We start from the raw sequence: 98,473 nt of genomic DNA, 5'->3' as shown, positions 1-98,473 counted from the left end.
CGGCCCAGCGCACGATCGGCGGGTGCCGGCTCGCGCCGGAGGAACGTGATCGTCCTCCGGCGCGGGCCGGCACCCCGCGGTGAAGCCTGATCGGCCTGGCGCCGGTGATGGTCGCCGGTATCACGTCCAGCGGCCGGTGGTTCTCCCAGAGCCGGATGGTGAAAGCACTTGATCCCAAGCGGCGAAGGCAATCGGACCTTCCGGAAGATCGGCGGGTTAGGGACTTACCTGAAGAAACAACCGTCCCGCCCTCGTTGAGCTTTTGACCTTGGCAATCTCGACGGACCGGCTCAGAGGGAGTGGTCCGTGGAGCAGCGTCGGTCCGCTGACACCGGAAGATCGTGAAGAGACCTCACGATGTCTGGCCGTTGGTTTGTCGAACAAGGAGATCTCGGGGCATATCGACCGGAACGAGTCGGTGATCTGCCGGGAAATCGCCCGTAACGGCGGTCGGGAGCGTTACCGTGCGCATGCGGCCGAGCGGCGCGCCGAGGAGGACGTCGCCGCCCAAAAGCGCGGAAACTGGACAGCAACCCGGCCCTGTATGGGCGAGTTTTGTCCGGATTGCGGGTGAGATGGTCGCCCGATCAGATCGCCGGGAGACCAACGGTCACACACGGTCACCGCAATGTGGACGCGCCGAGTAGCGGTGTGATCACACCTTCTGCTCGGCCGCGCAGAGCCGCCAAACCGCTCAGCCAGCCACAGGATGAACACGAAAGATCGAGGTTAGTCTCACGATGTGAGAACTCCTTCAGCCCGGACAGAGGAAATGAATCACGCATCCTTCTGGCATTCCTTTTCAAATCTGCGTTTCGCCCGATCCACTATACCTGCAGCCCATTTCTCCCAATCCTCTCCTTCGGAGGGCAGAGGATTCTCCAGCCCTCCTAGTGCTCGCGCGAGAGCCTCTACTGCTATTCGGGTTTCAAGCTCGCTAGAATGATCCCTCGAAGAAATCCGCAAGAGAACTGCTAGAAATTTACAGTTAACATTATCCCTTAAATGCTCTCCGGCTGCAGTTATGGCAATTTGCCGAACGCCTCCCATCCAATCCCAATCAACCCCTTCCAAAAACCTCTCAATCTCTGACAGATAGCGATCGCTCAGCCTCCAGAAGACACAGAGGGTTTGAAGTGAAAGGCGAGCAAGGTCCGGGTCGGCACTATAGGATAGGAATTTAGCGATAAGATTTTCGTATGACCGATCTCCCATACGGGAGATGACATAGAGAAGCTTATATGCGTCCGGAGATTGGGGGTTTCGCTCCAGAAAGTCAGCGATTATCCTGATCTCAGACCTAGCAACTCGCCCCTCTTTGGCACGCATTACCAAGTCATTAAGGTTGGAATATTCGGACATTTCTCATCACTTTCGCGGCACGTATTTTTCGGAATAGTCTAGCATCTTGCTGGCACGAGATAGGTTTGCCTCGAGCTGGGCCCGCTCAACCGCCCCAATATCCGATGGGGTTGTTGCCAGCATAGGCATAGGGATTGGCCCATTGGGGTTTACCTAAATCGAGAAGGGGATCGGTGGAGACGAACTTAGCTATAGTTGGGTCGTAGTAGCGGGCGGACAGGTAGTCCAGGCCGGAAATCACCGCAGACAATTCAGCCATCGCCGGGCGAACGCCCCCGATATGGGTTCGAAAAGCTCTGGCGTCGATGCTTCCGTGAAGAATTCCGAAACTCGCTCATCGCACTGGACGTCTTCCCTCATCTCCAGTGCGTCGGCCCACTCGTATATCGTTTCCGCCGAAATCTCATCGGACAGATAGGATTCGAGGACCCTCACCACGTCCGCGGCCGACACGGCCACAAGCGGACGGTCGACATCCCAGGGGTACGCACGCAGCAGAACCACAAGCTCCGAAACCGGCTTTCGCAGCTTGACCATGTCGTTCAGCAGCTGTCGGCGTTCCTCATCCATTTCTTCGGACATCACGTGTTGTCATTGTCGTCCTTCACGAGGGTCCAGGCGAGTCGCGTACGGCGTCGCGGGGTGGGCCTATGCCGCGGCCTCCGAAGGCTTTCGATGCGAGGGCACTGTAAACGATGACCCACTCGATATGGCGTTAACTCAACAAGCCCTCAAGGCCTCTTAGTGCTTCCTCGATATCGCCGACAGCGTCTCTAGGGAGCTGAATAAGCTCTTCGCGGTCAAGCGCCACAGCATAAACCTGTTCGAGCGTCCACCAATGGCCTCGGAACTCGTCACGCCAGCCGGATGCTTCGAGATCACTCCAGATGGTGTCGAGGTCATCGATGAGTCGCTTCAGCGAGATCTTGCTTGTACGGTAGTCTGCGATGACACGTCGCGCAAGATCGTGACGCCGCAGCTCAGGAGTCATTTCATCGCCCACCGGCGAATCCTAGCCCAGCGTTGTGAACGAGAACCGCATGGTTGCCCGCGAGCACATAGTAGAGAGCCCAAGCGGCCGGCAGTCCCCTGCCATCCGACACCGAGCGCCGGACCGCTTCGCGGGGAGAAAGACTCAGTCGTTCTGCCGCTACCTCAGCACTTCGCCGCCTTCGGCCGGCAAGGTGGGGGCTGTGGCGGCGTCCCAGGTGATCTCGCCCTTCAGCACCAGGGTGAAAGCATCGCCGCAAATCGCTATCAGCTCGGTGTCAATCGGATAGACTTCTTCGGTAAAGCCGCAGGCCTCCAACACGTCGCCGGGGATATGTTCACCATATGACAGCGCCTGTGCCTTTGCCCGATCGACCAACCTCAGCAGCTCCGCCATTCGGGCTGGGTCGTCGCCCACATACAGGTCGAGTTCGGGATCGATCCAGGCGCGGTACCAATCCTTGGTCGCCGTCAGGGACCAGTCCTGGCGAGCCTCCGCCAACCACCCCTGCGCATCACGGAGAGCATCGATCTCCGAACACAACAGAAAGAGCCATATTCTGAGATAGGCATCTGTTACCCAAAACCCGCGAGCTTTATACTCGACAAACGATCTCGGCATAAAACAAATATCATCCTCTATCTTTACAGCGCTCCAGCATACTCAGGCTGGATCTCATCCTAAGCATTCCATTGACAGTGGAAAACCAGCCAATGCCAGGGCCGTTACACCCGCACCCGATCAAGTCCACCAGGAGAGTTCGCCTCGATTCGGGCCGGCGCCGATCGATGATGCGGTGTCCGGAACCCAGGCCGGCGTGACGATTCCGTCCGGGAAGCTGACCAACGACTGGAGAGTGCGCCGGCGTTCCCGGCAGGTCAGCACCACCGCACAGGTCGCCTCGCCATGGTCGGCCCGGCAGACGACCACCGTCAACACCGGCACCATCCCCTCCGAATCAGGGGTGACGGCCTTGCAGGTCATCCCCGCCCAGGTCGTGGACGGCATCACGGTCACCGGCTCGCTGACTCAGAATTGCGGCGAAAGCGTCAACGGACATATGTGGCAGCTCAGGCACCGTCTACGCAGATCCCTATACCTGCGCCACATCTGCCGGTTCGGTATGGCGAAAGATCCTGCCAGGAACCTTGTCCTTCACGAGGGTCCAGGCGAGTCGCGTACGGCGTCGCGGGGTGGGCCTATGCCGCGGCCTCCGTACGCGTGCCGGGCGCGCGGGTCGTCCACCACCACAGCACGGCGAGCACGACGACCGCGAACACGGCGGCGGCCAGGGCCGCAGCGGCCGAGTCGTGCCAGAGCCCGGTGAGCGCGAGCCCGGCCGGAACGGCCGCCGTGAGCACGCCCTCGGCGATCGCGACCCATCCGGTGAAGCGGGTGAGCTCCGTACGGCCCAGTGCCAGCACGAGGAAGAAGAGGAACCACAGCAGCGCCCAGACGAGCCAGATGACCACGAAGATCCGGCCGCCGGTCTGCCAGGTGTAGGCGGCGTAGCCCACGGCGGCGAAGGCGACGAAGAGCGAGAACCAGCCGAGGCCCTCCCCCGGCCAGCCGGTCGCGGAGTTGATGCCCACCCACAGATAGGTGAAGCCGAACAGGTAGATCCCGGCGGCTCCGGCGATGATCGCCCGGTCCCCGCCCGCGGTCATGATGAGGAACGTCGGCGTCACCACCTGCAGCGTGCCGACGAAGAAGTTGAGCGGGGCGGCCGCCCGATCCGTGATCTTTCCGAGAAGCATGATGCCGTTGATGATCAGTACCGCGCCGACATAGAACAGTCCCACGTCGCTCATGCCAGGTTCACTCTCTTTCCGTGGGGGCGCCCCGTGAGGGGCCGGAAAAACCGGGAGACGGGCCGGGCCCGGCAGCAGATGCCGGGCCCGGCGTTCGCGGTAGCGGCCAAGCGCTGACCAAAGGGTGCCCGTGCCGTACGGCCATGGGCAACCGCGACGTGACGGCTCAGGTCGGCAGGATGTCCTTGTCGAAGATGTCCAGCGGCACCTTCAGCGTCACCGCCGCGTTCGGGATGTCGACGATGCCGCCGACGTGCATCTCGCACGGCGCCACGGAGATGATCGTGTACGCCTGCTCGGGGGTGTATCCGAACTTGCCGAGGTACTCGATCGCCTGCTCGACGGCGTCCACGGCCGCGGCGGTGGCGTCGAGATACTTCTGCTCCCTGCCCCGGGCGGACAGGCCGGTGAAGCTCAGGTAGCGGGTGCCCAGGTTGGGGTCGACCGGGGAGGGACGGAGCATCGGCGTGCGAATGCCGTACTTGGCCATCCCGTCCTTGAGGACGTTGAACCGGAACCAGCCGATGCCGTCCATCTCGATGGCGTTCCAGGTGATCTCACCGTCGCCTTCGGCGAAGTGATAGTCGCCGACGGAGAACAGCCCGCCCTCGACGAACACCGGGAAGTACACCCGCGACCCGCGCGAGAGGTTCTTGATGTCGAGGTTGCCGCCGTTCTCCCGGGGCGGCACGGTGCGCGCGGCGGTGGCGGCCACGCGCTCCCACTCCGCGCCCTCCAGGGTGCGCAGCACGGAGGTGGGGATCGCCGCCTCACGAGGGCCGGCCTTACCCTCCTCGATCAGCGGGTCCTCGCGCTCGTTCCAGATCCGCAGCAGGTCGTGCGACGGGGCGACGCCGATGACGCCGGGGTGGCTGATCGCCGGGATCTCCACTCCCGGGATCTGCCGGCTGGTGGCGAAGAGCCCGTGCAGGTCCCAGACGGTCTTGAACCCGCGGGGGAACCAGCTGGCCAGCGGCCCGCCCATGCCGGGCAGGATGTTGGAGTAGCCGATGCCGGAGAGCGGCTGGACGTCGAGCACGTCCACGACCAGCAGGTCGCCGGGCTCCGCGCCGTCGACCTTGACCGGACCCGTGATGGGGTGCGTGCGGGTCAGGTCGAAGTCATGGATGTCCTGGTCGTCGTCGACGTCCTTGAGCTGGTAGTCGTCGTAACCGGCGGCCTCGAGGATCACCTCGTCGCCGGGCCCGAGCTCGTGCAGGGGCGGGATGTCCGGGTGCCACCGGTTGTGTCCGAGCCACTTCTGCTCGGCCAGCGGTACGCCGACCTCACAGCGGTAGCGCGGGACACCGAGATCGCGATCGGGGAAACGGGAGACACCCGAACGGGTGAAGTCCACACCAGACAACGTGTCCTCCAGGGGGCGAGGGCGTGTGGTACGGGACACATTAGTTCCACATGAAAATATGTCAAGTGGGTGTATCTGTCCCTCTCCCCCGGCGATTCGCGACCTCCGCTACCCGCCGGCGAGACGGTCGAGCAGCACGCGCAGCCGCGCGGTCTCCTCCGCGTCCAGCCCGTGGAAGGACGCGGCCAGGGCGTCGGCGACGCGCGGGGCGAGCTCCCGGTGCAGTTCCACGCCGCGCTCGCTCAGCCGTACGAGCACCCGGCGCCGGTCGGCGTGATCGAGATTGCGGTAGACCAGCGCCCGGTCGACCAGCCGGTCCACCGCCCGGGTGAGCGTCGGACCCGTGATGACGGCCACCGCGGCGATGTCGCTCATCGCCGCCCCCTCCGTCGCCGCCAGCACGTCCAGCACCCGCCACTGGTCGACCGTGAGCCCGGTCCCGGTGAGCGCCCTCCCGGTTTCGGTGTTGAGCCGCGCGGCGACGCGGTTGAGCGCGAGCGGCAGGACGCGAAGCGTCGCCTCATCGTGTTCGGTCCGCATCCGCGGCCACCTCCCTTGAAGGTTCCTCTGCCAATGGTGATACTTCCAGATGGAGATGTTCATTGTCTCAACAGCCACACGGAGGTGGTGCCGTGGCCAAGCGGTACCAGATCGGCCTGGTCATTCCCCTGCGGGGGCCGGGTGGCATCTTCGGGCCCTCCTGCGAGGCCGTGGCCGATCTCGCCGCGGCCCATCTCAACGACAACGGCGGCATCCTCGGCAGGGAGGTCGCGATCGAGGTCGTCGACGCGAGCGGTCCGCCCGCCGAACTGCGCGGGCGCATAGCCGGACTGCTCGACGCCGGACGGATCGACGCGATCACCGGGTGGCACATCTCCACCGTCCGGGAGCACCTCTCCTCCGTCGTCGCCGACCGGGTGCCCTACGTCTACACGTCCCTCTACGAGGGGGGCGAGTCGCGCCGCGGCATCTTCTGCTCCGGGGAGACCCCGGGGCTGCAGGTGGGCCCGGCGCTGAGCTGGCTGCGGCGGAACATGGGGCTGCGGCGCTGGGCGATCGTCGGCTCCGACTACATCTGGCCGAGACGCACGGCCCGGGTGGTGCGCCAATACTGCCGGGCGTTCGGGCTCGACCTGGTCGAGGAGATCTACGTCCGGTACGGCACCCCGAGCTTCGCGGCCACGCTCCCCCGGCTGGAGGCCAGTGGAGCCGAGGGAGTCCTCATGCTCATGGTCGGCAGCGACGCGGTGAAGTTCAACCGGGCCTTCGCCCGGCGGGGCCTGCACGAGCGCATGGTGCGCTTCACGCCGCTCATGGAGGAGAACATGCTCCTGGCGAGTGGGGCGGACGCCACCGAGAACCTCTTCGTCGCGGCCGGCTACTTCAAGTCCCTCGCCACCGCCGACGCGCTCGACCTCATGTCGGCCTATGTGGAGCGCTTCGGGCCCGGCGCCCCTCCCCTGAACAACGCGGCCGAGTCATGCTACGAGGGCATCATGGCCCTGGCCGCGTTGAGCGATCGGGCCAGGTCTGCCGAGCTGAGCGACATCGTCCGGCACTCCACGGGCGTCGGCTACGAGGGGCCGCGCGGCACGATGACGATCTCCGGCGGCCATACTCACCAGACGGTCTACCTGGCCGCGGCGGGCGGCTACGAGTTCGACGTCATCGGCGCGCTCGAACCGATGACGTGAGCTTCCGCCGCCGATCAGAACGCCCCGTTTCTCCAGGACGGCGAGATCCGCGTTCAGGTCAAGACCCGCCGACGGGTCGGTTCCAAGCCCGTGATCGAGGAGGACCCCCGCGGCGAACAGCCCGGGATCGGGGCGGGTTCGGCTCAGTACGGGTTCATCTGGTCCAGGGCCTTCGCGGCGAAGCAGGGGCAGCAGCATCGGCGAGGGCTCCCTCATAGATGCATAGCACTGCGCATCCATGGCATAGATGTCACTCTAGGTGATCGAAATCGTACTGGTCGCCGCCGTCGGCCTTCGATCGCCTGCGCGAACAAGGCTCTTCCAGCCCAGGTCGTCATAGGCGCGGGGGCGGCGTCAGGGTGCCGAGGAGACGGAGGCGGGCGAGGCCGCCGTCGGGATAGATGTCGAGCCGCACGTGGGTGACCGTACGCTCGTCGTCCAGGCGGAATCGGTGCCGTGTGTCGGGCTGCAGCCGCGTCCTGGGCAGCAGCGGGAACCAGGCGCCGGTCTCGTCGAGCGAGGCGCCGCGCGCGTCGATGCCCCGCAACGAGGCCGCGCCCGGGGCGTTGTAGATCAGGTTCGCGGTGTCCAACTCGGCGACGGCGACCGTACCCGGGCCGGCGAGCGCCACGACGAGCCAGTCGTTGCCGCCGTCCCGCCGCCGGGCGGTCTCCCACCCCTCGGCCTGATGCCTGGACCGGCCCGGGGCGATGACGTTGCCCGGCGGCGAGTAGAACTCGTCCGAGCAGGCGATGACGCGCCCCCCGTTCTCCAGGGCGGCGAGATCGACGGTGAGCCCGTACAGGAACGCCCGGTCGGGCACCACCTCGCCGTGCACCCGCAGCCGGGCGACGCCGCCGTCGGGGAAGACGTTCAGCCGCACGTGCGTGAAACGGCGCGGATCGGCGACCGGGAACTCGTGTACGGCGTCGCCGGTCAGCGGACTCCTCGGCACGATCTCCACCCACCCGGTCAGCTCGTCCACCGCCGGATGTCCCTCGGCTGCACACGCCTCCACCGAGGCGTACGGCGGGTGGTTGCCCTTGAACCAGGCCGTGTCGACGACCACGCCCCGGATGATCCCGGGCAGGCCGAGCCGTACGATCGCCCAGTCGTGGCCGGGATCGCGCCGCCGCCGGGTCTCCCACCCGTCGTAGACCTGCCCCTTCGGGCCGAACGTGTGCGGCCGGAACTCGGGCCGCCCCGGCCTGATCAGGGCCTCCCGCTCGGCGAACGACTCGTCGCTGGCCGCGACGACCGCCCCGCCGTACGTCCGCAGGGCGAGATCGGGCAGCCGGGTGAACGGGCTCACCTCGACTCCGTGCCGCGAACCTCCCAAAACCGTGCTCATGATCCGACCAGGAATCGCCCGCGCGGGGTAAGGAAATCGACGGGCTCGCCGCGCAGCCAGGTGGTGTGGACGACGCCGGAGAGCGTACGGCCGTGATAGGGCGTGACCGGGTTGCGGTGATGGAGGGCCGCCGCGTCGACGGTGAACTCGGCGTCGGGGTCGAAGGCCACGAGATCGGCGTCGGCGCCGACCCTGATCACCCCCTTGTACGGCAGGCCGACCAGCGTGGCGGGTCCCTCGGCCATCCAGCGGGCGATCTCACGCAGGCCGTGCCCACGCGAACGTGCCTCGGTCCACACGGCGGGCAGGCCGAGCTGCAGCGAGGAGATGCCGCCCCACGCGGCGGCGAAGTCCGCCGCCTTCAGCTCGGGCGGCGACGGCGAGTGATCGGAGACGACACCGATGAGGACACCCTCGGCCAGCGCCTCCCACAGGGCGTCGCGGTTGGCGGCCGCCCTGATCGGGGGGCAGCACTTGTACGCGGGACCGGCGACCTCCTCGGCGGTGAGCGTCAGATAGTGGGGACAGGTCTCGGCGGTGATTCGCACCCCCTCGTCCCCGGCCCGGCGCAGCGGCTCCAGGCAGGCGGCGGCCGACACGTGCACGACGTGGGCGCGGGCTCCGGTCGCGGCGGCGAGCTCGATCACCTGCTCGACGGCCCGCCGCTCGGCCTCCTCCGGCCGAGATCGCAAAAAATCCGCATATTTCGGGCCGTCCGGGTCGGCGAGCAGCGCGGGATCCTCGGCGTGGACGATCAGCAGCCCGCCGAAGGAGGCCACCTCGGCCAGCGCGTCCGCCAGCCCGGCCCGGTCGAGCGCGGGAAACTCCGCCACCCCCGACGGGGACAGGAAGCACTTGACCCCGAACGCCCCGGCCTCGTGCAGCGGTCGCAGCTCGGCCAGGTTCCCGGGGATCGCGCCGCCCCAGAAGCCGACGTCGACATGGCACCGTCCCCGCGCCGCCCGCCGCTTGGTCTCCAGGGCGGCGACGCTGACCGTGGGCGGCAGCGAGTTGAGCGGCATGTCGACGATCGTCGTGACCCCGCCGGCCGCCGCCGCCCGGGTGGCCGTGTCGAAGCCCTCCCAGTGGGTCCGGCCGGGCTCGTTGACGTGCACGTGGGTGTCCACCAGGCCGGGCAGGAGCGCCAGGCCGCCGAGGTCCACCAGCCGCCGCGCGGCCGGCACCTCGTCGTGAGCGTACAGCGCGGCGATCCTCCCGTCCCGTACGGCGACCGCCAGCGCGCGCTCCCCCTCCGGCGTCACCACCCGCCGCGATCTCACCACGACGTCGAACTCGTCGGCATCGATCTCAGCCACGTCGACCCCGGCGCTGTCGAACACGCCCCCGCCCACCCTCCCCACCTCCGCGGTGATCTTGCGAATTCTCGCACACATACCCTCCGACCTGCGCTTTTCCCGACCGTGATCTTGCAGAAGCTCGCACCCATGCCTCCCGACCAGCCCCGACGGCTTTCGTGATCTTGCACGGACGCGTACGGAGACCTCCGGAGCATGCGGACGCGCGACGCCGATCGGCCGAGGCGATCTTCACGTCTCCCCCAGGAGGCGGCGGTGTGCCCGGGTCCCCGCCTCGGCGGCCGCCGCGTCGGTCACCGTACGAAGCTCACCGTCCTCCACCACGGTCCGGCCGCCGACCAGGAGCCGGGCCAGCGGCGGCGTCTGGCCGTACGCGAAGGCGACCACGGGATCGTCGACGGCGGCGTGGAAACCGCCGAGCCGCCACAGGGCGATGTCGGCCAGCTTGCCCGCCTCGAGCGAGCCGATCTCGGCGGCGCGGCCGAGGCACCTGGCCCCGCCGATGGTGGCCAGCTCCAGCGCCTGGCGGGCGGTCAGCGCGCCCGGGCCGTACCGTGCGCGCTGCATCAGCATGGCCATCCTGATCTCGCCGGCGAGCGGCGTCATCTCGCTGGAGGCGGCGCCGTCCACGCCGAGGCCGACCGGCGCGCCGGCACGCAGCAGGTCGGCCACGCGGGCGATGCCGGCGCCGAGGCGGCCGTTCGACGAGGGGCAGTGGGCCGCGCCGGTGCCGGTCTCGGCGAAGCGGCGGACGTCCTTGTCGGTGAGGTGGACACAGTGGGCCAGCCAGACGTCGGGGCCGAGCCAGCCGAGCCCGTCGAGGTACTCGACCGGGAGCATCCCGAGCTGCTCCCGGCAGTGCTCGTCCTCGTCGGCGGTCTCGGCGATGTGCGTGTGCAGTCGTACGCCGTGGGAGCGCGCGAGCTCGGCCGAGCGGATCATGAGATCGCCGCTCACGGAGAACGGCGAACACGGGGCGACCGCGATCCGCAGCATCGACCCGAAGGACGGATCGTGAAATTTCTGGATCGCTTCCTCGGTGGCCCGCAGGATCTCGTCGGCCTCCTCCACCACATCGTCGGGGGGCAGGCCGCCCTGCGATCTCCCCCGGTCCATCGAGCCCCGGCACGGGTGGAACCGCAGTCCGACCCGTCGCGCGGCGTCGATCTCGGCCTCGAACAGGTCACCGCGGCCCCTGGGGAAGACGTAGTGGTGGTCGGTCGAGGTGGTGCAGCCCGACTTGGCCAGCCAGGCCAGTCCCGCCGTCGCCGCGCCCGACACCACCTCGGCGTCCAGCCTCGCCCACAGCCGGTAGCTCGCCACCAGCCACTCGAACAGCGTCCCGTCGGGCGTCACCCCCTGGGCGGCCCATTGGTAGAGGTGGTGATGGGTGTTGACGAGCCCGGGAGTCGCCAGGCAGCCGGAGCCGTCGACGCGTTCGGCCCCCTCGTGTACGGCCCCGGCGGGGCCGGGGCCGACGGCGGTGATCCGGTCGCCTTCGACGACGATGTGGCCGCAGGGAATCTCCTCGCCCACCACGGGCGTGATGTAGGCGTTCTCGATCACGACGCGACGGACTGCAAGATCACGCAAGGAGAACTCCCAGGTAGGGCGGTGCCGGTGCGAGTTTCTGCAAGATCACGGATGGTGGACGGCCAGGTCGGAGGGCATGCCTGCGAGAATTCGCAAGATCACGGGGAGGGGGTGGCGGTGGTGCGTTGGGCCGCGGCGAGGCGGACGGCTTCGATGATCTTCTCGTACCCGGTGCATCGGCACAGATTGCCGGCCAGGGCCTCCCTGATCTCGGCGTCCTCCGGCACCCGCCCCGCCGTCCGCTCGACCAGCGCGTGCGCCTGCACGACGAGCCCGGGCGTGCAGAAGCCGCACTGTACGGCTCCCGCCGCGACGAAGGCGCGCTGCACCTCGTGCAGTCCGCCTTCCCCGGCCGGGTCGTCCCCGCAGACGAGGCCCTCGACCGTGACCACCTCGCGGCCCTCGGCCTGACCCGCTGCGACCAGGCAGGCGCAGACCGGCGTGCCGTCCAGATAGACCGTGCAGGACCCGCACTCGCCCTGTTCGCACGCGTTCTTGGCGCCCGGCAGGCCGAGCCGTTCCCGCAGCACGTAGAGCAGGCTCTCGCCCTCCCACACGTCGTCGGCGGCCATCCGCCGGCCGTTGACGGTGACGTTGACCCTCATCTGGCGCCCCTCCCCGCCCGCAGGTAGTCGTGCCAGGCCCAGCCGAGCGTGCGGCGGGCCATGACGGCCAGGGCGTGCGACCGATAGGCCGCCCGTCCTCGCACGTCGTCGATCGGCGCGGCCGCCGCCGCCACCAGCTCCCCGAAGCGCCGGGCGACCTCCTCGTCCAGCGCCGAGCCGCCCGCCCAGTCGAGCTCGCCCGCCAGGAACGCCTCGGCGGCGACCGCCCGCAGCGGCGTCGGCGCCGCCGACCCGATCCCGGTCCCCACCCGCCGGGCTTCCGGCCGATCGGAGCCGTCGAGCGCGATCGCGAACGAGCACACCGCGATCACCATGGCGTTCCTCGTGCCGATCTTGGAGAAGTACTGCGGTCCCGCGGCGGCCGGTACGCGCACCGCGCGGATCAGCTCGTCGGGGGCGAGCGCGTTGCGCTTCACCCCGGTGTAGAACTCCGCGACCGGGATCAGCCGCGTCCCGCGCACCGACTCGGCCTCGACGATCCCGCCCGAGGCCAGCAGCGGGGGGTGGCCGTCGCCTGCCGGGGAGGCGGCGCCGAGGTTGCCGGCGAGCGTGCCGCGGTTCCGGATCTGCGGCGAGCCGACGGTGCGGGACGCCTGGGCCAGGCCCGGCAGCACCTCGCCCAGCTCGTCGATCAGCCGGGCGTAGGTCACCCCGGCGCCCACGCGGATCCACTCCCCCTCCCGCGACCAGCCGGTCAGCTCGCCGACCGGGTTGAGGTCGAGCAGCGCGGCCGGGCGGCCCTTGTCGAGGTTGATCTCCACCATCACGTCGGTGCCGCCCTGGATCGGCGTCGCCTCCGGCCGCTCCGCCTTCAGCTCCAGCGCCTCTGCCCAGGTGCGGGCGCGCAGAAAGTCCATGGGCTACTCCCAGGCCGGTCCGGGGTCGGGGGCGTCCTCGCGCAGCACCGTGCCCTCGATCAGTCCGTACGGCCGGTCGGCCGCGAAGAAGACATCCCCGTCGTTGTCCAGCCCGAACGGCGACAGGTCCACGGCGAAGTGGTGCTTGTTCGGCAGCGAGAGCCGCACCTCGCAGATCTCGGGGCAGTCCGCGAGCACCCGCGTGCCCATGGCGTAGAGGGTCTGCTGCAGCGACCGGCTGTAGGTGTCGGCGAACGCGGCGAGCAGGGCCTGACAGGCTGTTTCATGCGATTTGTCCCAGTCGGCGGGCGGTTCGGCATGCCGCCACGACGCCGCCACCTCGGTGGCGAGGACGCGGTCGCCGGTCTCGGCCAGCGTCGTGTACTCGTCCTTGGCGAACCCCCTGAACTCCGAGTCGGTCGTGTTAATGACGACGAGGTTCCGCAGCCCGGAGACGACCCGCTCCCCCGACTCGTCCACGTGCACCACACAGGTGCGGGTCGCCCGCCCGGACCTGACGAACGAGTGCCCGCCGGAGCCGATGCGCTCCCAGTCGTACTCCTCGATCGCGACCCGGGCGTGCCGTACCGCCCGATGGGCGCCCGCGAAGTGCCGGGCCAGCAGCAGCGCGAAGTCCTCGATCGCCTCGATGCCGTGCTTCTTGGCGAACGCGTAGACCGTGTTCTTCTGCGTGTCCGTGGGCAGCACGGCCGAGTTGTCCCCACTCAGGTGGACCTCGGTCATGTCTCCCGACAGGGATGTGCTGACGTTGAGGTCCTTCACCCGGTGGGCGTCCCCGCGCCGGGTGATCCGCACCACCCTCGTCTCGGCCTTGCCGTATCTGTTGGCTCCCAGGACGACCGATAAGCTACTGGACACGGTTAGCTCCCACGGTAGGTCGAGTAGGCGAAGGGGCTCAGCAGCAGCGGCACGTGACAGTGCTCGCCCGCCTCCCTGATCGTGAACACGACGCTCACCTCCGGGAAGAACGCGTCCTCCCCCAGATAGGCGCCGGTGTCGAAGACGAGGCGGTAGGTCCCCGGGCGCGGACCGGCGTCGGCCAGCCATTCGGGGCCGAGCGGCGACCAGGTGCCGATCCGGCCGTCGCCGTCGGTACGGCCCTCGGCCACCGGGACGAAACCGTGCGGAGTGCGGCGCGACAGCCGTACGACCACGTCCTTGGCCGGCCGCCCGGCGGCGGTGTCCAGCACGTGGGTGGACAGGCTCATCGCGCCTCCTGCCACAGCTTGGCCAGCCTGAGATCGACGATCTTGCCCAGCTCCGCGCGGACCACCGCGCGTTCGGTCTCGGCGTCGTTGCCGAGCCGCGCCCGTAGCAGATCGAGCAGCTCCCGCGCACCGCGCCCGGTCGCGCAGACCAGGTAGACGTGGCCGAACCGGCTCTCGTAGGCGGCGTTGCCCGCGCGCAGCGCGTCGAGCACCTCCCGATCGGCGCCCTCCCGACCGGCACCCGCCTGATCGGCGCCCGACCGATCGGCGCCCGTCTGATTCACGCCCGCCTGTTCCGCGCGCGACCAGGCGGCCTCCCTGCCGTCGCCGACGGGCCGCTCGCCGATGCGGGGATGCGCGGCCAGCGCCTCCAGCACGTCGGGCCAGCTCAGCGCGGCCAGCGCCGCCGCGCCCGCCCGGCGCAGCCCGTCGAGGTCCCGGTACGGCTGCCGTGCGGCGACCGCCGACACCCAGCCGGCGGAGGCACAGCAGGAGCGGAGGTCCGCCCGGCCGAGTTCTCGCATGCCGAAAGTACACAGCGGGCCGGCCGCCCGATCCAGCGGCGTGGACTCCAACCCTCCGCCCCCGTGGCCCCACCCGTTTGTAGGTTGTGCCAAAGGACCGGCCGCGAGCAGGCAGAGTTGTCTGGAAACCAATCGGGGTGTGATTAGCGCGGAGGTCGCGATGTCTCCTTCCACTCTCATCGGCGGGCACGTCTTCGTCGCCGGCGGCCTGGCCACCGGCGGGCTGCGCTACGCCGCCGACATCGGCGCCGAGATGGTCCAGGTGTTCGTCACCAACCCGCGCGGCTGGGCGCTCAGCGCGGGCGACCCCGCGGAGGACGCCAGGCTGCGCGAGTCCGGGATGCCGGTGTTCGTGCACGCCAACTACCTCGTCAACTTCGGATCGCCGACCGGGGCCACGCTGGAGAACTCGGTGGCGGTCGTCCGCCACACCCTCCGCCGGGCCGCGGCGATCGGCGCGCTCGGCGTGGTCGTGCACACCGGCTCGGCCGTCAGCCAGTCGTACGAGGACGCGATGCGCCAGGTGCGTGAGCACCTGCTGCCGCTGCTGGACGAGATTCCCGACGACGGCCCCGACCTGCTGCTGGAGCCGATGGCCGGGCAGGGCCGGATGCTGTGCGCGACCGTACAGGATCTGGGGCCCTACCTGGAGGCGCTGGACCTCCACCCCAGGGTGGGGGTGTGCCTGGACACCTGTCACGTGTTCGCCGCCGGACACGACCTGGCCGCTCCCGGCGGCGTACGGCTCACGCTGGACGCGCTGCACGAGGTCGCCCCCGGCCGGCTCAAGCTGATCCACGCCAACGATTCCAAGGACCCCTGCGGATCGAAGCGTGACCGGCACGAGAACATCGGTGCCGGCCACATCGGCGCCCAGGCGTTCGCCGACCTGATGCGTCATCCGGTGGCCGCCGGTGTGCCGGTCTGTATCGAGACGCCGGGCAAGGCGGACAAGCACCGGGAGGACATCGAGCTGCTCAAGAAACTCCGCTGAGCGGGGCCTGAGCGGACGGGGTCGCGGCGCGATCCGGCGCCCCCGTGTGGCCGGATCGCGTCCGCGTACTCTCCGCCACGCCGGGGCCGGGCCCTTCCCCCCCGAGTAGAGCCCGGCCCCTGTGGCCTTGAGGTCAGATCTCGCTCACCTTGTCGGCCACCCGGCGTGTCTTGCAATGCTCGAAAGACTACGAGGAGTAATGAGGCCGCGGGGAGTCCCTTCGGACGAGCGGTCTCCAGTTCGCGCCATGCGGCCCCGCCGATCGCGACGAGCGGAGCATCCGGAGCGACGAACGGTCGCCTGGGGCCCCTCCGCCCGCCCCTGTGGTCAGCGGAACTGGCCGACGAGCAGTTCCCGGACCTGCCGGGTGTGCCGCCTGCTCACCGGTAGCACCTGCTCCCCCACCTGGAGCACCATCCGTCCCGCGTCGAATCGCATCTCGATCACGTGCCTGGCGTTCACCAGCGTGCTGCGGTGCGCCCGGATGAAGCCGGCGCCGCCCCACCGCCGCTCCAGCGCCGCCAGGGACATCCGCACCAGATAGTTGGCGTCGGCGGTGTGCAGGCGCACGTAGTCGCCCTGCGCCTCGGCGTAGCACACGTCCTGCTGGGCCACGAACTTCGTGCGCCCGCCCAGCTCCACCGGGATGACGTCGTCCGGCGCCGCCTCCCCGTCACCGGCCGCGACCGCGGCCGCGAGCCGGCGTACGGCCTCGGCCAGCCGCTCGGGACGCACCGGCTTGAGCAGGTAGTCGACGGCCTCCAGCTCGAACGCCTGGACCGCGCAGTCGTGCGCGCTCACGAAGACCAGCCGCGGCGGGGTGGGGAAGCCGCCGATGAGCCTGGCCAGGTCGAGACCGTCGAGACCGGGCATCCGGATGTCCAGGAAGACCCCGTCGAGCCGCTCCCCCGCGGCGATCATCTGCACCATGTCCTGAAGCGCCGCCGCGCTGTCCGACGCCGTCTTGACCTGCTCCACACGGGCGTCCCGCCGGAGGAGATAGGCGAGCTCGGACAGTGCGGGAACCTCGTCGTCTACCGCAAGGACGCGTAACATGTCCACCACCGTGCCTGTAACCGAGTGGTTACGCAAGTGATACCTGCGGCTAGATGAGGCTCGGCTGCGGACGGGTCTTCGGGATGCGGAGCTGGATCTTCGTCCCCGCGCCGGGGGCGGTGTCGACGACGAGGCCGTAATCGTGCCCGTAGATGCGGCGCATCCGCAGGTCGACGTTGCTCAGCCCGATCCCCTTGGGCTCCTCGCCGAGGATGGCCCGCACGTGCTCGGGGTCCATGCCGACCCCGTCGTCCTCGATGGAGATGTGCGCCTCGGGCCCGGCGTCCTTGATGACCACCCGGACCTCGCCGGGCATGCCGTGTTTGATCGCGTTCTCGACCAGCGGCTGCAGGCACAGGAACGGCACCGGCACCCGCAGCACCTCGGGGGCCACCTGCACGGTGAAACGCAGGCGGTCGCCGAACCTCGCCCGTTCCAGCACCAGATAGCGGTCCATGCAGCTCAGCTCGTCGGCGAGCGTGGTGAAGTCCCTGGTCCTGCGCAGCGCGTAGCGGGTGAAGTCGGCGAAGTCCAGCAGCAGCTCACGGGCCCGCTCCGGTTCCGTACGGACGAACGAGGCGATCGTGGTCAGCGAGTTGTAGACGAAGTGCGGCGAGATCTGCGCGCTCAGCGCCCGCGTCTCGGCCTCCAGCGTCCGCCGCCGGGACGAGTCGAGCTCGGCCAGCTCGAGCTGCCCGGAGACCCAGCGGCCCACCTCCGTCGCGATGCGCGCCAGCGCGTGACCGGCATCTGCGTCATAGGCGGCGAGCGCGCCGACCACCCGGCCCTCCACGGTCAGCGGCACCAGCACCCCCTCGCCCACGACCACGTGGGGCCACCCCGCCCGCAGCGCGGCCCGCGCCTCGGCGAGGATCGCCTCGTCCCCCGGCACGCCCTCGCCGTCGCGGGCGAGGACCCGGTCGAGGGACGTGATCGCCAGGGCCGGCGTGCCGAGCAGGGCACGCAGGTGCCGTACGGCTCGGCGCGCGGAGTCGCGGTTCAGGCCCGTCCGCAGCGAGGGCGCGGCCAGCCCGGCGATGTGCAGGGCGAGATGGGCGGCCTCACCCGCCTCGCCCGCCAGACCGTCGCGGCACGACCGCCGCCGGCCGAGGCCGTACCCGGCGAGGGCGGACATCCCGCAGAGCGGCAGCCACAGGGCCGCCAGACACAGGGCTATCGACACGCGGGCAAAGGTAGCGGCTGGAGGGGGCTCAGGGCGGGCCGTCGCCCGGGTCCTCCTGATATGAGTAGCGCTGTTCCTGCCATGGATCGCCGATGTTGTGGTAGCCGCGCTCCTCCCAGAAGCCCCGCCGGTCCTCCAGCAGGTACTCCACCGCGCGGACCCACTTCACACTCTTCCAGGCGTACAGGTGGGGGACGACGAGACGGACGGGAAAGCCGCGCTCGGGCGCGAGCGGCTTCTCGTCGAGCTCGGTGGCGAACAGCGTGGTCGGCCGGTCGAAGTCGCCGAACCTCATGTTGGCGCTGTAGCCGTACTCCGCCCAGATCATGACGTGGCGCACGCCGGGGTCGGGCGGGACCCGCTCGAGCAGCGCCGCCGCCGGGATGCCGCCCCACTCGTTCCCCATGATCGAGAACTTGGTGACGCAGTGGAAGTCGGCGAGCACGGTCATGCGGGGCAGCCTGGAGAACTCCTCCCAGGTGAAGCGGTGCTCCTCGCCCGAGGCCGTGGCGCCGAATACCTGGAAGCGCCAGCTCTGCGGACGGAACGCCGGCACCCTGCCGTAGTGGAGGATCGGCCGCCCCCGCGGGATGTACTGGCCCGGGGGCAGGCGGGTCTCCACTTCGGGGATCTCCGGTTCACGTATCTCCGGGTCGGGAATCTCCGGCACGCAGCCATCCTGCCACCAGGCGCGAAACCGGCTCCCACCGGTCCCCTCCCCCGGGCGCGAGGGGCATGCGCTATATTTCGACCATGCGCACCGCTTCTGCGTTTTTCGTGTTTTGGTATGGCGACGGACCCGTGAGGACCGCTCGCCCGCAAGCGCTGCGCTGACAGCCAGGCGAACGAAGGCCCCGGGTCCGGTCGGACCCGGGGCCTTCTGTTTGTCACAGCGATGTTCGTCAGAAGAAGGAGTGATCATGGTCATCGTCATGGCCCCCGAGGCCACGCAGGACGACGTCGACGCGATCGTCGAGCTCGTCGCCACGGCCGGGGGCGAGGCCTTCGCCAGCCGGGGCGTGAGCCGTACGATCATCGGGCTGATCGGCGACGTCGAGCAGTTCACGACGCTGAACCTGCGCGGCATGAGCGGTGTGGCCGACGTGGTGCGCGTGTCCGCCCCGTACAAGCTGGTGAGCCGGGACAACCATGCCCAGCGGACGACGGTGCGGGTCGGCGGCGTGCCCATCGGGCCGGACACGGTGACGCTGATCGCGGGGCCGTGCGCGGTGGAGACCCCGCAGCAGACGCTGGAGGCGGCCAGGATGGCCCAGGCCGCCGGTGCGACGCTGCTGCGCGGGGGCGCCTACAAGCCGCGCACCTCGCCGTACGCCTTCCAGGGGCTGGGCGAGGCGGGCCTGCGCATTCTTGCCGACGTGCGCGAGGAGACCGGCCTGCCGATCGTCACCGAGGTCGTGGACGCCCATGACGTGGAGCTGGTGGCGTCGTACGCCGACATGCTGCAGGTCGGCACCCGCAACGCGCAGAACTTCGCGCTGCTGCAGGCCGTGGGCGCGGCCGGCAAGCCGGTGATGCTCAAGCGGGGCATGACGGCGACCATCGAGGAGTGGCTGATGGCGGCCGAGTACATCGCCCAGCGCGGCAACCTCGACATCGTCCTGTGCGAGCGCGGCATCCGGACCTACGAGACCGCGACCCGCAACACCCTGGACATCTCGGCCGTGCCCGTGGTGCAGCGGCTGTCGCACCTGCCGGTGATCGTGGACCCGTCGCACTCGGGCGGCCGGCGCGACCTCGTGCTGCCGCTGACCCGGGCCGCGATCGCGATCGGCGCCGACGGCCTGATCATCGACGTGCACCCCAACCCCGAGCAGGCGCTGTGCGACGGCCCGCAGGCCCTGGTCGACGCCGACCTGGCCGAGCTCGCCACCGTCGTGCGCGACTTCCCGCCACTGGTGAACCGCACCCTCACGGTCTCCCCCGAGTTGTCCACCGCCGCGACGCCCGTCTAGAGCACCCCGCCCGGCGTGGCGAGATCACACCCTGGTCAAGCCCCGCCGCCAGGCCGGGAGGAGGCTCCGATCCGCCGCGAAGCCCGCTCCTCGCGGGCTTCGCGTGCGGTTTTCGCTCCCTCGATCCCGGTGGAGGTCCCCGTCACTGCTGGAAGTCGTCCAGCTTGTAGGGGCGGATCGAGTCCGCGAGCTGGACGGCGAGATCCTCGGCGTCCAGGCGCCGCTCGATCTGCTTGAGATCCTCGATCTTGGCCCGGGTCTCGGCCGAGCGGGGGGCGAGCAGCGTGCAGCAGTCCTCGTCGGGCAGCTCGGAGATCGCTAGGGTCCCGATCCGCCGTGCCTCCGCCATGATCTCGGTCTTGTCCAGGCCGATGAGCGGCCGCAGCACCGGCAGGTCGACCGCGTTGTCCTGGGCCGTGATGTTGGTGAGCGTCTGGGAGGAGACCTGGCCGAGCGAGTCACCGGTGATGAGCGCCTCGGCGCGGATTCGGTGCGCCACCTCCTCGGCGGTCTTCAGCATCAGCCGCCGCTGCGCGATCACCGCGAGGCGGTCCTGCCCGGAGACCTTGATCGACTGCTGGGCCTTGCCGAACGGCACCACCCACAGGCGCGACTTGCCCTGGAAGCGGTCCAGGTTGCGCACGAGAGCGTACGCCTTGTAGATCGACTCGGAGGTGGTGAACGGGATGCCGGAGAAGTGCAGGAAGTCCACCCGCAGGCCCCGGCGCATCATCCGGTAGGCCGCCACCGGCGAGTCGATGCCGCCCGACAGCAGCGCCAGCGCCCGCCCGCTGCAGCCGACCGGCAGGCCGCCCTGGCCGGGCAGGCCCCCGGTGAACAGGAACGCCTCGTCCCTGTCCACCTCGATGTGCACGGTCAGCTCGGGGTCGCTGAGATCGACCGGCAGGCCGTACGTGTCGTTGATCGTGCCGCCGACGAGGCGGTCGAGCTCGTTGGACCGCAGTGGGAACCGCTTGTCCCTGCGCCGCGACCGTACGGCGAAGCGCGCCTTCCTGGCCACCTCGGCGGAGTCCTTGATCAGCTCGATGGCCGCCTTGGTGATGGCCTCCGGGTCCTTGGCCACCCGCCGGGCGAGGTGGACCAGCACGATGCCGGGCACGTCGGACACCCTCCGGGCGACGGCCTCGGCGACCTCGTCGTCGGTACCCTCCGGGAAGAAGATCGCGATCACGCCGTGCCGCTGGCGGACCTCGACGCGGTAGTCCTTGAGCGCGCCCTTGATGTTCGACCGCAGTCGCGTCTCGAAGAGCTCGCGGTTCCTGCCCTTGAGGACCACCTCGCCCAGCTTGAGCAGCACACACGGCTCACCCAGGACCGACCCGGCCGACACTGACATCGCTTCACCTACCTCCGGCAGAGCACAACGCACGAGCCCACCACTTTAGTCCGCGCGGCGAGGTCCGATCACCCGACGGCCGGGCGGTGGGACCCACCGCCCGGCCGTCGGGAGCGTCTCGAGATCAGCGGATCAGCCGAAGAAGACCTCGGCCTCCTCGTAGCGGGAGACCGGCACGGTCTTCAGCTCGGCGGTGGCCTCGTCGAGGCCGACCCGGATGATGTCCGTGCCGCGCAGGGCGACCATCTTGCCGAAGTCGCCCTCGTTGACCGCGTCGATCGCGCCGAGGCCGAACCGGGTGGCGAGCACGCGGTCGGACGCCGACGGCGTGCCGCCCCGCTGGATGTGGCCGAGGACCGTGGTCCTGGCCTCCTTGCCGGTGCGCTTCTCGATCTCCTTGGCGAGCATCTCCCCGATGCCGCCGAGCCGTACATGGCCGAACGCGTCCAGCTCGCCGCTCTGCAGCTCCATCTGGCCCTCAAGGGGATGCGCCCCCTCCGCGACGACCAGTATCGGGGCGTACCTCGTCTTGAACCGGGACTCGACGTAGGCGCAGACCTTCTCGATGTCGAACGGCTTCTCCGGGATGAGGATGACGTTCGCCCCGGCGGCCATGCCGGCGTACAGCGCGATCCACCCCGCGTGACGGCCCATGACCTCGCAGATCAGCGCGCGGTGGTGGGACTCCGCCGTGGTGTGGAGGCGGTCGATGGCCTCCATGGCGATGTTGACGGCGGTGTCGAAGCCGAAGGTGTAGTCGGTGGCGTTGAGGTCGTTGTCGATCGTCTTGGGCACGCCGACGACCTTCACCCCGCGGTCGAAGAGCTGCTTGGCGACGCCCAGGGTGTCCTCGCCGCCGATCGCGATCAGCGCGTCGATCCCGCCCTCGGCCAGGTTCTCCTTGATCCGGTCGACGCCGCCGTCGATCTTGATCGGGTTGGTGCGCGAGGAACCGAGGATGGTCCCGCCCCGCGGCAGGATCCCCCGGACCGCCTGGATGTCGAGCGGCATGGTGTCGCCCTCGAGGGGCCCGCGCCAGCCGTCGCGGAATCCGACGAACTCGTGCCCGTACACGCCGATGCCCTTGCGGACGACGGCGCGGATGACCGCGTTCAGCCCGGGGCAGTCGCCGCCTCCGGTAAGGACTCCAATGCGCATGACGGGTTCCTCCATAAGGGAATACACGGCCAGACTGGTGCGGCACGCCGTGTCGACGCACCGCATTCTGCACCAGCCTACCGACATTGGTATAGACCAAAGCGAGGTTACGTGACCGAACTCACCACGGCCAGCACCCCTACCCGACCGGCCCTTCACCATTCAGTCTCCCACGATGGGCGCGAAGCGAGCGTGCTGGCCATCGACGCCGGCACCACCGGGGTCACCGCTCTCGTCGTCACCGCCGACGGGCGGATCGACGGCCGGGGGTATGAGGAGTTCGCCCAGCACTTCCCTCATCCCGGCTGGGTCGAGCACGTGCCGGAGGAGATCTGGCAGGCGACGCTCGCGGCCTGCCGTACGGCCCTGGACGCCGCGACCACCCGGCCGTGCTGCGTCGGGATCACCAACCAGCGGGAGACCGCCGTGCTGTGGGACCGCGCCACGCTGGCCGCGCCGCGCCGCGCGATCGTCTGGCAGGACCGGCGCACGACCGCGGTCTGCGAGCGCATGCGGGAGCACGAGCCGCGGGTGTCCGAGCTCACCGGGCTCCGCCTCGACCCCTACTTCACCGGCACGAAGCTGACCTGGCTGGCGGAGAACGACCCGCGCGCCTGGAAGGGGACGGCGACCGGGGAGGTCGCCGTCGGCACCGTCGACTCCTACCTGATCGCCCGGCTCACCGGCGGCGCCCGGCACGTCACCGATCCGTCCAACGCCTCCAGGACCCTGCTCTACGACATCGCCGCCGGCGAGTGGTCGGCGGAGCTGTGCGACCTGTTCGGCGTGCCGTCCGCCGCGTTGCCGCGGATCGTGCCGAACTACGGGGAGATCGGACGGACCTCGCCCGAGGCGTTCCTCGGGCTCGACCTGCCGATCACCGGCGTGGCGGGCGACCAGCAGGCGGCGCTGTTCGGCCAGACCTGCTTCTCCCCCGGCGACATCAAGTGCACGTACGGCACCGGCTCGTTCATCCTGGTCAACACCGGCGGGCGGATCGTCAGGTCGCACGCCGGGCTGCTGACCACCGTCGCCTGGCAGGCGCCCTCCGGCGAGATGACCTACGCCCTGGAGGGGTCGATCTTCGTCACGGGAGCGGCCGTCCAGTGGCTGCGCGACGGACTCGGGCTGATCCAGGCCGCGGCCGACTCGGAGTTCGCCGCCTCGAGCGTGCCCGACTCCGGCGGGGTCGTGTTCGTGCCCGCCCTGACCGGGCTCGGCGCGCCGTACTGGGACCCCGACGCCCGGGGGACCATCCTCGGCATCACCCGCGGCACCCGGGCCGCCCATCTGGTGCGGGCCACCCTCGACGCGATCACGTTCGAGGTGCGCGACATCGTCGAGGCCATCCGGGAGATGGGCGTGGAGACGGCGGTGCTGAAGGCCGACGGCGGCGCCAGCGGCAACGACCTGCTCATGCGCCTGCAGGCCGACCAGCTGGGCACGCCGGTCGAGCGGCCGGTCGTTCAGGAGACGACGGCCCTCGGCGCGGCGTTCCTCGCGGGACTGGGCGCGGGTGTCTGGTCCTCGCCCGAGGAACTGCGCGAGACCTGGCGGCTCGACCGCCGCTTCGAGCCCGGCCCGGACGACGGCACGGGCTACGCCCGATGGAAGCGCGCGGTCGAGCGGGCCCGTGACTGGGGCGATTGAGGAAGGCCGACCGGACCGGCGGGCGAACACGGGCCGCTCGACCTGACGTCGCCCCACAACCTGGGAGACACGGGTCGCGAAAACGCCTGGCCCATCGGACCGCCCTCGAACTATCTTTGACTGAGTCAAAGATTTTTGGAGGCGACGATGGACCCGGTGGCGGAGATCCGCGGCTTCAACCGTTTCTACACGGAAGTGATCGGCGTGCTCGGGGCCGGCCTGCTGGACACCCCCTACTCTCTGACGGAGGCCAGGGTGCTGTTCGAACTCGGCACTCGAGGGGCGGCCGACGCGGTCCTCATCAGGGAGCTCCTCGGCCTCGACCCCGGCTACCTGAGCCGGATCCTGGCCAAGTTCGAGGCGGAGGGACTCGTCCTGCGTGAACGGTCGGCCGAGGACGGCCGGCGCCAGGTCGTCAGGCTCACGGACGGCGGCCTGGAGGCGTACCGCACGCTCGACGCACGCTCGGCCGCCGAGATCGAGGCCATGCTGGGCGACCTGACCGGTGCGGAGCGGCACCGCCTGCTCACGAGCATGGCCGCCATCCGCGAGACCCTGGAGCCGGCCGAGCGGCGTGAGCCGTACGTCATCAGGGCGCCGCGCCCGGGCGACCTCGGGTGGGTGGTGCACCGGCATGGCGCGCTCTACAGCGAGGAGTACGGCTGGGGCATGGCCTTCGAGGCCCTGGTCGCCAGGGTCGTGGCCGACTACGCCGACCATCACGACCCGCGTCGGGAGGCGGGCTGGATCGCCGAGATCGGCGGCGAGCCGGTCGGCTGCGTCTTCTGTGTGCGCAAGGACGACGAGACGGCCCAGCTCAGGTTGCTGCTGGTCGAACCGCACGCACGGGGCATGGGGATCGGACGACGGCTGGTCGGCGAATGCCTGGACTTCGCCCGGCGCGCCGGATATCCGCAGATCACGCTGTGGACGAGGGACATCCTGGCCGGCGCCAGAAGGATCTACCAGGCGGCCGGGTTCGAACTCGTCGAGGAGCGGGCGAACGAGGAGAACGGCCACCCGGTCGTCGACCAGGTCTGGACGCTGAAACTCACCGGCGACGGACAGGCAGAGACGTTGACAGTGTCATCGTGACAGTGTCAGTGTGGAGGCATGGACGAGACGTGGACGATCGGCGAGCTGGTGGAGCGGGCGACGGCCCTGCTCATCCCGCCTCGGGCGGGGGTCGACGGCCCGGCCGGCGGCGGTGACGGCCGCGTCCGCGAGGTGCCGAACGAGCGGCTCATCCGGTGGTACACGACGATCGGCCTGCTCGACCCGCCGCTCGCCCGCCGCGGCCGGGTCGCGCTCTACGGGCGGCGCCATCTGCTCCAGCTCGTCGCGGTGAAACGCCGTCAGGCCGACGGCCTGTCCATCGCCGCCATCCAGGCGGAGCTCGCCGGGGCCACCGACGCCGTGCTCCAGCGGATCGCCGCTCTCCCGGCCGGTCCGCCGCCCGCGCCCGCCGCACCCGCGAACACCGCGCCCGCGAACACCACACCGAGAACCACCGCGCCCGCGGCCGCCGCCCGCGGCCGCTTCTGGGCCCGCGACACCACGCCGGCGGCCGCCGTACCCGCGGCGGAGACCGCACCTATCACGTCTGACGCATCGCTCGACGTGGTGTTCGGCGTACGGCTCGCGCCCGGGGTGACGGTCCTGCTCGAAGGACGCACGCCGACCCCGGAGGAGCTGGCCGCCATCGGCCGGGCGGCCGGGCCGCTGCTGGCCACGCTCACCGAACTCGGCCTGGGGGGTGTCTGACAGATCATGTCCCGCCACGCACGGCCCGGACGGCGGCTGCCCGGCCCCCTTACCCGCGAAAGGGAAGAAACGCCATGACCATTCCCATCACGCATCTGCGGCCGGAGGAGTGCCGGCCGGCTCAGGACGCCGGGCTCGGGGCCCTGGAGACCGAACGCGGCAATCTGCCGCTCGACAGCGTCGACGTCACGGCCCGCCTGACCGGGCTGGTCGCCGGGGTCGCCGTGGTGCAGACGTTCCGGAACCCGTACGACGTCTCACTCGAGGCGACGTACGTCTTCCCGCTGCCGTCGAGGGCGGCGGTCACCGAGTTCCGCATGGAGGCCGACGACCGCGTGATCGACGGCGTGCTGAAGGAGCGCGCGCGGGCGCGGGCCGACTACGATCGGGCGCTCGCCGAGGGCAGACGGGCCGCGATCGCCGAGGAGGACCGGCCCGACGTCTTCACCATCCGGGTCGGCAACATCGGGCCGGGCGAGCGGGTCACGGTACGGCTCACGCTGAGCCAGCCGCTGCCGTACGAAGACGGCGCGGCCGAGTTCCGCTTCCCGCTGGTGGTGGCGCCGCGCTACGTTCCCGGAGCCCCGCTGGACGGGCCGCAGGCCGGGGGCGGCGTGGCAGCGGACACCGACGCGGTGCCCGACGCGTCCCGGATCTCCCCGCCGGTGCTGCTTCCGGGGTTCCCCCATCCCGTACGGCTGTCGCTCGCGGTGACGGTGGACCCGGCCGGGCTCGGCCTGCGGGAGATCCGCTCCAGCCTGCACGAGGTGGTCCACGAGGGCGACACGATCAGCCTGCGGCCCGGCGAGCGGCTGAACCGCGACTTCATCCTGCGGCTGGCGTTCGACGCCTCGACGGCTCTCGCCCTGGTCCCGGACGACGCCGATGAGGGCACGTTCACGCTGACCGTGGTGCCGCCGGCGGACGCGACGGCCGCGGCGAGACCGCGCGACGTGGTGCTGCTGCTCGACCGGTCCGGCAGCATGATGGGCTGGAAGATGGTGGCGGCCCGGCGCGCGGCGGCCAGGATCGTCGACACGCTGACCGCCCGGGACCGCTTCGCCGTGCTGGCGTTCGACACCGAGATCGAGCGGGCCTTCCCCGGCGGGCTGGTGCACGCCTCCGACCGCGACCGCTACCGCGCCGTCGAGCATCTGGCCCGGCTGGAGGCGCGCGGCGGGACCGAGATGCTCACCCCCATCGAGGAGGCGCTCGGCCTGCTCGACGCCGCCCCCGAAGAGCACGCCGGCGAGCGGGCCGACGACGGCGCCGGGGCGCGGGACCGCGTGCTCGTCCTGGTCACCGACGGTCAGGTGGGCAACGAGGACCAGATCCTGGAGCGCGCCGGCGGACGGCTCGGCGGCGTACGCGTGCACACGGTGGGCATCGATCGGGCGGTGAACGCCGGTTTTCTCGGCCGGCTCGCCCTGCTCGGCAGCGGCCGCTGTGAGCTGGTCGAGTCGGAGGACCGGCTCGACGAGGCGATGGAGCACATCCACCGCAGGATCGGCGCGCCCCTCGTCACCGACGTCACGCTGCATCCGGAGGGCTTCGAGCTCGTCCCGGACACGGTCACGGACGCCGGATCGCTCTTCCCCGGCGTGCCGCTCACCGTCTCCGGCCGCTATCGGGGACGGCCGTCCGGCGCGATGGCCGTACGCGGCCTCACCGCCGACGGCGAGCCCTGGGAGCGGCGGGTGACCGGCCACCGCGCCGACGGTCCGGCGGCGCGGGCGGTGTGGGCCCGGGCGCACCTGCGGCGGCTGGAGGACCGGTACGCCACGGGCGATCACTCGCTGGAGGATCGGATCGTGGCGGCATCGCTGCGGTTCGGCGTGCTGTGCCGCTTCACCGCGTTCGTGGCGGTCGACTCGCGGGTGAGCGCGGACGGCCGTCCCGAGCACCATGTGATCCAGCCGGTGGAGCCGCCGTCCGGCTGGGACATGCCCATGGGCGCCCCGACGGCGTTGGGAGGGGTCATGCCGATGGCGGCCGCCGCCCCGATGGCCGAGGGCCCGATCGCGTTCGCCGCGTTCCCCGCCGCGCCGCCGCCGCACGCTCCGGCAGGCCCGGCACGCCGGGCAAAGCGTGGGTTCTCGGTCGGCCGCGGGACCAGCGCGCCTGCCTCGCCCGAGGCGGATCTCGACGCCGTGCGCCCGCTGCTGGCCGAGGAGCTGGCCCGGCTGCGGGCGGTCCATACGTCGCTGCCCGAGCGGGAGCTGCGGCGTTACCTGTCCGATCTGGGCAGCCGCCTGCGGGTGATCGCCCAGCTGGCCGGCGACCACGCCGAGCTGTCCGCCCTCGCCGAGGAGCTCGAGAGGGCGGAGCGGCCCGGCACCCGGCCGGACGACCTGCTGCGGCGGGTGATCGACGTGCTGACCGCGCTCACGAACGCCCCCGGCCGGCGGGCCTTCTGGAAGCGTTCCTGACGCGGCTCACGTCATTTCGGTTCCGGTAGGCGGATGACGTCGGACGGCGGGGTGGGAACGGGTCGCCGTGGCTCCCGTACCCCTCCCGTGTCGGGCCGGTCGTCTCGTCCCCCGGCGGGGACGGGCGACCGGCGGCGCAGCATTCGCATGACGAGCCCTTTAAGCCCCATATACCTGGAACGCATAGTGTTGCGGGGTGAGTTCCACCATGTCGGACGGTCGAGTCGTTCCACGCGGTCCTGTCGTGCTGGACGGGGGCCTCGCCACTCATCTGGAGGCGCTCGGCCGCGACCTCGGCGACGAGTTGTGGTCGGCGAGGCTGCTGGTCGAGGAGCCCGATGTGATCCGCCGGGCGCACCTCGACTACTTCGCCGCCGGGGCCGATGTGGCCACCACGGTCAGCTATCAGGCGAGCGTTCCCGGCTTCGTCCGGCACGGCCTCACCCCGCGCGAGGCGCGCGACCTGATCCGCCTGTCGGTCACGCTCGCCGTCCAGGCCAGGGACGAGCACGGCGCCGGGTCGGTGGCCGCGAGCGTGGGACCGTACGGCGCCTTCCTGGCCAACGGCGCCGAGTACACCGGCGACTACGACCTCGACGAGGACGGCCTGGCCGGGTGGCACCGCGAGCGCTTCGAGATCCTCGCCGAGGCCGGGGCCGACCTGCTCGCCTGCGAGACGATCCCGTCGCGGGCCGAGGCGCGGGCGCTGGCCCGGCTGCTGCGCGAGACGCCCGAGATTCCGGCGTGGGTGAGCTTCTCCTGCCGGGACGGGCGGCACGTCAGCGACGGGACGCCGTTCACCGAGTGCGCCGCCGTCTTCGCCGGCCTGCCGCAGGTCGTCGCCGTGGGCGTGAACTGCACGGCGCCGCGTTTCGTCCCGGAGCTGATCGACGCGGGCGCGACGATCGTCTACCCCAACTCGGGCGAGACGTGGGACGCCACGCGCCGCCGCTGGCTCGGCCTCACCGATCCGGTGGAGTACGGCGAGGCCGCGGCGGGGTGGCACGCGCTCGGCGCCACCCACATCGGCGGCTGCTGCCGTACCACCCCCGAGCACATCCGCCGCATCCGCGAACGCGTCTGAGACCGGTCCTGGCGGTCAGGCGTGCCGGCAGACCACGACCACTGATCAGGCGTGCCAGAGGGCGGCAAGCCGTCGGGTGGCGAACCGGGACGGTATGGCGCGCAGCAACGCGTCGCGAAGCCATGCGGCGGCGCCGATCTGGGAGGTCAGCCGCGATTGCCGGAACGCCGCCCGCATCATGCGGTTGGCTCTGGGCCTGCGCTCGGCGTCGTAGCGCAGGAGCCGCTGGGCGACGTCTGCCGGCCCGGCGCCGGTCAGGTGGCGGGTCAGTGCGGCCGCGTCTTCGAAGGCTTGGCTGGCGCCCTGGCCGAGGTCGGGTGGCATGGCGTGCGCGGCATCGCCGAGGAACGCGATCCTGCCGACCGCGAACGAGGGCAGGGGTTCGGCCAGGCGGGTGATCGGGTCGACGTAGATGTCGGCGGGCGGGGTGGCCTCGATCAGTGCCGTGACGAGGGGGTGCCAGTCGGTCATCAGGGACAGCATCTGCCGGCGTGCGTCGTCCGCGCCGGGCGGCGTGCCGCGCAGGACGGAGTCGGTGAACCAGTACAGGCGGTTCTCGCCGACGGGGAACAGGCCGAACATCGCCCCGCTGCGGCGGTCGACCAACTGGCCGGCGAGCAGGTCTGTAGCCAGGCCGTCCGGACGGGGAAGCATGCCGCGCAGGTCCATCCGGCCGGTCCGCCGCAGCCCGGGATGGCCGGGGAAGAGTTGCCCGCGCAGCCTGCTGCCGATGCCGTCGGCCGCGATCACGGCGTCCGCTCTCGCGACGGGCTTGCCATCGCCGATCACGGTTACCCCGGTGGCGTCGGGCTCCAGGCGCTCGACCTGGGTCGCGGTTCGCACCAGGCCGGCGGGCAGCGGGGCGCGGAGCGCGCGGTGCAGTTCTGCCCTGTCGATGATGGCGGGTGTCCCGACCTCCTGCTGCGCCTGGATCGCGTCGGTCACCAGCAGCGGCCGTCCGCGCCAGTCCCGCAATCCCGCGCGGGCGGCGGGTATGACGTGCCCGCGAACGTCTTCAGCCAGTCCCAGTGTGTCGAGCGCGCGGAGTCCGTTGGGCATGACCACGATTCCAGTGCCCGCCTCCCGGAGTTCGGCGCCTCGTTCGAAGAGTGTCACCTGGTGGCCCAGGCGATGCAGCCCCACTGCCGCCGCCACTCCTCCGAGGCCGGCACCGACGACCACGATCCTCATGAGACCTCCGCACTGGATTCACTACGATCGTACTAGTACGGATATTGGTAGCATGATCGCATGCCGCCCACCAATCCGGCCCGTCGCCGAGCCCTGACCGATGCCGCCATCGAGCTGCTGGCGTCCGCGGGCGTGCATGGGCTGACCCACCGTGCGGTGGAGAAGGAGGCGAACCTTCCGCCGGGAACGGCCTCGAACTACTTCCGCAGCAGGGAAGCGCTGCTGGTGGCCGCCGCCGAGCGCATCGTCGAACTGCATCACGCCGACACCGACCGGGCCACCGAACAGCCCACGACGCTGGTCGACCTGTGGACGGAATCGCTGCTCACAGCGGCGACCACACTGCGCAACCGCTATCTGGCGATCTTCGAACTACAACTTGAGGCCTCGCGTCGGCCGCTGCTCGCCTCAGCGCTCGCGGGCCTGCAGGATACGTCGTTGCAGATCACCGCCGGGCACCACGACGAACTCGACCTCTCCATCCCACGCGAGAGGATTCCCGCGCTGATCGCGCTCTACGGGGGTGCGCTGTTCACCCTGGTCACTGCGCCGCCGGGGAGCGTCAGCAGGGACGTCATCCAAGACATGGTCCAGGTCATCGTGCACGGCTGTGCCCCACCTTCCTGGAAGAACACAGGCCCGGCGGCATGACGCCCGGCACCGCCACGTCACCGCCACCAGGCCCGCGCCCGAGCCGGCCACCACTGGAAACACCGGCTCCGACATCACGAAACAGGCCGTGGCACTAGCCGACGGCGACGGGTTCGCCGGTGCGGGCGGCGAGCGGGATCTCCTTGAGGAAAAGCGCCACGAGCAGCGCCGCGACGACGAACGGCAGGCTCGCGAGGAACACGTCGTCGATCGCGTCGGTGAACGCGAGCAGCACGTGCTCCTTCACCGGTGACGGGAGCCGCTGGATGGCGGCCACGTCGTTGGCGTCGATCCCACCGGCCGGCGCCCGCCCGCCGAACTGCTCGGTCAGGTAGTGGGTGAGCCGGTTGGTGAGCACCGCGCCCATGACGGCGGTGCCGATGGCGGCGCCCATCGAGCGGAAGAACGTGGCCGAGCTGGTCGCCGTGCCCATGTCCGACCGGTCGACCGCGTTCTGGATGGCCGTGACGACCGTCTGCATGGTGAACCCGAGCCCGGCGCCGAAGAGGTACGCGTAGATCGCGACGCGCCAGTAGGGCGTGTCCACCTGCATCGTCGAGAGCAGCCACAGCGCGACCAGGAGCACGGCCGAGCCGATGATCGGAAACCTCTTGTATCGGCCGGTGCGGGTCATCAGCTGCCCCGAGGCGATCGAGGTGGAGAAGATGCCGAACACCGCGGGCAGCAGGGCCAGCCCCGACACGGTGGGCGACATCCCCTGGACCGCCTGAAGATAGACCGGCAGGAAGATCATGCCGCCGAACATCGCCAGCCCGCCAAGGAAGTTGAAGGCGTTGCCGACGCTAAAGATCGAGTTGCGGAACAGCCGCATCGGCAGGATCGGCTCGGCCGCCCGGAGCTCGACGACCACGAACAGGGCCGCCAGGGACACGAAGGCGGCGAGCAGCGCCAGCGCGCCTGGAGCGGTCCAGCCGAGCTCGCCGCCCGCCCAGTCGAGGTAGAGCAGGAAGCACGACACCCCGGCCACGATCACGGCGGCGCCCAGGTAGTCGACCTTGTGCGCCCGCCGGACCACGGGGATCTTCAGCGCGACCGAGGTGACGATCAGGGAGATCACTCCGATCGGGAGGTTGATCCAGAAGATCCAGCGCCAGCCGGGGCCGTCGGTGAAGAAACCGCCGAGCAGCGGCCCTGCGACGCTGGACACGCCCCAGACCGCGCCGAAATACCCCTGGTAGCGGCCACGTTCCCGGGGCGGGATCACGTCGCCGATGATGCTGAAGGCCAGCGCCATGAGACCGCCGCCGCCCAGCCCCTGGAGCGCGCGGAACGCGATGAGCTGCCCGATGTCCTGGCTCAGCCCGGCCAGGGCGGAGCCGACGAGGAAGATCCCGATTGCCGTCTGAAAGATCATCCGCCTGCCGTACAGGTCGGAGATCTTGCCCCAGAGCGGGGTGGACGCGGTGGAGGTGAGCAGGTAGGCGGTCACCACCCACGACAGCTTGTCGAGCCCGCCGAGTTCGCTGACGATGCGCGGCAGGGCGGTGCCGACGATGCTCTGGTCGAGCGCGGCCAGCAGCATCCCCGCCGCCACCCCGGCCAGCACGACCAGGATCTGACGGTGGGGCAGATAGCCAGAGACTGCTTCGCGGTCCTCACGAACGCTCACGCATGCTCCTCCTCAACCGATTGTTTCCCGGGACAGTTGACGGACAGAGTCACGTTACCGTCCCGGTTCGGCTGTATCAGGAGGAATTACGGGCGGCCCGGGCCATCTCGACTTTCGCGCTGGCTGCGTACTTGTCGACGTATTCCTGGCCGGACAGCTCCATGAGCGCGTACATGATCTCGTCGGTGACCGCGCGCAGGACGAGACGGTCGTTTTCCATGCCGTAATAGCGGGAGAAATCGAGCGGTTTGCCGTATCTGACGCCGGGCCGGATGCCGAATCTGGGCACCAGCCGGCCGGGCGGCATCATCTCGAACGTGTTGACCATGGCCCAGGGGATCACCGGCGCGCGGGACTCCAGCGCGAGGCGCGCGACCCCGGTCTTGCCCTTGTAGAGCCGGCCGTCCGGAGATCGCGTGCCCTCCGGGTAGATGCCGAGCACCTGGTCCTCCCCCAGGACCCGCAGCCCGGTGCGGAGCGCCGCCTCGCTGGCCTTGCCGCCGGAGCGGTCGATCGGCACCGTGCCGACGCCGGAGAAGAAGGCCCGGCTGACCAGTCCTTTGATCCCGCGGCCGGTGAAGTACTCGGCCTTGCCCAGGGAGATCACCTTGCGCGGCAGGAATCCGGCTCCGAAGAAGTGGTCGGCGAACGACAGGTGGTTGCCGGCCAGAATCACCGGTCCCTCCTTCGGCACGTTCTCCGTTCCCTCCGCCCAGGGGCGGAAGACGAAGTGGAGAATCGGCCAGAGGATGGCCTTCACCACCCAGTAGAACACGCGGGCACCCCCCTCGGGTAAGACGTGAGGTCATCTTCGCACGCCCCACCCACTCGCACTAACGATGCCTTACGTGGGACTATCGGGCGGGAGAACCCGCTGGGTCGACCCGGTGACAGAAAGGTCCATCCCATGCCAGTGATGCCCGGCGCCGAGCCGTACCACCACGACGGCGGCGATGTCGGCGTTCTGCTGTGCCATGGGTTCACCGGATCGCCACAGTCGCTGCGGCCGTGGGCCGAGCACCTCGCGGCTGCGGGACTGACCGTGTCGCTGCCCCGGCTGCCCGGGCACGGCACGACATGGCAGGAGATGAACCGGACGCGTTGGGAGGACTGGTACGCGGAGGTGGACAAGGCGTTCGCCGACCTGCGCGGGCGGTGCGCCGAGGTGTTCGTGATGGGCCTGTCGATGGGCGGCTGCCTCGCGCTGCGCCTGGCGGAGGTGCACGGCGACGCCGTCCAGGGGGTGGTGGTGGTGAACCCGTCCGTGGTCAGCGACGCGCCGCTGCTGCGGCTGGCTCCGGTGCTGAAATGGCTCGTGCCCTCGGTCGCCGGCGTCGCCGGTGACATCAAGAAGGGCGGCATGGCCGAGATCGGCTACACGCGCACCCCGGTGCGGGCGGCGGCGACGCTGCCCCGGCTGTGGAGGCTCGTCCAGACCGACATCGGCAAGGTCACCCAGCCGGTGCTGGTGTTCCACAGCCGCGATGACCATGTCGTAAAACCGGCCAGCACGGCGTTCCTCCGCGCCAGGATGGGGCAGAACCTGGAGATCAGGGAGCTGACCGACAGTTATCATGTCGCGACACTCGACAACGACGCACCACTGATCTTCGAGGGCAGCCTCGACTTCATCCGTTCGCACGCCTCTGTACCCTTGACGAAGGACTTGTGACCCGGGACCGAAGTGACGCCGCAGAGTGACGAGGACGAGGTCTGGCGTCAGATCATCGCCTCCTTCAATGAGACGGCCGAGGACCCCTCGGCCGCACAGCCATGGCCGGATCGGGAGAACGTCACCGACGACGTCGGCGAGACCCCGATGCGGACACAGGACGCGCCCGACAAGGGGGAAGCGCCGGGGAAGACGCTTTCCGAAGACGAGGATCACTACATCCCGCCACCACCGCCGCCGCTCCCCCCGGGCGACTTCGTCAGCAGGCTGTCCTGGGTGGCGCTCTTCGGCGGTCCGGCCTACCTCTTACTCGCCGCGATGCTGGGCTGGGCGATGGACGGATGGATCGTCTTCGCCGCCGTGGCCGCCTTCATCGGGGGCTTCGTGACCCTGGTCGTCCGCATGGGCGACGGTCCCCCGGGCGACTCCGGATGGGACGACGGCGCGGTCCTCTGACCCGCCGCCAGGTCCGTCTGCTCCGGCCGGTCCGCCCGGCCGGGCGGGGGACCGAAGCGCTCGACGAGGTCGCTGTAGCGTCCCTTCGCGTCGAGCACGTGCCCGACCGCCACCGTGAGGTCGGTGACGTGCGCGACCGCCTGCAGCCGCACCGTCCGCTCTTCCGCCGTGTCCGCCGCGGCGGCTCCTTCCTCCTGCGGAGGCGCCTGGCCGCGGATGACGGTCCACCGGGAGCCGTCGCGGCGCAGCAGCAGGCCCTCGGCCGGACGCGCCGGGTCATAGCCGGACACCCAGAACCTGCCGTGCCCGTCGCCGGTCACACCGTACAGCTCCGCCCGACCGGCCGGAACCTCTCGGCCGGCCGCCGCCTTGCCGCCGGAGCGCAGCCGCTCGCGCGACCATTTCCCGCCGTTCCACCGCAGGACGAGCGGCGCGATCGTGCCGTCGTCGCCCGTGTAGACGCCGCCCACGGCGATCGCCCGGTTGCGGCTCTGGACGTAGACGTCGCGTAGGAACCCGCCCTCGATCTCGGGCAGGTTCATCGGCTTCCACCGGCCGCCGGACAATTTCATGATCAGCGGCTGGGTGCCGGAGTCGCCGACGGCCCACCCGCCGGACTTGCCCGCCAGCGCCACGCCGTACATGATGCCGTCGGGCCCGCTCCTGGTGGTCCAGCCCTTGCCCGCGCCGCCGCCGACCGCGAGGAAGGCCTTGCCGTTCCGGCTGCCGACCGTCACGATCCGGCCGGGGGACGCCGCCACGGCGCCGAGCCAGTCGCCCACCCGGAACTGCGGCACGTTGACCCGGTCGAACCCGTCCACCGACCCCTTCGCGACGTACGGCAGGCCGTCGTGGCCGTCGCCCACCGCCCAGACCTCGTCCGGCGAGACGGCGGCGACCGATCGCAGGTGTCCCGCCCCCGTGGCGTCCCCGCGGATCGCCACGTCGGTCCAGGAGACGCCGTTCCAGTGCGTGATCACACCGTGGTTGCGCCAGGTGTCCCAGACGTTCTGCTGGCCGACGGCCCAGATGTCCTTGGCCGACAGGCCGGCCACGTCCGACAGCGAGGCGTCCCCGGCGAACCGGCCGATCGAGGCGCCCTGGGCCACCTCGTCCGGCCGGGTGTTCGTGTGCGCGTGCGCCACCGATGTGGCGCACAGGAGATGCCCGGCCAGCAGAAGGCAGGCGGACGGCACACACAACGGCACCGCACGTCGTCTCCGACGGCGGGTCATGTCACAGATCGTACGTGGACCGGTGCACGGCCGCGACCCGACGGCGCCGAGACCACGCCCCGGCGAGCCCCCACGCCTCACCGGTCCGCCCGCAGCTCGGCGACGACCGGGTGGTGGTCGCTCGCGGCGCGCAGGTCGCCCGGTGGCACGTCCGGGCAGCCGCACGAGACCACGGAGAGCCCCGCGCCGGCGAAGACGGCGTCGATCCGTCTGCGGGGGGCGCGGGCCGGGAAGGTCGCGCCGGCGCCGGCCGCACCGGTCACGTCGGGCGCGCCCTCGAAGCAGTCCGTGTAACGGCCGGTGAGGTAACGCCAGGCCGGATCGCCGGGCCGCTCGTTGACGTCCCCGGCCAGCACGGGCAGCGCGCCGAACCGGCGGGCGGTCCGCTCCAGGATCGGCACGATCTCGGTGACGTGCCGCAGCCGGGCCCCGGCGACCAGGTCGAGATGGGCCGAGCACACGGCGTACCGTCTGTGGTCCTTCTCCACGACCGCGACGGCGATCGCCCGCCACTCCAGCCCGGCGAACCACCGCAGGCGGTGGCCGCTCCCGTGCAGGAGCCGTACGGCCGGGCCCGCGAAGACGGCGACCCCGCCGACGCGTCCCCCGGCCGCGACCGACATGCCGACGTCGCGGGCGAGCTCCCGGCGCCTGCGCCGCCAGTGCAGCAGGCGGGGGACCTCCTGGAGGCACAGCACGTCGGGCCGGATCGCCCTGATCACCCTGACCAGCGCGGCCCGGTCGTCCCGAAGTGAGCGGACGTTGTAGGTGGCGACGCGCAGCACGGTGCTCCGGGGGCCCGCGGCGCTCAGCGTCGCCGGGCGAGGTCGGCCGCCCCGACCATCCCGGCGGACGGACCCAGCTCGGCGACCCTGACCTCGGCCGGCGGCCGATGGCCACGGCCGGTGAGCCGTTCGGCGAACCCGGCGCCGACCTTGTCCAGGAACAGGTCGGCCGCACGCGAGACCCCGCCGCCGATGACGAAGCGACCGGGGTCGAGGACCGCGGCCATGTCGGCGAACCCCTGGGCCAGCCATCCGGCCAGGCCGTCGAACGCCGCCAGCGCGACCGGGTCGCCGCGCCGAGCCGCCTCGGTCACGTGCACGCCCTGGATGCCGTCCACCGACCCGCCGGCGAGCTCGAGCAGGTGCGGCGCGGACGAGGGGTCGGCCTCGGCGCCCCGCCTGGCGTCGCCCAGCAGCGCGGTCCCGCTGGCGTACGTCTCCCAGCAGCCGAGGTTGCCGCAGCCGCATGGGCGGCCGTCCGGCATCACCCGCATGTGGCCGAGCTCGGCGCCCATCCCCCATCTGCCCCGGTAGAGCTCGCCGGCCAGCACGATGCCGCCGCCGATGCCGGTGCCGATGGTCACGCACACCACATGGCTCTCGCCCCGGCCGGCTCCGAAACGGTACTCGCCCCACGCCATGGCGTTGGCGTCGTTCTCGACCACCACGGGCAGGCCCACGAGCTCGCCGACCTTCTTGCGCAGCGGCTCCTCGCGCCAGGCCAGATTGGGCGCGAAGCGGACGACCGACCTGGTCTCGTCCACGAATCCGGCCGCCCCGACCCCGACGGCCTCGACCACGTGCCGCGAGGCGAGCTCGGCCACCGCGTCCGCGATGGTCAGGGCGACCTTCTCGGCGCTGCCCGCCGGAGTGTGCCGCAGGGTCCGGTCGAGGATGTCGCCATCCTCATCGACGACTCCGGAGGCGATCTTGGTGCCGCCCACGTCCACGCCGATGGTCAGCGCCATGCCGCGTTCCTCCCTGGCTCTCTAACCGAGGTCGATGTGCTCCACGGGCGGGCCGTCCCGGCGGGCGTCGTCCGGCTGTGGACGCTGCAGGACCTCGACCATCTGCCGGAACGCCGCGAACAGCTCGCCCCCGGCCGCCACCAGGTGACCGGTGATGTCGGCGCCCGCGCCGTGTTCCCGCTGTGCCGCGATCATCCGGCATACGGGGCATGCGCGGCAAATGTACTCCTCGTCATGGCTTTCGGCGACCGCCTCGCTCCAGACGTCGTCGGTACGGGCGCCGCCGCCGGTGCTGCCGAAGGCCGCGCCGAACCCGCTCATGCCGCCCTTCACCAGGCCCTTGCCGAGCTCGCGGCCGACCCGCTGCTGGACGGCGTCGAACAGCTTCAGCGCCTCCTCCGCGGCAGAGCCGATCGGGTTGGTGGCGTGTGTTTCGTCGTTGGATTCCGTCATCTCGCCCCTCCTGCCTCGAACCGTACCCGGAGGACGCCGTCGCGGAGTGCCGCCGAGGAGATCTTCCGCCGGGACAGCGCCGCCGGCAACGTGATCACCCGGCGGTACGGGCCGGCCGTGATGATCAGGTCGTCGCCCTTGCGGGCCAGATCGACGTCGTGCCGGTCGGCGAGCGGCAGCGCCAGGTCCAGCAGGTCGGCCGTCATCCGCACGGGCGGCTCGGTGCCGGGACGGGCGAAGGGGTCGTCCCCCGCGTACAGCTCCTCGGCCAGCCGGGCGAGCGCCGCCGGGCCGACCGGCTCGGCCGGAAGGTACGGAACGATCCGGACGGGCAGCGGCGCGAACGAGTCGTGCACGACGGCGAGCTGCCGCGCCTGGGCGGCCGCCCACGCCCGTCGCCACTCGTCGGCGCCGTCGGCGGGGAAGACCCGGTTGGCGATCACTCCGTCCACGCGGTAGCCGTACAGGCTGAGCGAGGTGAGCGTGCGCCTGGCCTCGGCGACGACGACGGCCTCCGGCGTGAGCACGAGCCGCACCGAGGCGTCCGCACCGGTGAGCAGCTCACGGATCTCCAGCAGGCCCCGGTGCAGCCGCTCCCCGGCGGAGAGCACCTCGCCCTCGGGCGCGCTCACCCGCGCGACGCGCCGGACGACCGGCGACAGCGCCCCCAGCAGGCGTCTGCCGAGCGGGAGCAGGCGGTTGACGTGCCAGTCCAGCGCCTCCGGCAGGGCGAGCAGGCGCAGCGTCTCTGCGGTGGGCGCGCAGTCCACCACGATCACGTCCCACCCGCCAGAGCGGGCCTGCTCGCGCAGCTCGAGGAGCGCGATGATCTCCTCGGCGCCCGGGAGCACGGTGAGCTCCTCGGCCGTGATCTGGTCGAGGCCGAGCTCCCCGAGCACCCGGCCCGCGTAGTCGCGCAGCTCGCCCCAGTGCCGTTCGAGCGACTTCTGGGTGTCCACCTGCTGGAGATACAGGCCGGGGGCGGCCTCGACCGGCTCCGGCTCCCCCGATGCCCTCGTGGCGAGCGCGTCGGCGAGCGAGTGCGCCGTGTCCGTGGAGACGACCAGCGTCTTCAGTCCCCGTCCGGCCGCGAGCGTGGCGGTGGCGGCCGCCGCCGTGGTCTTGCCGACCCCGCCCTTCCCCGTGAAGAGCAGGATCCTCATCGGCCCTCGACGCGGCGCTTGAGTCCCTTGAGCGCGGTGTCGACGATGACCTTCTCGGCCCGTCGCCTGATCATGCCGATCATGGGGACCTTCAGGTCCACCGCGAGCTCGTAGGTCACCTCGGTGCCGCCGCCCGGACGCTCGGCGAGCCGGTAGCTCCCGGTCAGCGCGGAGATCATCCGTCCGCCCTCGGCGGTGTGCCAGCTCACGCCCGCGTCGCCGTCCCACTCGTAGGCCAGGACGTACTCGTCGCTGATCACGCCGGCGTCGAGGACGAACCGGACCCGGGAGGCCCGGCCGCCGTCCTCCGTCTCCAGGATCTCCGCCGCCTTCACCTGTCCCGCCCACTGCGGATAGGCCGGGAAGTCCGCGATCACGGCCATGATTGACGACCGGGCGGCGCCGATCGTGATGCTCGAGGAGGTGCGATCAGCCATGCGCCAACGCTACTTCACGATCCCGGTGAGAATGGGGTGCCCGGGCCGGGGATAACGCCTGGGTGACGGAACTACCGATGCGTAACTTTCGCGCGATAGCGTCCGATGAGACCCGAAGAGCGAGCCCCGCACAAAGGAGTGGCCGTGCGTGAATTCAGCGTTCCCGTGCTGGTCGACGTTCCCCCGTCCGCCAACTGCACCGACGTGGTGTTCCAGCGCGGCGCGGACGAGCCGGACGCCGTAGTCATCCGCCGCAAGGACGGCGAGGGCGGCGACGCCCCCTGGCTCCCGATCACAGCGGCGGAGTTCCGCGACCAGGTGGCGGCGCTCGCCAAAGGCCTGATCGCGGCGGGCGTGGAGCCGGGCGACCGGGTCGCGCTGATCTCGCGCACGCGCTACGAGTGGACCCTGATCGACTACGCCATCTGGGCGGCGGGCGGCGTCTGTGTTCCGATCTACGACACCTCCTCGGTCGAGCAGGTGAAGTGGATCGTCTCCGACAGCGGCGCCAAGGCTGTCTTCGCCGAGACGGCCGCCCACGAGGAGACGGTGCGCGAGGCAGCGCCCGGCCTCTCCCTGCTGTGGGGAATAGACGGCGGCGGACTCGACGCGGTCCGCGAGCTCGGCGCCGAGGTCACGGACGAGACGCTCGCCGAGCGCCGCTCGTGCCGGGGCGGGAGCGACCTCGCCACGATCATCTACACCTCCGGGACCACGGGCATGCCGAAGGGCTGCCGGCTCACCCACGACAATCTGCTGTTCACCGCGCGCAACGTCGCTCAGGGGCCGCTTGAGCAGATGTTCGAGGTGGACGAGCGCTCGGCGCTGCTGTTCCTGCCGCTCGCGCACAGCTTCCCCAGGATCATCCAGATCGTCCTGATGGAGACGGGCACGGTCATGGCGCACACCCCGAACATGAAGAACGTCGCCCCCGATCTCCAGTCGTTCAAGCCGACCTTCCTGCTGGGCGTGCCGCGGGTGTTCGAGAAGGTCTACAACGCCGCCGAGCTGAAGGCCACCACGGAGGGCAAGGGCAAGATCTTCCAGGCCGCCGTGGCCACGGCCGTCGCCTGGAGCAAGGCCGAGAGCTCCGGCGGCGCGGGCCTCGGCGTACGGCTCAAGCACGCGCTCTTCGACAGGCTCGTCTACGCCAAGCTGCGCGCGGCGACCGGCGGCGCGCTGACCGCGGCCGTCTCCGGCGGCTCCGCCCTCGGCGACCGGCTCGGTCACTTCTTCCGCGGCATCGGGATCGAGGTCTACGAGGGCTGGGGTCTCACCGAGACCAGCGCGCCCTCGACGGTGAACATCCCGGGCGCGAACAAGATCGGCACGGTCGGCAAGCCGTTCCCCGGGGTCGGCGTCCGGATCGCCGAGGACGGCGAGATCCTGATCAAGGGCAGGCACGTCTTCGACGGCTACTGGAACAACGAGCGCGCCACCAAGGAGGCCATCGACTCCGAGGGCTGGCTCCACACCGGCGACGTGGGCGAGCTCGACGACGACGGCTACCTGCGCATCACCGGGCGCAAGAAGGAGATCATCGTCACCGCCGGCGGCAAGAACGTCGCCCCCGGCCCGCTGGAGGACGCGATCCGGGCGCACCGGCTGGTCAGCCAGGTCATCGTCGTGGGCGACGACCGCCCGTTCGTCGCGGCGCTGGTCACGCTCGACCCCGAGGCGCTGGAGCAGTGGAAGCAGGCGGGCGGCAAGACGTCGGTCCCGGTGACCGACCCGGAGCTGCTCGCCGAGGTGCAGGCCGCCGTCGACAACGCGAACCGGATGGTCTCCAGGGCCGAGCAGATCAAGAAGTTCGTCATCCTCGACGCCGAGCTGAGCGAGGAGAGCGGCCACGTCACGCCGAAGCAGTCGATCAAGCGCAACGTGGTGCTGCGCGACTTCGCCAAGCAGATCGACGAGCTGTACGGCTGAGCCGTACCGGCCCCTGTCGCACCCGGATCGGAACCCGTGTGCGGCAGGGGCCGGTGGATGACGCCGGCCCGGCGGATGACGGCGGTCAGCGGCGGGCCTCGGCGGGCGGCGCCGGTTCCACCAGGTCCACGCTCTCGCGCAGCCTGGCCGGCTTGAGGAACAGCGCCGCGACGATCCCCACGACGGCGATGCCCGCCGACACCAGGAAGATGTGACCGGTGGCGTCGCCGTACGCGGCGCGCACGATGACGCGGATCGGCTCGGGCATGGCCGCCATGTTGAGGGTGCTCCCGTCCTGGGAACCGGACGGCCTGATGCCGGCCTTCGCGAAACCCTCGGTGATGTCGGCGGTCACCCGGTTGGCGAGCACCGCGCCCAGGACCGAGACGCCGATCGTGCCGCCGAGCGAGCGGAAGAACGTGATGGCGCCGGTGGCGGCGCCCACCTCGCGCAGCGGGACGGTGTTCTGCACGGCCAGGACCAGGTTCTGCATGCACATGCCGACGCCCATGCCGATCACCAGCATTCCGAGGCCGACGATGACCATCGAGGTCTCGTGGTCGATCGTGGACATGATCAGGAAGCCCAGCGTGAGCACGATCGAGCCGGCGATGATGTACGGCCTGGTCCGGCCGCTCCTGGAGACGAGCTGTCCGGAGATCGTCGACGACACGAGCGTACCGAACATCATCGGGATCGTGAGCAGGCCGGACTCGGTCGGGCTGTAGCCCCGGCCGATCTGGAAGTACTGGCCCAGGAAGACCGCGCCGCCGAACATCGCCATGCCGACGGCCACGCTGACCAGGATGGCCAGGGCCGGGGTGGGACGGCGGACGACGTGCAGCGGGACGACCGGCTCCTTCACCACGGACTCCACCCACGTGGCCGCGACCAGCAGCACGATCGAGACGCCGACCATGGCGAGGGTCTGCCAGGAGATCCAGTCGAAGGAGTTGCCGACGAACGTCACCCAGATCAGCAGCAGGCTCACGCCCGCCGCGATCAGGATGGCGCCGGGGTAGTCCACCGAGGTCTCCGGGCGGCGTACCGACATCACGTTGAGCGTCCGGTGCAGGACGACCAGGGCGATCAGCGTGAAGGGGATGGGCAGGAAGAAGCACCACCGCCAGCCCAGCCAGGACGTGTCCGTGATCACGCCGCCCAGCAGCGGACCGCCCACCGTGGCCACGGCGAGGACGCCGCCCAGGTAGCCGTTGTACTTGCCCCGTTCCTTCGGGGGGATGATCGCGGCGATGACCACCTGGACCAGGATCTGCAGGGCGCCCATGCCGAGTCCCTGGACGGCCCGGAAGGCGATGAGCATCGGCGTGTTCTGGGCGAACCCGCAGGCGAGTGAGGCCACCAGGAAGATGCCGATGGCGATCTCGATGAGGAGCTTCTTGTCGAACAGGTCGGCGAGCTTGCCCCAGATCGGGGTCGAGGCGGTCGTGGTGAGCAGGGCCGCGGTGACCACCCAGGTGTACTGGGACTGGGTGCCGTTGAGTGAGCCGATGATCTGGGGCAGCGCGATCGACACGATCGTGCTGCTGACCATCGCGACGAAGAGGACGAGAAGCAGACCGCTCAGTGCCTCAAGCACCTGACGGTGGCTCTTCGGCTCGGTCTCCGGCAGCGTTGGTGCGCTCAAGCGCGGCCTCCGATTCGAACAATGGCTTTGACGAAGAACGACGGGGATACGATACATGCCCAGTGAGCAAGTTTGCCCACTGGGCATCTTTCAACCCGGAGTAAGGTAGACGCCTGATGGAGACCACGGTTGGGCTGCGTGAGCGCAAGAAGGCCGAGACACGGGAGGCCGTGCACCAGGCCACGATCCGGCTGGCCGTCGAGCGCGGGCTGGACCACGTCACCGTCGACGACATCGTGGCCGCCGCCAACATCTCCCGCCGGACCTTCTCCAACTACTTCGCCAACAAGGAGGACGCCCTCCTGTACGGCGAGGAGCAGCGCATCCGTTCCCTCCTGCGAGGGGTACGCGGGCGACCGCTGGACGAGTCGGGCTGGCAGGCGCTTCTCGGCGCCGTGCGCGAGATGCTGGCCGACACGGGCGAGCCCGACCGGGAGTGGGCGGTGCGCACGTCGCTGTGCAAGCGGCACCCCTCGCTGCTCGCCCGGCAGCTCGCCAACCACGCCGGTCTCGAACGGGAACTGGCCCAGGCCATCGCAGAACGCGACGGGGAGGACGCCCGAGGCATGCGGCCGCGGCTGCTGGCCGCCGCCTTCCTGGTCGCGCTGCGGATCGCCACCAACGTCTGGATCGAGGAGCAGGAGGCCCGGCCGCTCTCCGAGATCATCGAGGAGACCCTCGCCCAGATCGCCCGGCCGTTCGGCTGAGCCGGGCCGCCCGGCCGAGGAGCCGGGCCGCTCAGGCCGGGGTCCGGAACGTCACAGGAGGCCGGTGAAGCGGGCCGCGACGTGGTCCCAGTGCCACTCGCGCTCGATCCAGGCCCGGCCCCGCTCCCCCATCGCCCGAGCGCGGCCGGGGTCGGCCAGCAGCCCGGTGAGCGCGCGGGCGATCTCGTCGGGGGAACCCCCGTCCACGACCAGGCCGGTCTCGCCGTGCCGTACGGCGTCGGGCGCGCCCCCGGAGGAGCCGGCGACCACGGGCAGGCCGGTCGCGGACGCCTCCAGGTAGACGATGCCGAGGCCCTCCACGTCCAGGCCGCCCAGCCTGCTGCGGCACGGCATGGCGAACACGTCGCCGGCGGCGTAGTGCGCGGGCAGCGCCGCCCACGGCACCGAACCGGTGAACACGACGGAGTCGCGCAGGCCGAGCCGGCGGACCGCCCGCTCCAGCGCGGCGCGCGAGGGGCCGCCGCCGACCAGGAGCAGCACCGCGTCCCGCACCCTCCGCAGCACCCGCGGCCAGGCCCGGATCAGCATGTCCTGGCCCTTGCGCGGCACCAGGCGGGAGACGCAGACCACCGTCGGCCGGTCGCCGAGGGCCAGCGCGGCGCGCACCTCGTCCCGGCCGGCGCCGGGCCGGAAGACGGCGGTGTCCACGCCGGGCGCGAGCCGTACGAGCTTGGCCTCGGGAACGACGGCCGCGAGCCGGCGGCGCGTGTAGCCGCCGAGATAGGTCACCGCGTCGGCACCGGCTCCGATGCGGCCCAGCAGGGTGCGGGTCACGGGCAGGCGCGCCCAGGACGCCTCATGGCCGTGCGTCAGCATGACCACGCGGGCGGCCCCGGCGGCGCGCAGCGCGGGGGCGAGCAGGCCGAGCGGCGCGGCCGCCCCGAACACCACGGTCGCGCCGTCCTCCACCAGGCCGGCCGCCCTGGCCGCGACGGTCCTCGTGGGCAGCATGAGCGTCGACGGGTGCCGGACCACCTCGTACGGCTGCCGCGCGTCGAATCTCTCGCTGCCCTTCCATCGGGGCGCGTACACGACGACCGAGTCCGGCGGGAGACGGCAGGCGAGCCCGTGCACGAACGCCTGGATGCCGCCTGGCCTGGGCGGGAAGTCGTTGGTGACGATCAGCGTTCTCGCGCCCATCCCTGCCCACACCCCTCACCATGGACATCCCCCGCCACCCGCCCTCCACCGTGATCTTGCGAATGCTCGCACGGATGGCCGCCCACCTGGCACGCGACCTTCCGTGATCTTGCAGAAATATTCGTCGATCCACAGTGACCTGCTGAAACACCATTCGTGATCTTGCACTCGGCGGTGGAGTGCAAGGTCACGAAGAGCATTGTCGCAGGCAGCGGCGTATGATCGGGAGTTTCTGCAAGATCAGCGAGGACGAACGGGCAGGCAGGCGGCCATGGGTGCGAGCTATCGCAAGATCACGGTGGGGAGGTAGGCGAGCCACGAGCGGGTGAGCTCCGCTGTCGAGATGCCGAGCGTGGCGCGCAGCACCCCGTCGATGCCTTCACCGCCGTCCCGGCCGGTGCGCATCGCGGCGCGGTAGAGGGCCACGAGCCGCCGCTCGCCGAACCGCTCGGCGATGTACCGGCAGGCCAGCCAGGCCTCCTCGTACGCCTGCGCCCGCCGGGGCGAGCCCGCCGCGAAGTCCGCACGATCGGGCAGCGCACGCGGCGGCGCCCCGGCCCGCAGGTCCGCCGCCAGTTCAGCGGCGACCGCGCCGGCCGTGAGGCCGCTGTCGAGGTAGCCCACGTAGTCGGCGAACCCCTCGACCAGCCAGGCGGGCAGGTGCCCCGTCGCCGCCGCGTCCGTGGCGACGTGGGTGAGCTCGTGCGTGATGACGACCCGGCGGCCGGCCGCCGACAGGCGGGCGAAGCCGGACGGTTCGACGATCACGCGGTCCACCCCCGCGAGCGCGGCGAGTCCGGTCACGCGCGCGGGCGCGGCCAGTGCGGCCGCCTGCTCCGTCGTGGCCGGCACCAGGATCACCGCGTCGACCGGCCGCCCCCAGACCCGGGCGACCGTACGGCTCCCCCGGTCGGCCGGCGCGGCGAGTTCGGCGACGAGTCCACGTGGCCGGCCGACGACCAGCACGTGCTCGCCCCTGGCCCACGACGCACCGGCCCAGATGTCCGGATGCTCGGCGGTGATCGCCCGCGCCGACGGCAGCAGGCGATCACCCGGCCCGGACCCGGCCGGCAGGACCAGCAGCCCGATCAGGACCAGCGCCCCGATCAAGACACGGATCAGCGGCATGCCGAGCATCGTACGGGGGCCGCGCGGCGGCAGCGGTGACGTCAGACCCCGGGTCGTACGGCTCCCACGAAGGTGCGCTTGCGGTAGGCGTCGAGCTTGTCGATCCTCACCCGGGTGCCGCTGTGCGGCGCGTGGACGATCCTGCCGCGCCCGATGTACATGCCCACGTGACCGCCGCCGCTGGTGAAGACGAGGTCACCGGCCTTGAGGTTCCGCCAGGCGACCTTCTTGCGCACCGCGCCGAGCATCGACCACGTGGTGCGCGGGAGGCGTACTCCCGCCTTGCGCCAGGCGAACTGGACGAGGCCGGAGCAGTCGAACGCTCGCGGTCCGGTGGCGCCCCAGCGGTAGGGGGCGCCGATATGCCTTTTGGCGACCTTGACGGCCTGCTTGGCCTTGGCCTGCTGACGCTCGGCCCGGCTCGGCTTCGCCTCCTTCTTCTCCGTGCTCGTCTTATCCGTGCTCGTCTTCTCCGTGCTCGTCTTATCCGACGTCTTCTTCGCCGCGGGGTCGTCGGCCGAGGCGGCCCGTCCGACCGCCGGGTTCGCCTTGGTGACGGTCACGGTCACCGAGTCGTCCGCCGACGCCGGTGCGGCGATGGCCCCGAGGGAGGACGTCAGCACGACGCCACCGAGGACGAGACGGGCACGATGGGACAGATTCGCGGGGGTGGTAGACAGGATCTCTCCTAGGGTCTTCCGCTCGCGCCTACCGGGTTAGCTGACGGGTTCGGGCGGGGAAGTCGCCCTACGGCACCCGGGTGGCAGCGTTTTGGAACGCTCCCGGCGCGCCGATTCACCCCTGACCCCTGAATGCGAGGGTCGTTGGTTCCCCGGCTCCGTGCCTCCTGACTGCACGGACTCGGCAGATCACCGATTGGATGCGGGACGAGACCGGTGGTCCGGTGCTCGCCGCAGGCCCAGAAGCTATCCGGACGCGCCACCGAACGGCAAAGGCCACCCCAAGGAGAAGGAGATCGTTTAAGCTCCGGGTAAGGTAAAAACCGCAGGATACCCGGACGAAATTCACCTAAATATGATGCTGCTCACATTTAGCACAAAGAGATCAAAAAGCGACCTCAGGGGCGTACCGCACCAATCGGGCGATATTGGGCAAGTGGGGTGACTTTCACCACATCTCCCGTCTGGGGAGCGTGGACCACCTTGCCGGCCCCGTCATAGATCCCGACGTGTCCGTAGCCCGAGTGCCAGAGCAGGTCACCGGCCTGCAACTCGTTCAGGGACACCCGCCGGCCGGCGCCCCACGCCCACTGCTCATAGCTCGTCCGGGGCAGCCGCACCCCGGCCGCCGCCCAGGCCGCCTGAACGAGCCCTGAGCAGTCCCAGCCGCTCGGTCCCGTCCCGCCGTACCGGTAGGGCTTGCCGATCTGCTTGTAGGCGAACTGCAGCGCGGTGAGCGCGTTGCCCGACGCCGGCCCGGTGTAGACGGCTCCCGCGCTGTTCGGGTTGCCGGGGTTGAACGCACCGAGTTCGCGCAGCAGTGCCATCTGCCGCTTGACGAGCTTTTCGACCTCATCCTTCTCCTTGGCGAGGTCGCCCTTGACCTTCACGGCGGAGTCGTAGGCCGACTTCTTCCTGTCCCGTCGCTGCTTGAGCCCCGAGATGGCGCCCTCGTACGCCTCGAGCTTGCGGGCGCGCTCCTGGGAGAGCTGGTCGAGTGCGGCCATGCCGCTGAGGGCCGCCTCCGGGTCGGTGCCGTAGAGGACGCCGTTCCACGCCAGGTCGCCGAACTGGTAGTCGTTCACCGCGATGGAGACGACCCCCTCGCGCAGCTCCTCGACCCGCTTGGCGTGCTTGCGATAGTCGTCGTTGACCGCGTCGTACTGCTTCTTGGCCTTCTTCCACTTCTCGTTGGCCGCGTTGTAACGGTCTACGAGCTTGTCGGCCTGCTCGTTCAGCTGCTTCAACTTCGCTTTGGCCTGAGCCACGGTCGGTCTCGGATCCGCCTGCGCGTCCATGTTCGGCAGCAGCAAAAGCACGGCGGCCATGCCGGCGGCCACCGGTAAGCGCCCTCGCACCAAGGCCCCCTCGAGATCGTCCCAAGCCTGGCGCGACTCTACTCATGCGATCTTCAAGCTTCAACCTGGCCGGCCTCGAGCACGGCCCGGCCCCGGCTGTCCGGGCAGCCCCTCCCGCCTCTTCAGCCCCGGCCGAGGCGGCGGAGCAGCAGCAGCGCGGGCACCGGCCTGGCCCCCATCCTGCGCACGGAGTCGGCCACCTCCCGGTCCGACGAGACCACCGCCATCGACCGGCCCTTCGGCTCGGCGCGCACCAGCTGCCTGATCAGGTCGTCGGCGATCTCCCCCGGCGCGCTGAACCTCACCCGCACCCCGCGCGGCGCAGAGACGTGGACCGGACCGTCCAGCTCGGCGCCGTCGAAGACGCAGGTCACCTCCACACGGGACTGTACGGCCAGGCCGCCGAGTCCGGTGAGGAGCCGGGTCCGCTGGTCGGCCAGCGTGAGCGACGGATAGCCCGTCTTGGTCACGTTGTATCCGTCGACGATCAGATGCAGGTGGGGGATCGCGAGAAGCTGGTCCAGCAGCTGGGGGTCGTCGTCGGCGAGCGCCCTGGCGGGGACCGCGGTCACACCCGGCGAATCCGGGGCCACCGCCGCCACGGAGTCGGCCGGCCTGCTGATGGTCGTGGGCAGGGCGAGCTCCTTGCGCAACCCCGCCACCGTCCCCTGAAGCGCGTCGAGGAGCACCCGGATGCGGACGTCCTCCACACTGCGGCCCTCCCTGGCCGCGCGTCGGGAGGCCTCCCGCTGCCGCTCGGCGTCCGCCAGACGCTCCTTGAGCCTGCGCATCTCGGTCTCGCTGGTGCCGCTCACCTCGGCGGCCCTGGCCCTGGCCTCGGCCGCCTCCGCCGCGGACTCGGCCGCCCTCGCCTCCGCCGCCCTGAGCCGCTCCCTCGCGTCGTGCAGCTTGCGCCGCAGATCGGCGTTCTCCGCGCGCAACGTCTTGAGCTGCTCGCGGACCCGCTCGACCTCCTCCTTGGCGGCGGCACGCTGCGCGGCCAGCTGCTCGCGCAGCCGGGTCTCGGCCTGCTCGCGCTGGTTGCCGAGCGAGGCCGCCCGCTCGAGCTCCGCCCGCGCCTGTTCCACCAGGTCCGGCCAGCCCGGCGGACGGGTCAGATACGCCGCCGCCGCCACCAGCACCGGATCGGCCGCCGGAGGCACGGTGCCCTCGGCGAGGCCCGCCACCAGCTCGGGCCAGGCCGTCTCGACCGCCTCGGCCACCAGCTCGCGGAACTCCTTGTCGGACTCCAACTGGGCGGCGATCGGCGCGGCGCCGAGGCGGGCACGCTTACGCGGCTCGAACCTCGCGATGCCGCGCAGCGGCGATGGTACGGCGGCCGCCGGCATCGTGCCCAGCACCTGCGCCGCGACCTCCACGACGTGTAACCGGACCCGCTCTGGCAACGGACGAGACAGGCCTTCCCCGGCTGAACTCATCTCGTCGCTCCTCATCGTGTCCTTTTTCCAAGGGTACGGCTGCCACGCCGGTGGCCGTTCCGCGGTCAGTGAGACGGGAGAGACGAATGTCGGTCCGGGTCTCTATCGTCATGGCGTGGACGCGGTACAGGGCACCATCGACGATCTCGGCACTCCCCTGCGCGAGGTGACGTTCGTCGTCTTCGACCTGGAGACCACGGGCGGATCCGCCGCCGAGCACGCGGTCACCGAAATCGGCGCGGTCAAGGTGCGCGGCGGCGAGGTGCTGGGCGAGTTCGCCACGCTGGTCGACCCCGGCGGCCCCATCCCGCCGTTCATCTCGGTGCTCACCGGCATCACCGACGCGATGGTCGTCGCCGCGCCGAAGTTCCCCGAGGTGCTCCCGAGCTTCCTGGAGTTCATCGCCGGGACGACCCTGGTCGCGCACAACGCGCCCTTCGACATGTCGTTCATCCGGGCCGCCTGCGCGGCCGGCGGCTACCCCCCGCCGGCCAACCCGGTCGTCGACACCGTCGACCTCGCCCGGCGCGTGCTCACCCGCGACGAGACCCCCAACTGCAAGCTGGCCACGCTGGCCCGGTTCTTCCGCAGCCCCAGCGAGCCGTGCCACCGGGCGCTGGCCGACGCCCGGGCGACCGTCGACGTCCTGCACGGCCTGATCGCGCGGGTCGGCTCGCTGGGCGTGCAGACGCTGGAGGAACTGCGCGGCTATTCCCGGACCCCGACGCCCGAGCAGCGGCGCAAGCGGCACCTGGCCGAGGGCGTCCCCGGCGTCCCCGGCGTGTACGTCTTCGAGGACGCCAAGGGCGAGGCGCTCTACATCGGCAAGAGCACCCACCTGCGCAACCGTGTACGCAGCTACTTCACGGCGGGCGAGACGCGTCCGCGGATCCGGGAGATGGTCGGCATCGCCGAACGCGTCCGCACGATCGTGTGCGCCACCTCCCTGGAGGCCGAGATCCGCGAGCTCAGGCTGATCGGGTCGACCAAACCGCGCTACAACCGGCGGTCGCGCAATCCCGAGCGGGTGGTCTGGCTCAAGCTGACCGACGAGCCGTTCCCGAGGCTGAGCATCGTCCGCGAACTGAAGGACGACGGCGCGGCGTACCTGGGCCCCTTCGGCAGCACCCGCTCGGCCGACGACGCCCGCGCCGCCATGCACGAGGCGCTGCCGCTGCGGCGGTGCACCCAGCGCCTGTCCACGCGCGTCCGCCGCAGCGCCTGCGTGCTGGCCGAGATCGGGCGCTGCGGCGCACCCTGCGACGGCAGGGAGAGCCAGGAGGCCTACGCCCGCCATGTCAGCGCCGCCAGGCATGCCATGGAGCACGACCCGCAGGTCGTCTTCTCCGCGATCGAGGAGCGGATGCGGCACCTCGCGGCCGAGCAGCGGTACGAGGAGGCCGCGGCGGAACGCGACCGGCTCTCCGCCTACCTGCGGGCGGCGGCCCGCATGCAGCGCCTGCGGTCGCTCACCACGATCCGGCAGATGGTGGCCGCCTCTCCCGCCTTCGACGGCGGGTGGGACATCCACGTCATCCGGTACGGCAGGCTCGCCGCGGCCGGCGTGATGCCGCGCGGCGCCCACCCGACGCCCTACGTGGACGCGCTGGTCGCCACCGCCGAGACCGTGGCGCCCGGCCCGGGGCCCACCCCCGCCGCGGTCGCCGAGGAGACCGAGTGCCTGCTGCGCTGGCTCGACTCCCCCGGCGTGCGCCTGGTCCGGGTCGACGGCGAGTGGTGCCTGCCCGCGTACGGCGCTGCCCGCTTCGTCGAGCGGATCGAGCGGTCGTGCTCCTGAGCCGGTTCCACCGGCCGTGCTCATGAACCGGTTCCACCGGCCGTGCTCACGAACCCGTTCCACCGGCCGTGCTCACGAACCGGTTCCACCGGCCGTGCTCATGAACCGGTTCCACCGGTAGTGTCGGATGCGCCTTCACCGGCAGGAAGAACACCGGCACGGAAAAGCAGGAGAGAACCGAATGGTCACCGCGATCGTCCACATCAAGGCGGATGTCGACCGGATTCCCGAGGTCGCCTCGGCCATCGCAGAGCTGGACGGCGTCAGCGAGGTGTACTCCATCACCGGTGAGTTCGACCTGCTGGCCATGGTCCGGGTCCAGCGCTACGACGAGGTGGCCGAGGTCGTGCCCGGCCGCCTGAACAAGGTGCCCGGCGTACGCCACACCGAGACGCACATCGCCTTCCGCGCCTACTCCCGGCACGACCTGGACGCCGCCTTCTCCATCGGCCTCGACGCCTCCGACTGAGCCGCCGCACCGCACGGAACCATGACGGCATGCCTACGGCCCGGGCGGGGACGAGATCCCCTGCCCGGGCCGTACGGTTCGGTCGCTCAGTGGAGCTGCTTGTGCTCGCCCGCGCCGACCGCGGCGTGCTCCTCCACTTCCTCCTCGTGGAAGGGGACGTGGTCGGTGCCGTACGCCTTGCTCATCTTGGCGCGGAGCCTGCCGACGCCGCTGCGCAGGCCCTTCGGCGGGACCTCCTCGCCGTCGACGCCGCCCTCGATGATCGGGATCTCCTTCTTCCCGCGGATGTGCGCCGCGATGTCCTCCGCCGGAGGCGTGTGGACCTCGATGTACTGCCCGTTCGGCATCCGCTTGATCACGCCGGACTCCACGCCGTGCGACAGCACCTCGGCGTCCTTGCGCTGCAGGCCGATGCAGATCCGGTAGGCGACGAAGTACGCGATCGCCGGGCCGACGAAGATGGCGATCCGCCCGAGGATCGTCGTCGTGTACAGGCTGATGTGGAAGGTGGACGAGATCTCGTCGTTGGCGCCCAGCAGCCACAGGACGCCGTAGAACGTGATGCCCGCCATGCCGATCGCGGTGCGGTGCGGGTTGTTGCGCGGCCGGTCGCAGACGTGGTGCTCGCGGCGGTCGCCGGTCACCCACTGTTCCAGGAACGGATACAGCGCCAGACCCGTCATGACGATGCCCAGTGGGACGAGCGCCGGTATCAGCACGCTCATGGCGAACGTATACCCGAAGAGGTTGAACTCCCATGCGGGCATGAGCCGCAGCGAGCCTTCGAGGAAGCCCATGTAGAAGTCGGGCTGCGATCCCGCCGAGATGTCCGCCGGTGTGTAGGGACCGTACAACCAGACCGGGTTGATCTGGGCGAACGTTCCCAGCAGGGCGATCACCCCGAAGGTGAACAGGAAGAACGCCCCGGCCTTGGCCATGAACGCCGGGTAGAAGGGGGCGCCCACGACGTTGCTCTCGGTCCGGCCCTTGCCCGGCATCTGGGTGTGCTTCTGCACCCACATGAGGATCATGTGGGCGGAGATCAGCGCGAGCAGGATGCCCGGGATGAGCAGGATGTGCAGCGAATAGAAGCGTGAGATCACGTCGTGGCCCGGATACTCGCCGCCGAACAGGAAGAACGAGATGTAGGTGCCCACGATCGGGATCGACAGGGCGACACCCTGGGTGATCCGCAGACCCGCGCCGGAGAGCAGGTCGTCGGGGAGGGAGTAGCCGGTGAGGCCCTCCACCAGCGCCAGCGACAGCAGGAGCACGCCGATGAGCCAGTTCAGCTCACGCGGCTTGCGGTACGCGCCGGTGAAGAACACCCGGAGCATGTGCACCATCATCCCGGCCACGAACAGCAGCGCGGCCCAGTGGTGCATCTGCCTGATCAGCAGACCGCCCCGGACGTCGAACGTGATGTGCAGCGTCGAGGCGTAGGCCTCCGACATCTGCACGCCGTACAACGGGGCGTAGCTGCCGAGGTAGGTGGTGTGCCCCATACCCGGCTTGAACCAGAACGTCAGGAACGTCCCGGTCAGCAGCAGGATGATGAACGAGTAGAGCGCGATCTCCCCGAGCAGGAAGGACCAGTGGTCGGGGAAGATCTTCCTCAGGTTGCGCTTGAGGAAGCTGCCCGCGCCCAGGCGCTCGTCGAGGAACGTCGAGGTTCCGGCGATGGCCTTGGGAGGAGCGTTCATGACTTGGTCTCCCTTGCTTCCGCCTCGGCGTCGCCGCGCTCCCAGAAGCTGGGGCCGACGGGGACGTGGAAGTCGGACTTGGCGATGAGGTAGCCCTCGTCGTCGATCCCGATGGGGAGCTGCGGCAGCGGCCGGGCGGCGGGGCCGAAGATGACCTTGGCGCCGTCGGCCGCGTCGAACGTCGACTGGTGGCACGGGCAGAGAATGTGGTGGGTCGTCTGCTCGTACAGCGCGGCGGGGCAGCCCACATGGGTGCAGATCTTCGAGTAGGCCACGATGCCGTCGTGCGTCCAGTTCAGGTTCGTGCCCGACTTGAACTCCTCGGGACGGAGCTTGAGCAGGATCAGCGTGGCCTTGGCCAGCGCGTTCAAGTCGTGCTCGTAGCCCTCGGGGACCACCGAGAGGATGCCGCCCGGCGAGTTGAAATCGGCGGCGCGGATCGGCTGGCCGGTGCCCTCGACCACGAGCTTGCGCGGCTTGCCGTCCTTGGTGGGCTCGCCCCACACAGTGCGGCGCAGCACCGTGCCCGGCAGCGGGCCGAGGTCCTTGAGCAGCACCAGCGGGGCCAGGCCCAGCGGCGCCGCCGCCAGCAGGAGCGTACGGCGCAGCAGCCCGTGCTTGACGAAGCCGCTCTCGTTCGCGCCCTGGAGGAACGTCTCCTTGACGTACTCGCGGGTCTCCGGGTCGGAGACCATCGCGTGGCGCTCCTGGACCAGGTTGTACTTCGGCATGATCTGGCGGACCCAGACCGTGATGCCGATCGCCAGCGAGAGCAGCGCCAGGGTGAGCGTGCCGCCGAGCGCGAAGTTCGACGTGGCGGTGCTGTCGATGTCGCCGACCTGGAACGTCACATAGGAGGCGATGAATCCCGCGCCGGCCAGGAACGTGATCGTGAACAGCAGCGCGACCACGCGCTCGGCCCGGCGAGCGGCCGCCGGGTCCTGTTCCACGACCCCCGGGTCCCCCGGGGGCGCGTGCACCGGTTCTTCTCCGAGGCTCGGCCCGGCGGCGGGCGGCGTGCCGACGACGCGCGCCGGGACCACCCGGCCCTCCGGCCGCTCGATGTTGTTGTCCGTCATGCCTTCACCCGCCGTCTCTTAGCGGTGATCCAGATGGCCGCGAGGGAGAGGAGACCGATGCCGGCGATCCACGCCACGAGTCCCTCGGTGACGGGACCGATCCGCATGAGGCCGGAGCCGCCCGGGTCGACCTGCTTCCGCACGTGCGTGATGTAGGCGATCATGTCCCGCTTCTGCTCCGGGCTGATCGTCGTGTCGTTGAAGACCGGCATCGCCTGCGGGCCGGTGATCATCGCCTCGTAGATCTCGGTCGGAGTCGCCGGGTTCAGCGTCGGCGCGTGCTTGCCGTACGTCAGGGCGCCGCCGGAACCGGTGAAGTTGTGGCACTGGATGCAGTTCGCCCGGAACAGCTCACCCCCCTTGGCCGGGTCCCCCTGGGCCGGGTCGACCTGGTCGGCCGTCGGGATGGTCGGGCCGCCGCCCAGCGACTGGACGTAGGCCGCGAGCTGGCTGATCGCCTCGTCGGTCGCCCACTCCGGACGCGGCTTGCGCAGGGCCTGCGGGCCGGCGTCGCCCATCGGCATGCGGCCGCTGCTGACCTGGAAGTCCACGGCCGCGGCACCGACGCCGATCAGCGTGGGAGCCTTGTCGGTGCCCTCGGCGTTCATGCCGTGGCAGCTCGCACAGTGGGCCACGAAGAGGCTCTTGCCCTGCGCCGTGTCGTCGGCCTTGCCGGACGCGATCGCGGCGTCCGCTGTGCTGCCGTTCGGCGCGGCAAGGGCGTACCCCCCGCCGAGCAGACCGAGCGCGAGCGCCACGACGGCGACTCGCGCGAGGGGATGACGCCGTCGGGCGGTGGTGGATTTCACCGAAATTCCCGTTCCGATCATTTGATGATGTAGATGGTCGCGAAAAGGCCGATCCAGACCACGTCGACGAAGTGCCAGTAGTAGGACACGACGATGGCGCTGGTCTGCTGCTCATACGTCAAGCGCTTCGCGGCGTACGTGCGTCCCAGGATGAACAGGAACGCGATCAGGCCACCCGTCACGTGCAGGCCGTGGAAGCCCGTGGTCAGGTAGAACACCGAGTCATACGGGGTGTGCGAGAGGACATGCCCGGCACTCGCGAGCTTCCCGTACTCCCAGAGCTGACCGCCGATGAAGAAGGCGCCCATCAGGAAGCTCACGATGTACCAGCGCCTGAGCTTCTTGACGTCGCCCCGCTCCACGGCCCACACGCCCAGCTGACACGTGACACTCGACAGGACCAGGACGGTCGTGTTGAAGGTCGCGAACGGGACGTCAAGATGAGCCTCCGGCCATGGCTGGCCCTGCCCCATGCTGACCGAACGGATGGTGAAGTACATCGCGAACAGCGCCGCGAAGAACATGAGCTCGGAGGACAACCACACGATGGTGCCGACCTGAACGAGGTTCGGCCGGCTCGACCCGTGCGGTCGCGTCGTCGTAGTAATTGCGGATGCTGTCGCCACGCCTAGCATTATTGCGGCTCCCCAGGTCGGGTCGGCCCACGACCCCCCACTAGGGTCACCTCAAGCCCCGGGAACCAGCACGGTAGGGCAACGGCACCGGCCGGTACGGCGATGCCCGCGGGCGCGCTGCGTCCCGGTCGCGGCGCCGGTAGCATCAGATGACCATACTCCGCGATTCGACAGTGAGCGTGACATGAGGGTTCTCGTCTACAGCGACGACGCAGGCACCAGGGAGAAGGTGCGGCTGGCCATCGGGCGGCGTCCGGCCGCTGACGTGCCCCTCGCCGAGGTCGTCGAGTGCGCGACCCAGCCGGCCGCGGTCAAGCACCTCGACTCCGGGGAGATCGACGTGGCCGTCCTGGACGGCGAGGCCGCCCCGGCCGGGGGCATGGGGATCTGCCGGCAGGCCAAGGACGAGGTGCACGACTGCCCGCCGATCGTGCTGCTGATCGCCCGGCGCGACGACCGGTGGCTGGCCAACTGGTCCGGGGCCGACGCGGTGGTGGCCCAGCCGCTCGATCCCGTCGTCCTCGCCGAGACCGTCGCCGACCTCATGCGGCGCAGGCTCGCCGGCGCCAGGGGCTGACCCCCGTCTCCGCCAACCCCAGCCTCCGATAAGGGGAAGAAATGGACCTGCGCACCACCTGGCCCTCCGTGCTGAGTGCCCTCCTCGCCGGTGAGAACCTCACGTCGGACGAGACGGCGTGGGCCATGAACGAGATCATGTCGGGTGCGGCGACGCAGGCGCAGATCGCCGCGTTCGCGGTCGCGCTGCGTGCCAAGGGCGAGACGGTCGCCGAGGTGGCGGGCCTGGCCCGCACCATGCTCGACCGCGCCACCCCGCTGTCCGTTCCGGGGCCGGTGGTCGACGTCGTCGGCACCGGCGGCGACCGCGCCCACACGGTCAACGTGTCGACCATGGCGGCCGTGGTGGCCGCCGCGGCCGGCGCGCGGGTGGTCAAGCACGGCAACCGCGCGGCCTCCTCGCTGTGCGGCGCGGCCGACGTGCTGGAGCACCTGGGCGTGGTCCTCGACCTGCCGCCGCAGGTCACCGCGAAGGTGGCCGTGGATGCGGGCATCGCGTTCTGCTTCGCGCAGGTCTACCACCCCGCGCTGCGGTTCGCCGGACCGGCGCGCAAGGAGATCGGCGTGCCGACCTTCTTCAACTTCCTCGGCCCGCTGACCAACCCGGCCCGGCCCGCCGCGCAGGCCATCGGCGTCTACGACGCGCGCATGCTGCCGGTGGTGGCCGGGGTGTTCGCCGAGCGCGGCGTCGCGGCGCTGGTCTTCCGCGGCGAGGACGGCCTCGACGAGCTGTCGACGGCCGTGCCGTCCACGGTCTTCGTCGTCCGCGACGGCAGCGCCACGCAGGTCCGCTTCGACCCCGCCGACATCGGGGTCCCCCGATCGCGGCCGGAGGATCTGCGCGGCGGCGACGTCGAGTTCAACGCGGGAGCCGTACGAGACCTGGTGAACGGGAAGATCGGCCCGGTCCGCGACGCGGTGCTGGTCAACGCGGCCGCCACGCTGGTCGCCCTCGACATCGCGCTCGGCGAGACCGACTGCGCCGACCTGGTCGCCGACATGGGCGCGGCGTACGCGCGTGCGGCCGAGGCGGTCGACTCCGGCCGGGCGGCGGCCACGCTGGACCGGTGGGTCGAGGCCAGCCGGTCACCCGCCGCCTGAGCGGTCACACCGGTACGGGTGCCCACCACGACGAGGTCCTACAGGGAGGCGGCGGTGTCGGCGCGCAGGCGGCTCGCCTTGAGCCACTGCTGCCACGAGTTCTCCCAGTAGCTCCAGCCGTTGGTCGGGTCGACCTGCCGCGGCGAGCCGGTGACGATGATCGGATCGCCGAGCAGGGTGTTGTTCATGAACCACTTGGCGTTGGTCGGGCTGAGATTCACACAGCCGTGACTCACGTTGGCGCTGCCCTGGTCGCCGACCGACCAGGGCGCCCCGTGGACGTACTCCCCCGTGTCGGAGAACCGCACGTTGCTGTAGGTGGTGGTCTGGTAGTAGCCGGCCTGGCCGGGACCGGCGTCCGGTGAGGTCATCACGGTGACCGGCTCACGGGACATCGCGACGTGGATCCCGTTCGTCGTGTAGTGCCGCATGACGCCGCCGCGCCCCGCGCTGATCGGGAAGTTCCTGATGAGCTTGCCGTCACGCCGGATCTGCATGTGGTGGCTCTGGGTGTCGGCGACGCTGATCTGCGACCTCCCGATCTGGAAATCCCTCGTGTAGTCCTGCTTGCCGTACATGCCGTCGGCGCCGCGAACGCCCGCCAGACGCGCGATGAGACGCACCTTGGTGTAGGCGGGCCAGTACTCCTTGGGCCGGAAGACCACGCGATTCTTGTCGAGCCAGTGCCAGGCGCCCGTGATCGGCTTGGAGGCCTGGACGACGAGGCTGCGTTCGATCGAGACGCGGTCGGTGACCGGCTGATCGAAGGTGATCATGATCGGCATGCCCACGCCCACCGTGAGGCCGGTCTCCTTGTTCGGGAGCAGGGTCTTGATGCCGAAGCTCTTGCCGGCCGCTTTCGTGGAGAACCGGCTGGTCCGCTCGGCCGAGGCTCCACCCGGGCCGCTGACGACCGCGTGGACCCGGTAGGAGACGCCAGGGGCCATCGGACGCTCGCTGTGCCACCGTGTGCGGTCCGCGCTGTAGAAACCCGCCACGGGCCGTCCAGCGGCCTCTACGGTGACGCTTTTCAGCTTTCCCCCGGCGGCTCCCACCATGATGGGCTGCTCGGGAGGCAGCTCCCTGGCCCCGTCGATCGGGAAGATGTTCACCGCGGCCTTGGGTGCCTCGTCGCCGTCCTCCGACGTGCCCGAACATCCGGTCAGCAGCACCAGCAAAGCCAACGCCCCCGCAGCAGTTCGCACGTCGGTCCCCCTCCGCCGGTTCGGTTTCGGGTGTTATTCCCCCCGAGCCACGGGGGGCCGACCGAATCCCGGCGAAGATCTTCCGAGTGCTCGCCGCCGCGAGGGCGTTTCCTTCCGCTACGACCTTGGTTCTTGTCCGATCCGGCTCAGTGCGAGAAGTTGCCGCGGTAGTACTGGAACACGAACCCGATCATGCTCATCAGCGTGGCGAACAGGCCGATGAAGAACAGCCACCAGCCGATCACGAAGCCGAAGAACGTGAGCGCCGCCGACATGCACAGGAACAGCGGCCACCAGCTGTGCGGGCTGAAGAAGCCGAGCTCCCCCGCGCCGTCGCTGATCTCGGCCTCCTTGTTGTCCTCCGGCTGGTCACCGATCCGCCGGGTGGTGAACAGCAGGTAGTAGCCGATCATCAGGCCCATGCCGCAGGAGATCGCCAGCGCGGTGGTGCCGGCCGGTTCCTTGGACCACAGCCAGTAGACCGCGGTCATGGCGGCGAAGAAGACACCGACGAGCGTGAACATCCACGCCTGAATCCTCATGAGGTCTCCTTGCCCAGTTCGGGCTTCACGGCGAGGTGCGGATACTTGAGGTCGAACGCGGGGCGCTCGGACCGGATCCGCGGCAGCGACAGGAAGTTGTGCCGCGGCGGCGGGCACGAGGTGGCCCACTCGAGCGAGCCGCAGTAGCCCCACGGGTCGTCGACGGTGACCTTCGGCGCGTACTTCCAGGTGTGCCACACGTTGTAGAGGAACGGCAGCGTGGAGGCGCCCAGCAGGAGCGCACCGGCCGAGGAGACCATGTTGAGGTCGGTGAAGCCGTCCACCGGCGAGTAGTCGGCGTACCGGCGCGGGAAGCCGATGACGCCCAGCCAGTGCTGCACCAGGAAGGTGAGGTGGAAGCCGAAGAACAGCGTCCAGAAGTGGAGCTTGCCGATCCGGTCGTTGAGCATCTTGCCGGTGAACTTGGGCCACCAGAAGTAGAAGCCCGCGAACATCGCGAACACCACGGTGCCGAAGACCACGTAGTGGAAGTGGGCCACGACGAAGTAGGTGTCGGTGATGTGGAAGTCCAGCGGGGGCGACGCCAGGATGACGCCGGTCAGTCCGCCGAACAGGAACGTCACCAGGAAGCCGACCGAGAACAGCATCGGCGACTCGAACGACAGATGGCCGCGCCACATCGTGCCGACCCAGTTGAAGAACTTCACCCCGGTCGGCACCGCGATGAGGAACGTCATGAATGAGAAGAACGGCAGCAGCACCTGGCCGGTGGCGAACATGTGGTGCGCCCAGACCGTGATCGACAGGCCGGCGATCGCGATGGTCGCGCCGACCAGGCCGATGTAGCCGAAGACCGGCTTACGGCTGAACACCGGCAGCACCTCGGTGATGATGCCGAAGAACGGCAGCGCGATGATGTAGACCTCGGGGTGGCCGAAGAACCAGAACAGGTGCTGGAACAGCATCGGTCCGCCGGCCGACGAGGCGAAGATCTGGGTGCCGAGCTTGCGGTCGGCCTCCAGCGCGAGCAGCGCCGCTGCGAGCACCGGGAAGGCCAGCAGCACCAGGATGCTGGTGAGCAGGATGTTCCACGTGAAGATCGGCATCCGGAACATCGTCATGCCCGGGGCACGCATCGTGATGATCGTGGTGATGAAGTTCACGGCGCCGAGGATCGTGCCGAGACCGGACATCGCCAGGCCCATCAGCCACAGGTCGCCGCCGAGGCCCGGGGAGCTGATCGCGTCGGACAGCGGCGCGTACGCCGTCCAGCCGAACGAAGCGGCGCCGCCCGGGGTGAAGAACCCGGAGACCGCGATCGTGCTGCCGAACAGGTAGAGCCAGTAGCTCACCATGTTCAGCCGCGGGAACGCCACGTCGGGCGCGCCGATCTGCAGCGGCATCAGCTCGTTGGCGAAGCCGGCGAACAGCGGCGTCGCGAACATCAGCAGCATGATCGTGCCGTGCATGGTGAACAGCTGGTTGAACTGTTCGTTCGTCACGAACTGCAGGCCCGGCTGGGTGAGCTCGGCCCGCATGACCAGCGCCATCACGCCGCCGATCAGGAAGAAGACGAACGACGTGATCAGATAGAGGTGCCCGATCACCTTGTGGTCCGTCGACGACAGCCACTTGGCGATGACCGAGCCCTTGCGGTAGGGCCGCGCGGTAACGACGGGCGGTTGCTGGATGGCGGTCACTGCGCACTCCCCGCCTGGCTCTTGATGTACTGGTCGAACTCGGCCTGCGGCACGAGCTTCACGGAGAACAGCATCCTGCTGTGGTCGACACCGCAGAGCTCGGCGCAGCGGCCGAAGAAGACGCCCGTCCGATCGAGCGTCGTGATCTCGAACTGGTTACGCACGTTCCCGGGGAACACGTCCAGCTTGAAGAGGAACTCCGGCACCCAGAACGAGTGGATGACGTCCGGCGAGTGCAGGTCGAAGTGGACCTGGCTGTTGACCGGAAGCACGAGCTGCGGGCCCTGCGGGTCTTCCTTGCTCTGCTTGCTCAGGTCGACCGGGACGCCCGCGGTGACCACCTTCTGCCCCTGGTACTCGGTGGTGAAGCGCCAGCTCCACTGGTAGCCCTCGACGAGCACCTTGACCGGGGCCGTGTTCGAGACCTTGGTGATCTCGGTCTGGTCCCGGGCGGTGAAGTAGAAGAAGACCGAGACCATGATCACGGGAACGACCGTGTAGAGGATCTCGATCGGCAGGTTGTACCGCACCTGCGGCGGCAGCGCCTCGGTCGAGTTCTTCTTCTTGCGGTGGAACACGCAGGCCCACAGGATCAGGCCCCAGACGACGACCCCGGTGGCGAGTGCCGCGATCCAGCCGCCGTTCCAGAGCGTCTGAGTGATCTCAGCCTGCTTGGTGATGCTTTCCGGCATGCCCCCACGGGACCATTGATCGATCGCCTCGTTGCTGCACGCCGTCGCGGACGCCACCAGCAGCGCCACTGCGGCGGCGCCGGGCAACCGGCGGCGCGTCCACGGTCGCCGTGTCGTACGGCGGGTCGGACTCACGGATCGCCTACCCCACAGATGAAGCCCAAGAGGTCCTCTCCTGGGCGGTTTTCCAATTGACCACCGGGTGTCACCAGCAGGAGATTCTCGCCGGTGTGCCCCTTTACTTCGTTGAGTTCACGCTTGGGGGACACATTAGCGCGGACCGGCCACGCCCCTCTGAGCAGCCCCCGTTAATGTCCTAACTGTGCCTTATCTGGATGCGGCTTCGACCGAACCTCTCCATCCCGCGGCCCGTGACGCCCTGCTGACCGCGCTCGACGCCGGTTGGGCCGATCCCGCTCGCCTGTACGGCACGGCACGTCGTGCCCAGATGTTACTGGAGCAGGCGAGGGCGGAGGTAGCCGAACTCCTCGGCGCCCGGCCCGACGAGGTGTCGTTCACCTCCTCCGGCACCCAGGCGGTCCATCTCGGCGTCCTGGGCGCGCTCCGGGGCAGACGGCGGACCGGCCGGCATCTGGTGACCGGCGCCGTCGAGCACTCCAGCGTCCTGCACGCCGCCGAGGTCCACGAACACGACGGCGGGACCGTCGAGACCGTGGGCGTCGACCGCACGGGCCGCGTGGACGCCGCCGCCTTCGCGGCGGCGGTCTCCCGGCCCGGTACGGCGCTGGCCTGCCTGCAGACGGCCAACCACGAGGTCGGGACCCTGCAGCCGGTGGCCGAGGCGGCGCAGGCCTGTCTGGCGGCGGGCGTGCCGCTCCTGGTCGACGCGGCCCAGTCGGCGGGCCGCCTGCCCGTCCCCGACGGCTGGTCGATCCTGACCGCGAGCGCGCACAAGTGGGGCGGCCCGGCCGGCGTCGGGGTGCTGGCGATACGCAAGGGCACGCGCTGGCGGTCGCCGTACCCGCAGGACGAGCGGGAGCGCCGGCGGGTGCCCGGCTTCGAGAACGTGCCCGCCGTCGTGGCGGCCGCCGCCGCGCTGCGCGCCCGGGTGGCGGAGGAGGCGGCGCAGGGCCCGCGGATGTCGGCCCTGGTCGACCGGATCCGCGCCGAGGTGCCGCGTCTGGTGCCGGACGTGGAGGTCATCGGCGACCCAGTGCGGCGCCTGCCGCACATCGTCACGTTCTCCTGCCTCTACGTGGAGGGCGAGGCGCTGCTGACCGAGCTCGACCGGGCGGGCTTCGCCGTCTCGTCCGGGAGCTCCTGTACGGCGAGTACGCTTCGGCCATCACATGTTCTGGAGGCGATGGGCGTGCTTACCCACGGGAATGTCCGGGTATCGCTGCCCCGTGGCGTGACCGACGGCGACGTCGACCGGTTCCTCGCCGTGCTTCCCGACGTGGTGCGGCGGATCCGGGCGAGCTTGGGAGTCCAGTGATGTGGCGGAGACGGACCGGCGGTGCGCGCGGCGGGGACACGCGGGACCTGGCCGGAGGGACCGCCGACACCGGCGCCGGGAAGGACGGCGCGGGCGAGCCCGCGCTGACGATCGACGCGCTCGGCCGCAAGTGCCCGATCCCGATCATCATGCTCGCCGAGCGGATCAACGAGGTGGCGATGCGCGACGTGATCGCCGTGCTGGCCGACGATCCCGCCGCGTGCACCGACATCCCCGCGTGGTGCAGGCTCAAGTCGCACGAGCACGTGGCCAGCCACGAGTTGCCGCAGGGCGGCTGGTCGATCCACGTGCGCCGCAACTACTGACCGCGTCCACGTACCGCGACGGTCACGAACAGGCCGTCAGAAGCAGGCCATCGGGAAAAGGCCGTCAGGAGTAGTGGCACCGCACGTGCCCGGCGACCTCGTCGGCGGCGGCCTGGCCGTACGACACGGCGAACCGGTCGAGGAAGACCCGCTGCCCCAGCTCGTACTCCTGGCAGCCGACCCGCTCCAGCACGTGCGTGGCGGTCAGGTTGCCGATCTGGCCGCAGCGCTCGAGCGGCAGCCCCCAGGCCACACCGGCCAGGAAACCGGCCCGGAACGCGTCGCCGACGCCGGTCGGGTCGGCCTTGCCCAGTTCGGGCGCGGGCGGGATGTGCAGCGTCGGCTCGCCCTTCCGGTCGATCCTGGCCCCCTTGGGCCCGAGGGTGGTGATGCGGACGTCCACCCGCTCCAGGATCTCCTCGTCCGACCACCCGGTCTTCTGCTCGATCAGCCCGAGTTCGTAGTCGTTGCTGAACAGGTAGGCCGCGCCCTCGATGAGCCGGCGGATCTCCTCGCCGGGCATCCGGGCGAGCTGCTGGGACGGGTCGGCGGCGAACGGAATGCTCCGGTCGCGTGCCTCCTCGGTGTGCCGCAGCATCGCGTCCGGGTCGTTGGGACTCACCAGGACCAGGTCGAGCCCGCCGACCCGCTGCGCGATCGGGCCCAGCTCGATCTCGCGCGCCTCGGCCATCGCCCCGGTGTAGAACGACGCGATCTGGTTGTGCTCCTCGTCGGTGGTGCACAGGAACCTGGCCGTGTGGTGCAGCTCGGAGACGTGGACCGAGCCGCAGTCGACGCCGTGCCGCTCCAGCCAGGACCGGTAGTCGGCGAAGTCGGTGCCGACGGCGCCGACGAGGATGGGGGAAAGCCCGAGGCAGCCCATCCCGAAGGCGATGTTGGCCGCGCATCCGCCGCGCCTGATCTGCAGATCGTCGACGAGGAACGACAGTGACACCCGGTCGAGCTGTTCGGCGATGAGCTGGTCGCCGAAGCGGCCGGGGAAGGTCATCAGATGGTCGGTCGCGATGGAACCGGTGACGGCGATGCGCACGGGGTTTTCTCCTCGTTGTCAGCATCTGGGCACGGAAGGGACACGGGCGGGGAAACGAGATCGCCCAGCCTGTCGAGCGTACCGTCTCCGGCACGACCGCGCCCCGTACGGATGATCCGTACGGGGCGCGGCGGCCTCCGGAGAAACCCCTGCTTGATCGGGCTCCGGAGAGGGCGCTAGTTGAACGAGTCGCCGCAGGCGCACGAACCCGTCGCGTTGGGGTTGTCGATCGTGAAGCCCTGCTTCTCGATGCTGTCGACGAAGTCGATGCTGGCACCCACCAGGTACGGCGCGCTCATCCTGTCGGTCACGACGTTCACCCCGTCGAAGGACGACACGATGTCGCCGTCCATCGAGCGGTCGTCGAAGAAGAGCTGGTAGCGCAGGCCGGAGCAGCCACCGGGCTGCACGGCGACGCGCAGCTGCAGCCCCTCCTCTCCCTGCTGCTCCAGCAGGCTCTTGACCTTGGCGGCGGCCGCGTCAGTCAGGATCAGGCCCTGCTGCGTGGTCTCGCTGCTCTCAACCGTCATGTGCTGACTCCCGCGGTCTGCGCCAACCGCCCACCCGGAGCGGTCGTCTGATTCGGTTCCACTAGACGCTACCAACACGGGCCGCCCGCCACACATTCCACGTCGAAGGTACGGCGGTCGCGGACACGTCGGTAAGGTATGCGATGATTAATCGTCACTTATACGATAAGTCCCCGAGGGGGTGTGGTCGTGACGATCACTGAGTCCGGTCTTCCGCTGTTCGTCCTTGGCCGCGACGCCGATCCGCACAGCGAGCGCGGGGTCGACTGTCCCGGCGAGCTTCCGCCGGCGTCCGACCCGGCGCTGGTGGAACGCGCCCGTGTCGCCAAGGAGCGGCTCGGCGACCGGCTGTTCGTACTCGGTCACCACTATCAGCGCGACGAGGTCATCCAGTTCGCCGATGTCACCGGCGACTCGTTCAAGCTCGCCCGCGAGGCCGCCGCCCGGCCGGGGGCCGAGTACATCGTGTTCTGCGGCGTCCACTTCATGGCCGAGTCCGCCGACATCCTGACCGCCGACTCGCAGAAGGTCGTGCTCCCGGACCTCGCCGCCGGTTGCTCGATGGCCGACATGGCCTCCTTCGACCAGGTCGAGGAGTGCTGGGAGGTCCTGGAGGACGCCGGCATCGCCGACCGGGTCGTACCGATCACCTACATGAACTCCAGCGCCGACATCAAGGCGTTCTGCGGACGCAACGGCGGCGCCGTGTGCACGTCCTCCAACGCCAAGCGGGCGCTCACCTGGGCCTTCGAGCAGGGGCAGCAGGTCCTGTTCCTGCCCGATCAGCACCTGGGGCGCAACACCGCGGTGCTGGAGCTGGGGCTGTCGCTGGACGACTGCGTGGTCTACAACCCGCACCGTCCCGACGGCGGGCTCACCGCCGAGCAGCTCAGGAACGCGAAGATGATCCTGTGGCGGGGGCACTGCTCGGTCCACGGCCGGTTCACCCCCGAGGCCGTGGACGACATGCGCGCCCGCGTCCCCGGCGTCAACGTGCTCGTCCACCCCGAGTGCCGGCACGAGGTCGTCACCAAGGCCGACTACGTCGGGTCCACCGAGTACATCATCCGCACGATCTCCGAGGCGCCGGCCGGCTCGTCCTGGGCTGTGGGCACCGAGCTGAACCTGGTCAAGCGGCTCGCCGGGATGTTCCCCGACAAGAGCGTCGCCTTCCTCGACCGGACCGTGTGCTACTGCTCGACGATGAACCGGATCGACCTGCCGCACCTGGTCTGGGCGCTGGAGTCGCTGGCCGCCGGCGAGCTGGTCAACCAGATCACCGTCGACCCCGACACCGCCCACTGGGCCAAGGTCGCCCTCGACCGCATGCTGGCGCTGCCCTAGCCGGCGGTGATCACAGGCCTTGTGACGTCCGGGAGCCCGCTCCGGCGGGCTTCGTGGACGGTCCTCGCCCCGGCGGTCACAGCCCCGGGGCCTCCCAGACGGGGAACCAGCTCGCGAGGTCCGGCTCGATCTTCAGCTCGTCCGTGAGGACCCCGCGCACCTGGAGTTCCAGAGCGTTGTCCCGGCGGGTGCCCCCCGCCGGGGCGAAGGGGTAGAACGTGCCCCGCTTGTAGAGGTAGACGATCGCGAGCCGCCGGCCGGACGGGTCGGCGAAGGTCACCAGCGAGCACAGCAGCGACGGGCCGAACCCGGCGGACTCCAGCGACGAATTGACCGCGTGGAGGTCGGTGACGAGTGCGGAGACGTCCGCGTGGCGCACCACGATCCAGGTGTAGCCGTAGGAGTCGCGCGTCATCTCGGACCTGCCGAGCAGCGCCTGGACCTCCTGCTCCAACCGGCTGAACGCGCCGCCCTCCGCGGCACGGAAGGAGACCGAGCCGATGCCGACGGGGGTGAAGCCGGTGGCCGCCTCGAGCGTGACGGCGGCGGCGGGCAGCGCGAACAGCGCGTCGAGATCGGGCTTCGCCGGCTTCGATCTCCCCAGCAGTGCGTCGAACCATCCCATGGCGCCTACCGATCAGCGGCCCAGGGCGGCAGAGATCCGGGCGAGCTGGTCCAGGCGACGCTCCAGCGGCGGGTGCGTCGACAGCAGCGAGGCGATGCTCTGCCCGGAGATGGCCGGGGCGAAGAAGAACGCGTTGAACGGCTGGGCCTCGCGCAGGTCCCTCGTCGGGATCCTGGCGATCTCTCCACTGATCTTGGTCAGCGCGCTCGCCAGCGCGGAGGGCTGCTGCGTGAGCAGTGCGGCGGCGCGGTCGGCCGCGAGCTCCCGATAGCGCGACAGCGCCCTCGTCAGCAGGAAGCTCACCGCGTACACCAGAGCGGAGACGAGGAAGATGATCGCCCCGATCGGCGGCCCGCTGTTGCCGCGCCGGCCTCCCCCGAGGCCCGTGTACAGCGCGAACCTGGTCATCAGGCCCGCGACGATGCCGAGGAACGACGCGATCGTCATGACGGCGACGTCACGGTGCGCGACGTGCGACATCTCGTGCGCGATCACGCCCTCCAGCTCCCGGGCGTCCAGCCTGCGCAGCATGCCCGTGGTCACGCACACCACCGAGTTCTTCTGGTTGCGCCCGGTCGCGAAAGCGTTGGGCATGTCGGTGTTCGCGATCGCCACCCGGGGCTTGGGCATCCCCGCCATCGCGCTGAGCCGGTCGACGATCCCGTGCAGTTCAGGAGCCTCCTGCGGGGAGACCTCGCGTCCGTGCATCGCGAAGAGCGCGATCTTGTCGGACAGGAGGAACTGCACCAGCAGGAGACCCGCGGCGATCAACAGGACGGCGATCGCCCGCACGCCGAGGGCCACCAGCGCTGCCATGAACGCCACGTAGACCAGCCCGAGCAGGAACATCGTCACGGTCATCCGTACGGTCAGACCGCGGTCGGGGGCGAATCGCGTCGCAGACATCATCCAGGGATGAGCCCGGTGTCGCCGAGCATCTCCCGCACCTCCTCGATCGAGGCGTCGGCGGGCGGCAGGATCAGCTCGGACGGCTCGAGCGAATCCACCGGCAGCGCCTTGCCCACCTGCCGGACCTTGTCCAGCAGCGCGTGCAGCTTGACCCGGAAAACGTTCTCGTCATCGGACTCGATGGCGGCCTCGAGCTCGCTGTCGAGTTCGTTGAGCACGTCGATGTCGGCCTGGGCGATCTCGACCTGGCCCTCTCCCATGATTCTGACGATCACAGGCCCTCCCCCGGCTGACGCAGCTGCTGGGTCTGCTGCGCGGGCTGCCCCGCCTGACGGCCCGGCTGGCCGGCCTCGATCGCGCCCTGCGGCGCGGGGCCCTGACCGATCTCGGCCTTCATCCTGGCGATCTCCAGTTCCACGTCGCTGCCCGCGCCCATGCGGTCCAGCTCGGCCTGGATGTCGTCGCGCTGGCCGGTGAAGTCGTCGAGGGCGCCGCTCGCCAGCAGCTCGTCGATCGCGCCGGCGCGCGCCTGCATCTGCGCGGTCTTGTCCTCGGCACGCTGGATGGCCAGGCCGACGTCGCCCATCTCCTCGGAGATGCCGGAGAACGCCTCGTTGATCCGCGTCTGCGCCTCGGCGGCCGTGTAGGTGGCCTTGATGGTCTCCTTCTTCGTACGGAAGGAGTCCACCTTCGCCTGCAGCCGCTGGCTGGCGAGGGTGAGCTTCTCCTCCTCGCCCTGGAGGTTGCCGTGCTGGAGACGGAGATCGGCGATCTGCGCGTTCAGGCCGTTGCGTCGGGTGAGCGCCTCGCGCGCCAGGTCCTCCCGCCCGGCGGAGAGCGCCTGCCGGCTCTGGTTCTCCAGCTTGGCGGCCTGGCCCTCAAGCTGGTTGATCTGCAGTTCGACCCGCTTGCGGCTGGTCGCCACGTCGGCGACACCTCGGCGGACCTTCTGCAGCAACTCGAGCTGCCGCTGGTAGGAGTAGTCCAGCGTCTCCCGTGGATCCTCCATCTTGTCCAAGGCCTTGTTGGCCTTGGACTTAAAGATCATGGAAAGTCTCTTCATCACGCTCATGCGCGTCGGCCGTCCCCTTCTCAACGTCATGCATGGCGAATCCGCCTGGGTTCACCCTACGCATAACGCGCGAGGGCGTCACTAAGTTGCACTCCCGGTAGGCTGGACGCCGTGTTCCGACGTCGTACCCAGACCTCCGCTGACGACTCCTCTGCCCCTGTAGAGGATCCTAAGCCTCATCAGACTCCGGGCAAGGGCCGTCCCACCCCGAAGCGGAGCGAGGCGCAGGGCCGCCGCCGCTCACCCGTCACCGCGCCGGCCAACCGCAAGGAGGCCTACCGGATGCAGCGGGAGCGCGACAGGGCGCTGCGCGCCAAGCACCGGGAGATGCTGCTGCGCGGCGACGAGCGGGCCCTTCCGGCGCGCGACCGCGGCCCGGTACGGAAGTTCGCCCGCGACTGGGTGGACTCCCGGCGCCTGCCCGGACAGTATTTCCTGCCCGTCGTCTTCATCATCATGCTGCTGTCGATGGTGCCCGCCGGGCCGGCGATCCAGAGCGTCGTGCTGCTCATCTACACGCTCTCCCTGCCCGTGGTGATGGTGTTCGTGCTCGGCAGCGCGATCTACGTCGCCCGCCGGGTGAAGAAGGAGGTCGCCGAGAAGTTCCCGGACGAGAACCTCCGCGGCGTGGGCTTCTACGCGGCGATGCGGTCGACCCAGATCCGCAGGCTGCGCTTCCCGAAGCCGACCCTGCTCCCCGGCGGCGTGCCGATCCCGCCCAAGAACTGAGCCGCCCCCGGCCGGTGCGGACACCCGTGCGCGTATGTGGGACGCCTGTGGCGTCCCACTAATGTCAGGGGCATGGAATTCCGCCATCTCGGCCGCAGCGGCCTCATGGTCAGCGAGATCAGCTACGGAAACTGGATCACCCACGGCTCCCAGGTCGAGGAGGACGCGGCCCGCGCCTGCGTGCACGCGGCCCTCGACGAGGGGATCACGACGTTCGACACGGCCGACGTCTACGCGGGGACGCGGGCCGAGGAGGTGCTCGGACGGGCACTGCAGGGCGTGCGCCGCGAGTCACTGGAGATCTTCACCAAGGTCTACTGGCCGACCGGCAGCGGCAGGAACGACCGAGGTCTGTCCCGCAAGCACATCATGGAGTCGATCAACGGCTCGCTGCGCCGTCTGCAGACCGACTACGTCGACCTCTATCAGGCCCATCGCTTCGATGTGGAGACGCCGCTGGAGGAGACGCTCCGCGCCTTCGACGATCTCGTACGGCAGGGCAAGGTGCTGTACGTCGGAGTCAGCGAGTGGACGGCCGCCCAGATCGAACGGGCGCTGAAGATCGCCGACGAGATGGGCTTCGACCGGCTCGTGTCCAACCAGCCGCAGTACTCGATGCTGTGGCGGGTCATCGAGGCCGAGATCGTCCCGCTGTGCGAGAAGGAGGGCCTGGGCCAGATCGTCTGGTCGCCCATCGCGCAGGGCGTGCTCACCGGCAAGTATCTGCCCGGGCAGCCGGTGCCCGCCGGTTCGCGGGCCGCCGACCCGACCGGATCCGGTTTCATCGAGCGGATGATGGGCGACGAGCTGCTGCGCCGGGTGCAGGAGCTCAAGCCGATCGCGGCGGACCTCGGGCTCACCATGGCCCAGCTCGCGGTGGCCTGGGTGCTGCGCAACCCCAACGTGTCGTCGGCCATCGTCGGCGCCTCCCGGCCCGAGCAGGTGCGCGACAACGTTAAGGCCTCCGGCGTCAAGCTCGACGACGAGACCATGCGCAGGATCGACGACGTGCTCGGCGACGTGGTCGAGCGGGACCCGGCCAAGACCGTCAGCCCCGGCAAGCGTCCCTGACGGCGCCGTCAGGCGGGGCGGAGCGACATCCCGGCGTACTCGACGCGGTCGTCCTCCAGGAGTGTGACCTGCTCGACCCCGGCGTCGAGCAGGTCACGCCACGACTCCCCCAGCCACGACTCGGCGTCCGACTGACTGGTGAAGATCTCACGCGGCAGCGATCGGTCCGTCAGCTCGGCGCCGTTCGCGTCCTCGTATCGCCAGCGCCATGTCATGCCCATCCGCCCCTTCCCGCCGAACCAGTCGAGCACGTCCTGCAAACCCTATGTGAAGGAGCACCCGCGTGGAGATCCGTCTGGAGGGGACCGGGGGTCCGCGGGGCTGGCCGGCGCCCGGCTGCGGCTGCGCCTCCTGCGGCCGCCTCTCCTCCGGTCACCGCGGGCCGACGTCGATCGTGATCGACGGGATCGTACGGCTCACGCCGCGGACCGGCGACGCGGCGCACTTCGGTGTTCCGCCGGGCGGGCGTCTCCTCGTACGCACCCCCGACGGCTATGAGATCACCGGTCCGGACGGAAGCCGGGTGCTCTACACCCCGTGCCGGGACGATCTCCACCACGATGAGTACGACGAGGACGACGCCGGGCCGCGCCCGCGTGAGCCCTTCGACCTCGTGCTGATCGACCTGCTGGACCGGCCGGAGCGCCTGGGTGATCTGCGCCGCCGCGGCCGGGTCACGCCCGGGACGCGGGTCGTCGCCGTGCACCTCGACGACCGGATCCCCTCCGAGGACGAGTTGGCCCGCAGGCTCGTCCACTGGCGGGCGGAGGCCGTACCGGACGGGACCGTCCTGGACACCCGGGACATCGCGGCCCGGCACCCCCATGGCGACCCGTCGCCACCGGGCCCGGCCCGGCGTACGCTGCTGCTCGGCGGCGCCCGCTCGGGCAAGTCGGAGGAGGCCGAGTTACGGGTGGCCGCCGACCCCGATGTGACGTACGTCGCCACCGGCCCCGCCCCGGGCGACGACCCCGCGTGGCTGGCCAGGGTGAAGCTGCACCGGGATCGTCGCCCCCACCACTGGCGCACCCTCGAGACCATCGACCTCGCCGCCGTCCTCACCCGGACGGACACCCCCGGGCGTACCCTGCTGATCGACGGCATCGGCACCTGGCTGGCCGCCGTGTTCGACGAGTGCCGTGCCTGGCCCCGAGACCGCGATCGGGATCCCGGCTGGGATTCTGACCTGGCACGGACCAGGGTGGCGGAGCGGTGCGACGAACTGGTGGCGGCCTGGCGGCGCACCCGCGCCCGGGTGGTCGCGGTGAGCGACGAGGTCGGGCTCGGGGTGATCCCGGCCACCGCCGCAGGACGCCTGTTCCGCGACGAGCTGGGCCGCCTCAACCAGCGGCTCGCCCGGGAGTCGGAAGACGTCGCGCTGGTGATCGCCGGTCGCCCGCTGCCCGTGCCCATCTGATCGACCGGCCCATCCGACCGGCCCATCCGACCGGCCCATCCGACCGGCACCGCATGACCGGCACCGCGTGACCGGGCACTACGATCCTCATTCGTGCCTGCACCGCCGACGCGAAACCGCCTCTCGTCGTGCCACCGGTCATGGACGACGTTGACCGCGGCCTGGCTGTTCACGGTGGGGATGCTGACCGTCTTCCCCGTACGCGTCGTCGAGGTGGACCGGCGGCTCGCCGGGCGGGCGATGGCTCTCGCCCCGCTGGTCGGGCTGATGCTCGGGCTCGCCGCCGCCATGGTCCTGGTGGGAATCCGCTGGGCGGGCGGCTCCGCGCTGCTCGCCGCCGTCCTCGCGGTCGGGACGCTCGCCTGGCTCACTCGTGGCCTCCACCTCGACGGCCTCGCCGATCTCGCCGACGGCCTGGGCAGCGGCAAACCCGCGGATCAGTCGCTCGCCATCATGAAACGCTCGGACATCGGGCCATTCGGCGTCGTCACGCTGGTGCTGACACTGCTCGTGCAGGTGGCGGCGCTGACCGCACTGGCCGAATCCTCCCCGTTCGAACCGTCGCAGACCCGTACCGCCCTGGCCGGGGCCGCCCTGGTCTCCGCCTGCGTGACCGGCAGACTCGCCATCACCTGGGCCTGCCGCGACCACGTCCCCGCTGCCCGCCCCGGCGGTCTCGGCGCGCTCGTCGCGCGGACGGTACGGCCGGGCCGGGCGCTGGTCTCGACCCTTGTCTCTGCCGGCACCATCGTCTTCCTCACCTGCATCGCGGTCATCTCGTCCTCCGGGTTCCCGAGATACACCGCGCTCCCGGCGCATGCCGTGGCCGTTCTGTTCGGACCACTTCTGGCGATGGCGGTGGGGCTGGGGGCCGCCGAACTGCTGCGCCGCCGCGCCGTACGGCGGCTGGGCGGCGTCACCGGTGACGTGCTCGGCGCGCTCTGCGAATGCGCGACGGCCGTCACCCTGCTGTGCTGCGCACTGCTTCTCGGCTGACCGCGACCGGTGTGGCGACTACGCCGAGAGTCGGGAGCCGTACGGCGAGCGCAGCACGGCGACGATCACAGCGAGCAGCGCCCAGCCGACCAGACCGGTGACACCGCCGATGGCGAGGTCGGGCGGGTCGGCCGCATCGCCGACCATCATCGGCAGACCGGCGATGGCGTTGAGCGCGCCGTGCCCGATCACGGCGGGCCACACGCTGCCCGATCGCAGCCGCAGCCAGCCGATGACCGCGCCGAACAGCACACAGAATCCGACGAACATCAGCGCGGCCCACGCGCCCAACTCCGGGTAGTTGTAGCCGAGCAAGGTCACCGGAGCATGCCAGAGCCCCCAGAGCACTCCGGACAGGAGCAGGGCACGCCACTGCCCGCCCGTGGCCGCGACGAGCCGGGGCAGAAGGTAGCCGCGCCAGCCCCACTCCTCGCCAAGGGCAGGGATGGCGTTGATCACGGGTGCGATGACGACCGCCTGGATGAGCTGGATCACGATGAGCATCTCCGGCTCCATCGGCGGCTTCCGCCCTGTCGCCTTCTCCAGCTGCTCCCGCATGAGGCTGAACCCCTCGAGATCGACGTGGACCACGCCGATCAGCACGCTCACCACCAGCGCGACCAGGGTGAGCAGCGGCACTCCGAACCAGGCCGCAGCGGTCAGGCCCAGGGTCCGCCCCCGCCGCACTCCCCAGGTGAGGCCGGTGTGGCGGGCCCACTCGCGGAACGGCATGCCACGATGGCAGAACCGCCGGACGGCCAGCACCCCCAGGGACGGGGTGAACATCATCGCCAGCGCGACGATCGTGAGGAGTGGGGAGTCGAGCCCGGAGCCGGACAGCCACAGCGGAAGCGCGATCAGCCATGCGCATCCGAACGCGACGAGCAGGAACAGCCAGAGATCATTACGGCCTCGGCTCATCGGTCACGACACCCTTTCTTTTGAGGGAGGGGGTGGGCGATAAGGGCGTTCAGCAGGGCCGCGCCGGTGGCGGCGTCATCGATGCTGATCGCCAGCTCACCTCCGGACGTGTAGCGGACCACCAGGCACTCACCTCCGCGGATCATGATCGTGGCCGATCCCGGGAGACCGCGATAACCCCATCCGCCGATGTCGGAGGGGTAGCGCCGGTCCACCCACGCGCGCCCGATCCGGGCGAGCGGCACCCGGCGCGAGGGCCACCGCAGCAGGCCGTACGACACGGTCAGGCCCCCGGAGTCGACTCGGACCGAGACCGCTGACAGCAACAGCCCGACCAGGAAAGCCAGCGCGAGCGGCGCGACGGGGCTCCATCCCCAGGTCGACCAGCCGAGCAGGGTGGCCACCGCAAGCGACAGCGCGCTCGCGAAAGCCACGAATGTCAGCCCGATGGCCCAGGGGGCCGAGACGGTCGAGAGCCACACCGGCCGTTTCCCCGGGTCGACATGGATCAGCGGCCCAGTCGGCGGTTCGGTGTCCGGGGGGTCGCCCGGGCCGAGCCGTCCGACCAGCCAGCCCAGCGCTCCGACCGCGATGGCACCGGCCAGCATCGGGATGACCTGCCAGCTCAGCGGCGAGGCCTGGGTCCAGTGGCCCTTGTCGAGGTTGGCGCCGATGGTGAGGGCCTGCGTGCCGAGCAGGAAGGCGGCGGCCCAGGCGAGCACGGTGGTGAGCCGGGTCCGTGTCGCTCTCCTGGGCAGCGGCCGGTCTCGCACGGCCATGCCGAGGCAACACATCGCGATGAGCAGCCAGACCGGGACGACGAACATGAAGGCGGCGAACGACATCGTGCCGTCGGGCCTTCCCGACGGGCCCCAGTGCCCCGCCAGCGGGTCGGGCAGGCGATTTCGGAACACGAGCGGCACCACGACCAGGGCGACGGACACCAGCACGGTCCAGCCGCCGAGCAGCAGGAGGAAACGCCGCCGGTAGGCGTGCTCTCGGGTGGCTTGGGCGTTCAAGCGAGCTCCTCGATCAGTTGGATGACGTCGTCTCGGCGGTAGCCGTACCGTGCGGCCTCATCAAGTAGCTCACGCACCCTGGCCTTGAGGTCCTCACGAGCGTCCGGTCGCCGCAGGACCGATACGCCGCGGCCACGGCGGAACTCCAGCAGTCCCTCGTCCCTGAGATCACGCAAGGAACGGAGCACCGTGTTGGCGTTGACACCCAGCGCGGCGGCGAGGTCTCGCGCCGGAGGCAGCCGGTCTCCGGGGTGGACCCTCCCCTCCACGATCGCGCGCCGGATCGCCGTGGTCACCTGCTCATGCAGGGGGCGGGGATCGTTGAGGTCGAGTGTGAGCAACATGATGCTAGCAATATTAGTACCATAATTTACACAAACGTCGATGGTGCCATACCCATTGGCATCATCGGGGCAGATGACTGATCCGATCACCACCCGTATGTGCGCAGGACAGGAAGCATGGATAGCATCGGCTCACGTGACCACTGTGCGCGTCAATGCATCTGAACCGGTCTCCATAGAGGCCGATGCACTAATAGTGGGCGTCCACGCGACCCCGGACGGCCCCACCCAGGCTCCCGGCGCCGACGGCCTGGACCAGGCCCTTGGCGGTCGGCTCGCCGAAATCCTCAACGCCGTCGGTTTCACCGGCAAAGCAGAGGAGATCGCCAAGATCCCGACGTTCGGCGCGCTGCCCGCGCCGGTCGTGGCCGTGGTCGGCCTCGGCGACCGTCCGGACGGTGACCACGACCCCGAGACCCTGCGCCGCGCGGCGGGCGCCGCCGCGCGTTCCCTGGCCGGGACGGCCTCCGCCGCCTTCGCGCTGCCCGCCGCCACGGCCGAGCAGGCCGAGGCCGTCGCGATCGGCGGTCTGCTCGGCGCTTACGACTTCGCCAGATACCGCACGCACGGTGAGCACAGGGCACCCGTGGGCGAGCTCGTGGTGCTGTCGGACGCGCCGGGCGCCGAGGAGGCCGTACGGCACGCGGCGGAGGTCGCGACCTCGGTCAACCTGGTGCGCGACCTGGTGAACACGCCGCCCTCGGATCTGTCGCCGGCCCGGTTCGCCGAGATCGCGCGGGAGATGGGCGGGCAGGCCGGGCTGTCGGTCGAGGTGCTCGACGAGACCGAGCTCAAAGAGGGCGGTTACGGCGGCATCGTGGGAGTCGGCCAGGGTTCGGCCAACCCGCCGCGGCTGGTCCGGCTGGCGTACCGGCACCCGGAGGCCGCGCGGACCATCGCGTTCGTGGGCAAGGGCATCACGTTCGACTCCGGCGGCCTGTCGCTCAAGCCCGCCGCCTCGATGGACTGGATGAAGTCCGACATGGGCGGTGCGGGCGCGGTGTTCGGCTCACTGCTCGCGATCTCCAGGCTCGGCCTGCCGATCAACGTGGTCGGCTACCTCTGCCTCGCCGAGAACATGCCGTCGGGTCAGGCCCAGCGTCCGTCCGACGTCCTGCACACCTACAGCGGCAAGACCGTGGAGGTGCTCGACACCGACGCGGAGGGCCGTCTCGTGCTGATCGACGGCATCGCCCGCGCCGCCGAGGACGGTCCCGAGCTGATCGTGGACGTCGCCACGCTGACCGGGGCGCAGATCGTCGCGCTCGGCTGGCGTACGTCCGGTGTGATGTCCAACGACGACGCGCTGCGCGAGGAGGTCGTGGAGATCGCCGGGGCCCAGGGGGAGGGTGCCTGGGGGATGCCGCTCCCCGAGGAACTGCGCAAGGGCCTCGACTCTCCGATCGCCGACATCGCCAACCTGCAGCCCGAGCGCTGGGGCAGCATGCTCGCCGCGGGCATCTTCCTCCGGGAGTTCGTGCCCGACGGCGTCCGCTGGGCGCACATCGACATGGCCGGTCCTGCGTTCAACAAGAGCGAGCCGCACGGTTACACCCCCAAGGGCGGCACCGGCGCGATCACCCGCACGCTCGTCGGCATCGCCGAGCGTTACGCGGGCAGGCGATAGCGAAACCGCAACAGCGAATCGTGACGATGTGGCCGTCCGGGCGGGCGGCCGCCACGTCCCGACCACAATCTTCATAGACAAGTGAAAAGATGCCGTCGGACCCATCCGATGGCGTGGAATCCAGCGAGGAGCATTCCAGTGGCTGATGGCAGCGGCCCCTACGACATCGTCGTCCTAGGTGGTGGTAGTGGTGGTTACGCATGTGCCCTGCGGGCGGCCGAGCTCGGCATGAACGTCGTCCTCATCGAGAAGGACAAGGTCGGGGGCACCTGCCTGCACCGCGGCTGCATCCCCACGAAGGCGTTGCTGCACGCCGCCGAGCTGGCCGACCAGGCCCGTGAGAGCGAGTCCTTCGGGGTGCGGACCCGGCTGGAGGGCATCGACGTCCCGGCCGTCCACGCCTACAAGGACAAGGTGATCAGCGGGCTCTGGAAGGGGCTCGCCGGTCTGATCAAGAGCAAGAAGATCACCGTCGTCGAGGGCGAGGGCCGGCTGGCCGGCCCCGGCCGCGTGATGGTCGGCGACCAGGTCTACGAGGGCCGTCACGTCGTGCTGGCGACCGGCTCGACCCCGAAGTCGCTGCCCGGCCTGGACCTCGACGGCGAAAAGATCATCAGCAGCGACCACGCGCTGGTCCTGGACCGCGTGCCCGCCTCGGTCGTCATCCTGGGCGGCGGCGTGATCGGCGTGGAGTTCGCCAGCGTGTGGCGGTCGTTCGGCGCCGAGGTCACGATCGTCGAGGCGCTCCCCCACCTGCTCCCGCTCGAGGACGAGTCGAGCTCCAAGCTGCTGGAGCGGGCCTTCCGCCGCCGCGGCATCAAGTACGAGCTGGGCGTCAGGTTCGAGAGCGTCAAGACCACCGACACCGGTGTGGTCGTCACGCTGGAGAACGGCAAGACGCTCGACGCCGAGCTCATGCTGGTCGCCGTCGGCCGCGGCCCGGTCTCGGCGGGCCTCGGCTACGAGGAGGCGGGCCTCCGGCTCGAGCGCGGCTACGTGCAGGTGGACGAGTTCTACCGGACCGGCGTTCCCGGGGTCTACGCGGTGGGCGACCTCATCCCCACCCTGCAGCTCGCCCACGTCGGCTTCGCCGAGGGCATCCTGGTCGCCGAGCACATCGCCGGTCTGAACCCCGTGCCGATCGACTACGACGGCGTGCCGCGCATCACGTACTCCGAGCCCGAGGTCGCCTCGGTGGGCATCAGCACGGCCGTCGCCCGCGAGCGCGGCCACGATGTGGTCGAGCTCTCCTACAACCTGGCCGGGAACGGCAGAAGCAAGATCCTCCAGACCCAGGGCGAGGTCAAGGTCGTCGCCGAGCGCGACGGCCGGGTCCTGGGCGTGCACATGGTGGGCGGCCGGGTCGGCGAGCTCATCGCGGAGGCACAGCTGATCTTCAACTGGGAGGCCACGGCGAAGGACGTCGCCCAGTTGATCCACCCGCATCCGACCCAGTCCGAGGCGCTCGGTGAGGCGATGCTGGCCCTGGCCGGCAAGCCGCTCCACGTCCACAACTGAAGCCCGAAGGCGAGAGAAGACGAACAATGCCGGTCTCCGTAACCATGCCCCAGCTCGGTGAGAGCGTAACCGAGGGCACCGTCACCCGCTGGCTGAAGAACGAAGGCGATCACGTCGAGGCCGACGAGCCGCTGCTGGAGGTGTCGACCGACAAGGTCGACACCGAGATCCCGTCGCCGTCGTCGGGCTACCTGACCAAGATCCTCGTCGCCGAGGACGAGACCGTCGAGGTCGGGGCCGAGCTGGCCGTCATCGACGGCGGGGCGGGCGCCGCCCCGCAGCAGGCCCCCGAGCCCCAGCAGGCGCCCGAACCCGAGCCCGCGCCGGCTCCTCCGGCTCCGCCGGCTCCGGCCCCGCAGGCGGCCCCCGCGCCTCCGGCTCCGCCGGCTCCGGCCCCGCAGGCGGCCCCCGCGCCTCCGGCCCCGCCCGCTCCGGCCCCGGAACCGCCCATCTCATCGATCCCGCAGCCGGCTCCCGCCCCGCAGGCGCCGCCGGCTCCGGTGGCCCAGCCGACGCCGCTGCCGCCGCCCGGCGAGGCGCCGTACGTCACGCCGCTGGTGCGCAAGCTGGCCGCCGAGCACGGCGTCGACCTCGACTCGCTGACCGGCACCGGCGTCGGCGGCCGCATCCGCAAGCAGGACGTGATCGAGGCGGCCCGGATCCAGCGTGAGCGCGCCGCAGCGGCGGCGGCCCAGCCGCAGGCACCCGCCCCGGCCCCGGCCCCGGCTCCCGCCGCCGCGCAGCCGGTCGCGCCCGCTGCGGCGCCCGAGCCGGTGCAGGTGGACACGACCCTGCGCGGGACCACCGAGAAGATGTCGCGCCTGCGCAAGGTGATCGCCGACCGCATGATGGAGTCGCTGCACACCTCGGCGCAGCTCACCACCGTCGTCGAGGTCGACGTGACCCGGATCGCCTCACTTCGGGCACGGGCGAAGGGCGCCTTCGAGGCCCGCGAGGGCGTGAAGCTGTCGTTCCTGCCGTTCTTCGCACTCGCGGCCGTCGAGGCGCTCAAGGTCCACCCGAAGCTCAACGCGGTCATCAACGACGAGACCAACGAGGTGACCTACCACGACGTCGAGAACCTCGGCATCGCGGTCGACACCGAGCGCGGCCTCATCGTCCCGGTGATCAAGAACGCGGGTGACCTGAACATCGCCGGTCTCGCCCGTAAGATCGCCGACCTGGCCGAGCGCACGCGGACCAACAAGATCACCCCGGACGACATCGCCGGCGGCACGTTCACGCTGACCAACACCGGCAGCCGGGGCGCGCTGTTCGACACGCCGATACTCAACAAGCCGCAGGTCGGCATGCTGGGCACCGGTGCGGTCGTCAAGCGCCCGGTCGTCGTCGACACGCCCGACGGCGAGGTCATCGCGGTCCGGTCGATGGTCTACCTGGCGCTGACCTACGACCACCGCCTGGTCGACGGTGCGGACGCCGCCCGCTTCCTCACCACGATCAAGCGTCGTCTGGAGGAGGGCCGGTTCGAGAGCCAGCTCGGCCTCGCCTGACCGCCTCCGCCGGCTTCCACGTGGCCGTCCCGTGCGCACGGGGCGGCCACGCCCATGTGAAAGCGGCGCGGCCATGCCCGATTGAAAGAGGCCCATCGAAAGAGGGCCGTTCGAAAGAGGCCCATCGAAAGACGCCCGTCGGAAAGCGGCGCGGGGCACAGCGGCATGCCCGTTTCCGCGGGTTCGGCCATCCCTTTCCGGCGCCCCGCCGTACCCTGGGGAGACCGTCGAGCTGACTGAACAGGAGTGGGGCATGAGCCGAATCGGGCAGTCGCACATCGTCGCCATCGGGGGCGGGTCGTTTCGGCCGTCGGAGCGGTACGGGTTCGTCGAGCCGACCGCCCTGCTGCGCTACGTGCTCGACCTGACCGGTCAGGACCGGCCCAGGCTCGGGCTCCTCGCGACCGCCACCGGCGACGACGCCGACTGGCTGTTGAAGATGTACGGAGCCTTCAACCGCTGGGACGTCGAGGTCAGCCACCTGACGGTCTTCCCGATGCCCAACATGGCCGACCCGCGCGGGTGGATCCTTGAGCAGGACGCGATCTACGTCAGCGGCGGCAGCGTGGCCAACCTCGCCGCGCTGTGGCGGCTGCACGGGCTGGACGAGGCGTTCACCGAGGCGTGGCGGTCGGGTGTGGTGTTGTCCGGGCAGAGCGCCGGGGCGCTGTGCTGGCATGTCGGCGGCAACACCGACTCGTTCGGGCCCAGGCTGCGTCCGTGGGCCGAGGGCCTGGCGCTGCTGCCGTACTCATGCGGCGTCCACTACGACTCCGACCCGCAGCGCAGGAGGCTGCTGCACGAGTCCGTGGCCTCCGGCGAGCTGCCGGAGGCGTACGCCGCCGACGAGGGGGTGGCGCTCCACTACGTCGGCACGGAGTTCATTCAGGCGGTCAGTGTGGCCCCCGAGGGCGCCGCGTACCGGGTCGAGCGTGATGGTGCGGGCGTCAAGGAGTTCCGCATCGAACCCCGCCTGCTGACGTCTACTACCCTTGAGCCGTGAACGGCTTGGCCATCGTCCGCATGGGCGTCGACGTCCCGTATGAGCAGGCCTGGAACCTGCAGCGGGTTCTGCACGGGCGCCGGGTGGCGGGCGACATCTCCGACCTGTGCCTCATGCTGGAGCACGCACCGGTCTACACGGCGGGCAAGCGGACGCTGCCGCACGAGCGGCCGGCCGACGGCACCCCGGTCATCGACGTCGACCGGGGCGGCAAGGTCACCTGGCACGGTCCCGGACAGCTCGTGGGCTACCCCATCATCCGGATCGACGACATCGTCTCCTACGTCCGGCTGCTGGAGGAGGTCCTGATCCAGGTCTGTGCCGACTTCGGGCTGGCCGCCCGCCGGGTCGCGGGCCGCGGCGGCATCTGGGTGCCGGGCGATCCCGGGCACGGCGTGCCCGACCGCAGGCTGGGCACGATCGGCATCCGGATCTCCCGCGGGGTGAGCATGCACGGCTTCGCGCTCAACTGCGTGAACGACCTGAGCTGGTTCAACCGCATCATGCTGGGCGGCGAGGCCGACGCCGGAGTGACCTCCTTATCGGCGGAGACCGGCCGCCGCATCACGGTCGACGAGGTCATCCCGTTCGCCGAGAAACGTCTCGCGGAGGCCCTCGGCGTCGAGCCGTACGACCTGTACGAAGAGGATCTCTCCTAGCATCGGGATCACCGGCGAGGGAGCCGGACCGGATCACCCGGGGGCGGGTAATAAGCTGGGGTTCGTGAGCGAGCGAAGCGCGCGAGCCTACAAGGCAAAGGGTGTCGCATGACGGTTGCACCAGATGGCCGGAAGCTCCTCCGCCTGGAGGTTCGAAACAGCCAGACCCCGATCGAGAAGAAGCCGCCGTGGATCAAGACGCGGCTTCGGAACGGTCCCAACTTCAACGAGATCAGGTCACTCGTCCGCGACGCGGGCCTGCACACGGTCTGCCAGGAGGCGGGCTGCCCCAACATCTCCGAATGCTGGGAAGATCGCGAGGCGACCTTCCTCATCGGCGGAGACCAGTGCACCCGGCGCTGCGACTTCTGTCAGATCGACACCGGCAAACCGGCGGAGTACGACCGGGACGAGCCGCGCCGGGTCGCCGAGTCGGTCCGTCAGATGGGCCTGCGGTACGCCACGGTGACCGGTGTCGCCCGGGACGACCTGCCGGACGGCGGCGCCTGGCTGTACGCGGAGACCGCCCGGCGGATCCACGACATGGTCCCCGGCTGCGGTGTCGAGCTGCTCGTGCCGGACTTCAACGGCCATCGGGAGCAGCTCGAGGAGGTGTTCTCCGCCCGGCCCGAGGTCTTCGCGCACAACATCGAGACCGTGCCGCGGATCTTCAAGCGGATCCGCCCGGCGTTCCGGTACGACCGGTCGCTGCAGGTGCTCGGCACCGCTCGCGAGGCGGGACTGGTCACCAAGTCGAACCTCATCCTCGGCATGGGCGAGGAGCGCGAGGAGATCAGCCAGGCGCTGCGCGACCTGCGTGAGGTGGGCTGCGACCTCGTCACGATCACCCAGTACCTGCGGCCGAGCCCGCGCCACCACCCGGTGGACCGCTGGGTGAAGCCGGAGGAGTTCGTCGAGCTCCAGCAGGAGGCCGAGGAGATGGGGTTCGCCGGCGTCATGTCCGGGCCGCTGGTCCGCTCGTCCTACCGCGCCGGCCGCCTCTACCAGCAGGCGATCGCCGCCCGCGCCGACGGCGTCGGCAGCGTCGGCGGGTCTCGTTTTCATTAATCCACCACGGCATTTGTATCCTTCACACCATGGCGAAAGACGCAGCGACTCCGGGACGGCTCAAGCAGATCCGGATGGTCGCCCAGATCATCAAGCGGTCGAACCCCAAGGGCATGCCGATCGTCTACGCCTCGGCGTTGGGCACGCTCCTGGTGTTCGTCGTGCTCGGAGTGTTCTTCGGGTGGACCTGGTACGTCTTCGGCGTCTTCACCGCCCTACTGGTCGGCATGCTCATCTTCAGCCGGCTGGCACAGAAGGCGCAGTACTCGTTGCTGCACGGACAGCCGGGCGCGACGTACGCGATCCTGCAGGGGATGCGCGGCAACTGGTACGTGGAGGAGAAGCCCGTCGCGGTCAACCGGGACCAGGATCTGGTGTTCCGTGTCGTCGGCTACCCCGGCGTCATCCTGGTCTCGGAGGGGCCGCCCAACCGCGTGCAGCGCATGCTCGTGGCGGAGAAGAAGCGCGTCCAGCGGGTCGCCATCGACGTGCCGGTCTACGACATCCAGTGCGGTGACGCCGACGGACAGGTCCCGCTGGCCAAGCTGTCGCGGCACCTCATGAAGCTGCCGCGCAACCTCAGGAAGCCGGCCGTCTCCGAGGTGAACAACCGGATGCGCGCGCTGACGCCCGTCATGCCGATGCCGAAGGGCCCGCTGCCCAAGGGCGTCCGCATGCCGCGCGGCCCCAAGATGCGCTGAGGCGTGACCGGGATGGACGTCGTCGGAAGGCGGCCCGTCTCCCCCGCCGAGACGTCCCGCGCCAACCGCGGCTGGTGGGACGGCGCGGCCGACGACTATCAGGCCGAGCACGGCGGCTTCCTGCGTGACGATGGTTTCGTCTGGTGCCCCGAGGGGCTCGACGAGGCCGACGTGCGCCTGCTGGGGGACGTCATGGGCCGGCGTGTCCTCGAGATCGGCTGCGGCGCGGGGCAGTGCGGGCGGTGGCTCGCCGCGCAGGGCGCGATCGTCACCGGCTTCGACCTGTCGTACCGGCAGCTCCAGCATTCGCGCCGCATCGACCTCACGGCCGGGACGACCCTGCCCGTGGTGCAGGCGGACGCCGAGGCCCTGCCGTACCGGGACCACTCGTTCGACCTGGCGTGCTCGGCCTTCGGGGCGCTGCCGTTCGTCGCCGACGCCGCTGCGGTGCTCGCCGAGGTGCGGCGGGTGCTGCGGCCCGGCGGAAGGTTCGTGTTCTCGGTGAGCCATCCCATCCGCTGGGCGTTCCCCGACGACCCCGGGCCGCGCGGCCTGACGGCCGACCGGTCGTACTTCGACCGCGCGCCGTACGTCGAGCTCTCCGACGGGGTGCCGTCCTATGTGGAGCACCATCGGACGATGGGCGACTGGGTGGGCCTGATCGTCTCGGCCGGTCTGGTCCTCACCGGTCTGGTCGAGCCGGAGTGGCCCGAGGGGCATGAGCGCGTCTGGGGCGGCTGGAGCCCGTTGCGCGGCCGTGTGCTCCCCGGCACGGCGATCTTCAGGTGCACGCGCGGCTAGTGCCCCTCCCGCCCCACCGGCCGCTCCTGTGGCGGGCCGACATGGCATGGAAGATCTCCCGCGGCGTCCGGCGCAGCCCATCGAGCACGCCGACCACGCCGTAGGAGCGAGGTCGCGATGGCCGTGTCGACCGGCAACTCACAGATTGACGACGACGGTGCCGGAGGCACGGTCGTGCAGGCCCCGCCGGTCGCGGTCCCAGACCAGGGCGGGTACGGCAAGGCACAGCAGGAACGTGCGCACCAGCACTGCGGGCAACGCCGGCCGGCCGCCGTTGAGGGCGGCGACCCGGATGCCGAACAGCCGCATCCCCAGCGTCATTCCGATCGTGCTCACCAGCAGCACGTACTCCAGGGCGAATATGCCGAGGCCGAACAGGCCGATGTCCTGTCCCTCCATCCGGAGCAGTCCCCCGGCGATCGCCCAGGCGCAGATCAGCCAGTCGACCAGGACGGCCCCGATCCTGCGTCCCCATCCGGCGACCGCGCCGCTGCCCGTCTCCGGCAGGCCGAGCCGTACCCCCGGGTGGCCGAGGTCGACACCGGCGGCCCGGACCCCGCCGAGCCAGGTCTGCGTCCATCGTGGTTGGCGCTCGTTCATGGTTCACCAGCCTATTCACTGCCCGTGCGGCTCACGCATCGGGCGGACGCCGCCCTCGACAGCGTCCTTAACACCCGCGAAACAAACGAGACACGGCGCGGAAACGGCTCGGGCATATTTTCGGCTTTGCTGGCAGATGCCCCTTGGAGGTTCGAGAGTGTTCAACTCCGCCGACGACGTCCTCAAGTTCATCCGGGACGAGGGGGTGCAGTTCGTAGACGTCAGGTTCACCGACCTGCCCGGCACGACGCACCACTTCACCTTTCCCGTCGAGAACTTCGGCGCGAACGTCTTCACCGACGGCCTGATGTTCGACGGCTCGTCGATCCGCGGCTTCCAGGCCATTCACGAGTCGGACATGCTTCTGCTGCCGGACCCGTCCACGGCCGTGGTCGACCCGTTCCGCAAGCACAAGACGTTGAACCTGAACTTCTTCGTGCACGACCCGATGACCCGGGAGGCCTACAGCCGCGACCCGCGCAACGTCGCCAGGAAGGCCGAGGAATACCTCCGGGGCACCGGTATCGCGGACACCGCCTACTTCGGCCCCGAGGCCGAGTTCTACATCTTCGACGACATCCGGTTCGAGACCCGGGCCAACGCGGGCTACTACTTCATCGACTCCGTCGAGGGAGCCTGGAACACCGGCAAGGCGTCCGAGGGCGGCAACCTGGGCTACAAGCCACGTTACAAGGGCGGATACTTCCCGGTCCCGCCGATGGACCACTTCACCGACCTGCGCTCGGAGATGGTACGCAACCTCATCGAGGCCGGCATCGAGACCGAGATCCAGCACCACGAGGTCGGCACCGCCGGCCAGGCGGAGATCGACTTCAGGTTCGGCACGCTGCTCAGGTCGGCCGACAACGTGATGCTGTACAAGTACATCGTCAAGAACACGGCCATGCAGCACGGCCACACCGTCACGTTCATGCCGAAGCCGATCTTCGGTGACAACGGTTCCGGCATGCACTGCCACCAGTCGCTCTGGAAGGACGGTGAGCCGCTGTTCTACGACGAGGTCGGCTACGCCGGGCTGTCGGACATGGCGCGGTACTACATCGGCGGCCTGCTCAAGCACGCCCCGTCGCTGCTCGCCTTCACCAACCCCACGGTGAACTCCTATCACCGCCTGGTGCCCGGATACGAGGCCCCGGTCAACCTGGTCTACTCCCAGCGCAACCGCTCGGCCTGCATCCGCATCCCGATCACCGGCACCAACCCGAAGGCCAAGCGCATCGAGTTCCGCGTGCCGGACCCGTCGTGCAACCCCTACTTCGCGTTCGCCGCCATGCTCATGGCCGGCCTGGACGGCATTCGCAACAAGATCGAGCCGCCGGAGCCGATCGACAAGGACCTGTACGAGCTGCCGCCCGAGGAGGCACTCAGCGTCGAACAGGTGCCCGGCTCACTGGACAAGGTCCTGGAGCACCTCGAGGCCGACCACGAGTACCTGCTCGAAGGCGGGGTGTTCACCCCCGACCTCATCCAGACGTGGATCTCCTACAAGCGTGCGAACGAGATCGACCCGATCCGCCTCCGCCCGCACCCCCACGAGTTCGAGCTCTACTACGACGTGTAGCGGGCGACCGGGCCGTGACCGGGCCCGCCCGGTCTTCCGGACAACCGATCCGGGAAGGCCTGACCGCCCGACGGAGCCGGGGCTTCCGACAGGGCCGGGGCGTGTGCTCCGGCCATTCGGCGAATGGACTGGGCGCTCATGATCGTGAGCGGGGGGACTCGCGATCATGAGCGCCCTCGACTTTTCATGCGAAGCCGTGCGATACGACGGCCTCACCGTGTGCCATGCGGCCGCGATCCTCATCCCCCGCGATCAACGAACGGCGCCGACCGGGCTTTGACACAGGCCCCGGGCCCTCCCGAGGACGTTCGGACAGGCGCGTCGTAGCCTGTCCTTCAAGGTTGAGCGGAGATCAGGTTCGGGAGACGTTCGTGGTGAAAGAGACTGAACTGCGGCATCTGCGCCGTTGCGTGGAGCTGGCGGCTGAGGCTCTGGAGAACGGCGACAAGCCGTTCGGCTCCGTGTTGGTCGCGGCGGACGGGACCGTGCTGGCGGAGGACCGCAACCGGGTCGCCGGCGGCGATCAGACCCGGCATCCGGAGTTCGCGTTGGCACGCTGGGCCGCGGCGAACATGACCCCCGAGGAACGAGCCGGGGCGACGGTCTACACCTCGGGCGAGCACTGCCCCATGTGCGCCGCCGCGCACGCCTGGGTCGGCCTGGGCCGCATTGTGTACGCGAGCTCTTCGGAGCAGCTCATGTCCTGGCTGGCCGAGCTGCGCGCCCCCGAGGCTCCCGTTCGGCCGCTGCCGATCCAGGAGGTCGCCCCCGGCATCGTGGTGGAGGGTCCCGTCCCCGAGCTCGCCGAGCAGGTACGCGCCCTGCACCGACGCTTCTACGCCCCGCGCTGAACGTGCCACGGGCTCTTCGGTTCGGACAGGAGTGAGAGCTCAGCGGGCCAACGATCTGCGAAGGGCGCGTTGACGGTGTCAGCGTCAGAATCCGTGCCAAGGTCAGAATGTGCGCCTGGGTCAGAACGCGGGCTGGGTCAGAATGCGGGCCCGTGCCACGAGAGGTGCCGAGCAACCGCGAGGCTTCCGCCAGGGTGTCGATGGCGATCACCGTCTTGGCCATCACACGTCCCCGGCCCGCGATGCCCCTGGCGGGCAGGCACCGTCCAGGCTGTCCGTCCAGGCTGTACAGGCTCAAGCTGGCGACGCCCCCGAGAGACGGCTCGGTAGTCGTGCGGGTGGCCGGTCAACGAGATCGCGTTCTCTGCCATCGCCAACCGTCACCGGTCCCGTCCCGGTATCCCCATCCCACCTGGCGATCGTGATCCACGTGATCGATCATGTGGATCGGCGCTTTCTGGTGGGTGAGGGGCCGATGTAGATGAACTCCCAGCGGTCGGGGCCGATCTTGCGGCGTTGGTAGCGGTCGGGGTGCCGGTAGCGGTCGCGGTTGTGGAATTGGCAGGCGGGGCCGAGTCTGGCCAGGTCGGTGCGGCCGCCTTCGCTCCAGTTGTCGATGTGGTCGATCTGGCACATGCTCGCCGGGAGGGGGCAGCCTTTCACCCAGCAGGTGTCGTAGCGGGCGGCGATGGCGCGGCGTTGGGCGGGGGTGGCCAGGCGGGTCTTGCGGCCCATGTCCAGGACCTGCCCCTCGGCGTTCATCACCAGGCGGACGAGGGTGGAGGTGCGGGCCAGGCGGTGGATGTCGGTGATGGGCAGCAGGTGTCCGGTGGACAGCAGCAGCCCGGGCAGGGTGCGCAGCACCGACTGCCACCGCCAGTCCCCGATCCCGGAGCCGCCGTTCCCGAACCCGCCGTCGACGCTCCAGATGCGGAGGCCTGTGCCCCTGGAAGTCGCACCCCCGTGGTCCACGCCCTCACGGGGATCGCCTCCGCTGGGGGCGCCGGGGTCGCTCCTGCCGGGGTCGTCCCTGCTGCGGTCGCCGGTGACGGGGTCTGCTGGGTGCGTGCCGAGGTCGGCACCGGCGGGAATGGTGTCCGCGGTGTGCTCGTCTTCACCGGCCCGGTTGTGGATGCCGGTGCGGGTCCCCGAGCCGCTCTCGGTCTTCGGCTCCTCAGCGCTTCCGGGCTCGTCAATGCTTCCGGGCTCGTCAGTGCCTCCGGTCCCGGCCGCAGCGCCGAGCTCGACCGCTGGGCTGGCCTCGGCCGCGGGGCTGGGCTCGTCGTCACCGGTGGTGGCCGGGCGGATGGGGGTGCGGTCTTCGCGTGAGTTCTCGGCGGGCCACTCAGAACGCTGACCGCAGGTGGGATCACCGCCTGGCGCCGCGTCCCCTTGGTCGTCCCCTCGGTCGTCTCTGTGACCGGCCCTGGGGAAGGTCCCAGGACGGAATCCGGGAGCAGGCTCGGAAGCGGCGTCGGGAACGGGATCGGATTCGGGGGCGGGCGCGGGCACAGAAGCGGCGCCGGGAGCGTGATCAGGATCGAGGTCGTCACCGGCGTCCTCGCGGGTTCCCGGGCCGGTCCCTTTGCCGGTCGCAAGCGCCGGGCCGTCGCTCCAGACGGCGTCACCGGGCGCGATGTCACCAGGCACGGTGCCGCCGGGCATGGTGACATCAGACACAGTGTCACCAGGCACGGTGCCGCCGGGCATGGTGCCATCAGGCACGGCGTCACCAGGCACAGTGTCGTCAGGCATGGTGACATCAGGCACGGTGCTGTCGGGCCCGGTGCTGTCGGGCACGGTGTCACCAGCCATGGTGCCGTCGGGCGTGGTATCACCAGGCACGGTGTCGTCGGGCGCGGTCTTGCCGGGAGTGACGTCGTCAGACGCGGTGCCGCCGGGCGTGGCGTCATCAGGCACGGTGTCACCGGACGTGGTGCCCTCGGAGGTGCCGTCTTCGGATGCGCTGTCTTCGGGCGCGATATCGTCAGGTGCGGCGTCGCCGGGCGTGGCGTCGCGGGGAGTGGTGCTGTGGTGGGTGGATTGCCCGGGGGCGGTGCCGTGTTCGGCATCGTGGGGGGTGGGGTCGTCGGGGAGGGATTCGGCGTTGATCAACACCAGGAGTTCGGTGGTGATCTGCTGCTCCAAAAGTGCGATCAGCGTGTCGGCGTTACGGACCCGAAGCGGCCGGTCATCTCCCTGGGCCCTGGGTTTGGCGTAGGCGTCCAGCAGGGCCCGTAGCCGGGCGGCGGCCTCCCGCGGCAGACGGAACTCCCCCTCCACCCCACCGCTCTCGGTCTCCCGCAGCAGCAGGAAACGGGCGTCGTAGTCGGCGGCGGCGTCGTTGACCTCCCCGCCGGGGTCCAGGACCGCCCGCAGATACCGTCCCGCTTTGGCGATCTCCTGCGGGCCGGCGCAATCGGCCAGTTCCACAAGGATCGTCTCGGCCTTGGCCGCGTCCTCATCGCTGAGCCCGGTGGTGGCCGCGCAGATCGCCGCCACCACCGCCTCGGTCAGGTTCCCGGCGGCGTACCGTGCCCGTACTTTGGGCAGGCGTGCCAGTTCGACGCCCAGGGCGACGGTGCGGTAGGCCGTCCGGCGGCTCATCCCGCACACCGACCGCAACCACGTCCGCGTCGAGGCGTGCCCGGTCTGGCGGGCCGCTCCGGCCGCGTGCACCCGCGCGGCCCGTAGGGCGATCGCCGCCTCCAGCCGATCCCGCGCGAACGCCAACTCCTCCACCTGCGCCAGACACACCTCCGCAGAGCCCGGGACCGCCGTCACCGCCAACGCCAGCGCGGCCTCCCGCACCTGGCTCACCAACGGCCACGAAAGCTCCTCAACTCCGACCACGTCCGCGGAATCCGCCGCACACGCACCGCTCAGACCACCCGAAGAACCACCCGGAAAACCGCCCGGGGACCCCTCTGCAGGGACACCCGAGGCGCCGCCCTCAAAAGCATCCGAAGCATCACCCGGGGAACCGTCCATGGGACCGCTTGAAGCACCAGTTGCGGGGCCGTCCAGGACACCGCCCGGAGCATCACCCGAGACGCCACCCCCGAAAGCGCCCGGAGCATCATCCGCGACGCCATCTGAGGAGTCACTGGAAGACACATCCGCAGCCTCCCGGACACGCCGAAGAGCATCGTGATCACGGTCATCGATGCGCGACTGGGGAACGTCGGCCGTACGAGCCGCACCAGCGGACACAGGAGCGCTTACACCGCCGCTACGCGTGTCGCCTTCACGTTCACCTGGGCGCGCACCGTTCCCGGGCACGCTGCTCCGAGGCACACTGCTCCCGGCCACTCCGTCTGAGAATGCGACATCCGGGGGCGGGCCGGGAACGGTGGCAAGCCAGTCAGGCCAGCCGGACCACGACGCGGTACCTCCCCGATCGTCGGAGGAACGGGCGGCCGCACGCGCCGACGCCTCGGCCCGAACCGCAGCCCACCACTCAGGACCCAGCAGCGACCGTCCCCCGGCACGCGACGGATCCGGATCGAACGATCCGAGCGGCTGGGTCAGCTCTGCCGGCTCCACGCGTCCCCCTTCCCGACTTCTCGCGAGTCACTGCTGCATCGAAAATCTGTACTAATAATCTCACAGCAAGTTAGTGAACGGCAACAGCTTGCCTCGATTAAATGAAAATAATTATGAGAGATAAATATCGATTGCAACGGATGCTCGTTATGTCGGAAATGAGGGATCCGAGGAGGTGGGATGGCAGATCAGGAGAGATATTTACTCCATGCCGCGAGGTGCGTGCAGAGGGAGGTGCGATCTTGTGGATATGTCGGGCCAAGAGCCATAAATAATCATGAGAAAGAAATGTTAATTGCTTCGATAGTCCACTATGTCCGAAATTATGGTTCTCGGCATTCACTGCTCCAGCCGTAGATTGAGATCTTGCTGGTAGCTGGGTGTAGAGATAGGCCGTCCTCGTCATGGTGGCGGGCCGGTGGATGGTTGAAGAGTCCGACCGGCATGCAGCTGACCGGTCAGGACGAGCATCAGGTCCGCCGGTGGACATCCTGATACCGGTGGGCCACCCTTGTTATGCTCGCCGCGCTTTCCCGGTCGCGGTCACCACCCGCGAACGAGCCGAACAGGTCACGACCTTGAACCGGCGCTCCTGGCTCCTCGGCGAGATCGGACGCCTGCTCGTCAGGGCCCGCTCACACCGCGACTGATGTGGCCGACCGGTCTCGCCCACGACGACGCCACCACGCCCGCGCCCGAGCAACCGTCACCGGCGAGGACCCGTCCAGAAGGCACGATCGAGAACTACGCCTGGAGCATAGGCTGAACTCCATGATCCTGCGCCATGTGACCATCGACTGCACCGATCCTTATGAGCTCGCGAAGTTCTGGAGTGCCGTCACCGGATGGCCGGTGTCCGACGAGGATGCGCCGGGCGACTCCGAGGTCCTCATCGAGGCCCCCTCTCCCGTACCCGGACTGCTGTTCATCCAGGTGCCCGAGGACAAGACCGTGAAGAACCGGATCCATTTCGACTGGATGCCCACCCAGCGGACCCGCGACGAGGAGGTGGAGCGCATCATCGCCTTGGGCGCGAAACTGTACGAGGATCACCGCACCGTCGAAGGGCCCGGCTGGGTCACTTTGCTCGACCCCGAGGGCAACGAGTTCTGCGTTGAGCGGAGCGCAGCCGAACGTGGCCTCTAATACTCCGTAGATCGCGGACTTCCCGCCAATCGGATGTAGGGACACGCACGCCCACCATCGCCGACCGCCGCCGACGATCGAAGATCGTGCACGGCCGTGGGTGACGGATCGGCGACCTCGTGACGGCGGCCGGTGCTCGATGTCAGGATCTACGGCTTGAGTATTCGAGCAACGCGGCCTCGAACATGCACGATCTCCAGAGAGCGTGGGCCGCCCCCGCTCTAGTCGATCTTTTGGGATGGGACGGAGGCCTCATGTTCGTCATGAACATGCTCCCTGTCCCCCGCACATCACTGGATGCGAGCCTCGGACTCATCGGGAGGCCGGGCCGACGTCAGCACTGTGCGGGCTTGCGCCAGGAGCATTCGAGGCCGTCGGCCCGTGGGGCCCGGCCGGTGGAAACATGCTCCGGTGAAACTCGCTCTGGTGAAGTCTGCTCTGGTGAGGTCTGCTCCGGTGAAGTCTGGCCTGTTGCGACCCGGTCCGGTGCGGCCTGGTCCGGTGAAGCCTGGCCTGTTGCGACCCCGTCCGGTGCGGCCCGGTCCGCTGAAGTCCGGTCCGGTGTGGCCTGGGTCGGCGAGGCCTCGGCGTTCAGGTTTCCGGCCGTGGCGTCCACGGGGGAGGACCTGGTGAACTGGGCCAGCCTGACCGCGATCCGATCCTCCAGATCCTTCGGGGATCCCGACAGGTAGCCGTTGGTCAGGATCGAGAAGACCAGCGGTTCGCCCTCCGCGCTCGTCACATAGCCCGACAGCGCGGTGACACCCGTCAGCGAACCGGTCTTGGCGTGCACGTTCCCCGCGGCCGGGGTGCCGCGCATCCGGCTGCGCAGCGTGCCGCCGACCAGCCGGTCGGTCTGCCCCGCGACGGGCAGCGACTCGTACCAGGTCGGGAACCACGGCTTGCCTCTCAGCGAGACGAGCAGCGACGCGATGCCCGACGGAGTCAGGCCGTCCACCCTGGACAGACCGGAGCCGTCCCGCAGACTCAGCGTCCGTACGCCGTTGGCCCCGGCGAACGCCCTGGTCACCGCGAGCCCGGCGGACCAGGTGCCGGCACCGGAGACCTTGCGGCCCATCGCCTTGGTGAGGATCTCGGCGTGCATGTTGTTGCTCAGTTTCATGAAGGGCGTCAGCAACTCGCCGAGCGGCATCGACTCGCGCGTGGCCAGCGTTTTCGCCCCGGAGGGCGTGGCCCCGCGCACGGTCGGGCCGATGACGCGCACGCCGTGGGCGGCCAGCCCCTTGCGGAAGAGCGAAGCGGCGTACAGCGTCGGATCCCACACCGCCACCCATTCGTCGTACGGCTCGGCGACCGTCCCGGTGATCACCACGGTGTCGTCGCCATGCTGCCGCTCCACCAGCACGTCCGTTTCGTCGCCGGTCACCGCTCTGTTGACGATCTTCACGTAGTCGGTCTCCGGCGTCGTCGTCACCTTGACCGGTCTCCCGGGGCGATCCCCGGGAGCGACCGAGACGATGACAGATCCCGCGTCGTAGTCGGTGTCGGGTGCGGCCGTAAGCGCCGATATCTGCGCCGCGTAGTAGTAGGGCTCATCGTCCCAGGCCCAGTCGGTACCGAGCCGTACGTCGTCGAACCAGGTGTCGTCGGCGATCAGCCGTCCGGTGACGACCCTCACCCCGGAAGCGGCCACCTTGGCGGCGAGCGCGTCGTAGTCGGCGGCGAGCATGGTGGGGTCCCCGGTGCCCCTGAGGTAGAGGTCTCTCCCCTCGGACAGCACCTGCGTGCTGAACCGATGGTCGGCGCCGAGCGTCTCCAGGGCCGCCGCCGAGGTGAGCAGCTTGGTGTTCGAGGCGGGGGCGAACAACTTGTCCTGGTCGAGAGCGTACAGATCCTCCCCGGTGACGGCGCTCCGTACGACCACGCCCGCACGCGCCATCGTGAGCCGCGAGTCGCCGAGGATCTGGTCGATGTCCCGGGCCAGGTCGGTGACGCCGGGGGCGGGGTCGAGCGCGTGGGCGGGGACTCCCGAGCCGGCGATCCCGGCGAGCAGCGCCGCGGAAGCCAGCGTGATCGAGATTCGTCGTGATGAACGCACGGTCGCTCCAACATGAGGGGGCCTTCCGCGATCCTGAGGAACCACCGCCCAGGCATCAATACGGAAACATGCGTATCTACTCGAGCCGCTCTACCCGATCCGCTCTACTTGCTCGCTCTGCTTGCTCGCTCTACTCGATCGGCTCTGCTTGATCCGTTAGGACGCCCTAAACCAATCGACACGTTCGCACCTCGGATAGCAGGATGCCATGCATGACGCGAACCGACCTACCGGCGACCTGGGACGAGCGGGCCACGCTGGCGACCTTCCTCGACTACGTCCGGGCGACCGTGCACGCGAAGTGCGAGGGGGCCGCCGAGGAGCACGCCCGCAGCGCTCCCCTGCCGACCTCCCCCCTCACCACGATGTCCGGCCTGGTCAGCCACCTGCACTGGGTCGAGTACTTCTGGTTCCAGGTGGTGTTCCTCGGGGAGGAGGACCGGGGACCGTGGACCGAGGACGATCCCGACCGGGAGCTGCGCATCGGCGTCGAGCGGCCGCTCGCCGAGCTGCTGGCCGAATACGAGGCCCAGTGCGCCCGATACCGGGAGCTCGTCGCCTCCCATGACCTGGACGACACGGCCAAGCGCGCGTTTCCCCAGGGCAGGAACGTCACGCTGCGGTGGATCATCATGCACCTGATCGAGGAGACCGCACGGCACAACGGCCACCTCGACATCCTCCGCGAGATGGCCGACGGGGTCACCGGAGACTGAATCGCCTCCCCTGCTTTTCCGCTACTTCTCCGCGCCTCCGACGCCGCGGGAGCGCAGGCCGGTGATGCGGCGCAGCATGTCCCACCAGAAGGGCGCGCCGAACAGCAGTGCCACGGCCGTGACGAGGAAACCGGGCCAGTGCCCCGGCGACGACAGCCGGTCCCACCAGCCGCCCCAGTTCCACGCCCAGGTCGGCCCGCCGTCGCGGCCCTCATCGCCGCCATCACCGCCATCGCCTCCACCGCGATTACCGCCGTCACCCATGGTCACGCTGACGGGCGCGTTGGCGAAGATCTTCACGAACGCGGGGGTGCTCAGCACGTCGGTCACGCAGGCGTAGGCGTCCTGCTCCGGCCCGCATTCCCGCGTGATCGGGGCGAGCGCCGCCGGCCCCGACTGGGCGAAAGCGCTCACCCCACTTCGATAGGCGTTGTCCCTGAGCAGGTTCTTGCCGTACTCAAGAGCGTCCGCCCCGAACAGCAGCGTCACCGCGACCGCGAGCACGGCCACGACCCAGCGGACGTAACGCCGGTAGAGGATGCTGAGCCGCTCCATCTCTCCGTCGAACCATTCGCCGACGCCGCGGCGGAACGACTCGGCGTCGTGCTCCACCCGGTCCCAGACCGCCTTGAGCGGCCGGTAGAGCGGGCTCCTCATGCGGTCGAGGTCCCTCATCAGCGCTTCGACCCCACCGTGCTCGGTCGCGATCTCCATGACGGCGACCGCGAACCGGACCGGGGGGATGTCGGCGATGGTGGTCTTGCCGCGCTTGCCGTGGTCGATCTCCCGCAGCCGCTCGTGCAGGAGGTCGGTCAGCGACCTACCGGACAGCGACTCACCGGGCCCGCCCCCGTCCACGGGCGCGGGTCCGGGGCTGAACCGCGGCCGCGGGTCCCTCCCGAACGGCAGCCGCGCGAAGACGCCCAGCACGCTCGCGGGCAGCCGCGAGCGCCCCTGCGCCGGCGGCGGCAGCAGTTCCATCAGGGGAGCCCGCAGCCGGTGGCCGAGCCCCTTGAGCGCCCGCAGGAGCCGGTCCAGGAAGCGGGCCGGCGGCGCCTCGCCGTCCGGTTTCTCCGCGCCGTCGAACGTGTCACGCAGGTACGCCCACAGGAACTTGCTGCGAATCGCCAGCAGCCTGACGATGCCCTCGTTGATGCCGCTCACCAGTAGCGACAGCAGCAGGAAGGCCAGCACGAGACCGATGGCGAGATCCGCGTAATACGAGATCAAAGCGATCACCCGCACCGTTGATACACCGTCGCCCGGCGAGCGGGCAACGATTCGATCGGAACGGCATGGAAGTGCGCCACCGGCGCGGTCGCCGCGCGACCCCGTCCCGGCTCATTCCTCGTGGAAGCTCAGTACTCGCAGAAGCTCAGTACTCGCAGAAACTCGGTCCTCGTAGAAACTCGGCCAGAAAGTCAGCGAGAAACTCAGCCAGCAACTCAGTCCTCGTAGAAGACCCGTTCCACCACCGCGCGGGCCCGGCGGGTCACCCGCCGGTAGTCGTCGAGGAAGTCCTCCGACCCGTCCGGCGGATATCCGAGTGCCCGCGCGATCAGGGCACGCTCCTTCACGACCGCTGGGACGCTGTCCCCCGCCCGGCCGCGCACCAGCATGATGGCGTCGCGGACCCGGGAGGCCAGCCGCCAGGCCCGCGCCAGCGCCGCCTCGTCGGCCTCGTCGAGCAGGCCCGCCCCGACCGCCGCCCGCAGCGCGTCGAGCGTCCGGGTCGTCCGCAGCTCCGGTACGGCTCCCGCGTGCCGGAGCTGGATGAGCTGGGCCGTCCACTCGACGTCGGCCAGGCCGCCCCGGCCGAGCTTGGTGTGCAGGCTGGGATCGGCCCCGCGCGGCAGCCGCTCGGCCTCCATCCGCGCCTTCAGCTTGCGGATCTCCCGTACGGCCTCGGGCGCGACGCCTCCCACCGGATAGCGCAGCGGGTCGACGAGGTCGATGAACTCGCGGCCGAGCTCCGCGTCCCCGGCGCAGAACCGGGCGCGCAGCAGCGCCTGGGCCTCCCAGTGGGACGACCACCGGCCGTAGTAGGCGCGATAGGAGGCGAGGGTGCGTACCAACGGGCCCTGCCGTCCCTCCGGCCGCAGATCGGCGTCGACGTGCAGGGGCGGGTCGGGCGCCGGGAGCGCGAGCAGCCTGCGCAGCTCCTCCGCGACCGCGTGGGCCGCATCCGCCGCCTCCCGTTCCGACGCGCCGGGCCCCGCCCCCCGGGAGAGCCCCGCCCCCTCCCCGGAAAGCCCCGCTCCCTCCCGGAAAAGCACCGGCGCGTGCACGAACATCACGTCGGCGTCGCTGCCGTAGGAGCACTCCAGGCCGCCGAGCCGGCCCATCGCGATCACCGCGATCCTGGTGGGGAGGCCGGCACCGTCCGCCACCTTGTTGAGCGCCGCGTCCAGTGCCGCCTGGATCGTCACATCGGCCAGTGACGACAGGGCCCGGCCGACCTCCTCGACGTCGATCAGGCCGGTGAGGTCGGCGCATGCCGTACGCAGCAGTTCCCTCCGGCGCAGCGCGCGCACCGCGGTGACCGCGCCCTCGGCGTCCGGGCCGTGCCGGCCGACCGCGGCGGCGGCCTCGGCGGCCAGCGCCGAGGCGGGCCGTACGGCGAGCTCGGCGGGCGAGCCGAGCATCGCGACCGCCTCGGGCGCGTGCAGCAGCAGCCCGGTCACGTAGCGTCCGGTGCCCAGCAGGTGTGCGAGTCGTTCGGCCACGGCGGTCTCGTCGCGCAGCAGCCGCAGATACCAGGGCGTCGACCCGAGTCTGTCGCTGATCTGGCGGAAGCCCAGCAGGCCCGCGTCCGGGTCGGGCGCGTCGGCGAACCAGCCGAGCATGACCGGCAGCAGGGTCCGCTGGATGGCGGCACGCCGGGACAGGCCGCCGGTCAGCGCGGCGATGTGCCGCAGCGCGCCCTCGGGGTCGGCGTAGCCG

General features: G+C 70.1%; 96 protein-coding genes, 1 pseudogene and 1 riboswitch (1 of these 98 running past the window's edge). Of the genes and pseudogenes, 37 read left to right on the top strand and 60 right to left on the bottom strand.

The genetic code is table 11. The annotated features are described in order from the left end of the window. Positions 1 to 262 precede the first annotated feature (262 nt). A complete protein-coding gene (locus AP234_RS35250) occupies positions 263 to 574 on the top strand; it encodes a helix-turn-helix domain-containing protein (protein WP_083502365.1) in 312 nt (103 codons plus the stop codon). Between the two features lie 203 nt (positions 575 to 777). Here the strand turns inward: AP234_RS35250 and AP234_RS36535 are convergent, their stop codons facing one another. From AP234_RS36535 to AP234_RS23555, 9 genes are all read right to left on the bottom strand, one after another. Then, complete coding sequence (locus AP234_RS36535; RefSeq protein ID WP_152990577.1) at positions 778 to 1,362, bottom strand: hypothetical protein; 585 nt, start codon at positions 1,360 to 1,362, stop codon at positions 778 to 780. A gap of 85 nt (positions 1,363 to 1,447) precedes the next feature. Then, on the bottom strand, positions 1,448 to 1,621 hold the full coding sequence (locus AP234_RS35245) for an RHS repeat-associated core domain-containing protein (protein WP_083502364.1): 174 nt from the start codon (positions 1,619 to 1,621) through the stop codon (positions 1,448 to 1,450). Further along, positions 1,600 to 1,944, bottom strand: a complete 345-nt coding sequence (locus AP234_RS36530; protein WP_152990576.1) for a hypothetical protein — start codon at positions 1,942 to 1,944, stop codon at positions 1,600 to 1,602. Before AP234_RS36530 ends, AP234_RS35245 begins: the two co-directional genes overlap by 22 nt. Positions 1,945 to 2,077: 133 nt before the next feature. Next, on the bottom strand, positions 2,078 to 2,365 hold the full coding sequence (locus tag AP234_RS36525) for a hypothetical protein (RefSeq protein WP_152990575.1): 288 nt from the start codon (positions 2,363 to 2,365) through the stop codon (positions 2,078 to 2,080). Between the two features lie 147 nt (positions 2,366 to 2,512). Beyond that, a complete protein-coding gene (locus tag AP234_RS23575) occupies positions 2,513 to 2,974 on the bottom strand; it encodes a hypothetical protein (RefSeq protein WP_055481873.1) in 462 nt (153 codons plus the stop codon). Between the two features lie 120 nt (positions 2,975 to 3,094). Further along, on the bottom strand, positions 3,095 to 3,361 hold the full coding sequence (locus tag AP234_RS23570) for a hypothetical protein (RefSeq protein WP_152990574.1): 267 nt from the start codon (positions 3,359 to 3,361) through the stop codon (positions 3,095 to 3,097). 191 nt (positions 3,362 to 3,552) lie between these two features. Continuing rightward, positions 3,553 to 4,164 carry an AmiS/UreI family transporter gene (locus AP234_RS23565; protein WP_055481871.1) on the bottom strand — a complete coding sequence of 204 codons (612 nt, stop codon included), beginning with the start codon at positions 4,162 to 4,164 and terminating at the stop codon, positions 3,553 to 3,555. Positions 4,165 to 4,330: 166 nt separating this feature from the next. Next, a complete protein-coding gene (locus AP234_RS23560) occupies positions 4,331 to 5,521 on the bottom strand; it encodes an acetamidase/formamidase family protein (RefSeq protein ID WP_152990582.1) in 1,191 nt (396 codons plus the stop codon). Between the two features lie 117 nt (positions 5,522 to 5,638). After that, positions 5,639 to 6,070, bottom strand: coding sequence for a MarR family winged helix-turn-helix transcriptional regulator (locus AP234_RS23555; RefSeq protein ID WP_055481870.1), 432 nt, complete (start codon positions 6,068 to 6,070; stop codon positions 5,639 to 5,641). A 92-nt stretch (positions 6,071 to 6,162) separates the two neighbouring features. Here AP234_RS23555 and AP234_RS23550 point away from each other — a divergent pair, with 92 nt between their 5' ends. Continuing rightward, on the top strand, positions 6,163 to 7,224 hold the full coding sequence (locus AP234_RS23550; RefSeq protein ID WP_235558336.1) for a substrate-binding domain-containing protein: 1,062 nt from the start codon (positions 6,163 to 6,165) through the stop codon (positions 7,222 to 7,224). 334 nt (positions 7,225 to 7,558) lie between these two features. On the opposite strand, the gene alc is transcribed toward AP234_RS23550, so the two are convergent. The 8 genes from alc to AP234_RS23510 form a co-directional block, all read right to left on the bottom strand. Further along, complete coding sequence (gene alc / locus AP234_RS23545) at positions 7,559 to 8,575, bottom strand: allantoicase (protein WP_055481869.1); 1,017 nt, start codon at positions 8,573 to 8,575, stop codon at positions 7,559 to 7,561. Continuing rightward, complete coding sequence (allB, locus tag AP234_RS23540) at positions 8,572 to 9,927, bottom strand: allantoinase AllB (protein WP_431999029.1); 1,356 nt, start codon at positions 9,925 to 9,927, stop codon at positions 8,572 to 8,574. The genes alc and allB overlap by 4 nt, the downstream gene beginning before the upstream one ends. A gap of 195 nt (positions 9,928 to 10,122) precedes the next feature. Next, positions 10,123 to 11,484 carry an 8-oxoguanine deaminase gene (locus AP234_RS23535; RefSeq protein ID WP_235558335.1) on the bottom strand — a complete coding sequence of 454 codons (1,362 nt, stop codon included), beginning with the start codon at positions 11,482 to 11,484 and terminating at the stop codon, positions 10,123 to 10,125. 98 nt (positions 11,485 to 11,582) lie between these two features. Further along, positions 11,583 to 12,089, bottom strand: a complete 507-nt coding sequence (locus AP234_RS23530) for a (2Fe-2S)-binding protein (protein ID WP_055481867.1) — start codon at positions 12,087 to 12,089, stop codon at positions 11,583 to 11,585. Next, the gene (locus tag AP234_RS23525; RefSeq protein ID WP_055481866.1) at positions 12,086 to 12,967 is read right to left on the bottom strand and encodes an FAD binding domain-containing protein; all 882 of its coding nucleotides are present in this window, start codon (positions 12,965 to 12,967) and stop codon (positions 12,086 to 12,088) included. Before AP234_RS23525 ends, AP234_RS23530 begins: the two co-directional genes overlap by 4 nt. A 3-nt stretch (positions 12,968 to 12,970) precedes the next feature. Next, positions 12,971 to 13,846, bottom strand: coding sequence for a factor-independent urate hydroxylase (gene pucL / locus AP234_RS23520; RefSeq protein WP_055481865.1), 876 nt, complete (start codon positions 13,844 to 13,846; stop codon positions 12,971 to 12,973). Positions 13,847 to 13,848: 2 nt separating this feature from the next. Continuing rightward, positions 13,849 to 14,196, bottom strand: a complete 348-nt coding sequence (gene uraH, locus AP234_RS23515) for a hydroxyisourate hydrolase (protein ID WP_055481864.1) — start codon at positions 14,194 to 14,196, stop codon at positions 13,849 to 13,851. After that, positions 14,193 to 14,720 carry a 2-oxo-4-hydroxy-4-carboxy-5-ureidoimidazoline decarboxylase gene (locus tag AP234_RS23510; RefSeq protein ID WP_055481905.1) on the bottom strand — a complete coding sequence of 176 codons (528 nt, stop codon included), beginning with the start codon at positions 14,718 to 14,720 and terminating at the stop codon, positions 14,193 to 14,195. The genes uraH and AP234_RS23510 overlap by 4 nt, the downstream gene beginning before the upstream one ends. Positions 14,721 to 14,880: 160 nt before the next feature. Between AP234_RS23510 and AP234_RS23505 the strand changes: the two genes are divergently transcribed. Next, positions 14,881 to 15,714 carry a deoxyribonuclease IV gene (locus tag AP234_RS23505; RefSeq protein WP_055481863.1) on the top strand — a complete coding sequence of 278 codons (834 nt, stop codon included), beginning with the start codon at positions 14,881 to 14,883 and terminating at the stop codon, positions 15,712 to 15,714. 327 nt (positions 15,715 to 16,041) lie between these two features. On the opposite strand, the gene AP234_RS23500 is transcribed toward AP234_RS23505, so the two are convergent. The 3 genes from AP234_RS23500 to AP234_RS23490 are packed head-to-tail and all read right to left on the bottom strand — an operon-like array spanning position 16,042 to position 18,623. Then, positions 16,042 to 16,770 (bottom strand): LytR/AlgR family response regulator transcription factor, encoded by a 729-nt coding sequence (locus tag AP234_RS23500; protein WP_055481904.1) that lies wholly within the window; start codon positions 16,768 to 16,770, stop codon positions 16,042 to 16,044. A gap of 49 nt (positions 16,771 to 16,819) precedes the next feature. Next, positions 16,820 to 17,953, bottom strand: a complete 1,134-nt coding sequence (locus AP234_RS23495; protein ID WP_235558334.1) for a histidine kinase — start codon at positions 17,951 to 17,953, stop codon at positions 16,820 to 16,822. Between the two features lie 28 nt (positions 17,954 to 17,981). Then, positions 17,982 to 18,623 carry a sulfite oxidase-like oxidoreductase gene (locus AP234_RS23490; RefSeq protein ID WP_235558333.1) on the bottom strand — a complete coding sequence of 214 codons (642 nt, stop codon included), beginning with the start codon at positions 18,621 to 18,623 and terminating at the stop codon, positions 17,982 to 17,984. 250 nt (positions 18,624 to 18,873) lie between these two features. Between AP234_RS23490 and aroF the strand changes: the two genes are divergently transcribed. Continuing rightward, positions 18,874 to 19,926, top strand: a complete 1,053-nt coding sequence (aroF, locus tag AP234_RS23485) for a 3-deoxy-7-phosphoheptulonate synthase (RefSeq protein WP_055481862.1) — start codon at positions 18,874 to 18,876, stop codon at positions 19,924 to 19,926. A gap of 142 nt (positions 19,927 to 20,068) precedes the next feature. On the opposite strand, the gene thiI is transcribed toward aroF, so the two are convergent. Together thiI and AP234_RS23475 are read right to left on the bottom strand one after the other, a co-directional pair. Continuing rightward, on the bottom strand, positions 20,069 to 21,283 hold the full coding sequence (gene thiI, locus AP234_RS23480) for a tRNA uracil 4-sulfurtransferase ThiI (protein ID WP_055481861.1): 1,215 nt from the start codon (positions 21,281 to 21,283) through the stop codon (positions 20,069 to 20,071). A 132-nt stretch (positions 21,284 to 21,415) separates the two neighbouring features. Then, positions 21,416 to 22,441, bottom strand: coding sequence for a 6-phosphofructokinase (locus AP234_RS23475; RefSeq protein ID WP_055481860.1), 1,026 nt, complete (start codon positions 22,439 to 22,441; stop codon positions 21,416 to 21,418). A 192-nt stretch (positions 22,442 to 22,633) separates the two neighbouring features. On the opposite strand from AP234_RS23475, the gene glpK reads away from it, so the two are divergent. From glpK to mmuM, 5 genes are all read left to right on the top strand, one after another. Further along, complete coding sequence (gene glpK, locus AP234_RS23470; protein ID WP_055481859.1) at positions 22,634 to 24,091, top strand: glycerol kinase GlpK; 1,458 nt, start codon at positions 22,634 to 22,636, stop codon at positions 24,089 to 24,091. 147 nt (positions 24,092 to 24,238) lie between these two features. Then, positions 24,239 to 25,186, top strand: coding sequence for a GNAT family N-acetyltransferase (locus tag AP234_RS23465; RefSeq protein WP_055481858.1), 948 nt, complete (start codon positions 24,239 to 24,241; stop codon positions 25,184 to 25,186). Positions 25,187 to 25,204: 18 nt separating this feature from the next. Next, positions 25,205 to 25,855 carry a MerR family transcriptional regulator gene (locus AP234_RS23460; RefSeq protein WP_055481857.1) on the top strand — a complete coding sequence of 217 codons (651 nt, stop codon included), beginning with the start codon at positions 25,205 to 25,207 and terminating at the stop codon, positions 25,853 to 25,855. Between the two features lie 74 nt (positions 25,856 to 25,929). Further along, positions 25,930 to 28,284 carry a VIT domain-containing protein gene (locus AP234_RS23455; protein WP_055481856.1) on the top strand — a complete coding sequence of 785 codons (2,355 nt, stop codon included), beginning with the start codon at positions 25,930 to 25,932 and terminating at the stop codon, positions 28,282 to 28,284. A 208-nt stretch (positions 28,285 to 28,492) separates the two neighbouring features. Beyond that, positions 28,493 to 29,368, top strand: coding sequence for a homocysteine S-methyltransferase (gene mmuM, locus AP234_RS23450; protein WP_055481855.1), 876 nt, complete (start codon positions 28,493 to 28,495; stop codon positions 29,366 to 29,368). A 45-nt stretch (positions 29,369 to 29,413) separates the two neighbouring features. On the opposite strand, the gene AP234_RS23445 is transcribed toward mmuM, so the two are convergent. Then, on the bottom strand, positions 29,414 to 30,559 hold the full coding sequence (locus AP234_RS23445) for an FAD-dependent monooxygenase (protein ID WP_055481854.1): 1,146 nt from the start codon (positions 30,557 to 30,559) through the stop codon (positions 29,414 to 29,416). 60 nt (positions 30,560 to 30,619) lie between these two features. Here AP234_RS23445 and AP234_RS23440 point away from each other — a divergent pair, with 60 nt between their 5' ends. Continuing rightward, on the top strand, positions 30,620 to 31,210 hold the full coding sequence (locus tag AP234_RS23440; RefSeq protein ID WP_055481853.1) for a TetR family transcriptional regulator: 591 nt from the start codon (positions 30,620 to 30,622) through the stop codon (positions 31,208 to 31,210). Between the two features lie 94 nt (positions 31,211 to 31,304). Here the strand turns inward: AP234_RS23440 and AP234_RS23435 are convergent, their stop codons facing one another. Together AP234_RS23435 and AP234_RS23430 are read right to left on the bottom strand one after the other, a co-directional pair. Further along, entirely contained in the window at positions 31,305 to 32,840 is a 1,536-nt protein-coding gene (locus AP234_RS23435; RefSeq protein WP_055481852.1) for an MDR family MFS transporter, read from the bottom strand. 76 nt (positions 32,841 to 32,916) lie between these two features. Beyond that, entirely contained in the window at positions 32,917 to 33,615 is a 699-nt protein-coding gene (locus AP234_RS23430) for a lysophospholipid acyltransferase family protein (protein ID WP_055481851.1), read from the bottom strand. Positions 33,616 to 33,747: 132 nt separating this feature from the next. Between AP234_RS23430 and AP234_RS23425 the strand changes: the two genes are divergently transcribed. Both AP234_RS23425 and AP234_RS35240 read left to right on the top strand, forming a co-directional pair. Continuing rightward, the gene (locus tag AP234_RS23425) at positions 33,748 to 34,512 is read left to right on the top strand and encodes an alpha/beta fold hydrolase (RefSeq protein ID WP_055481850.1); all 765 of its coding nucleotides are present in this window, start codon (positions 33,748 to 33,750) and stop codon (positions 34,510 to 34,512) included. Between the two features lie 12 nt (positions 34,513 to 34,524). Continuing rightward, on the top strand, positions 34,525 to 34,968 hold the full coding sequence (locus tag AP234_RS35240) for a hypothetical protein (protein WP_083502360.1): 444 nt from the start codon (positions 34,525 to 34,527) through the stop codon (positions 34,966 to 34,968). 1,312 nt (positions 34,969 to 36,280) lie between these two features. On the opposite strand, the gene AP234_RS23415 is transcribed toward AP234_RS35240, so the two are convergent. From AP234_RS23415 to AP234_RS23395, 5 genes are read right to left on the bottom strand one after another with little or no spacing between them, the layout of a single operon-like run. Then, positions 36,281 to 36,988, bottom strand: a complete 708-nt coding sequence (locus AP234_RS23415; protein ID WP_055481849.1) for an endonuclease/exonuclease/phosphatase family protein — start codon at positions 36,986 to 36,988, stop codon at positions 36,281 to 36,283. 23 nt (positions 36,989 to 37,011) lie between these two features. Then, entirely contained in the window at positions 37,012 to 37,956 is a 945-nt protein-coding gene (locus AP234_RS23410; protein WP_055481848.1) for an ROK family glucokinase, read from the bottom strand. A gap of 21 nt (positions 37,957 to 37,977) precedes the next feature. Further along, positions 37,978 to 38,409, bottom strand: a complete 432-nt coding sequence (locus tag AP234_RS23405) for a hypothetical protein (RefSeq protein ID WP_055481847.1) — start codon at positions 38,407 to 38,409, stop codon at positions 37,978 to 37,980. Then, positions 38,406 to 39,572, bottom strand: a complete 1,167-nt coding sequence (locus AP234_RS23400; protein WP_055481846.1) for an ArsA family ATPase — start codon at positions 39,570 to 39,572, stop codon at positions 38,406 to 38,408. Before AP234_RS23400 ends, AP234_RS23405 begins: the two co-directional genes overlap by 4 nt. After that, positions 39,569 to 40,009, bottom strand: coding sequence for an SRPBCC family protein (locus tag AP234_RS23395; protein ID WP_055481845.1), 441 nt, complete (start codon positions 40,007 to 40,009; stop codon positions 39,569 to 39,571). Before AP234_RS23395 ends, AP234_RS23400 begins: the two co-directional genes overlap by 4 nt. A 144-nt stretch (positions 40,010 to 40,153) precedes the next feature. On the opposite strand from AP234_RS23395, the gene AP234_RS23390 reads away from it, so the two are divergent. Then, positions 40,154 to 41,938, top strand: coding sequence for an AMP-dependent synthetase/ligase (locus AP234_RS23390; RefSeq protein ID WP_055481901.1), 1,785 nt, complete (start codon positions 40,154 to 40,156; stop codon positions 41,936 to 41,938). A gap of 85 nt (positions 41,939 to 42,023) precedes the next feature. On the opposite strand, the gene AP234_RS23385 is transcribed toward AP234_RS23390, so the two are convergent. Beyond that, positions 42,024 to 43,643, bottom strand: coding sequence for an MDR family MFS transporter (locus AP234_RS23385; RefSeq protein WP_083502359.1), 1,620 nt, complete (start codon positions 43,641 to 43,643; stop codon positions 42,024 to 42,026). A gap of 59 nt (positions 43,644 to 43,702) precedes the next feature. On the opposite strand from AP234_RS23385, the gene AP234_RS23380 reads away from it, so the two are divergent. After that, a complete protein-coding gene (locus AP234_RS23380) occupies positions 43,703 to 44,293 on the top strand; it encodes a TetR/AcrR family transcriptional regulator (RefSeq protein ID WP_055481843.1) in 591 nt (196 codons plus the stop codon). 51 nt (positions 44,294 to 44,344) lie between these two features. On the opposite strand, the gene AP234_RS23375 is transcribed toward AP234_RS23380, so the two are convergent. The 5 genes from AP234_RS23375 to AP234_RS23355 all read right to left on the bottom strand — a co-directional run bounded on the left by AP234_RS23375 (position 44,345) and on the right by AP234_RS23355 (position 50,059). Continuing rightward, a complete protein-coding gene (locus AP234_RS23375; protein ID WP_055481842.1) occupies positions 44,345 to 45,454 on the bottom strand; it encodes a glycosyltransferase family 4 protein in 1,110 nt (369 codons plus the stop codon). Between the two features lie 282 nt (positions 45,455 to 45,736). Further along, positions 45,737 to 46,582, bottom strand: a complete 846-nt coding sequence (locus tag AP234_RS23370) for a peptidase MA family metallohydrolase (protein ID WP_055481841.1) — start codon at positions 46,580 to 46,582, stop codon at positions 45,737 to 45,739. A gap of 41 nt (positions 46,583 to 46,623) precedes the next feature. Beyond that, positions 46,624 to 47,205, bottom strand: a complete 582-nt coding sequence (locus tag AP234_RS23365; protein ID WP_055481840.1) for a C40 family peptidase — start codon at positions 47,203 to 47,205, stop codon at positions 46,624 to 46,626. Between the two features lie 67 nt (positions 47,206 to 47,272). Then, positions 47,273 to 47,459, bottom strand: a riboswitch (cyclic di-AMP (ydaO/yuaA leader). A 201-nt stretch (positions 47,460 to 47,660) separates the two neighbouring features. Continuing rightward, complete coding sequence (locus AP234_RS23360; protein ID WP_083502371.1) at positions 47,661 to 48,620, bottom strand: NlpC/P60 family protein; 960 nt, start codon at positions 48,618 to 48,620, stop codon at positions 47,661 to 47,663. Between the two features lie 122 nt (positions 48,621 to 48,742). Then, on the bottom strand, positions 48,743 to 50,059 hold the full coding sequence (locus AP234_RS23355) for an NYN domain-containing protein (protein WP_055481899.1): 1,317 nt from the start codon (positions 50,057 to 50,059) through the stop codon (positions 48,743 to 48,745). Between the two features lie 115 nt (positions 50,060 to 50,174). Here AP234_RS23355 and AP234_RS23350 point away from each other — a divergent pair, with 115 nt between their 5' ends. Next, complete coding sequence (locus AP234_RS23350) at positions 50,175 to 51,857, top strand: DEDD exonuclease domain-containing protein (RefSeq protein WP_055481839.1); 1,683 nt, start codon at positions 50,175 to 50,177, stop codon at positions 51,855 to 51,857. Positions 51,858 to 52,038: 181 nt separating this feature from the next. Continuing rightward, entirely contained in the window at positions 52,039 to 52,326 is a 288-nt protein-coding gene (locus AP234_RS23345; protein ID WP_055481838.1) for an Lrp/AsnC family transcriptional regulator, read from the top strand. Between the two features lie 86 nt (positions 52,327 to 52,412). On the opposite strand, the gene qcrB is transcribed toward AP234_RS23345, so the two are convergent. From qcrB to ctaE, 4 genes are read right to left on the bottom strand one after another with little or no spacing between them, the layout of a single operon-like run. Next, positions 52,413 to 54,029: a cytochrome bc1 complex cytochrome b subunit gene (qcrB, locus tag AP234_RS23340; protein WP_055481837.1), complete on the bottom strand. Its 1,617-nt coding sequence runs from the start codon at positions 54,027 to 54,029 to the stop codon at positions 52,413 to 52,415. Further along, positions 54,026 to 55,108 carry a cytochrome bc1 complex Rieske iron-sulfur subunit gene (gene qcrA / locus AP234_RS23335; protein ID WP_055481836.1) on the bottom strand — a complete coding sequence of 361 codons (1,083 nt, stop codon included), beginning with the start codon at positions 55,106 to 55,108 and terminating at the stop codon, positions 54,026 to 54,028. Before qcrA ends, qcrB begins: the two co-directional genes overlap by 4 nt. Then, positions 55,105 to 55,917 (bottom strand): cytochrome bc1 complex diheme cytochrome c subunit, encoded by an 813-nt coding sequence (gene qcrC, locus AP234_RS23330; protein ID WP_055481835.1) that lies wholly within the window; start codon positions 55,915 to 55,917, stop codon positions 55,105 to 55,107. The genes qcrA and qcrC overlap by 4 nt, the downstream gene beginning before the upstream one ends. A 17-nt stretch (positions 55,918 to 55,934) precedes the next feature. Further along, positions 55,935 to 56,552, bottom strand: coding sequence for an aa3-type cytochrome oxidase subunit III (ctaE, locus tag AP234_RS23325; protein ID WP_055481834.1), 618 nt, complete (start codon positions 56,550 to 56,552; stop codon positions 55,935 to 55,937). 184 nt (positions 56,553 to 56,736) lie between these two features. Between ctaE and AP234_RS23320 the strand changes: the two genes are divergently transcribed. Beyond that, positions 56,737 to 57,129, top strand: a complete 393-nt coding sequence (locus tag AP234_RS23320) for a response regulator transcription factor (RefSeq protein WP_055481833.1) — start codon at positions 56,737 to 56,739, stop codon at positions 57,127 to 57,129. Between the two features lie 41 nt (positions 57,130 to 57,170). Beyond that, complete coding sequence (trpD, locus tag AP234_RS23315) at positions 57,171 to 58,229, top strand: anthranilate phosphoribosyltransferase (protein ID WP_055481832.1); 1,059 nt, start codon at positions 57,171 to 57,173, stop codon at positions 58,227 to 58,229. Between the two features lie 38 nt (positions 58,230 to 58,267). On the opposite strand, the gene AP234_RS23310 is transcribed toward trpD, so the two are convergent. From AP234_RS23310 to ctaC, 4 genes are all read right to left on the bottom strand, one after another. Next, positions 58,268 to 59,434 (bottom strand): L,D-transpeptidase family protein, encoded by a 1,167-nt coding sequence (locus AP234_RS23310; protein ID WP_055481831.1) that lies wholly within the window; start codon positions 59,432 to 59,434, stop codon positions 58,268 to 58,270. A gap of 146 nt (positions 59,435 to 59,580) precedes the next feature. Further along, positions 59,581 to 59,976 carry a cytochrome c oxidase subunit 4 gene (locus AP234_RS23305; protein WP_055481830.1) on the bottom strand — a complete coding sequence of 132 codons (396 nt, stop codon included), beginning with the start codon at positions 59,974 to 59,976 and terminating at the stop codon, positions 59,581 to 59,583. After that, the gene (ctaD, locus tag AP234_RS23300) at positions 59,973 to 61,637 is read right to left on the bottom strand and encodes an aa3-type cytochrome oxidase subunit I (protein WP_055481829.1); all 1,665 of its coding nucleotides are present in this window, start codon (positions 61,635 to 61,637) and stop codon (positions 59,973 to 59,975) included. The genes AP234_RS23305 and ctaD overlap by 4 nt, the downstream gene beginning before the upstream one ends. Then, a complete protein-coding gene (ctaC, locus tag AP234_RS23295) occupies positions 61,634 to 62,464 on the bottom strand; it encodes an aa3-type cytochrome oxidase subunit II (protein ID WP_055481828.1) in 831 nt (276 codons plus the stop codon). Before ctaC ends, ctaD begins: the two co-directional genes overlap by 4 nt. A 187-nt stretch (positions 62,465 to 62,651) precedes the next feature. On the opposite strand from ctaC, the gene AP234_RS23285 reads away from it, so the two are divergent. Continuing rightward, positions 62,652 to 63,785: an aminotransferase class V-fold PLP-dependent enzyme gene (locus AP234_RS23285; protein WP_055481826.1), complete on the top strand. Its 1,134-nt coding sequence runs from the start codon at positions 62,652 to 62,654 to the stop codon at positions 63,783 to 63,785. Beyond that, complete coding sequence (locus tag AP234_RS23280) at positions 63,785 to 64,111, top strand: sulfurtransferase TusA family protein (RefSeq protein WP_083502358.1); 327 nt, start codon at positions 63,785 to 63,787, stop codon at positions 64,109 to 64,111. The genes AP234_RS23285 and AP234_RS23280 overlap by 1 nt, the downstream gene beginning before the upstream one ends. Before the next feature lie 64 nt (positions 64,112 to 64,175). On the opposite strand, the gene AP234_RS23275 is transcribed toward AP234_RS23280, so the two are convergent. Both AP234_RS23275 and erpA read right to left on the bottom strand, forming a co-directional pair. After that, positions 64,176 to 65,162, bottom strand: coding sequence for a carbohydrate kinase family protein (locus AP234_RS23275; protein WP_055481825.1), 987 nt, complete (start codon positions 65,160 to 65,162; stop codon positions 64,176 to 64,178). A gap of 176 nt (positions 65,163 to 65,338) precedes the next feature. Beyond that, entirely contained in the window at positions 65,339 to 65,692 is a 354-nt protein-coding gene (gene erpA / locus AP234_RS23270) for an iron-sulfur cluster insertion protein ErpA (RefSeq protein WP_055481824.1), read from the bottom strand. Positions 65,693 to 65,881: 189 nt separating this feature from the next. On the opposite strand from erpA, the gene nadA reads away from it, so the two are divergent. Then, positions 65,882 to 67,036, top strand: coding sequence for a quinolinate synthase NadA (gene nadA / locus AP234_RS23265; RefSeq protein WP_200926668.1), 1,155 nt, complete (start codon positions 65,882 to 65,884; stop codon positions 67,034 to 67,036). Positions 67,037 to 67,112: 76 nt separating this feature from the next. Here nadA and pspAB read toward each other — a convergent pair whose 3' ends face one another. The 4 genes from pspAB to AP234_RS23245 are packed head-to-tail and all read right to left on the bottom strand — an operon-like array spanning position 67,113 to position 69,642. Further along, on the bottom strand, positions 67,113 to 67,661 hold the full coding sequence (gene pspAB, locus AP234_RS23260) for a PspA-associated protein PspAB (RefSeq protein WP_055481822.1): 549 nt from the start codon (positions 67,659 to 67,661) through the stop codon (positions 67,113 to 67,115). A gap of 12 nt (positions 67,662 to 67,673) precedes the next feature. Next, positions 67,674 to 68,567, bottom strand: a complete 894-nt coding sequence (htpX, locus tag AP234_RS23255) for a zinc metalloprotease HtpX (RefSeq protein WP_055481821.1) — start codon at positions 68,565 to 68,567, stop codon at positions 67,674 to 67,676. Next, positions 68,567 to 68,845: a PspA-associated protein PspAA gene (gene pspAA, locus AP234_RS23250; RefSeq protein ID WP_055481820.1), complete on the bottom strand. Its 279-nt coding sequence runs from the start codon at positions 68,843 to 68,845 to the stop codon at positions 68,567 to 68,569. The genes htpX and pspAA overlap by 1 nt, the downstream gene beginning before the upstream one ends. After that, on the bottom strand, positions 68,842 to 69,642 hold the full coding sequence (locus AP234_RS23245; protein ID WP_083502356.1) for a PspA/IM30 family protein: 801 nt from the start codon (positions 69,640 to 69,642) through the stop codon (positions 68,842 to 68,844). The genes pspAA and AP234_RS23245 overlap by 4 nt, the downstream gene beginning before the upstream one ends. Before the next feature lie 111 nt (positions 69,643 to 69,753). On the opposite strand from AP234_RS23245, the gene AP234_RS23240 reads away from it, so the two are divergent. Both AP234_RS23240 and AP234_RS23235 read left to right on the top strand, forming a co-directional pair. After that, complete coding sequence (locus tag AP234_RS23240; RefSeq protein WP_055481819.1) at positions 69,754 to 70,371, top strand: DUF3043 domain-containing protein; 618 nt, start codon at positions 69,754 to 69,756, stop codon at positions 70,369 to 70,371. A 72-nt stretch (positions 70,372 to 70,443) separates the two neighbouring features. After that, a complete protein-coding gene (locus AP234_RS23235; RefSeq protein WP_055481818.1) occupies positions 70,444 to 71,442 on the top strand; it encodes an aldo/keto reductase family protein in 999 nt (332 codons plus the stop codon). Positions 71,443 to 71,450: 8 nt separating this feature from the next. Here the strand turns inward: AP234_RS23235 and AP234_RS23230 are convergent, their stop codons facing one another. Then, complete coding sequence (locus tag AP234_RS23230; protein ID WP_431999009.1) at positions 71,451 to 71,693, bottom strand: hypothetical protein; 243 nt, start codon at positions 71,691 to 71,693, stop codon at positions 71,451 to 71,453. Between the two features lie 32 nt (positions 71,694 to 71,725). On the opposite strand from AP234_RS23230, the gene AP234_RS23225 reads away from it, so the two are divergent. Together AP234_RS23225 and AP234_RS23220 are read left to right on the top strand one after the other, a co-directional pair. After that, positions 71,726 to 72,859 (top strand): bifunctional adenosylcobinamide kinase/adenosylcobinamide-phosphate guanylyltransferase, encoded by a 1,134-nt coding sequence (locus AP234_RS23225; protein ID WP_055481817.1) that lies wholly within the window; start codon positions 71,726 to 71,728, stop codon positions 72,857 to 72,859. Positions 72,860 to 73,039: 180 nt separating this feature from the next. Further along, positions 73,040 to 73,855, top strand: a complete 816-nt coding sequence (locus AP234_RS23220; protein ID WP_055481895.1) for an adenosylcobinamide-GDP ribazoletransferase — start codon at positions 73,040 to 73,042, stop codon at positions 73,853 to 73,855. Positions 73,856 to 73,873: 18 nt separating this feature from the next. On the opposite strand, the gene AP234_RS23215 is transcribed toward AP234_RS23220, so the two are convergent. Genes AP234_RS23215 through AP234_RS23205 form a run of 3 tightly spaced genes read right to left on the bottom strand, consistent with a single transcriptional unit; the run spans position 73,874 to position 76,139 of the window. Further along, entirely contained in the window at positions 73,874 to 74,776 is a 903-nt protein-coding gene (locus tag AP234_RS23215; RefSeq protein WP_055481816.1) for a CPBP family intramembrane glutamic endopeptidase, read from the bottom strand. Beyond that, on the bottom strand, positions 74,773 to 75,795 hold the full coding sequence (locus AP234_RS23210) for a DUF1648 domain-containing protein (protein WP_055481815.1): 1,023 nt from the start codon (positions 75,793 to 75,795) through the stop codon (positions 74,773 to 74,775). Before AP234_RS23210 ends, AP234_RS23215 begins: the two co-directional genes overlap by 4 nt. Beyond that, the gene (locus AP234_RS23205) at positions 75,792 to 76,139 is read right to left on the bottom strand and encodes a GntR family transcriptional regulator (RefSeq protein WP_055481814.1); all 348 of its coding nucleotides are present in this window, start codon (positions 76,137 to 76,139) and stop codon (positions 75,792 to 75,794) included. The genes AP234_RS23210 and AP234_RS23205 overlap by 4 nt, the downstream gene beginning before the upstream one ends. Before the next feature lie 97 nt (positions 76,140 to 76,236). Between AP234_RS23205 and AP234_RS23200 the strand changes: the two genes are divergently transcribed. From AP234_RS23200 to AP234_RS23165, 8 genes are all read left to right on the top strand, one after another. Further along, positions 76,237 to 77,766, top strand: coding sequence for a leucyl aminopeptidase (locus AP234_RS23200; RefSeq protein WP_055481894.1), 1,530 nt, complete (start codon positions 76,237 to 76,239; stop codon positions 77,764 to 77,766). A gap of 138 nt (positions 77,767 to 77,904) precedes the next feature. Continuing rightward, a complete protein-coding gene (gene lpdA / locus AP234_RS23195; protein ID WP_055481813.1) occupies positions 77,905 to 79,284 on the top strand; it encodes a dihydrolipoyl dehydrogenase in 1,380 nt (459 codons plus the stop codon). A 26-nt stretch (positions 79,285 to 79,310) separates the two neighbouring features. Continuing rightward, a complete protein-coding gene (sucB, locus tag AP234_RS23190; protein WP_055481812.1) occupies positions 79,311 to 80,798 on the top strand; it encodes a 2-oxoglutarate dehydrogenase, E2 component, dihydrolipoamide succinyltransferase in 1,488 nt (495 codons plus the stop codon). A gap of 253 nt (positions 80,799 to 81,051) precedes the next feature. Further along, entirely contained in the window at positions 81,052 to 81,801 is a 750-nt protein-coding gene (locus AP234_RS23185; protein WP_055481811.1) for a Type 1 glutamine amidotransferase-like domain-containing protein, read from the top strand. Then, on the top strand, positions 81,798 to 82,460 hold the full coding sequence (lipB, locus tag AP234_RS23180) for a lipoyl(octanoyl) transferase LipB (protein ID WP_083502355.1): 663 nt from the start codon (positions 81,798 to 81,800) through the stop codon (positions 82,458 to 82,460). The genes AP234_RS23185 and lipB overlap by 4 nt, the downstream gene beginning before the upstream one ends. A 108-nt stretch (positions 82,461 to 82,568) precedes the next feature. Further along, complete coding sequence (gene lipA / locus AP234_RS23175; RefSeq protein ID WP_055481810.1) at positions 82,569 to 83,528, top strand: lipoyl synthase; 960 nt, start codon at positions 82,569 to 82,571, stop codon at positions 83,526 to 83,528. A gap of 29 nt (positions 83,529 to 83,557) precedes the next feature. Next, complete coding sequence (locus tag AP234_RS23170) at positions 83,558 to 84,229, top strand: DUF4191 domain-containing protein (protein ID WP_055481809.1); 672 nt, start codon at positions 83,558 to 83,560, stop codon at positions 84,227 to 84,229. A 12-nt stretch (positions 84,230 to 84,241) separates the two neighbouring features. Beyond that, positions 84,242 to 85,030: a class I SAM-dependent methyltransferase gene (locus tag AP234_RS23165; protein ID WP_055481808.1), complete on the top strand. Its 789-nt coding sequence runs from the start codon at positions 84,242 to 84,244 to the stop codon at positions 85,028 to 85,030. Between the two features lie 138 nt (positions 85,031 to 85,168). Here AP234_RS23165 and AP234_RS23160 read toward each other — a convergent pair whose 3' ends face one another. After that, positions 85,169 to 85,630, bottom strand: coding sequence for an RDD family protein (locus AP234_RS23160; protein ID WP_055481807.1), 462 nt, complete (start codon positions 85,628 to 85,630; stop codon positions 85,169 to 85,171). Between the two features lie 157 nt (positions 85,631 to 85,787). Here AP234_RS23160 and glnA point away from each other — a divergent pair, with 157 nt between their 5' ends. Together glnA and AP234_RS23150 are read left to right on the top strand one after the other, a co-directional pair. After that, positions 85,788 to 87,212: a type I glutamate--ammonia ligase gene (gene glnA / locus AP234_RS23155; protein WP_055481806.1), complete on the top strand. Its 1,425-nt coding sequence runs from the start codon at positions 85,788 to 85,790 to the stop codon at positions 87,210 to 87,212. Between the two features lie 371 nt (positions 87,213 to 87,583). After that, positions 87,584 to 88,063: a nucleoside deaminase gene (locus AP234_RS23150; protein WP_055481805.1), complete on the top strand. Its 480-nt coding sequence runs from the start codon at positions 87,584 to 87,586 to the stop codon at positions 88,061 to 88,063. Between the two features lie 438 nt (positions 88,064 to 88,501). Here the strand turns inward: AP234_RS23150 and AP234_RS23145 are convergent, their stop codons facing one another. Continuing rightward, entirely contained in the window at positions 88,502 to 90,883 is a 2,382-nt protein-coding gene (locus AP234_RS23145; protein ID WP_235558337.1) for a DUF222 domain-containing protein, read from the bottom strand. Positions 90,884 to 92,380: 1,497 nt separating this feature from the next. Between AP234_RS23145 and AP234_RS23135 the strand changes: the two genes are divergently transcribed. Further along, the gene (locus AP234_RS23135; protein WP_055481802.1) at positions 92,381 to 92,755 is read left to right on the top strand and encodes a VOC family protein; all 375 of its coding nucleotides are present in this window, start codon (positions 92,381 to 92,383) and stop codon (positions 92,753 to 92,755) included. Between the two features lie 290 nt (positions 92,756 to 93,045). On the opposite strand, the gene AP234_RS39635 is transcribed toward AP234_RS23135, so the two are convergent. Both AP234_RS39635 and dacB read right to left on the bottom strand, forming a co-directional pair. Next, positions 93,046 to 93,435, bottom strand: coding sequence for a pentapeptide repeat-containing protein (locus AP234_RS39635; protein ID WP_152990579.1), 390 nt, complete (start codon positions 93,433 to 93,435; stop codon positions 93,046 to 93,048). Beyond that, positions 93,402 to 94,814, bottom strand: a pseudogene (gene dacB / locus AP234_RS23130) (D-alanyl-D-alanine carboxypeptidase/D-alanyl-D-alanine endopeptidase); the annotation flags it as partial. The pseudogene dacB and the gene AP234_RS39635, both read right to left, overlap by 34 nt. A 212-nt stretch (positions 94,815 to 95,026) precedes the next feature. Between dacB and AP234_RS23125 the strand changes: the two are divergent. Continuing rightward, positions 95,027 to 95,530 (top strand): DinB family protein, encoded by a 504-nt coding sequence (locus tag AP234_RS23125; RefSeq protein WP_055481801.1) that lies wholly within the window; start codon positions 95,027 to 95,029, stop codon positions 95,528 to 95,530. 21 nt (positions 95,531 to 95,551) lie between these two features. Here the strand turns inward: AP234_RS23125 and AP234_RS23120 are convergent, their stop codons facing one another. Then, the gene (locus AP234_RS23120) at positions 95,552 to 96,769 is read right to left on the bottom strand and encodes a hypothetical protein (protein ID WP_152990571.1); all 1,218 of its coding nucleotides are present in this window, start codon (positions 96,767 to 96,769) and stop codon (positions 95,552 to 95,554) included. 206 nt (positions 96,770 to 96,975) lie between these two features. Then, on the bottom strand, positions 96,976 to 98,473 hold the end of the coding sequence (locus tag AP234_RS23115) for a bifunctional [glutamine synthetase] adenylyltransferase/[glutamine synthetase]-adenylyl-L-tyrosine phosphorylase (protein WP_055481799.1). The gene runs 1,583 nt beyond the window's last position; only the last 1,498 of its 3,081 coding nucleotides appear in the window; its start codon lies beyond the right edge, outside the window; it ends in the stop codon at positions 96,976 to 96,978.

It is taken from the genome of Sphaerimonospora mesophila, from assembly GCF_001417795.1.
GTDB classification, from domain to species: domain Bacteria; phylum Actinomycetota; class Actinomycetes; order Streptosporangiales; family Streptosporangiaceae; genus Sphaerimonospora; species Sphaerimonospora mesophila.
This window is presented reverse-complemented; position numbering and strand designations above follow the sequence as displayed.

Coding starts and splice junctions, on each gene's coding strand:
- AP234_RS23500 (WP_055481904.1), bottom strand. CDS start 16,770: ATGTTACGCGTCCTTGCGGTAGACGACGAGGTTCCCGCACTGTCCGAG.
- AP234_RS23475 (WP_055481860.1), bottom strand. CDS start 22,441: ATGCGCATTGGAGTCCTTACCGGAGGCGGCGACTGCCCCGGGCTGAAC.
- AP234_RS23465 (WP_055481858.1), top strand. CDS start 24,239: ATGGACCCGGTGGCGGAGATCCGCGGCTTCAACCGTTTCTACACGGAA.
- AP234_RS23245 (WP_083502356.1), bottom strand. CDS start 69,642: ATGAGCGTGATGAAGAGACTTTCCATGATCTTTAAGTCCAAGGCCAAC.
- AP234_RS23125 (WP_055481801.1), top strand. CDS start 95,027: ATGACGCGAACCGACCTACCGGCGACCTGGGACGAGCGGGCCACGCTG.
- erpA (WP_055481824.1), bottom strand. CDS start 65,692: ATGACGGTTGAGAGCAGCGAGACCACGCAGCAGGGCCTGATCCTGACT.
- AP234_RS23400 (WP_055481846.1), bottom strand. CDS start 39,572: ATGAGGATCCTGCTCTTCACGGGGAAGGGCGGGGTCGGCAAGACCACG.
- AP234_RS23445 (WP_055481854.1), bottom strand. CDS start 30,559: ATGAGGATCGTGGTCGTCGGTGCCGGCCTCGGAGGAGTGGCGGCGGCA.
- AP234_RS35245 (WP_083502364.1), bottom strand. CDS start 1,621: ATGGCTGAATTGTCTGCGGTGATTTCCGGCCTGGACTACCTGTCCGCC.
- AP234_RS23565 (WP_055481871.1), bottom strand. CDS start 4,164: ATGAGCGACGTGGGACTGTTCTATGTCGGCGCGGTACTGATCATCAAC.
- alc (WP_055481869.1), bottom strand. CDS start 8,575: ATGAGCACGGTTTTGGGAGGTTCGCGGCACGGAGTCGAGGTGAGCCCG.
- trpD (WP_055481832.1), top strand. CDS start 57,171: ATGGACCTGCGCACCACCTGGCCCTCCGTGCTGAGTGCCCTCCTCGCC.
- AP234_RS23555 (WP_055481870.1), bottom strand. CDS start 6,070: ATGCGGACCGAACACGATGAGGCGACGCTTCGCGTCCTGCCGCTCGCG.
- htpX (WP_055481821.1), bottom strand. CDS start 68,567: ATGTCTGCGACGCGATTCGCCCCCGACCGCGGTCTGACCGTACGGATG.
- thiI (WP_055481861.1), bottom strand. CDS start 21,283: ATGTCAGTGTCGGCCGGGTCGGTCCTGGGTGAGCCGTGTGTGCTGCTC.
- AP234_RS23345 (WP_055481838.1), top strand. CDS start 52,039: ATGGTCACCGCGATCGTCCACATCAAGGCGGATGTCGACCGGATTCCC.
- AP234_RS23425 (WP_055481850.1), top strand. CDS start 33,748: ATGCCAGTGATGCCCGGCGCCGAGCCGTACCACCACGACGGCGGCGAT.
- ctaE (WP_055481834.1), bottom strand. CDS start 56,552: ATGCTAGGCGTGGCGACAGCATCCGCAATTACTACGACGACGCGACCG.
- qcrB (WP_055481837.1), bottom strand. CDS start 54,029: ATGAACGCTCCTCCCAAGGCCATCGCCGGAACCTCGACGTTCCTCGAC.
- AP234_RS23385 (WP_083502359.1), bottom strand. CDS start 43,643: ATGTATCGTATCCCCGTCGTTCTTCGTCAAAGCCATTGTTCGAATCGG.
- AP234_RS23405 (WP_055481847.1), bottom strand. CDS start 38,409: ATGACGGAATCCAACGACGAAACACACGCCACCAACCCGATCGGCTCT.
- AP234_RS23575 (WP_055481873.1), bottom strand. CDS start 2,974: ATGCCGAGATCGTTTGTCGAGTATAAAGCTCGCGGGTTTTGGGTAACA.
- AP234_RS23205 (WP_055481814.1), bottom strand. CDS start 76,139: ATGTTGCTCACACTCGACCTCAACGATCCCCGCCCCCTGCATGAGCAG.
- AP234_RS23460 (WP_055481857.1), top strand. CDS start 25,205: ATGGACGAGACGTGGACGATCGGCGAGCTGGTGGAGCGGGCGACGGCC.
- AP234_RS23455 (WP_055481856.1), top strand. CDS start 25,930: ATGACCATTCCCATCACGCATCTGCGGCCGGAGGAGTGCCGGCCGGCT.
- qcrA (WP_055481836.1), bottom strand. CDS start 55,108: ATGACGGACAACAACATCGAGCGGCCGGAGGGCCGGGTGGTCCCGGCG.
- AP234_RS23165 (WP_055481808.1), top strand. CDS start 84,242: ATGGACGTCGTCGGAAGGCGGCCCGTCTCCCCCGCCGAGACGTCCCGC.
- aroF (WP_055481862.1), top strand. CDS start 18,874: ATGGTCATCGTCATGGCCCCCGAGGCCACGCAGGACGACGTCGACGCG.
- AP234_RS23510 (WP_055481905.1), bottom strand. CDS start 14,720: ATGCGAGAACTCGGCCGGGCGGACCTCCGCTCCTGCTGTGCCTCCGCC.
- AP234_RS23530 (WP_055481867.1), bottom strand. CDS start 12,089: ATGAGGGTCAACGTCACCGTCAACGGCCGGCGGATGGCCGCCGACGAC.
- AP234_RS23185 (WP_055481811.1), top strand. CDS start 81,052: ATGAGCCGAATCGGGCAGTCGCACATCGTCGCCATCGGGGGCGGGTCG.
- mmuM (WP_055481855.1), top strand. CDS start 28,493: ATGTCGGACGGTCGAGTCGTTCCACGCGGTCCTGTCGTGCTGGACGGG.
- AP234_RS23440 (WP_055481853.1), top strand. CDS start 30,620: ATGCCGCCCACCAATCCGGCCCGTCGCCGAGCCCTGACCGATGCCGCC.
- AP234_RS23370 (WP_055481841.1), bottom strand. CDS start 46,582: ATGCCGCTGATCCGTGTCTTGATCGGGGCGCTGGTCCTGATCGGGCTG.
- AP234_RS23160 (WP_055481807.1), bottom strand. CDS start 85,630: ATGAACGAGCGCCAACCACGATGGACGCAGACCTGGCTCGGCGGGGTC.
- AP234_RS23395 (WP_055481845.1), bottom strand. CDS start 40,009: ATGGCTGATCGCACCTCCTCGAGCATCACGATCGGCGCCGCCCGGTCG.
- AP234_RS23135 (WP_055481802.1), top strand. CDS start 92,381: ATGATCCTGCGCCATGTGACCATCGACTGCACCGATCCTTATGAGCTC.
- AP234_RS23355 (WP_055481899.1), bottom strand. CDS start 50,059: ATGAGTTCAGCCGGGGAAGGCCTGTCTCGTCCGTTGCCAGAGCGGGTC.
- AP234_RS23280 (WP_083502358.1), top strand. CDS start 63,785: ATGTGGCGGAGACGGACCGGCGGTGCGCGCGGCGGGGACACGCGGGAC.
- AP234_RS23170 (WP_055481809.1), top strand. CDS start 83,558: ATGGCGAAAGACGCAGCGACTCCGGGACGGCTCAAGCAGATCCGGATG.
- AP234_RS23505 (WP_055481863.1), top strand. CDS start 14,881: ATGTCTCCTTCCACTCTCATCGGCGGGCACGTCTTCGTCGCCGGCGGC.
- AP234_RS36530 (WP_152990576.1), bottom strand. CDS start 1,944: ATGTCCGAAGAAATGGATGAGGAACGCCGACAGCTGCTGAACGACATG.
- AP234_RS23320 (WP_055481833.1), top strand. CDS start 56,737: ATGAGGGTTCTCGTCTACAGCGACGACGCAGGCACCAGGGAGAAGGTG.
- AP234_RS23220 (WP_055481895.1), top strand. CDS start 73,040: ATGCTGACCGTCTTCCCCGTACGCGTCGTCGAGGTGGACCGGCGGCTC.
- AP234_RS36535 (WP_152990577.1), bottom strand. CDS start 1,362: ATGTCCGAATATTCCAACCTTAATGACTTGGTAATGCGTGCCAAAGAG.
- AP234_RS23200 (WP_055481894.1), top strand. CDS start 76,237: ATGTGCGCAGGACAGGAAGCATGGATAGCATCGGCTCACGTGACCACT.
- AP234_RS23410 (WP_055481848.1), bottom strand. CDS start 37,956: ATGGCGCTGACCATCGGCGTGGACGTGGGCGGCACCAAGATCGCCTCC.
- AP234_RS23380 (WP_055481843.1), top strand. CDS start 43,703: ATGGAGACCACGGTTGGGCTGCGTGAGCGCAAGAAGGCCGAGACACGG.
- AP234_RS23215 (WP_055481816.1), bottom strand. CDS start 74,776: ATGAGCCGAGGCCGTAATGATCTCTGGCTGTTCCTGCTCGTCGCGTTC.
- AP234_RS23570 (WP_152990574.1), bottom strand. CDS start 3,361: ATGCCGTCCACGACCTGGGCGGGGATGACCTGCAAGGCCGTCACCCCT.
- AP234_RS23525 (WP_055481866.1), bottom strand. CDS start 12,967: ATGGACTTTCTGCGCGCCCGCACCTGGGCAGAGGCGCTGGAGCTGAAG.
- uraH (WP_055481864.1), bottom strand. CDS start 14,196: ATGAGCCTGTCCACCCACGTGCTGGACACCGCCGCCGGGCGGCCGGCC.
- lipA (WP_055481810.1), top strand. CDS start 82,569: ATGACGGTTGCACCAGATGGCCGGAAGCTCCTCCGCCTGGAGGTTCGA.
- pspAB (WP_055481822.1), bottom strand. CDS start 67,661: ATGGGATGGTTCGACGCACTGCTGGGGAGATCGAAGCCGGCGAAGCCC.
- AP234_RS23235 (WP_055481818.1), top strand. CDS start 70,444: ATGGAATTCCGCCATCTCGGCCGCAGCGGCCTCATGGTCAGCGAGATC.
- AP234_RS23305 (WP_055481830.1), bottom strand. CDS start 59,976: ATGAGGATTCAGGCGTGGATGTTCACGCTCGTCGGTGTCTTCTTCGCC.
- sucB (WP_055481812.1), top strand. CDS start 79,311: ATGCCGGTCTCCGTAACCATGCCCCAGCTCGGTGAGAGCGTAACCGAG.
- AP234_RS23375 (WP_055481842.1), bottom strand. CDS start 45,454: ATGGGCGCGAGAACGCTGATCGTCACCAACGACTTCCCGCCCAGGCCA.